This is a genomic window from Lactococcus sp. FSL K6-0773 (assembly GCF_038006485.1).
Classification (GTDB): Bacteria; Bacillota; Bacilli; order Lactobacillales; family Streptococcaceae; genus Lactococcus; species Lactococcus lactis.
Genome location: NZ_JBBOVF010000001.1, coordinates 2,073,461 through 2,188,803, shown reverse-complemented (window position 1 = coordinate 2,188,803; position 115,343 = coordinate 2,073,461). Strand labels below are relative to the sequence as shown.

The following is a 115,343-nucleotide window of genomic DNA, read 5'->3' as shown; positions in this document are numbered from 1 at the left end:
TGTCTCCCCCAGAAAATCCCCAATAATTGGGACAAGACAAAACTAACAACTATGACCAGCATTTTTTCGACATCATGATGTTGAATGTAAGTAAAGGTATGTTGTGAAAAATATAGAATACTTATGAATATAATATTAATAATATTCATTCCAATAATTCGCCAATGTCTTCCTTTGGTACTTTCCCAAAAACTGATAAAAAGAATGAGAATGGTAACGACCTCTAATCCAATCAGCGTCAGGTTTAGAACTTGAAAAAGATAGGCAATTGCAAAGATAATTGTTGTATAAGCCCATAGAAATAATAACATACCTCATTCTAGCATGTTTTTTTATATTCTACAATAAATAAAAAAAGAGAAAAATATTTTTCTCTTTTTTTATTGTTATTAGAATGATGCAGAATCAACTTTAACACCAGGACCCATTGTAGTTGTAACAGAAAGGTTTGTGATGTAAGCTCCCTTAGATGCAGCAGGTTTAGCAGCTGCAATTACAGAGTTCAAAGCTTTAAAGTTTTCAACAAGTTTTTCTGTATCGAATGAAACTTTACCGATTGGAACATGAACGTTACCAGCTTTGTCAGCACGGTAGTTAACTTTACCAGCTTTTGATTCTTCAACTGCTTTAGTTACATCCATAGTAACTGTACCAGTTTTAGGGTTTGGCATCAAGTTACGTGGTCCGAGGACACGTCCAAGACGTCCAACAACAGCCATCATATCAGGTGTTGCGATAACAACGTCGAAGTCCAACCATCCACCGTTGATTTTAGCAACGAGTTCATCAGAACCAACGAAGTCTGCACCAGCTGCTGTAGCTTCTTCAGCTTTCGCACCTTTAGCGAAAACGAGAACACGAGCAGTTTTACCAGTACCGTTTGGCAATACCATTGCTCCACGGATTTGTTGGTCAGATTTTTTAACGTCGATGTTAAGGTTGTAAGCAACTTCTACAGTTGCATCAAATTTTGCAAATGAAGTTTCTTTTGCAAGTGCTACAGCTTCTTCTACGCTGTATAATTTAGTTGCGTCGATTTTTTCAATCGCTGCGCGCAATGCTTTACTTTTTTTAGCCATTTCTATTTTCTCCTTGTGGTAATATCGGTTGTCTGTCTTCCTTGTTGCATTTAAAAGTCCGCTCTATTGCGCTCAAAGGAAGATATTTTCTCGCTCCGCGCCGCTCAGATGAACTAATAGTGCTTTATAACAACAAGAGTAACAGCCTTCCACTAAATGTGTGGATTGCATGTGTGACTTTTTCTGAATTTACAAAATGTAAATCTCGAAAATTTAGTCGAAGTACGAGGCGACAGGTTCCGAAGCCTACCTAAGTAGGTGAGGGTTCTGTCAACGAAGTAATTCGTCTAAATTTTTAGTCAGTAACAGTGAATCCCATAGATTTTGCAGTACCTTCAATCATTGACATTGCAGTTTCAACTGATGACGCGTTAAGGTCAGGCATTTTAAGTTCTGCAATTTCTTTGATTTGTGCTTTTGTAACTGAAGCAACTTTTGTTTTGTTAGGTTCACCAGAACCTTTTTGAACACCTGCTGCTTTTTTCAAAAGAACTGCTGCTGGAGGAGTTTTTGTGATGAATGTAAATGATTTGTCATCATAAACTGAGATAACAACTGGGATGATCATACCAGCTTGGTCAGCTGTACGAGCGTTGAATTCTTTTGTGAATCCCATGATGTTAACACCTGCTTGACCCAAAGCTGGTCCAACTGGTGGAGCTGGTGTTGCTTTACCGGCAGGGATTTGTAATTTAACGAGTTTTTCTACTTGTTTAGCCACGATAAATTCTCCTTATATTTTGTTTTCGTGATGTGGTATGATGCTGTATTTTACAGCTTCCACGCCTTGCATGTGAAAATTCACATACCTGAGTATTCTATCAAAAAAAAGGACTGATGTCAACTTTTCTTTGTTTACGAAAGGTTAATTTTCTTGATGGCTATCAATTTTTTTAAGTTACAAGTAATCTATAATAGAACTATCAAACCAAGAAAGGTTAATTCATGAAACTTCAAGCTTTACTAAAAAAATATAGTAATCAATTAACTGGTCTTTCAGCCTTATTAATTTTAATCGCTTATAGTGGAAAATATCTTTTGAATTCTTATTTTCTTTGGGCCTTTGCACTCTTATTAGCTACATTTATTGGTCTTGTCCCAATTGCTTTTCAAGCAGTCCAAGCACTTAAATTCAAACAAGTTTCAATTGAATTATTGGTATCAATTGCTGTTATTGCTGCTCTTTTTATTCAAGAGTATGAGGAGTCAGCAATTGTTACTTTTCTTTTCGCATTCGGAGCTTTTTTGGAAAAGAAAACTTTAGAAAAAACACGTTCTTCCATTAAATCTTTGACAGAAATTACTCCCTCGACCGCTCTTCGGATTTCTGGAGAAGTCATTGATATTGATGATGTCAAGATTAATGACGAATTATTAGTAAAAACTGGCGCTCAAATTCCTGTAGATGGCTCTATTTATGAGGGGGCTGGTTTTGTCAATGAATCAAGTATTAGTGGGGAGTCCGCTGAAATAAAAAAAGGAGTCGGAGATAAGGTTTTTGCTGGAACACTTCTTGAAAATGGAAGTCTTTTGATTCAAGCTGAAAAGGTAGGAGAGGATACCACCTTTGGTAAAATTATTGAATTAGTGGAAGAAGCTCAAGATACAAAATCCTCTGCTGAAAAATTTATTGACCGTTTCGCAAAATATTATACTCCTAGTGTTTTAGTTCTCTCTTTTTTAATTTTCATTGTCAGTCAAGATATCAAGTTGGCAATTACTTTATTAGTTTTAGGTTGTCCGGGTGCCCTTGTCATTGGACCTCCTGTCAGTAATGTCGCAGGGATAGGGAATGGAGCCAAAAAGGGAATTTTAATTAAAGGTGGAAATATCATGACTAATTTTAGTCAGACTGACCTGCTTCTTTTTGACAAAACGGGAACACTTACCAAAGGAAAGACTCAGGTCTCCATTACTAAAAATTATGGCGCTTCTACCGAACTTATCAACCAGGTCGCTATGCTTGAAAGTCAATCAGATCATCCTTTAGCTAAAGCAATCATTGATGAAATCGGTGAATTTACTAAAGTACCTCTTCAAAATATCGAAGTCATAAAAGGACAGGGGATTTCTGCTGACCATTTATTGATTGGAAACGAAAAACTCCTTGAGAATCATCAAATTTTTTTAAACGCTCAACAAAAAAATGATTTAATGAAACTTCAAAAACATGGACTTTCAACAGTATTAATTGCTGATGATAAGGTGCGTTTACTTTATGGAATTACTGACAAAATCCGACCAAATGTAAAAGAAACATTGACCAGACTCAAAAAACAAGGGATTAAAGAGCTGATAATGCTGACAGGCGACAATGAAAGTACCGCTCAATCAATTGCACAACAAGTGGGAATCAGTCAGGTTTACGCTAATCTCCTACCTGAAGACAAGGCAAAAATCGTGCAAGACTATAAACTAGCTGGTAAAAAAGTGGCATTTATAGGCGACGGTATTAATGATAGCCCTAGTATTGCCCTTGCCGATGTGGGAATCGCAATGTCATCTGGGACTGACATCGCCATTGAAACTTCGGATATTGTCCTTATGAGTTCTAATTTTGATAACCTTTCTTATGCTCATTCCCTTGCAAAAAGTACAAGGAAAAATATGAGACAAAATAATTTAATTGCTCTCTTTGTTGTAATCTTTCTTCTTTCCGGATTAATCTTGGGGAATAGTTCAGGATTTATTGGACAATATGTCAATATGGCGACTGGAATGTTTGTCCATGAAGCAAGTATTTTATTGGTTATTCTCAACGCAATGCGTTTAATTCCTCATAAAAAAATACTATCCAAAAATTTCACTGTCGCAAATGACTAAAAATAAGGTTATAATTAAAGAAAATCTTTCAGGAAAAATATCTACTCAAATAAGGAGAATAAAATGACTTTAGATAATCATCATTGCGTCCAATTAGTTCCACTCTTTGAAAAACTTGCTGAACAAGATTTAACTAAGGTCGAAAAAATTGTTGAACACAAAAAAATTAAAAAAGGTGAAATTATTATTAGCCCTGACAAAGAACCTTTATTAGTCATTGTAGCTCAAGGTGCACTTAAAATTTCACAACTTTCACAAAGTGGTAAAGAGCAACTTTTAAGAATCATCGAAGCAGGTGATTATGAAGGCGAAGGAGCCTTACTTGGCGTGACCAACGGACAACTTTATGGTCAGGCCATGATTGATTCTACGATTTGTTTCTTGCGTCAATCTGATTTTGAGACATTATTAACGACTTATCCTAGTCTTTCATTACAACTTTTAAAACTTAATGCTAAAAAATATCTAGCTGCTGAGCACCAAGCAGGATTTTTGGCACTAGATGATGTTGAAGCACGTCTTGCACATTACTTTTTGAATCTATCTGCCACTTCTGATAGCATTTATTTTGAAATTCCAATGAAACTCAAGGAGCTTGCCAATTATATCGGAACCAGTCCAGAAACAATTTCACGTAAAATCAAGGTTTTTGAAGAAAATAAAATTATTAGCCGTCAAGGACGAATGATTAAACTTTTGGATAAGGAGAAATTAGAAGATGATTTTGCTTAAAAATTTTACAAAAAAAAATAGAGTGAGTCAACTCTATTTTTTTTAGAAAATATTTCCAAATTACTTTAATTTAAGCTTCTAAATAACTTTCCCAAATATTATCAAACAGGGTAAGATTAAAGTAAAATGGGGCTTGGGTTTCTAAATAAGTCGAAATTTCATCGAAATCTTTAGACTGTTTTGGAAAAAGCGGGTCTTGAAAAACTAAATTTGCAAGACGAGTTGCATCATCTTTTTCTACTGGTGCACGATGGCGCATAAGGTAATTATAAAAAGTCATTTTCTCTTTCTATTATCATTAAGTCGGAAAATTAATTATTTTTTCCATTGTTTTTCCAAAAAATCATGACGAATTTTACTTGATTGGGCATAATCTTCTGGATTTTTTTTGTAAAATCCTTGATGGTAGTCTTCTGCTGGCCAGAATTTTTGAACGGTTTCAATACTTGTCACAATAGGTGAATCAAAATTTCCGCTGGCTTGCAATTGCGCTTTGCTTTCTTTGGCAATTTTTTCTTGTTCTTCGTTTTCAACAAAAATGACTGGACGATAGTTATCCCCACGGTCTTCAAATTGACCAAAAGCATCTGTTGGGTCCGTGAGTGTCCAATAAAGTTCAACAAGACTTTGATAGGTAATTTTACTATTATCAAAAATAATTTCTACTGCTTCTGTATGACCAGTCAAGTGTTTTTTTACTTGTTCATAAGTTGGATTTTCAACATTTCCACCTGTATAGCCACTTATCACAGATAAAATCCCTTCTCGTTCTTCAAAAGGTTGAACCATACACCAAAAACATCCACCTGCAAATATTGCTCTTTCTGTTGCCATTATTTCTCCTTCACTTTGTTTGTCTTGTGAAATATTATAGCATAGCTCAAAAAAAAGTAGCCAATTAAGCTACTTTTTTACTGACAGAAATTTTTATAAGTCATAAGACTGACAGAATTTACTGACAAATGCTTTTAAATTAAGCTTAGTATTTCTAAAGAAGCTGTTAGTAAATTATTCTCCGATTAATTCTGTTCCCTCTGGACTTTGTTTGATTTTTTTAGCTTTCATCAAACCACCAAGCGCTTTTTTGAATTGTCCTTTTGAGATTCCAAAAGTTGCTTTTATTTCATCTGGATTTGATTTGTCATTAAATGCCATTTTCCCGCCCATTGATTGAAGATAAGCTAAAATCATTTGGCTATCAGCATCAAGCATTTCATAAGCACGTGGTTTTGCTGACAGATTTAGACTACGGTCTTCTTTTCTAAAACCAATAACACGAACTTGAAGTTCTTGGCCGACACGTGGAACTGAGAAACGTTCATTTGGATGAATAAATCCTAGCATATTGTTGTCAGGCAAATAAACAAATGTTCCTGATTCTTTATTTCGATAAACAATTGCTCGTAAATCTTGGTTTTGCATGTTATCATAACCAGGACCTGCAAGATTCCAGAAATCTTCATGCCATGCTAAATGACCCCAAATTCGCTCTTTTCTGTCAATAATTAATTTCACATAAAGTTGGTCACCAACTTTTGGCCATTGGTCTTTTTCGAGTGGCAAATCATCAAGAGAGACGACCACATCTTTTCCTGGTAAACCTGTGTCAACAAAGGCACCAAGGTCCTTACGTACAGCTGTTACCGTTCCCCAACCATAATGCTCATTTGTTGCTTTTTGTTCCAAAGTCGTCAAACGACGATGGTCATCTTTATCCACATAAACAAAACCAGTTACCACATCGCCAACTGTATGTTCACCTTCTGTTTTATCTAAACGTAATAAATCTTCTCCCTTTTGGAGAAAATAGAAACGTTCACTTTCTTCCACGATTATCGCGGAGATTGTTTGTCCAATAATACTCATTTGTACCTCTTTATAAAATGTGATTGAGAGACTATTTGTCTCTGTTTAATTGATATTTCCTTCGTAAATCCGTGATTTTTCACCCCAAGGATGATAGCCGTCAGCTAGATAATGAAAATCAAAGTGCTCATAGAAATCAGCAAAATCCGTTGCAAGATAAAGTTTATCAATATCAAAAGTTCTGCAATCTTCTTTTACTGCTTCAATCAACAGACCAGCAAGACCTTGATTTCGAAATTTTTCTTCAACATAAAGTGCACAAAGCCAAGGGTATAAGTCCATTCGACTAATAAAATCATTGCTAATCAGTCCACAACCCGCAATAATTTTTCCTTCATCAACAATCAGATACCACTGAGGAATCTTTTTGTTACTCTCTAAACTATGCTTCAAACAGTCATCATATACAGGGTTACTGTCCGTATTTCCCCATTTTTCCTGAAAAAATCGAATTGCTTCTTTGAGATAAGATGGTTGCTCTCTAAGTTTGATTAGTTCTCTCAAATTTATCCATCCTGACAGATTTTTGATGTAAAAACGGCTCAATGGAGCCGTTAATGCTTTTACAGATTACTTTATTTGTTAGATTGTTCTACTTAGATATCCAACAATTCTTTTTCTTTAATTGATGCAAGACGGTCTGCTTCTTTAACCGCGTCATCAGTCACTTTTTGAATGTTGTTTTCAAGATCTTTAAGATCATCTTCAGTGATTTCTTTTGCTTTTTCTGATTTCTTAGCAGTGTCCATTGCATCACGACGGATATTACGGATTGCTACTTTTGCTGATTCAATATATTTACCCATTTCTTTGACAAGTTCGCGACGGCGTTCTTCTGTCAACATTGGGATAACTAAACGAATCACAGAACCATCATTTGCTGGTGTAATCCCAAGATCTGATTCATACAATGCTTTTTCAATATCTTTCAAGATTGATTTATCAAAAGGAGTAACCATCAATACGCGCGCTTCTGGAATTGTGATTGACGCTAATTGATTGAGTGGTGTTGGTGCGCCGTAGTAAACAACTTGAACACGGTCAAGAAGACTTGCGTTGGCACGACCAGCTCGGATATGTCCTAAATCACGTTGTAAACTTCCTAATGATTGTTTCATCCGGTCTTGAGCTGTTGTAACAATTTCGTTTGCCATTTTATTTCCTTTTTCTTTTTTTAATTCTTCTATTTATTTTACTGACAGAAACTTTGTCAGAGATAAGTGTTAGTGTTTTAATGATTACAGTTATGCTAGTATTTCCATCATAGGATAGTCGTTGACGCTTCAGCGTTTACGAATATGCTAGTATTTCCATCAGTAATTTTTTAATGAATAAATTTACTGACAACTTTTTTGTAAGTAAATCTTATTCAACCGTTGTTCCGATTTCTTCACCACGAACGACACGTGTAATATTTCCAGCTTCATTCATGTTGAAAACAACAAGTGGAATATGATTATCCATTGACATTGTTGAAGCCGTACTGTCCATTACTTGCAAGCCTTTGGTAATAACATCCATATGTGTCAAATGTTCAAATTTAATAGCATCAGCAACTAATTTAGGGTCAGCATTATAAACACCATCAACACCATTTTTAGCCATTAAAATGACATCAGCATTAATTTCCGCAGCACGTAATGCAGAAGTTGTATCAGTTGAGAAGTAAGGCGAACCAGTTCCCCCAGCAAAAATGACAACACGTCCCTTTTCTAAATGGCGTTCAGCACGACGACGAATATAAGGTTCAGCAACAGCTTTCATCTCAATGGCTGTCATCACTCGTGTGTCAACCCCAATATTTTCAAGAGCACTTTGAATGAACAATCCATTTTGAATTGTTGCAAGCATTCCCATGTAATCTGCCTGAGCACGTTCCATTCCGGCTTTCTCACCAGTAACTCCACGCCAAACATTACCACCACCGCAAACAATCGCAAGTTCTGCGCCCAAATCATGGACTTCTTTGAGTTCTTCAGCGACAGCTTTTGCTGTTTCAGGGTCAAATCCGAAACCTTTTTCGCCTGAGAGGGCCTCTCCCGAAAGTTTTAACAGTACGCGTTTATATTTAATTTCAGCCATATTGCACCTATTCTATTATATTTTCTCTATTTTACCATAAAATGCTCACGAAAAAAAGACTAATCAAAGCCTTTTTAGAAACTATCATGATGTCAATAAACCCAGGTGTCCCAACAATTGAATAAGTAAATAAATCACAAAAAGAATCCCCGCAATCCAAAAGATTAAATTAAGACTTTTAAAACCTTGCCAAATTGGATGCTTGATTTCTTCTAACTCTTTCAATTTTTCCGGGTCCAGACTGTCAACATGTTTAAGACTGTGTTTCCAAAGAATTTCAGCAGGAATCACCGATTTATTAAGTAACAAATCTCCATTAGGTTCAATCTTAATCTCATTTCCAATCCATGAAACCATTCCCCCAAGAAACAAATTTGCGCCATATGTCTTTTTTAACTTACTCACATCAAAAGGATTCATCAGCAAATCAATTTGCTCATGAACAGGATAATATCGAACTTGTCCATTATCAAATTCTAAACGTAAACGCACTCCTGGCAACATTTCAGCTTTTGTAACTTTTGGTACATCCTCCATAACCTTCCCTCCATTCACCCTAATTATAGCGCTTTCTTTTATAGAAGACAAACCATTTGTCAAAACTTTACTGACAGCTTTTTCATAAGTAAAAAAATTTACTGACAGCTTTTTCATAAGTAAAAAAATTTACTGACAATTTTCTGTCAGTAAATTTTATCTAATTATTTAGCAGCTTCAACATCACGAGCAATAACCAATTCTTCGTTTGTTGGCACAACAAGTACTTTCACTTTAGACTCTGGTTTAGAAATGATACCAAATGCTCCACGAACATTTTTACTTTCATCAATTTCCATGCCAAACCAAGAAAGTCCATTAACTACATCAGTCCGAACAGCTGTATCATTTTCACCAACACCAGCCGTGAAAATAAGAGCATCAGCCCCATTTAATACTCCAAAATATTGGGCAATAAATTTCTTGAGACGGTCAACATACATTTCATAAGCAAGAATCGCTTTAGGATTTCCTTTAGCCACAGCTTCTGAAAGATCACGCATATCACTTGAGAGTTCTGACACCCCAAGAACTCCAGATTCTTTATTGAGAATGTCAATCACATCTTGAGCATTTCTAAGGCTTGGGTCGCTCTCTAACATATAAGGAATGACTGAGGCGTCCATTTCACCTGCACGTGTTCCCATCATTACACCAGCAAGTGGTGTAAATCCCATTGAAGTATCAACAGATTTTCCAGCTTCAATTGCTGTAATTGAAGCTCCATTTCCGATATGAGCCGTAATTAGCTTCAAATCTTCCAATGGTTTTCCTAAAACTTTTTCCGCTTCTTGGGCGACATACATGTGTGACGTTCCATGTGCTCCATATTTTCTGATTGAATAATCTTCATAATATTTTGTTGGAATAGGATAACGATAAGCCTTTTCTGGCAAAGTACTGTGAAAAGCAGTGTCGAAAACAGCAACTGCAAGTGCATCTGGTAATAAACGTTGAAAAGCTTCAATCCCTAAAACATTAGCAGGATTATGCAAAGGAGCCAAAGTTGAAAGATTTTTAATCTCAGCCAAAACCTCAGGACTAATAACCGTAGAAGTTTTGAAAAATTCCCCACCTGCAACAACACGATGGCCAATTCCTGTGATTTCACGGAATTCATGAATTAATTTAAAGTGAATTAATTCATCCATTAATAACAAAACAGCTTGACGATGGTCAACAATTTCTTGTTTTCTAACGTGTTCTTCATTGTTAAATTTAGTTGTTGAGATTGAGCCAGACAAACCAATACGTTCAAAAATTCCTTTAGCAATCACGGTTTCTTCCGGCATTTCGTAAAGTTGCCATTTTAATGACGAGGAGCCTGCATTGACAGCGAGCGTTTTTTCCATACTTACTCTCCTTAATGTATGCGTTTTATTCTTAAAATTATATCATATTTTATGTCTGATTTCATTTCTCCTCCCTCAAGGATTCCCAGAACTTATCATTTTATGTCATTTTAAAAATAAAAAAGATTTTGTTTTAGAACAAAATCTTTTAATTAATTATTTTTTAAGTGCTTCAACATCACGAGCAATTACAAGCTCTTCGTCAGTTGGAATCACAAAAACTTTTACGCGTGAATGAGGTGTTGAAATTTCTCCCTCGACGCCAAAGACATTTTTCTCAGGGTCAACTTCAATTCCAAACCAAGTCAATCCAGAAAGAATTGCTTCACGAACAGGAACCGAATTTTCACCAATACCAGCGGTGAAGACAAGAGCATCAGCCCCATTCAAAACGGCCAAATATTGACCAATAAATTTTTGAATTCGGTCAACATACATCTCAAATGCAAGTTTTGCATCAGTATCTGTATCTTTAGCAGCAATGATATCACGCATATCTGATGAAATACCAGATACACCATAGAGACCAGATTCTTTGTTCATCATATCAACAACACCTTGAGCATCTTTTAACTCAGAGTCATTTTCAATAAGGTATGGAAAAACAGAAGGGTCCATCTCACCTGTACGTGTTCCCATCATTACTCCAGCAAGTGGTGTCAATCCCATCGAAGTATCAATTGATTTCCCACCTTTTACTGCTGTCAGTGATGCGCCATTCCCGATATGAGCAGTGATAATTTTAGTTTCTTCAATTGGTTTTCCAAGTAATTTTGCAGCTTCTTGTGAAACATACATGTGTGAAGTTCCATGAGCCCCATATTTACGGACAGCATAATCTGTATAATATTTTTTAGGCAATGGATAACGGAATGCTTTTTCAGGCATCGTTGTATGGAAAGCTGTATCAAAAACTACTACTGAAGTTGCATCAGGTAGTAAGTTCAAAAAAGCTTCAATTCCTGCAGCATTTGCTGGATTATGCAAAGGAGCAAGAGCTGACAAATCTTTAACTTGTTGCAAAACTTCTGGTGTAACAACTGTTGATTTTTGGAAAATTTCACCTCCAGCAACCACACGATGTCCTACACCTGTAATTTCAGTAAATTCCTCTACTATTTTCAATCGTTTTAAATCTTCAAGTAAAACTTCTACTGCTTCTGTATGATTTGGAATGTCAAAAACGCGTTCTTCTTTTTGCTCACCAAATTTGACGGTCACAATCGAATCTTTCAAACCAATTCGTTCGATTAATCCCTTGGCAAGAACTTTTTCTTCTGGCATTTCATACATTTGCCATTTCATAGATGATGAACCAGCGTTAACTGCTAATGTTTTGGTCATGTTTAATAAACCTTCCTTGAATTTGAAATACGGTTAAATTATAACACAATTACAATTCCTTTTGTGTTTTTCGGTCATGATTCACGAGCTTAATTCAAGATGTAGTTTTTAAAATAAAAACCTTTTCAAATTCAATTATTTTCATACACTTTAACCAAAAAAATTACTGACAGAACCTGTCAGTAATTTCAATCTTATAATTTTACAATTTTTGTAAATTCTTCCATAAAGACTTCTAAACTTTCTCTGTCTGTCAGTGAAGACAAAGGGTGAGCAAAAGTTGCATGTGCAGCCGGCCCCTTTTTCAAAACATAAATCGCCTTAGCATCAGCATTAAAAAGTGATTTTGGTAAAGTGATGATAGCCATCACACTTCCATGTTTACTAATCCACTCCTTTAATAGTGGTCCTTGAGGACTTGTCAGTAAATCTTCTGGAGCTAGGAAAATGGCAAAAGAACCCTCTTTTAAATAATTAAATGATTGCTCAATCAAAAGATGATGAGCAAAAGTATGTCCGTCAGTAGTCGCAACTTCAAAATTCTTTGCAACTTCATCATCCGGATAAAAACCAATTGGTAAATCACTGACAACAACGTCTGCAGGTTCCATCAAACGCTTTTGTACTGCATCAATTTGCATGAACTCAGCCTGACTCCCCATAATTTCAGCCATTGAAGCAGACAAATCTAAAAGTAAATCATCAACTTCAAAGCCTACATAATCAACCTTTTTATTAAGATTAACTAAAAGCGTTTCAGCAAGATTACCCATGCCAGACCCAAATTCAATTAAACGAAGTTCAGAATTTTTATTAAGATGTTCAATAATGAAATTAAAAATTAAACCAATTGCATCTGGAGTCATTGCATGATTGGGCTGAAGTGGTGCGACTTGTGACCCTTTCAACAAAACAAATTGAAAAAGTTTTTGCCACTCCTTATTTGATAAATTTAACTGACGAAGTTTGTCATTATTTACTGACAATTCAACAATTCCTTGGTCAGTATCGTCTAAAAAAGCAGCATTTTGTTCTACAAAAGCATCATAAAAATCTGTACCCAATTTCTCAGATAGTAACATAATATTTGCAACAACTAGCTCAAAACCTTGAGCCACTTTTTCCATATCCATGTTTTTTCTCCATTTCTACAAAATCAAAATAAAACTGCCAAACTTTGACAGTTTTATTCATTGCTTGATTATTAATCAATCAATCATTTATTTTTTTCTTTTTCGACTGTCCAACTTTTCCAATTCCATCCAAGCTCTGACCGTTACGACAAGCATCGCCACAATACCGATAATTTCTAAAAGTAATGACCGATGGCTTACCGCCTGGGCCACAGCAAAAGCAAGAACTAGAACTCCAACACCAGCAAAGAAGAAAATGTCCATACTCCGCCGAACGTCTTTGGGCATCATGAAAATATACGCAAAGGCAACTAAAATCAACAAGATAATATAGAACATTTTTCTCCTTTCCAATGACAAGAACTAACGAAAAATTAATTTATTCATCATCAAACTTTCAATAATTGAAAATCAAGTTTCTCTATTTGATTAAACTTATTTTTTCTTCTTAGTTGATTTTTCACGCATTGCTTTATCCAAAATTTGTTTACGCAAGCGGATTGATTCTGGAGTTACTTCCAAGTAATCATCATCTCCAAGGAATTCCAAAGATTCTTCAAGTGAAAGAATTTTTGGTGTGTTCAAAACAGATGTAGAGTCTTTATTTGAAGAACGAACGTTTGTTTGTTGTTTCATTTTAGTGATATTTACAGTCAAATCATTATCACGACTGTGTTCACCAACAATCATCCCACCATAAACTTCAGTACCTGCATCAACAAAAAGTTGTCCACGTTCTTGAACGTAACCCATTGCGTAAGAAGTAACTTGACCTGAATCCATAGAAATCAAAGAACCACGGTGACGTCCACCGATTTCTCCCTTAACAGCTGGAAGATATTGATCGAAAGTATGGTTCATAATTCCGTATCCACGAGTCATTGACATGAATTCTGTTGTGAATCCAATCAAACCACGTGCAGGAACAAGGAAAATCAAACGCGCTTGACCGTTACCAGTGATTTGCATATCAAGCATATCACCTTTACGTTCAGAGAGCGCTTGGATGATTGAACCTTGGTATTCTTCAGGAGTGTCGATTTGAACACGTTCAAATGGTTCGCAAGCAACACCATCAATTTCTTTGATGATAACTTCAGGACGTGAAACTTGAAGTTCATATCCTTCACGGCGCATTGTTTCAATAAGAATTGACAAGTGCAATTCACCACGACCAGAAACAACCCATTTATCAGGAGATTCAGTGTTTTCAACACGAAGTGAAACGTCAGTTTGCAATTCAGAAACCAAACGTTCTTCAACTTTACGTGATGTTACCCATTTTCCTTCGCGACCAGCGAAAGGTGAATTGTTAGCAAGGAAAGTCATTTGCAAAGTAGGTTCGTCAATGTGCAAGATTGGCAATGGTTCAACGTGGTCTGAAGGTGTAACAGTTTCCCCAACGAAGATATCTTCCATACCAGACAAAGCAATCAAATCACCAGCTTTTGCTTCTTGGATTTCTTGACGGTCAAGACCGAAGAAACCAAAAAGTTTAGTAACGCGGAAGTTTTTAGTTGAACCATCAAGTTTAGACAAAGTAACGCTGTCCCCAACTTTGATTGTTCCACGGAAAACACGTCCAATACCAATACGTCCAACATAGTCATTGTAGTCCAAAAGTGAAACTTGGAATTGTAAAGGTTCATCAGAGTTATCAACTGGGCCAGGGATATGGTCGATGATTGTATCAAAAATATTTGCCATTGTGTGTTCTTGATCAGCTGGATTATCAGACATTGATGAAGAACCATTGATTGCTGAAGCATAAACAACTGGGAAATCCAATTGTTCGTCATCAGCACCAAGTTCGATGAAAAGTTCAAGAACTTCATCAACAACTTCAGCTGGACGAGCAGATGGTTTGTCAATCTTATTAACAACAACGATTGGAGTCAAGTTTTGTTCCAAAGCTTTTTTCAAAACAAAACGTGTTTGAGGCATTGTTCCTTCATAAGCATCGACAACGAGGACAACCCCATCAACCATTTTCATAATACGTTCAACTTCTCCACCGAAGTCCGCGTGACCTGGTGTGTCCAAGATGTTGATACGAGTTCCGTTATATTCAACTGCTGTATTTTTGGCAAGGATAGTAATCCCACGTTCTTGCTCAAGTGCATTTGAGTCCATCGCACGTTCAGCTAATTCTTTACGAGCATCCAACGTTTGAGATTGTTTTAAGAGTTCGTCAACCAATGTAGTTTTACCATGGTCAACGTGGGCAATAATAGCGACGTTTCTAATATCTTCGCGTAATTTAGTCAATTTTATCATACCTTACTTTCGTATATATCTAACCCATTATAGCACACTTTTCTAAAAGCTGTAAATGCACACGTTTACAAGCCTAACAAAGATTTTTTTACTTCCAAAATGAAAACCCCAAAGAAAAATTTCTAAGGAGTTCTTTATTTTTTTATAATTAATAAAATCAGTAAAAATGATTATGTTGTTAACATTCTTTTATTCTTAAACTGTAGAGAAAGAGTAAAAGAAAAGCAACTAAACCAAATAGAACAGCAATAATATATCCAGCTCCATAAAAGGTTAGAAAGATAGAAAGTTCAGCCCCAAAAGTATTCCCAGATAAACTATGATTAAAAATAATCATAGACGGAAAAGCTATAACTAAGAAACTAATGTAAAAAATAAGACTAGCAAAAGAAAAATAGACACTAAAATTTATTTTCCTATAAATGAGAAAAAGTGATATAAGCAACACCAATCCCAAAATGAAACTATAAAAAGGGACTTGATGAAAAAGAAAATAAAAGAAATTTTCTCGACTTTTTTTATAGTCAAAATTCGTATTCAATTTAGCCTGATTTACCGTTGCAGGAAGAAACATGGTTCCTATCCAAATGATGAATGCAAGAAATACTTGCCAAATTTTTATGCCTTTTATATTCATTCCAATTCCTCCCACTTAATAAGCTCTATTTGTTGTTTGGAATTTCCATGTACTATTTCCCCGTTTAAGTGTGGCAAAATACGTAGCTCCTACATTTGCCCCACTTGCTGGAACTTTTACAGGTTTATAGTTTCGCGTAATTGACCACGATAAACTATTCCCTTCTGATTTGTCATCAACTTGTTGAGTATAACCACTTGAACCTTTAATCTGACCATTCGTTGCAGTAGTAACACTAGAATTAGCAACATAAACATGGTCAATGCAAGAACCATAGCCACCTGTTACTTTTGTTAGCGAAGTATAGCCATTAGATACTATCCAATTTATATTCAGTTTAAACGTAACAGAATAAGTCTTATCTGAATTTGTCTGATTTTGGCTGGCAGCAAAAACTTTTGTACCCCAAAATTCTCCAAAGGACATTGCATTCAAATTACCCACTTTTTTAACTACTTCTGCTTGGCTTAAATCTGCTGTATAGGTCCTTACACCCATAATCGTACCTTTATCGTTCGAAATTACCTGACTATCCACCGTCACAGGTGCAGCCAAATTAGGCCCACCACTAGTATTATCTAATGTAACACCATTATTTACAACATATTTAACTTGCTTTTTCGTATTTGTTATTATTTTATCTGCCTTTTTAAGTATATTCAAATTAACTTTTCCATTTTTAGACACATCAACATTAGGTGCTAATGCACCATCTGCTTTTACAGCAAGTCCAGTTGCAAATAATACACTGACAACAAGTGTGCCAATAATAATTTTTTTCGCATTCATAACTAAATACTCTTTTCTTAGTCTGTAAGTTACTAATCTAAGAGCTAGTCTTTAAATTATAACTTACTTGATGTTATATTTTTCATTAAAAAATTACCCACTTTCTTTTTGCACGATATATCTTTGAGTTGATATTGAACTTTATTAATTTTCCATTGGTCCTCCCTCTCTTTCAAGATTTATTTCTATCATTATTCATACTTTAATTGTAAGCCTTTTTATTTTCGTTTACAATATTTTTTTGCACAATTTCATCATTTTTGTGACGAAATCATTTTTTTGTGATGAAATTGATACTTTCATTGTAAAAAGTAAAAATCACCCCAATATATTACCTCATCTGGACAATTCAACAACCTCATCTGCCATTTCCCAAATAACAGGATTATGCGTAGCGATAATAATAATCCGATTTTCATTTTTCATACTCAAAAGCAGTTTCATCACTTCTTCACTATTCTCAGAATCTAGTGCTGCTGTTGGTTCATCCGCCAAAATAACCGGTGAATCTTTCAAAATCGCTTTAGCAAGTGCTACACGCTGTGCCTCACCACCTGACAATTCATAAATTTTTTGATTGAGTTTTAAATAGGCTACATTAACTTGTGCCAGAGTTTCAAGCTTTTTTTCTTGTTTAGTTTTCTTGGATAACTTTTGATTAATCAATCCCAAATCCAAATTTTTATCAATCGTTTCATTTTCAATCAATCCAAAATTTTGAAAAAGATAAGACAAATCATTTAGAAAATAGGAATGTTTCTTGATTTTTGATAATTCTTTTCCCTCATAAAGAATACTTCCTTCGTAGGATTCAAGTTTAGCAATCATATTCAGTAAGGTTGTTTTACCAGAACCTGATTGACCAATAATGGCATAAACTTTCCCAGCTTCAAAGGTTAATTTAAAGTTATCAAAAACCTTTCTATGTAAAAATTCTTTTATAATATTAGTTAATTCAAACATCTATTCTCCTTTCAAACTATTTATTTGTCCATTTTCAAAATTCTTCATTTGAACAAGTAGGATAATGAGCGAAATAAACCACAAAGCACTTACAACAAAAAGAGAATATAAAAACTCATTGCTGATTATTGTCAATGTTGGTAATAAAATCAAAAGTAATCCCAACTCTACAAAAATGAACCGACGATGAATTCTCAAGTTGGGCATTCCAGAAATAAATTTTATTACGATTGTTCTTCTGAAATGAGTAAAGTAAAGGACATGGAGTAAAATATAGAAAAAGCTAATGACAATAATCGTTATAATGGCTGATATGATTGCCATACTTAAACTCTCTTTTACAAGATTTGTCTGTGCTTCATACTGTCCATAGGCATTAACTAAATAATGAACCTTATCGTATAGTCCCAACTCTTTCAGCCTATTAAGCGTTTGTTCTTTACCTTTCACAAAAAAGTAATCATTATCCCCTGCCCATGATATGCCCGTTTCTTCTCCTGATGATTGCGGTGTTATCACAACAATAATTGGGTCAGAGATTTCTTGTTGCGTTGTCATTTTCTCATAAGCCACATTGTAAATAAAACGTTTTTCGCCATTTGGTACTTCTTCAACGTATTTCGCCTTCATCTTGGTCTCTTTTTTGCCATTTTGTGTTGTTTCCGTCAATAGTTTGTCGTACTGAGCAATCAATTTTTGACGATTTTTCATTTGATTTTTTGGTATCAGGAGTCCATATTCTCCAAGTTTGAGATTAGAAAAGTCTTCTTTAACATTTATATGTTGTGCTTTCAGATAACTTGGTGTGACAATGAGTTGTTCGTCGCTACTTTCTTCTGGTCCATCAAACAAATTATGTCTAACGAATATCGCATCATCTTTCGTTACTTCAATATTATAAAAGTTCCACCATGCTTCTACTTCCTGAGAGCTAACCTTAAGATTTGGTGCACCAGAAATCGTGTCATAATCTTTTTGTTGCTTCCATTTGTCTAAATCAGCGTCCTGTTTTTTTAATTCGATTTGATTATAGTGAATTCCTGATAGGCTTGTGACAAGGACAATACTCACAACAAATTGCATCAAAACCACAAGAACCATCAAAACTGTTGTCGGCAATTTTCCTTTAATAAGTGAATTGAGTTGACTCCGAGAGAGGATAAGCATGATTATTGCACTTACTAAGCATGACAGTAGCACAAATATCAAAGAAGAAAAGAGGATAGAAAATAAAGCAAAAATGTGAAGCGACAGGTTGCTTAGACCAGTTATGAGCAAGTAACTAGAAGTCCCTATCATAGCAATAATCGTCAAAATTGAGATAAACTTTATATCACGAATACTATCTGAAAATACAGTATTCAACAAGGTCTTTCCAGACAAAAGCTCTATTCCTGATTTTCGTAACTCTGAGATTCTTACAAAAATAGCTAAACCGACAAAAGCCAGAAAGATACTTATCAATAAGGTTACAGCCTGTGGATTACCATAGATATTATAGTACTCTCCTAAGATTGTCAATCGCTGAACAGGTACAGCTATCACGTGAAATTTATTGCTCAAGTAATTGCTCAGTTCCTCAGAACTCGTATGACCTGTCATGATATGGTAGGTCGCTCCCATTCCCAGTAAATCATTTTCAGCTCGATTAGCTTTAGGAAATAAACGCATATTACTCGCAAGCTTCCCATCTCCAAAAGTCATATAGCTCGGCTTAAAACTCCCGTTTCCCTCAGGTCTAACAACTGTAGAAACAATGAATGACTGATGACTCATTGCATAGTTATCTAACGTCGCAACAACCTGCTCATTCTTCGGAATCTGCGTTGACTTTTGATTGATGTTATTCATGACAAGAGCCCCTTGCGGAAGGCGGTCTGCAATAATATCTTGACTTTTATTCTCAATACTTATAGCATAAAAGGCTGTGACTAACACAATAGCCACAGTCAGAAAAACATACTTTAGTTTTTTCATCTGCATTTATTACCAACTTCTAGTGCCTACCCAGCCATTGCTGTGATAGAAAGTTGCAGGTTCTGCCCAACGCGTATTTAACCATGCATAGGCCTGTTGATTCGCATGAACACTGACAACTCTACCTCCATATTTATCCCCGTAAGTTACTTCAGCCCAATGGTTCCCATAGTTGTTCCAGTAGGTAGCGTAAGCTCCCATACCATACTTTTTGTCATTTGTTGAGCCTTGAGAATAAGTTGAACGATTAATAGCGAATACAGGGCTTACTTGAAGGAGCGTTCCGCCGAGAGTCGCAAGGATAAGTGTTGAAACAAGTAATTTTTTAGTTTGCATTTTTCTACTTCCTTTCTAAAAATTTTTAATCTTTTGTAGAACTTTTTAAAAATTCTACTACAACAAAATTTTTAGTACCTCCTTTCCTCACTTTGAGGGTGTACAAGCCTCTGGTCGAATTCGTTTGTTTAACATTTTTAAGTTGATGTTAAATTTCTATATTCCGATTGTAAACCCTTTCATTTTTGCTTACAATCTTTTTTTGCATAATTTCATCATTTTTGTGACGAAATCGCATTTTCTGTGATGAAATTGAGTTTTTATCAGGTAAAAACAAAAATCACCCTAAAAAAGAGTGATTATTTTATTCGTTTTGAATGTTTTTTGAGTTCTTTTAACTCTTTTTTGCAAACCGCCGGTGCTTTGACTTTTTTCAAGCTTTGTTTGAAACATAGCGTCAATCCGTCTTCTTCAATTCGACGAATTTTATTTGTATCAACAAGTAAACCGCGTCCAAGTGCAAGTAAATTGGGAATTTTCTTTTTTACATCAGAAATCGTACCACGAACTAAACATTCATTATCTTTTGTGATGGCTCTAAGATAATTTCGATGTGTTTTGTCCGCTTCAATATATAAAAGAGAATCTATCGAAATTGGATAACCACTGATTTCGACAATATTTAGCTCATTTGTAAAACAGTAGAGCAACACTTTCTTAATCATTTCTCTAACTTCAGTATCAGAGTCACTGGCCACAGTCATTTGAGTCCATAACGGAGAGGTAGTAAAGTTCAATAATTCATCTTTTAAGTCAGGATTATCAGTATAAATAAGAAAAAATGCCTTACTTTCTAACTTCTGTATTTTTTTCAGTATTTCGAACTCTTCTTTTTGTACAATTTTTATAAAATAAGTCTTAACTTCATTAAGGTAAATTTGAAGAAATTTATAGACATGCTGATGATTATAGAATACCATTGTTGCATCGATCTCGTCTTTTATCCCAAGTTCTTTTTCATTTTCAAGAACAAATCGCTCCAAGCGATTTACTGCATAAAAGTCCGCATCAATCAAAATTCTATTCATTTTTTTACCTTCAACAAGTAAATTTTAACTATAATCTTATTCCAAAAGCATCATTACCATTAAATATCTTTTTAGTTACGTTTTCAAATTATATTGTATTATACCATTTTATAAGCAAATTCTGCGCTATTCGCTCTCTTTTACATATAGCTTGGACTTGAAAGCCTTTATCAAATACGGTAAAATGTAGTAATGAAAACTCTCTATGACGTGCAAGAAATGCTGAAAAAATATGGATACATCAATCTTTTTCCAGATCGTTTGGATGCGATTGCTTTTATGCAAATTGAATTAGGAAAAATGCTTGAATCAGGAATATTTCAAAAAAGCGACCATGACTATTTGACTGCTCGCTTGATTTTGGCACGTGAAGAGAGAATTGAAAAGAAAAAATCTACGACCAATAAAAAATGATTCTTTTTTTATTGTCAGATTGGAGAAAAAAACATGACTGCAAGTAAAATTATCGGTATCGACCTTGGTGGAACTTCAATTAAATTTGGAATTTTGACACTCGATGGTGAGGTTCAAGATAAATGGTCTATCCCGACAAATATTTTAGAAGATGGAAAACATATCGTTCCTGATATTATTGAATCAATCAACCACCGTTTAAGCCTTTATAACTTGGACAAATCTGAATTTCTTGGAATTGGAATGGGAACACCAGGTTCAGTAAATATTTCTGAAAGTACCGTAAAAGCTGCTTTTAACTTAAACTGGGCAGATACTCAAGAAGTAGGTAAACCAATCTCTGAAGGTGTTGGCCTTCCATTCATTTTGGATAACGATGCTAACGTTGCTGCTCTTGGCGAACGTTGGGTAGGGGCAGGTGAAAATAATCCAGATGTTGTTTTCATTACTCTTGGAACTGGTGTTGGTGGCGGAATTATCGCTTCAGGTGAGCTCGTTCATGGTGTTGCCGGAGCTGGTGGCGAAATTGGCCACATTTGTGTTGACCCTTATGGTTTTGAATGTACTTGTGGAAATCGCGGTTGCTTGGAAACAGTAACTTCTGCAACAGGTATCGTTCGTTTAGCTCGTAAATTCGCTGAAGAATATGAAGGTGATTCTACTATTAAAGCAGCTATTGACAATGGTGATGAAGTGACTTCTAAAGACATCTTCTTTGCAGCTCAAGAAGGAGATCACTTCAGCTTATCCGTTGTTGATAAATTTGCTTATTATCTCGGTTTTGCTTGTGCAAACCTTGGTTCTACTTTGAACCCTGCTTCAATCGTCATCGGTGGTGGTGTTTCTGCTGCTGGAGAATTCTTACGTGAAAAAGTTGAAAAATATTTCACTAAATATGCCTTTTCAACTGTTCGTAACTCAAGTAAAATCAAACTTGCTGTCCTTGGAAATGACGCTGGAATTATCGGTGCCGCAAGTCTTGCTCTTAAATTTAAAGGAGAATAATTTTGGTTATTATTATCATTGATATCATTCTTGTTTTAGTAATTATCGGAATGTTTGTCTATCCTCGTTGGAATCTTCGTCGTAATGCTAAACTTGTTGAAGAAGCTGAGTTTGCTCGTTTAATGCCTACTTCTCAATTAATTGATATTCGTGAAGCAAAAGATTTTCGTATTAAACATATTCTTGGTGCACGTAATCTTCCTGCTGGACAAATTGACCAAAGTTTAAATGCCTTAAGTAAACATAAACCTGTACTCATTTATGAAAATGGTCGTCCTGTTGGCGGAGCAAAAGTTGCTAAAAAACTAAAAAAAGCTGGCATTCCTGAAGTTTATATCCTTAAAAGTGGTTTGAATTCTTGGAATGGTAAAACTAAATCTGGTATCTAATTACTAATCGTCTTATTAGTAAATTTCAAATAAAAAAACTCTCTATCATTAACTGACAGAGAGTTTTTTATTTATAAAGTAATTAACCTACTTCAGCTTCAATCATCCAAAGTGTTTTTTCAATATCTCCAAGAGCAGTCGTATATAAGTCAACTGTAACATCATCACCATCATCACCAGCAATTTTAATGCCATCTTTGAAGAGTTGAGTCAAATATTTGTAAGCAACAATCAATTCTTTCACACGTTCTGAATTAGATTTTCCCCAAACGGCGGGAGTCATTTCAATTTTAGAATTTTTATCAAATTCTGCTAAAGTTGAAACTGGAGAACCACCAATAGTGATTAGACGTTCTGCAAATTCGTCCAAATGTTCATCCAATTGATCTTTCAATTCATCCATTTTTGGGTGTAGGTAAAGAAAACCCGGACCACGCAAATACCAGTGGATTTGATGAACAAGTGCTGATGCTTTTGATAAATCAGCAACTGTTTGATTTAAAACTTCTTGTGTGTGTTCATTTGACATAACTAACCTCCATTTTTTAAATATTAAATGTCATAAAGAAACTTAATATTAACTTTTCTATAAATATATTATAAACCAATGAGATTTTTTTCTCAAATGATTTACTTATTTTCTTTTTTCGCTATATTTAAAGTTACAATTCTTCATTTATTTCGTATAGATTAGTATGGACATTTTATTTATATTTTTAATTGGAAGTATTTTTGGCTCCTTTTTTGGCTTAATAGTTGACCGTATTCCACTAAGAAAATCAATTATTTTTGGACGCTCACATTGTGATTCTTGTCAGCAACTTTTAGCCTATCGTGATCTAATTCCTATTTTTTCTCAAATAAGCTCTGGCTCACATTGCCGTTATTGTAAAAGTAAAATTCCATATTTATATGTTTTTTTGGAGTTCTCATCAGCTTTAATTTTTGTTTTAGCTTGGGTAAATTATCTTAAACCTAGTCAATTTTTACTGATTATTCTTTCACTAATTTTATCTGCTTTTGATTATCGTCAGCACAGTTTTCCTTTTGTTATCTGGTTTATTTTTGCACTCAGTTTTATTTTAATATTTCCTCTTTCTCCCCTTTTCTATTTTTGGCTTATTTTAGCCGTCTTAGCTGAAAAATTCAATTTAAGAGTTGGCAGCGGTGATTTTTTATGGTTTTTTACCGCTTCATTTTCTCTAACTTTCTTAAACGAAATGCTGCTCCTTCAAATCGCTTGTTCACTTGGTATCATTTATTATCTAATCACAAAAAAACGAGTTGAAATTGCCTTCATCCCGTTTCTAACTATTGCATATCTAATGTTGCTTTTTGGGCACCAAATTCTGTCACCGTAACCCCTAAAAGCCTTACTCCTAAACTTTCATCATATTCAAGCTCTTCAAATATCTCTTGTGCTACTTCTGCAATTTCTTCTGGACTTTCTAACTTTTCTGCTAAAGATTTTCTTTTTGTCAATGTTGTAAAATCAGAATATCTCAATTTTAAAATGACAATACTTCCTTTTAATTGATGACTCTTTAATGAGTCGGAAACTTTGCCAGAAATTTTACTCAACTCTGCTTTAATATCATCCGGAAGATATAATAGTTTACCATAAGTTCGTTCTTTTCCAACTGACTTTCGCTCACGGTAATTTTTGACTTTCGAGTTATGTATTCCATTGGCCTTTTGATAAAGCTCCCAACCATAAACTCCGAATCTTTCAGCTAAATCAACTGGGTCTGCTTTTTGTAAATCTCCCCCATTAAAGAAACCTAGTGCGTGCAATTTAGGAACTGTTGCTTTTCCAACACCATGAAATTTTTCCACCGGTAATTTTGCTAAAAATTCTAATGCTTCTTCTGGCATAATTAAGGTTAAGCCATGGGGCTTTTCATAATCAGATGCAATTTTCGCTAAAAATTTATTATAAGAAACTCCTGCAGAACAGGTTAAACCTAACTCAACAAATATATCATGCTGAATCAACTTAGCAATTTTAATTGCTGATTGAGCACCGATTTTATTTTCTGTTACATCTAAATAGGCCTCATCAATTGAAGCTGCTTCAATATCATCGGTATAACATTTAAAGATTTCACGAACTTGTTTACTTACTTTTGTGTATTTTTCATAGTTTCCTGAAATAAAAATAGCTTGTGGGCAAAGATCATAAGCTTCTTTAGCACTTGCCGAATGTATTCCAAAAGCACGCGCTTCATAAGAACAAGTTGAAACCACGCCACGTCCACCTGTCTGTAATGGATTTCTGGCAATAACAACCGGCTTACCTTTTAAACTCGGATTATCACGCACTTCAACAGAAGCAAAAAAGGCATCCATATCAATATGAATGATTTTTCGCGAAGTGTCATTGATGAGTGGGAAAGTTAACATATTGCTATTATACAAGAATTAGTTTTCAGACTCAATAGATTGATTACAAAAAAACTCTTAACAAGTAAGAGTTTTAATTTATAAATCAATAATTTGATATTCATAACCCTGCGACTTCAAAATTGTAAAACAAGCATCCATCGCAAAGAAAATAGTTTTGGTATTATCATTAGGATGAAAAGTTTGAATTTGATAGTCATCTAGCATTTGTTGGTCAAAATAAATATGCATATTATTATAATGTTTACCAACAAGTCCAAAAAGAGAAACAATTCCGGAGTTTAATCCAAGCATATCTTCTAGTCGTTCTTCCGAGACAAAGTGAAGTCTCTTCACTCCAATAATTTCTCCCAAGCGATTCATATCAACCTGTTTAGCATCATCCATAATTATCATATAGAACTGGGTAGACTTTTTATTGGCTAAGATTAAAGTTTTGGAACGACAACCTTCATAATCTTTAATGTAGTTATCCGACTCCTCAGTTGAATGACTTGCTGGATGTTCTACTATATTATAAGGAATTTCAAGCTCAGCTAATAATTCCTTAACTTCTGAAAAAGTTCTCATCAATTCTCTCCTTTATTCACTTTTAGAAAAATACCGATAAAATTAATTTATATAAGACAACTTATTTTTATATTTTGTTTAGTAGCCTAGTAATCCCCGAAGATCTAAAGCTGTTCCTGATTTTGCGCCACAAATCAAGACCAGAATTGCTAAAACTCCTAGTAAGGCCACAATGAACATTCCTGCCCATTCTTTGACTGATATTGCTTGTCGACTTTCTTTTTTCGCTTTAATAAATAAAATGAAACCAATCGTATAAAGAATCATCGCCAACCAAACATATTGCCAACCTGAAAGATAAAGGGCCAGAGCTTGAAAAGCAAAGGTGAAAAATCCTATTAATATATTTTTAATTGAACCTTCTTTAATCCCAATTTTAAGAAGATAAGCTCCAACCAAAGCATAACAAATCATAATTACAGCTGTTGCCATATAAATAAAGACATTATAAGCATTGGCTACAAAATATGTAATGATAATAAAGATTTGAATCATCAGCTGAGTAATAAGCAAAGAATTACTTGGCGCATGATATTTATTCAGCTTACCAAACCAACTTGGCAATAGTTTTTGCTCTGCCAATTGTTGTGTCGCCTCAACTGGTAACATTGTCCACGAAAGCCAAGCTCCTAATAAGGAAATCATTAGTCCAATTGCCATCAGACTTCCGCCCCAGCCACCAACCATCTCGTTAAGAATATAAACTAAGCCTGGTGCTTTAACATTTGCCAAACTTGCCTGGTCCATATAACCATAAGGAAGTAATGATAAAAGGACATAAATGACAAGCAAAACTGCTAGACCAATAATTGTCGCTTTAGCTGTATCCGATTTTTTCTTTGCCCGATTTCCCATCATCGCTGCGCCTTCAATCCCTACAAATACCCAGACCATGACCATCAGCGAGCCTTTAATTTGATCAAGGAGTCCACCAGCAGTCATCGCATGCCAAACTAGGCTTTTGACTGACCCATCCGCAGCTAGATTGCTTGTGAAAGTTTGCCAAAAATGTTGAGTGAATACGTCAGCTTTAAATAGGATAATCCCTGTGATTGAAAATACAACTAAAGGAATGAGCTTTGCAATCATAACAACCGCATTTACAAGGGCGGCAGTTTCTACTCCTCGGTCAACTAGAAACATTAATATCCATGAGATTATTGAAACAATAATTACTGATAAAACAGTCAACGAACCATTGGAATTAGCAAATTTGCTAGGGAAGAAATAGTCAGCAGATGTCATCATTAAAACTGCAAAACCAATTGTTCCAGTCCAAGCTGAAATCCAGTAACCCCATCCTGATAGAAAACCGATAAAGTCTCCAAACCCTTCTCGAGCATAATCAGAGACTCCCGAAAGTTTGGGTCTAATTGTAATCAGTCGATTAAAACTCAAGACAAGCATGAAAATCCCAAAACCGATAAAGAGCCATGAAATCATGACTCCACCGGGTGTTGAACCATTGGTGAGGTCATTAGCAAGATTGAAGACTCCACCTCCAATTGCTCCAGAAATAATAATTGCTAATAGTGCAAAAAGGCTAATCCCTTTTGTTTTCTTGTTTTCCATTTACTCACTTTCTACTATTTAATCATAAATTTCCTATAATTAAATTTGTATAATATCATTTATAAATATAAAAGAGTCTCTTGAATATAGAGACTATTTTATATTCTTCAATTATAATTATACTATCAGTTCTTTATTATACACTTTTTATACACTTTAGTAAAACAGAAATGTATTTTATAAAGAATATATCAAACCTGATATTCTCTCAAAAATTCAGATAAGAGTTTAAGGCCTTGACGTAAGGTTGTTTCATCTGTACAATACCCAATCCTAGCATAGCCTGGTAAATCAAAACGATTTCCAGGAATAATTAGGACACCTTTTTCACGAAGAAGTTGGATTGCAAAATCTTCAGTTTTTGTCGGATCAAGTTCTTCAAATTTAACAAAACTTACAGAGACTGCATTGGGATAAACCATTGAGACTAAAGGTTCATTTTCCACCCATTCTTTCAAAATTGATAAATTACCTTTGACAATTTTACGAGCGCGTTCAAGTACTTTATCTTTATGTTTCAATACTAAAGCCGCTACGGCGTCATCAAATACCCCGGTACAAATCAAGGTATAATCCCGGATTTTTCTAAATTCATTACAAAGGTCACGGTCTTGAGTGGCTACCCAACCCACACGAATTCCTGGTACAGAGTAAGTTTTAGAAATAGAGTTAGTTGATATTCCTTTTTCGTATAAATCAGCAATAGGTGAATAAGGCGTTTCTTCATCTAGTGGAAGATAAACTTCATCACAAAGAATATAAGCATCAACACTGCGTGCAATTTCAACCACTTCTGACAAAAATTTAGGACTCATGATTGCTCCAGTGGGTTGGGCCGCATTGTTTAAACAAATAAGTTTTGTATTACTTTTAACTAAACGACGTAATTCTTCAATTTGTGGCAACCAATTATTTTCTTCTTTAATATGCCAATAATCAACTTGGGCACCTAATGTTTTAGGCCAATCATACAGTTGTTGATAAGAAGGATATTGAGCAATCACATGATCGCCTTGACCAATTAATCCTAAAATTGTAAGGAAATTTGCTCCGGTAGCTCCATTTGTAGATAAAATATTATCCTCTGGCACTCTTTTATAAAGTTTTGCCACTTCTGATTTAAAGGCTGGTGAACCCTCAATCCAACCATAACTGAATTTTTCTTTCATCATCTGTGACATAAAAGCTTCGCCATTATCTTCTTCAAAGGCCAAAACTTCTTCCAAAGATAACGAATCAATGGTTGACTGAGCAATATCAATCGTTGCAGATTTTTCCCAAACATTGAGCCAGTCTTCACAACCAAATTGTACAAGTTCCATAAGTTTTATTTGCAAATTTAAATATTTTTTAAAAAAAAATCATTTAAATTTGTCTTCCTCTCTTTATTTTTTTACTGACAGATTTAGTAATCATTTTACCTTAATATTTATCGCCGATACTTACATCTTGTCAGTAACTTTATCAATATAAATCGTTTACATGTTAATTGTACAATAATTATTGATAAAATATCGGAAAGTTTATCGATTTTTAGACTACATTTATAAAAAAATGCTACATCAAAAATGTAGCATTTTTATCTTTAAGGAATAATCTTTGTTCCTGAATCATTATTGAGGAAATCTTCAAGATTTTCCAAAGAAGTAATTGTTGCAGGACGACCGGTACGAGCAACAAATTCCATTGCTGCTTCGACTTTCGGAAGCATTGAACCTGCAGCAAATTGACCTTCTTCAACATAAGCTTTCATTTCTGCCATTGTTACTGTTTCTAGTTTTTTCTGATTAGGTTTATTGAAATTAACAAAAACATTATCTACCGCAGTCAAAATCAAAAGGTTATCTGCTTCAACAAGTTCAGCTACTTTCGCTGCTGAAAAGTCTTTATCAATAACAGCTTCAACCCCTTCATAACCATCCTTAGTTTCAATGACAGGAATTCCACCACCACCAGATACAGTCACCAAAACACTTGATGAGATTAGTGGCTTAATCGCTTCGGCTTCAACGATACGTGTTGGTTTAGGACTTGGAACTACTCTTCGATAGCCTCGGCCAGAATCTTCAACAAATACCCAGTCGGGGTATTGAGCTTTCATTTCTGCCAATCCTTTTTCATCGTAGAATGGACCAATTGGTTTAGTAGGTTTTTCAAAGGCTTGGTCATCTTTATCAACAACTGTACGAGTCACTACAGAGATGACTGGAACACGTTCCATATTATTTTTTATCAAAGCTCTCGTAAAAGCTTGCCCCATCCAGAAACCAATTTGTCCTTGAGTCATTGCAACAGCTGTATCAATTGGCATAGCTGGATTTTTAGGACTATCCGCCGCTAATTGTTGCAATAAAAGATTTCCGACTTGTGGTCCGTTACCATGAGTGACAACCATTTCCACATCATTATTTCTAATAAGAGGAATTAATTGTTCTGCTGTTGTTTCAAGTGCTTTTTCTTGCGCTTTTGCTGTTGGGTCATCTGTTAAAATAGCGTTACCACCTAGGGCTACGACCATACGTCTTACCATGAAATTATTTCTCCTCTATCTTTGTTCTTATTTAAGGAACAATTCTTGTTCCACTACCAGATTTGACAAAATTTTCAACATTGTCAAGGCTAGTAATTGTAGCAGTCTTACCTGTTCGTTCAACAAAACTGACAGCTGCTTCGACTTTTGGTCCCATTGAACCTTTTCCAAAGCGTTCTTCGTCAACATATTTGCGCATTTCAGAAACTTTGACTGTTTCCAAATGAACTTGGTTTTCTTTCCCATAGTTCAAATATACGTCACCACCGCTTGTTAAAATCAAAAGCTCGTCTGCTCCAACCATCTCAGCCAGTTTAGCTGCAGAGAAATCTTTATCAATTACGGCTTCAACACCTTGATAACCCTTACCATCTTTAATGACGGGAATTCCACCACCGCCAGAAGCAATCAATAGACTACCAGATTCTAAGACTGGTCCAAAAGCTTTGGCTTCAATAATTTCAAGTGGTTTAGGACTTGGAACTACTCGGCGATATCCGCGACCAGCGTCTTCCATTAATTCCCAATCAGGAAATTGCTTCTTAATTTCTGGCAATTGTTCTTCTGTGTAAAAAGGACCAATTGGTTTACTAGCATTTTTAAAAGCTGGATCATTTTCATCAACCAATGTTTGAGTCACTGCTGAAATAACTGGATAACGCTCCAAGCCATTATTTGCCATTGCTCTTGTAAATGCTTGAACGGTCCAAAAACCAATCTCACCTTGGGTCATTGCTCCAACTGTATCCAATGGCATAGCTGGATTTTTTTCACTATCTGAACCTAGTTGTTGTAAAAGTAAGTTTCCAACCTGTGGTCCATTTCCATGAGTCACAACCATTTGCCGGTCATTATCTTTAATTAATGGCATCAATTGTTCAGCTGTAACTTCAAGTGCTTCTTTTTGAGCCTTCGCTGATGGGTCTTTCGACAGAATAGCATTCCCACCAAGGGCTACAACAATACGTTTTACCATTTCTGTACCCCTTCGCTTAATTTTTTATTTCTTTTTTGTTAATATCGCTACGAACGACAAAGTAAACAATAAATGTCACTACAATCAGTGGAACAACAGCAACAAGTAATGTATTACCATCAATTCCAAGTGCATCTTGCAAGCCAAGCCAGTTTCCATATACTCCAAAAACAGCAAGGATTCCTAAAACTGTTAAAACAAAAGTTGCAATTAATTCTGCTGTGGACATTTTAGTGCCATATTCTTTTTTGCCCAAAGCATAAAGAATGAAACCAACAGCATAGAGAATTAATGAAAGCCAAACAAATTGCCAACCTGAATAGTACAATGCTAAAATTTGGAAAGCAGCTGCGATGAAACCAATAATAATGTTACTTGTTTTCTTTTCTTGAATCCCTAATTTAAAGAGGTATAAACCAACTAAGGCGTAACAAATCATGATAACAGCAGTACAAAGGTAAACAAAGACATTGTAAGCATCAGCTACAAAATAAGTAACAATCAAGAAGATTTGAACTATTAATTGTGTCAACAAAAGTGAGTTTTTAGGTGCACCTTTGTCATTAAGTTTACCAAACCAACTAGGAAGTAATTTTTGTTCTGACAATTGTTGTGTTGCCTCAACTGGAAGCATTGTCCATGATAACCAAGCACCAAGAAGTGAAATCACCAGACCAATGGCCATTAGTGAGCCACCCCAACCACCAACCATGGCGTTCAAAATATGAACTAAACCAGGTTGTCCTGTGTTTGCTAACTCTTGTTGACTCATAAAACCAAATGGTAATAATGAGAGCAAGATATAAATTACTAACAAGGCAATCAAACCAAGAATTGAAGCTTTACCGGCATCTGATTTACGTTTTGCACGGTCACCCATCATAGCAGCACCTTCAATACCGACAAAGACCCAAATCATAACCATAAGTGAACCTTTGACTTGACTGAATAAATCTCCGCCAGTCATATTTGACCAAGTTAAACTCTTGATGACACCATCAGCATTTGTATTCGCAACGAAATTTTGCCAGAAGTGAGCGCTGAATACTCCAGCTTTAAATGTTACTATTCCAGCAATTACAAAAACAAACAAGGGAATCAATTTTGCAACGAGGACAATTGCATTAATAGCAGCAGCCCCTTCAACACCTCGCATAACGAGTAAGGTCAATCCCCACGAAACAATTGAAACAACAATTACTGACAGAATGGTCAAAGAACCATTCTTAGCTTGAAATACGCCGGGGAAGAAATAGTCAACGGAAGTCATCATCAAAACAGCAAAGGCAATGTTACCTGCCCATGCAGATAACCAATAACCCCAACCTGAAATGAAACCAACCATATTACCAAAACCAGCACGTGCATAATCTGATACACCTGAAAGTTCAGGTTTATTTACCACCAAATGATTTAGTGATAAAACCAACATTAAAATACCAAAACCAATAACGATCCATGAAATGACAACACCACCAGGTGATGCATTTGTTGCTAAATCGTTAGAGAGATTGAATACCCCACCACCAATCGCTCCAGAAACAATAATCGCAACTAAAGCAGCAAGGCCAATTCCTTTTTTATTTTCTGCGTCCATATCAATCCTTTCAGTGATTTCAACCGCCAAAACAGTCTAATTTTATCTTAGACTGCTTTCAACGACTTAAATCAAAATCTATCAGTTTACTGACAGCTCTGTCAGTAAACTGACAAATTATCTATTTTAATTATTTAAAATCTTCAGGAACTGCTGGGATAAATAAATTACCCAAAGTTGCAGCCATGATTGCTTTGATAGAGTGCATACGATTTTCTGCTTCTTCAAATTGGCGAGCATATTTAGAACGGAATACTTCGTCAGTCACTTCCATTTCTGTCAAACCATATTTTTCTTTGATTTCTTTACCATATTCAGTTTCAGTATCATGGAATGCTGGTAAGCAGTGCATAAAGATCAATTGACCATTGTCAGCATTTCCAGTCATTTTAAGCATATCCATTGTGATACGGTATGGAGTCAAAAGTTTAACACGTTCTTCCCAGTTAGATTCTCCCATTGATACCCAAACGTCTGAGTAAATAATGTTTGCGCCTTTAACACCTTCTTCAATATTTGAAGTTGCAAGAGGTTTAGCACCTGATTTTTCAGCAAATTTATTTGCAATATCCATAACTTCTTTAGTAGGATGAAGTGAATCTGGAGCAACAATATGAACATTCACACCAAGCATAGAACCAGTTACGATAAGTGAGTTTGCCATGTTGTTACGACCATCACCTACGTAGACTAATGTCAAACCTTTAAGATGTCCAAAGTTTTCTTTAACAGTCATAAAGTCTGCAATCATTTGTGTTGGATGCCAATCATCTGTCAAACCATTCCAAACTGGAACACCAGAGTATTTTGCCAAATCTTCAACTTCTTTTTGAGAAAATCCACGACGTTCGATAGCATCAAACATTGAACCAAGCACGCGAGCTGTATCTTCTGTTGATTCTTTAATTCCCAATTGAATATCGTTAGCTCCAAGGTATTCTGGATGAGCACCAAGGTCAATTGCAGCAGTTGTAAAGGCAGCACGTGTACGAGTTGAAGTTTTTGCAAAGAGCAAGGCAATATTTTTACCTTCAAGGTAGTGGTGAGGAATGTTTTGTTGTTTCAATGCTTTCAAATGAAGACCAAAATCAACAAGGTAGTTAATTTCAGCTGGTGTGAAATCTTTTTCAGCAAGTAAGCTGCGACCTTGGAATACTGAGTTTACTTCTGCTTTTGTAATAAGTGGTGATGTCATTATTTTTTCTTCCTTTTTCTATTTTTATTATATTTAATGAATTTTTTAAATTACATTAATAAGCTAGTAATTCACTCTTTCCTAAATAATTTAATTATCAAGTGAATCTATGAAATTATAAGTTTAAAGTATCTCTTCCTAAGCTATCAATGAACTTACGAAGATATTTTTAAATCTTTAAGATTACAAATCTTCACGCCAAAGTGGTTGTGACATACAACGGGCACCACCACGGCCACGACCAAGTTCGCTTGAAAGAATTTCATGAACTTTGATTCCATGCTCTTTCAATAACTCAACAGTTACATAGTTACGGTCGTAAGTAACGATTTCACCGGGTGCGATAGCAAGTGTATTTGATCCATCATTCCATTGTTCGCGAGGAGCGGCAATTGGATCACCTGCACCACATTCAATTAAGTCAAGTTCTGAAAGATTCAAGACTTTCTTGAGTGCTGCTTTAAGGTCAGTCAAATGTTCAATTTCAACTTCGTCATCTTTACCAGGGCGAAGAATGAAGACATTGATATTACCAGCACCATCCATAATTCCTGGGAAGACAGTAAATTGATCATGGTTAATCATTGTAAATACTGTATCCAAATGCATCATTGCATGGTTATGAGGAATTTCAACCGCAAGTACAGTGTCAAATGTTGAAAGTGGGTTTGCAAATAACTCTTTAGCAAGATTTTGAATTGTTTTAGATGAAGTACGTTCTGAAACCCCGATAGCTACTGTTGTTTTGTTAAGAATTAATTCATCACCACCTTCGATACGAGTGGTATGGTTACGATCACGCCAGATTGGAGTATCTTTGAAACGTGGGTGATTAGCCATAACATACTCTGTAATCAAGCTTTCAGGTTGACGAGCTGGGAAGGTCATTTTATTAATGGTCATTCCGACACCCATTGAAGCTTGTGGGTCACGTGTGAAGTAGGCATTTGGTAATGGGTTGAGGTAGAAATAATTTTCTGCATCAGATCCTGCCATATCGCTAAGTGCTGTACGTTTGATATCCAATTCATTTTTACGAACACCAGCATAGATTTTTTCGACCATATCTTTTGTTGACATTGAAGTCAAATATTCAGTCAAACCATCATATGTGCGTCCCGGACGGTAACCCGCTTCGTGTAATAAGTGACTTAAGAATTCTTCTTTTGTTTCAGATGATTTTTCAAAAACTTCTGTTGCAAGATTTTCGATATAAACAGTTTCTGCACCATTATCACGCAAAGTTTGAGCAAAGAAATCATGCTCTTTTTGAGCAATTTTGAGATATGGAATATCATCAAATAAAAGTTGTTTCATTGTGTCTGGGGTAATATTTTCAACTTCCGCACCTGGGCGGTGGAGGAGGACTGATTTTAATTTCCCAATTTCTGAGTTAACATTAATTCCATTGTTCATTTTGGAGTATCCTTTCTGATTTCGATTCGGTATTATTGGAATCGTTTACAAGGAAATTATACATCTATGCATATTTTTTGTCAAGCACTTATGCTACACTTTACAAAGGTTTATTCATTTATACATGTTTTTTTATATTCTGACAATTTCACGTTTATTCATTTCTTTTGTTATCATGCGATTCTTAGGCTTTTATTAAAAAAGCTTATTTTACAAAAGTATTTTAAAAAGGCAACAAAAAAATCTCTTATCCTAAAGAATTAAATCTTTTTGATAAGAGATTAAGTGAAAAATTTATTTTTTACATATTTTCAGGTGCAGCAACCCCAAGAAGACGCAATGCTTCTTTCAAGACGATTGAAGTAGCGCTAATCAAAGCCAAACGGCCATCCAATTGAGCATCATCTTCTAAAATGCGAACATGAGCATAATATTTGTTAAAAGCTTGCGCAAGCGAAATTGCATATTTAGCAATAACAGATGGTTCATAATTATCTGCAGCACGTTTAACAACATTTGGGAATTCTTTTAATGCTTTAACAATTTCCCAAGCTTCAGCGTCAGAAACTGCGAGAGAAATATTATTAATATCTACCTTACGGTTTGCTTTACGTAAAATTGATTGAATACGAGCATGTGCATATTGAACATAAGGGCCTGTTTCCCCTTCAAATGAAACCATTTCGTCCAAGTCAAAGTCATAACCGTTATTTCTATCAGTTTTTAAGTCATAAAATTTAACAGCACCAACCCCAACTTGTTTGGCAACTTCTTCTTTATTTTCCAAATTAGGATTTTTGGCTTCAATTTGTTTTTCAGCACGATCAACTGCTTCGTCAAGTGCCATTTCCAATTTCACGACATGCCCTTTACGAGTTGAGAATTTTTTCCCACCTTGAGTTACCATACCAAATGGAACGTGCACCATATCGTCAGACCAATCATAACCAGCTTCTTTCAAAACTGCTTTTAATTGTTTAAAGTGATTGGTTTGCTCGCCACCAACAACATAAAGAGATTTCACGAAATTGAAAGTTTTTTTACGGTAAGCTGCTGTTGCAAGGTCACGTGTAATATAGAGTGTTGCACCATCTGTTTTCTTAATCAAAGCTGGATTGAGGTTATATTTTTCAAGGTCAACAATCAAAGCACCTTTTGATTCGTGTAAAAGATTTTTACTTTCTAAATCTTCAACAATGGCGTCCATTTTATCACTATAGAAACTTTCACCCATGAAGTGGTCAAAACTTACACCAAGTTTTCTGTAAATACGGTTAAATTCAATCAAAGAAACATCTGAGAACCATTTCCAAATGCGAAGTGCTTCCTCATCGCCTTGTTCCATTTTAAGGAACCATTGACGTCCTTCTTCATCGACTTCTGGATCTTCTTTAGCTTCAGCATTGATTTTGACATAAAGTTTCAAGAGTTCATCAATCGGATTAGCTGTAATTGTAGCTTCATCACCATATTTCTTGTAAGCTGTAATCAAAAGACCAAATTGTTTACCCCAGTCGCCCAAGTGATTGATTTTGATTGGCTGATAACCCAATTTTTCATAAATTTTGGCGATTGAATCCCCGATAACAGTTGAACGTAAATGCCCAATTGAAAAAGGTTTAGCAATATTTGGCGCAGACATGTCAATCGGAACATTTCCTCCTTGACCAATATTTGCATCACCGTAATGTTCACCTTCAGTCAAAACTTCTCGAATTACTTCTGAGGCAGTTGCATTTTTATCAAGGAAAAAGTTAACATATGGTCCTACTGCGATAACTTTCTCAAAGCCTTTTGTATCTATCTTCTCAGCAATTTCTCCAGCAATGATTTGTGGAGATTTTCGGAGAGTTTTGGCCAATTGAAAAGCTGGGAATGCTAAATCTCCTAAATCTGATGATTTAGGTTTTTCGATAATAGCCGCGATTTGTTCTACTCCAAGAACACCATCGATTGCAGCAGACAGTGCTTGGCTTACTAATTGTTTTTCATCCATTCATTAATTATACAGAAAAAACACTAATTTTGTCAATATATAGTCCATTATATGGTATAATTATGCTATGAAAAGAGATAAAAGATTAGAAATTATTAAAGAAATTGTGACAAATAATAAAATATCGACTCAAGAAGAGCTTCAATCTCTATTATTAGAACGCGGTGTAGAGGTAACACAAGCTACTTTATCAAGAGATATCAGAAAATTAAATATTATAAAAAAACGGGATAAAGGAGAGAGTTTTTACTCATTTTTGACTTCTGGCAATTCCAAAATTAATTCTGATTTGCAGTTGTATTTTTATAATTTTGTTATTTCAGCAAAATCTGTCGGAGCTTTAGTGGTTATTCGGACAAAATTGGGTGAGGCCGATGTGTTGGCGAATGCTTTAGATGACGAACGTGATAGTCGGACAGATATTTTAGGTACAATTGCCGGAGCAGATACTCTGCTCGTTATTTGTGCGTCCGAAAAAGCGGCAAATATTCTTACTGCGGAAATAAAGTATATTTTATTAGGATAATTTTTAAACAAATTAAGGTTCGTTTAAACGTTTACATTTATACTCATATTACTCCCTAAATAATTTCTTCATAAACCCCTTTGATTCAAGTCGCACTCCCGTGACTTGAATTTTTTTTACTAACAAAAATTGAATAAAACAAAAAAAAGTACTGACCAAAAAGCTGTCAGTACTTTTTTATTTTATTGTAAGTTAGTTGAGACTTGGCTAAGTAACTTTTCAAAAGCAAGTTCATATTTTTGAATATTTCCTGCTCCCATAAAGACGTAAACCCCACGGTCATGATCCAACAATGGCGAAACATTGTCAAGATCAATTACTTTGGCTGGTTTACGAACTTTGTCAGCTAAATCTTGTGCCGTAATTTCATGATGGTCTACTTCACGTGCTGAACCGTAAATTTGAGCAAGGTAAACGGTATCCGCATGGTCAAGCACCTCTGCAAATTCGTCAGCAAATGCAATTGTTCTAGTAAAAGTATGAGGTTGGAAAACAGCAACGATTTCACGATCAGGATATTTTTGACGTGCAGCATCCAATGTTGCTTCGATTTCAGTTGGATGATGAGCAAAATCATCAATAATGACTGTCTCACCTACTTTTTTCTCAGTGAAACGACGTTTCACTCCACGGAAAGTCAATAAGTGGTCTGCAACTTCCGTCATATCCAACCCAAGATTATGACAAACGGCTACAACTGACAAGGCATTCAATACATTGTGTTTACCATAAGCTGGAACGACAAAATGACCAATTTTTTCACCGCGGAAATAAGCATCAAAAGATGAGCCACGTGTACTTCTGACCAAATTTTCGGCACGATAATCGTCATTAGCCTCAAAACCATAATAGTAAATAGGTGCTTTGGCAGTCAATTTACGTAAGTTAACATCTTCCCCGTAAGCAAAAATACCTTTTTTAATATTATTTGCATAATCTTGGAAAGCTGAGGTGACATCTTCAATTCCTTCAAAGTAGTCAGGATGGTCAAAGTCAATATTTGTCATAATTGTATATTCAGGATGATAAGGCATGAAATGACGTTCATATTCATCAGATTCAAAGACAAAATATTCACTTCCCTCAATCCCACGACCAGTTCCGTCACCAATCAAGTAAGAAGTGTCCACGATATTAGACATCACGTGAGCTAACATTCCAGTTGTTGAAGTTTTACCATGTGCACCTGCAACCCCGATGCTAGTAAAATCTTCCATGAAATGTCCCAAAAATTCATGATAACGTTTGAACGGAAATCCATTTTTATGGGCAAATGCAATTTCAACATTGTTATCATCGCGAAAAGCATTTCCAGCAATCAATTCAAATTCGGGCTTAATATTTTTTTCGTCAAAAGGCAAAAGTGGTACGTCAGCTTGTTCAAGACCACGTTGTGTGAAAAAGTAATCTGTTGAGTCCGAACCTTGAACTTTCTTTCCCATTTGATGTAACATTAGCGCAAGTGCACTCATGCCTGAACCTTTAATACCGGTAAAATGATATGTTTTTTCCATGATAAAATTTTCTGTCAGTAATTCTATTTCTTTATCAATCACTGACAGAAATTTCCCTTCTTTTCTTACAATTATTTTTTTATTTACTTAAATTTTTATGAGCTCAAAGACACACAAAATAACTGACAAGTGATATCTCCAAAGTAAATTTTACCATAATAAAATTTAACTTCTCTGTCAGTTTTTCATTTAAATTTGAAAATTAAACGATTCCACGGTCAAAGATATTTTTCCGCTTATTTTCAAAATAACTTCCTTTTTGTGTGTCATTAGCAGCGGCTCCATGTGGAACTGCCTTCTTCATTCCGCCTTTAGCGACTGCATCAGAAACGTTCATTCCTTGATTTTTCATATCCCGAATTGGGTTATCATTAGCTGAAGGTCGCTTATTCAAAATTGCTGATGTTGAACGACGAACTGTGATATCCTCCTTGTCCCGCTCCAATGGTGAAACATACTGTTTAGGAGGCTTTGGAAGTGTTGCTGCTGCACGTTTTGCCCGTTCTTTTGACTCGTCAACGCTAGTTTTCTTAGGCATTTTATCATAGGAACTTACGCCGTCATGATTAGAGTTTAGCGGACGATGCTGTGTGCTAAAGCTTGTTTTAGCTTTATAAGGTTTGAAACTCTCAGGTCTCTTGGCATCAGTTTTTGGCTTATTATTTTCAATTGAAGCTTCATCCTGAAGGCTGGGATTTCTTGTCAGCAACTGCTGGTTAGTAAAAATTACCCGAGTATCTTTTTGAAGTGCTTCGTCATCACCAATAACTGGAAATACCACTCTTCTTTCTACCATGTTTTGCCCTACTTTTTTATAGTTTGTTTAATCTATTAATTACACTTTAATTCTTTATGAAGATGATGAAAGTTTATCAAAGAACATTGAAAACTCTTGTCTTTCCTAGCTTTTATAGAATTTTTCTTCTACTAGATAAAATATCAAAACAAGATTTAGATTCTAAGATAACCGTTTCAATATCCATTATAGCTTAATTTCTAAGTTTTTTAAAGCTATACTCCAAGAATTTCACGAATTTCTGCTTCACTGAGGACTTTATCCACTGTATCGCCTTCTAAAACATTAGCAATTAAATCCTTTTTACGCTCTTGGATTTCCATAATTTTTTCTTCAATTGTACCTTTGGTAATCAAGCGAATGACTTCTACCGTATTTTTTTGTCCCATCCGATGGGCACGCGCAATAGCCTGTTCTTCAACAGCTGGGTTCCACCACAAGTCAACCAAAATGACGACATCAGCACTGGTTAAATTAAGCCCAACCCCACCGGCTTTTAGTGAAACTAAGAATGCATCACGGCTACCAGCATTAAAGGCTTGAACCATTGAAAGTCGATCTTTAATTGGAGTAGAACCAGTCAGTTTATAAGCGGTCATTTCTTGTTCTTCCATCAATTTTTCAATATGTGGAAAAACTTTTGTAAATTGAGAGAAAATCAAAGGACGATGGCCTGAATCTTTAATTTGCGCCAATAATTCTCGTAAACGTTCAAGTTTCCCAGAACTTCCTTTATAGTCATCCATAAATAATGCTGGTGTATTACAAATTTGTCTAAGTCGTGTAATTCCTGCCAGAATTTCAATTCTTGAACGTGATAAAGCCGCACTATCCATTTCTAAAACTTGTTTTTGCATCAATTCGAGTTGTGCTAAATAGATTACTTTTTGATCATCAGCTAATTGGTTATAGACCGTAATTTCCATTTTTTCTGGAAGTTCTTCAAGCACATCTTCTTTTTTACGACGCATAATGAAAGGCTGTATCAATCTTGAGATAACAGATGGTTCCATCTTATTGAATTTTTCACGTTTTGGTAAAAAGCCTGGCATCACCACTTGGAAAATGGCCCAAATTTCTTCAATTCGATTTTCTAGTGGTGTTCCTGAAAGGGCAAAGGTATGTTCAACATTCAGAGCAGATAGTGATTTATTGGTTTTACTACTATAATTTTTGACAACTTGAGCTTCATCCAAAAGTAAGTAATTCAATTTTTTATCCTGGTAGTCTTCAAAATCTTTCAAGAAGCTACCATAACTCGTGATATAAATTTGATGTTTTTCTTGAATTTCTTTACTTCGCTCGGCTTTTGTCCCGTCAATAACAGCAAAATCAATCTCATCAGTAAATTTTTCAAATTCACTTGCCCAGTTATAAGTAAGACTAGCTGGTGCGGTAATTAGAACACTCTCATCTTTTTTCAGATTAGAAAGAATAAAAGTAATCGCTTGGACCGTTTTACCTAATCCCATGTCATCAGCAAGAATTCCTCCCAAATTATAATGAGAGAGCATACTCATCCAGCGAACACCCGTTTCCTGATAAGAACGCAAGGATGCCTTAATATGTTCTGGTTTCTCGTAAGGAAACTCTTCAGGATGCATCAAGTGTTGATAGAGTGATTTAAATTTTTCAGAGAAGGAAGCTCCACCAATATTTTCAAATATTTTAGAAATTTGGAAACTTCGATTAATATTAACATGTAAACTGCTTCCTTGAATAACAAATTGGTCGTCAAGTTCGTTTAATGCAGCTTTCAAGCGGTCAAATTTTTCATTAAAATGATAAAATTTCCCGCTTTCACTGATATAAAATTCAGCATTTTCTTGTAATTTTGCAATAACATTTGCAAATTCACCATCTTCAACCTGAGGAATATCAAAGGAAATATCTAAGAGTCCTCCCTGACTATCAATATGAATTTCAGGAACTTCATCCATTCTCATATTTCTTAAAGTTGGCGATAGTTCAATCTGACCAAGTTTTTGAAAAGCAGGTAAGATTTTCAAAAAGAAATTCTCTGATAAATTTTCTGGAATATTTAATGACGAATTAAAAGCCTTAGCAAACTGCAAACGTTCCATCAGTGCAAAAATCTTTTGCTCTTTACGCAAATCTCTTGAAAATTCTAGGGTTTCTAAATCGTGGAAACTATCTATTGAGAAACTTCCATAATCAAAAGTCATTGCCAAACTAATGGTCTGATCTTCCAACAAATCAAAAGTAAATTTAGCATCAAAAGGTCTGACAACAAAATGGTCTGGCGCTTCAATCTCTCCCAAAGTTGATAATTGTTGAAGAGCCTGAGCTAATTTATCCTTATCAGCATATGAAAATTTAATTTGTGATTTTTTAGCAAATTGCTTATCTAAAACAAGGAGCAGACGCCGTTGTTCTTGATTGAGTTTATAAAATACATTATTGGCATAAAGAAGTGAATAATCATAAAAATTATGATAATCCTCACTGTAGAGTTTCAACTCGATATAATCTTGCTGACTTTCAACCTTAAATTTAAAAATCTCCGAATCATTATCAAGGGCTATAAATGTAAAATAATTGACCGTTCTACCTGTAATCTGAAGTTGATAATTCTCTAAAGCTGAAACTAAGTCCATTGCTTCTTCAAGGAATAAAAATGGAATATTAAGATAACGCCCATTTTTAATATATAAGGATTTGGTAAGTGCTTCATCGGATTTACTATCAATTTTTAAAAGAAAAGTTAAAAATTCTTGACTTGCTTCATCAAAATTATCAAAAAAGAGGTCAATATAGTGTAGAGAACCCAAAGAATACTGACTATAATTTTTTAAAGCGCGTAGAAAATAAGGAATATCTTTAATAACGTATGAGCGGCCCAAATTTTTACTTCTTAATTTTAAATCAAAATACAAAAAATAATCCATTGAAAAATAATCATAAAGCTGACTATTATCCTCAATTTGAACTTCGATAGAATATTGGTCTGTATTGAAATTTAATTGTGTCTCACCATTTACAGCATCTAAAAAAGCAACATTTTCACCAAAAAGCGCTCGTTCAGCTCCTTTGATTTCTTTATCTTTTGTTTCCTGACTTCCTTTATCTTGATTTTTTAGATACTCTTCTATCGCTGCAATGTGTTTGCAATAGCGGTGGTTTTGTTGAAAGACTGCACAAGTACAACTATCTTGCGCACCATCTAGGTCATAACTTACCTCTTCACCATCAATTTCTGCTGTTAGTTTAAAATCAGTTTCAATTGGGTCATTTAAGAAGCCTTTCGCATAGAGGGCGATTCCCTCACTTCGCACTCGTGCCGGCATCATTCTACTCATATTTTTATATTTTTCCTCGAATCAATTATTTCAAAATTTTGCGTATATTATACCATAATTACCCTTTTTTTGCTAGAGTTTTCCTCTTTCTTATCAATTTTTTCAATAAGAGCTGTTTTAGTAAAGAATATCCTCCTCTTTTTACTACTTATTCGGTGTCATGGTTTTGACTAATAATCTTATTATAACAAATATTAAAAATACCGACTAGCTGTCAGTATTTTTTAATCATCATTATTTACAAATATATTTTCTACTTTCCACGATACTTTTTCAATAAGTAAGCTGAGATGATAAGTAGTAACCCAACTCCTCCTACACCGATTGCTCCAAGAGCAGGGAGTTCTATGTTCGGTTTATTTGTTTCTTGCTTATTCCGCATCTCATTATTTTCTTCTTTTTCTTTCTCTTTTTCTTCACTTCCTCCTTCAGCTATTTTGTAATTTGCAAATACTATCCCTATTTCATCTTCCAAATCACCTTTATATTCTTTAAAGTCTTCTAAACTTCCAAACTCTAGGATTTCTGGATGAGTTGCCGAACGTTTGGCTAATCTAATATGAATGGTAGCTTTATCTGCATATCCTTGTGCCTTATCCATGTATGCCACAATAACAGTGTTAGTCTTTTGATAACCTGTAGGCACCTCCTCTTCACTTATGATATAAAGATTACCTCTAGCCATATGTTCTAAGGTTCTAGAACCCTTTTCAGTAGAAAGAGTGGCTCCTGCTTTGGCATCAATAGAAGTCTTACTACTCGTTGAAATATCATTCCCTGACAAGTCCAAAGTGTCAAGATTTAAACGCTCAAGGCTGTCAAAATCTTGAGTCGGTTCAAACTTCTCAACCCACCTTAAAGCAAATTGGGTGTCCATTGGTCTATTACTTTCTCCATCAACTTTTTTTATTGTAAAACTATGAGTAATATTAGAATGAATCTCAAAAGAAATTAAATATTCTGAGATTTTTTCTTGGAAAGATGAGTCACTTTTTACTTTTTCGACCTGAGAATCAGTACTCTCTAATGCTTTGAATTCTGGATTCTTTGTTTTAATAAGCGAAACGACACCGAGTGTACTTGGCGTTTGATTTATACTTTCTAGTATTGATTCATCTGGGGTTTCAAGTAAATCTCCACCATCAATTTCAATGTTATTATCTTCTTCATGTTCTTTAAGTTCATCCATATTTGGTGTTGTGATTATCCATTGGGAGGTTTCTCCAAAATTTGGAAATAATCCAATCGAACTTTTTTTAACCAATTTATATTGAGTATCATACTCTAAACTAATTGGAGATGTACTTTCTTGACCATTATTTTCATTGTCAATAACAGTTAGCTTGCCATCTAAATTAGATTTTAAGGCTATTGTTTCTCCTGTAAATTCATTATTAAATGTTTTTAGTATTCTATCAAAACTATTGATTCTTTTTACGGAATCCGAATCAGTAGACTTCCTACCTAAGCGAGTCAATTCAAAACTTACTCCAGCTAAAGGGGAGGTAAAGTCATCATCTATCTTATCAACTTCTAACTGCAAGGGCGGAACGGCCTGATTATAAAAAATTAGTGTGAGATGCAAATCACCATTTTCTTCTTCATTCAATACTAATCCATTTTTTCCACTTTCATTTTCATCTAAAAATGGAATATCTATACCCTCACTACCAATAGCAACAATGCTTCCATTAAATTTGACTCGGAAAAAGTGAACTTCATCATCTCTGTAATATCCATTTGGGCTAACACTTTCTTGCAAGGCGTAAAGACCGGGTAATAGATTATTTGTGATTTCAAGGGGCTTAAGTTGGGTCAATTCATCATCTACTGATTCTATCTGATATAAATTAAAAACTGCTCCATCAAGTTTTTCTTCTGAATCAACCGCTCTTTTATCAATTGTAACAGAGTTTCTAAATTCCTCTACATTTATATCATTAGTGATATTGAGACTAATCATGAATTTATTATAGTGTTCATCTAAAGCGATTTGCTCTCCATCAACTTTTATTATAGGCTGCCCATTTTCAAACTCAGTTTTTATTTTCCATGGTCCTTCCAGTGAGTGACCGGGCGATTTTATTTCGTGGAGTTGATATTCTTCTCCGTAATTTAAACGGGTCTTATCAAATAAAATTTCACCTTTTTCGTTCGTTACTGCCTTGTCAATTTCTTCTCCTTGACTATTTTTAAGTACAAATTCCACCTCTGACAATGGTTCATTATCATGGTTAGATGTTTTGATTAGCTGTAATCTAAACTTCTCTATGTTAGCAATTGTAGTTTTGTCTTCCCCAATTGTTATCCAATCATATATTTCGCTATTAAGAACAATCTCATCTTTTATTTCATAAATGAATTCTTCGCCCAAAATAGAATACTTAGGTAAATTTTCTAACTGACTCCGCCATTCATCATCCTCTTTAAGCGTAACAGTCTTGGTCCAATCAGATGATATTTGAGCACTTCTTCGGCCTATAAGCAGCTCAACATTCTCAGGTATATTTTCTGAATTAGCTAACCATTGTTTTTCAAGGGTAAGATTTATTCCTGATGATTTTGCTGATGGTACTCCAAAATTTACTTTATTATCTGGGTTACTACCGTTTGGAGTCAACGTCGTTTCTCCATTCATTTGATACCAATAATTAGTTTTAAAATCATCGGTTTCAGTATTTAATCGAACCTGATAATGAATTTGAACTTCTTGATTTTTCCCAATATTAAGATTTGAAATTTCTAATCCTTTTTCGTTTATCTTACCTGTTGGTAAATTATCAATTGAGTCTTCTCCGACACTAGTAATTTCAAACTTTGTATCCTTATATTCAAACTGAGCACCTAGTGGGTCGAGAATCAATCCATTTGTAATTGTGTTAAATCGACTTAGAACGACATTTGCTTGATTTTTTAAATAATCAGTAATATCATTTGCACTATTTGCATCTTGGTATAATCCTGTCGTAGCTATTAGACTGGTCCGACTTTTGACTTCTTCTTGACTCAGATAGCTTCCATCATTCCCAAGTTGAATTCCAAGTGTATGAATTTCTGAAATCTCTTGTTTAGAAATTTCTGCCTCTCCTAATGTTGCGGCCCAAGTGTCCCGAATTTCGATATTACTTCCACCATTTATATCTTTAACAGAATATGGGCTTTGAATCTTAGAAGTGTTTCCTGGTTCATCTCGGCTTTCAGCAAAGCTTTGACCATAAATGACATTATCAACTTTTGAGGCAGAATTTACTTTGTAACTAAACGTCGGAACACCATCAGTCATCAAAATCATCATTTTTTGATTATCACTGGAGTCCTGTTCAAGCATCTCAGTTCCCTTACGAAGTCCCAATTGAGTAAAAGTTCCACCTGAAAATTGTGGTGCTAATGCTTGATTAATTGATTTAACATGGCTTTCTGATGATACTTTATCTATCGGTACAGTGATATATCCACTAGCTCCCGTTACATAATTCCCGGGACTAGAATATCCAACAATTCCAACATTGACATAGTCTGCATAAGCAGTGTTTTGAATCGTTGATAAAAAATCACTCACTCCTTGCCGAACAGCAGTTTCTTTTGCCCCTTGCATCGAGCCTGACATATCAATTACCAAAACAATATCAACTGGTTTTATTGGGTTTTGAACATTTCCTCGAACATTTAAATAAACATCGTATAAGCCTGGTGTTTCTGTTTCTTTTGCATATTTTCTTAAGGCAAAATCGACTGGATTATTAACTCCAGCGTATTCAATATACGAATTTTGTAAATTTGTTGATTCTCCATTCCAACTATTGACTCCATCCCACTGTGAAGAAAAAGAATTCCAGCGAGAAATTCCTGTCTCATCTTGTCTATATTCAGGAGAAATATTTTCATAATTTTGCGCTAAATCATTAAAACTAGCCTTTATCCCAAAGTTTGAAGGATAAGAAAATGCTAATTGTGAATCTTTTTTTAATTGACTAACAGTTTCTTCTTGACTTGACTCGTTATTTAATACTTCTTCTGTATTTTTATTATCCTTCTCTTTTGAATCTGCTTTATTATTTTCTGGAATATATAAGCTAAAAATTGTTGATTCATTCTTCGCTAAAATATCTTCACTGATGACTTCTTGATCGTTTTCAATAAGTTTAGCATCTGCCTGAATTTCTAAGTTTAACAATGAAATAGAGTTGTTAGCTCTAAGTACAATCTTTCCTTCATTCTCTTTTTCAAAATCTGAAATTATTGTATTTTTTTCTTTAAGTGTCCAGCTTTCATTTTCCTCTATTTCAATAGGCTGATTCCCTTCAAAAGAAAACTTTAACTTTAATTCTTTATCATTTTCTGTTTTATTTATTCTATAATCAATTTCCCATTCGTATTGATTTTCTAAAGCTTGCATACTATATGAGATATTGAATGATTCATCATTAATAAGCTCAACTTTATCTTTATAATTTTTTTGATTTTCTGCAAATACTTGATGACCTTGCAGTAAGTTTGGAACAAAGTTTAGAACTAAGATTATTATACTTAAACAAACCGTCCATTTTTTTATCATCTATCATTCCTTTCTTGCGAATTTCATATTTATCGAAATTATTTTGGTAGAATTCTACTCCTTTCTATTTTTTATCCATGCTTCATATTTGAGTTTTAGATTAAATCTTTTTGATTTATAATTTTATTATTTTCACAACCATAAACTCATTTTACATAATTATTATCTCATATTGTTCTTATTTTTCAAATTGAAATACATTGTTTTGCTTTAGTATTTATAAAAGTACATTCGCTAAGACAATGAATAACGCGTACAAGTTCATATATAGTGACTAATAATACTATGATTTGACTTTGTTTTTTTATAATCCCTATCTAACAAAAACTAATTTTATTCTAATTTATTCTTTTATTTTAATCTATCTAAAAAAGACATTAGAGCTCTCTTCTAATGTCTTTTTATTCTAATATTATTTATTTTTATTCTTGAATCAATTTGCTAAATGGAATCAATCCTTGAGTTTGATATTCTTTTTCAAATTCAGCAGAATCAAGTTGCAATTGTTCAACAGGTAATGGACGATGGTCAAAGATGTTGACATTGATGACCGTTGGACGATTCGCTTCTTTAGCTTTTGCAAAAGCTTCATTTAATTCTGACAAATTATTAACATCAAAACCTAAAGCTCCCAAAGCCGCTGCAGAAGCGCCAAAATTAGCACCTATCAAATCAATTCCTGAGTGTGGTTGTTTGGCATCATCTTGTTCTGCTTCGATAAATCCAAGGCTCTTATTGGTCAAAACAACATTGATAATTGGTAAGTTATATTTGACCTGAGTAAGAATATCAGGCATCACCATTGCCCAAGCTCCGTCACCAGAAATTGACCAAACTTGACGGTCTGGATATTGCGCTTTCGCACCAATTGCTGCAGGTAGAGCATAACCCATTGTCGCATACCAGCCACTTGTTGTGAATTTTTGATCCTTACTTGTATCGAGAAGTCTCATTCCATCAATTGTGACATTTCCTACATCAACTTGGAAAATGGCGTCATCAGTGGCCATGTCATTAATGGCTTTAAAGACAGGTTCTACTTCCAAAGGTGAGCTGTCAATGACTGAACGTTTTTCAAGCCACTCTACCCAATTTTCTTTGTCTGCTAGTGCTGCGCGATACCAATTTGTTTCTGGAAGTTGTTCTCCCACTTCCATTAATTTCTTAATTGTCAGTTTGGCATCTGCCAAAATAGCTAAATCTACTTGATGACGACGTCCAAATTTAGTTCCGTCAATATCAACTTGTACGTATTTAGCATCTTTAGGAATAAAGAAACTTTGGAATGGCATGTCTGAACCTAAGAACAAAACAGCATCTGTGTTAGAAGCAATTTCTACCCCAGGTTTAGAGGCCACTCGACCAGCTGACCCCATGTAAGCAGGGGCATTGTCAGGAATAATTCCTTTTCCTAAGGCAGAACTCAAAATTGGAGCATGAAGCATTTTAGAAAGTTCTAAGATTTCCTTGCGGGCTCCTCTTGTTCCTTGACCAATATAAATCAAAGGGCGTTTTGCTTCTTTTAGTATTTTCCATGCTTCTTGGATTTTTTCAGCCGCAGGTTCTAGTGGCAAAGGTTTTTGATATAGATTAGCGCTAGAGACATAATTATCTTCAATTTCTTGCCAACCTAAATCTTTGGGAATGGTAATGACGGCAACACCACGTTTGGCATAGGCTTGACGAATCGCTTCATCAACTACTGCTGGCATTTGTTCTGCGGTCATTACTGTTCTGTTATAGACACTAACGTCAGCAAACATTGGATTTTCATTTAATTCTTGGAAATAATTAGTATTCATTGCACTCGTTGGAACTTGACCAACCAAGGCAAGTACTGGAACATGGTCATATTGAGCATCATATAATCCATTTAACAAGTGAACGGCTCCTGGTCCTGCTGAACCAAAGGTTACTCCGATTTCTCCGGTTACTTTTGCTTCCCCAACGGCTGCTAAAGCACCCACTTCTTCGTGACGAACTTGAATGTAATTTAATGTGTCTCTTCGGTTATATAATGCGTTCATTGTCGAATCAATTGACCCACCGGGTAAACCGTAAATATTTTTGACACCCCAATCTTCAATAACTTTTAACATTGCATCTGATGCATTTATTTTTGTCATGATATTCTCCTTGACCTTAAATCTATCAACTACTAACTACTTTGAAACTACTTTATATACTAATTTCTCCTTTCGCCGTAAGTAAATAAATTACTTTTCAAGTAAATTATAGGTCAAAAAAATCTAAATGTAGACTATTTGAGTCCAGCCATTTATTTTTTTAGTCTGTCAGCAATAACTAAAAAAGAACTGTAAACTAAACAGTACAGTTCTTTTTATTTATGTCTTGATCTAAGGTCAAATGGCTGATTAAAAATTTTATCAAGAAGTCACGTTCTTCAATCCATTTTTCTCGATTATCTTTTAAATGTACACGATTTGATAAGAAAACGACTGCTTTTTTGATGCGAGGATTAATTAATAAAAAAGTTCCGGTATAACCAGTATGAAGCAACCAATCATCATTTGGCCCGAGTAAGTCCCAAGCCAAACTTCTTTTTTTATCTCCGTCAGCATAATTTTTTGTCAGCTTTAAATATTTTTCTTCTTGAAAATAAGCTTGACTGAATAAAATTAAATCAGACATCGTTGAAAATAAGCCGGCTGAGCCACAATGATTTTTTAAAACTTGAGCTTTAGGGTCATGAACTGTTCCTACTGGGATATTTTGACTTGTTGGTACTGCATTTTCTACTGGTCCAAAACTTGTGTCAGTCATTTTCCAGTCTTCAAATACTTGTTTGTAAAAGATTTTATCCAGACTTTCTCCATAATATTCTTCTAATAAAAAACCTAGTAAAATAAAATTAATATCTGTATATTTGAAGGTCTTATTGTCAGTAATTTTAATCTGATTAATTGCTTCTGTCAGTTCTTTTGCGTTTAGCTTATCTCTATTTTTTATGAAAGGATCAATACCAGAAGTGTGTGTCAGTAATTGCCGCAAGCTGACGCTTCTGTCAGTAAATTTAGAATAATATTTTTGAAGAGGGGCATCAATTTCTAACTTTCCTGCTAGGACAAGATTAATGACGGCTGTTCCGGTGCCCACTACTTTTGTCAAAGAAGCTAAATCCCATTTTTTTCCCTGAGTGAGCTTGATTGTTTTAGGATAAATTGCTGAATTTCCTAAAAGATACTCATTAACTTTTTCTCCTTCAATAATTGCGAAATTGACACCTGGGAAAACGTCACGCTCAATATAATCTTCGATTATTTTTAAAAATTCTTGTTGATTTTTCATGTTTCAACCTTCGTTTCTGATTTATTTTGAGTAAAAAAACTTGTCAAAAATTAACAAGTTTTTTTAAAATTATTATTTTACAAACCAAAGTTCTACATGGTCAGGAACTTCTAATGAAAAAGTTTTAGCTGAGCCATCCAAATATGTTCCGTCCACATCAGAAAATTGATGAGCAAAATCTTTCAAATCAAAATCTTTATCAATCATGAACACTAAAAACTCAAGGTCAAGTACTTCATCGGTTCCTGCAGCTAAATCTTCGCTTTCTTCAACACTAAAAGTCAAAGTTACAAAAGGAAATTCAATTTGGTTATTGATTGCTTTAAGACCAAAAACTGATTCATAAAATTCAATAATTGATTGGTCAGCAACATTCAAATCCATTGCTATAATTTCAAAATCTGACAAACCTTTAAAAGTTTTATCTTCCTCAAGTTCAATTTCTGATTTATCAATTTCTGTCAGTGATGATAAATCTGTCAGTAAATCTGATGTTACCAAAAAAAGTTCTGCTTCAGGCGAAAGTGCTGAAAAAGCAAAGCCGTTTTTTCCTTTATAGACCTTAGAAATCTTGTCCAAGTTACGAACAATTAATTGCTCAATCTCAGATGAATTAGCTTTGATCACCGTTTGCCCGTGTTTTTTCAATCCTTCAACAGGACGAAAACCTGGTGATTCTTCTAATTGAAACCGATCTTTTTTCGCTTCATGCCCACCAAGCCATACCATTGCGCCTTCTTCTACCAAGACCTTAAATCCAAGCACTTCACGGTAGAAATCTAAATTTTCTTCACGGTTAAGCACACGATAGACTGGTTGAAAAGCGGTAATATGATTTATAATCTCGCTCATTTTAGCCTCCATTGATTACATTTACAAATAACTATCTCTTATTTTCGCAAATTTCAAGGAAATTATCAACGATTTATATCTTTTAGTTTTCCTTTCTACATTAAATGTGTAATTTTAAAATCTCAATAAAAAAACTCATAGTCGTTAACCATGGGCATTTTTAAGGATAGTTTTAAGTACATATCTAGGTACGAACAAAGTTAGACTGACCTTTTAGTGTGGTTGCCAGATATGCACATTTTTGAGGTAGCTCTATTTTACTACAATTTATTCAAGTTCAGATTAACAAAAGTTATCAACAAAAATGAAATATTTTCTTCTGCTGACAGCTATTACTATGCTATAATATTGACATGTTTAATATAGAAAAACTTCAATCATTAGCCAAATATCGTTGGGTAATTGTAATTATTTTGGCGCTACTTTTTTCAGCCCTATCTGTCAGTATTTTTCACTTGCCATTTTTAATGACAGCTCTCGTATTATCGATTGTTGGATTAATTTTTGCTTATCACAAATCAGTTTGGTTGGTGCTCTTTATTTTATCTAACTTACCAATGCTTGCGACAACCATTTTTGCTTATCAGCACCATTTCACAACCTTAGATACCGTCATCTTTTTCATTATCTTTTTACTTACGATTATTTCTTCTTATCTGATTGCTCGTAAAGCTGATATTATCCCTAAAATAAGCTGGAAATATTTTCCTCCTTTAAAAATAATAATTGGTTTTGCTTTGCTTTTTCTGGTCTCTATTCTGACAGGAATTTTTGCTCAAATTATCAATCAAAGTCCAACAACCAGTAATCAAGATTCACTAAATGAGCTACAAAAAGTGATTCCAATTGCTGTCTTTGCGACCCAAACACTTGCTGCTGGTTTTTTAGAGGAACTTGTTTATCGGGTAGGAATTTTTGAAGTCATTTTCAAAAATCAAAAATATTTTGCTTTTTTAACGGCATTGCTCCTTTTTGCTTACATGCATGGTCCTACTGACCTCTACAGCTGGTTAACTTACGGTTTAATGAGTCTCGTGCTTACCAGTCTTTATGCTAAATATCGCAATTTTTATCTTAACATGAGTGTCCATCTTCTTTGGAATCTCTTTGGGTTAGTAATTGCGCTTGTGCTTAAATAAAAAAATTACTGACAGAAATTCTGTCAGTATTTTTTTTATTTTTTAAAGATAAATCATTTTAAATAGAGCTACGGCTGCAAGTGATGCAAGAATTGGTGCCAAAACTGGAACCCATGCATACCACCATTTAGAAGAACCTTTTGCTTCACCCAAAACTGATTTTGGTAAGAGGCTGTGAACCAAACGTGGACCAAAGTCACGCGCTGGATTCAAACCAGGTCCTGTAGGACCGCCAAGAGCGACTACAAGTCCCATAACAAGGAATCCTAAGAATAAGTGAGCAACCATTTTAGAAGCTGAAGCTCCTGAGGCTTGAACCCAAATCTGATTCATAATGTCTGATGAAGAAACATCTGCTCCTTGACCTTTCAAGTAGTTTGTCATCCAAGTAATTGATTGACTACCAAAGAAGATATTTGTCGCAGCAACTGCTCCGAAGAACAAGACGAATGATCCAACAAATTCATTCAAGAAACCATTAATTGTGGCTCCCAAACGAGTTTTTTTATCATTGTCATCAACATTATCGATTGTTGAGAAAGTTCCAAGAATAGCATTTGGATTTTGTGTTTTAAGATAGTATGGGCGATAAACCATAACAATCAATAATTGTCCAAACATCGCACCTAAAACTTGCGCAATAATATATTGAGCAACATGTGCCCAAGGAAAAAGTCCTGAGGCTGCAAGTCCAAGTGTGAAAGCTGGATTAATTTGTGAAGTAATATTACCGAAAGCAACTGCTGGTAGCATTACACCAAGTCCATAACCCCAACCAATAATCATCCAAGATTGTGCGTGAGCTTTTGTACCTTTAAGTTCAACGTTGGCAACCGCACCATTACCCATGATGATGAGTAGCGCAGTTCCGACAAATTCAGTGATATATTTCACTGTCCATGTAACATCCATTTTTTATGGAACCCTCCAAAATTTGATTTTAATATAATAACCTCAGCTATTATATCAGAAAAGCGCGCTTGCTTCAAATATTCATTGGAAATTAGACCCTTTTAGTTTGATTATTTACTGAAAATTTGCTATAATTAAAAGAATTATCATGCTTTTTATGGAGGACTTAAGATGCGCTTTAATCATTTTTCAATTGTTGATAAAAACTTTGATGAACAACTAGCAGAACTTGATCAGCTTGGGTTTCGTTGGTCTGTTTTTTGGGATGAAAAGAAAATTTTAAAAGATTTTCTCATTCAAAGTCCTACTGATATGACTGTTTTACAAGCAAATACTGAGCTAGATGTCATTGAATTCTTAAAATCCTCTATTGAATTAGATTGGGAAATTTTCTGGAATATTACTTTGCAACTTCTTGACTTTGTTCCAAATTTTGATTTTGAAATAGGAAAAGCAACTGAATTTGCTAAAAAACTTAATCTTCCACAAAGGGATGTTGAAATGACAACTGAAACTATCATCTCTGCTTTTTACTATTTACTTTGTAGCCGTCGTAAAAGCGGGATGATTCTTGTTGAACATTGGGTTTCAGAAGGTCTTCTTCCTTTGGATAATCACTATCACTTTTTCAATGACAAATCATTGGCAACTTTTGATTCTTCGCTCCTTGAACGTGAGGTCGTTTGGGTTGAAAGTCCAGTTGATACTGAGCAAAAAGGAAAAAATGACTTAATTAAAATTCAAATTATCCGTCCAAAAAGTACAGAAAAGCTTCCGGTTGTGATAACCGCAAGTCCTTATCATTTGGGAATCAATGAGAAAGCAAATGATTTAGCGCTTCATGAAATGAATGTTGATTTGGAAAAAAAGGACAGTCACAAAATTCATGTCCAAGGAAAGCTTCCACAAAAACGTCCATCTGAAACCAAAGAACTTCCTATTGTAGATAAAGCACCTTATCGCTTTACTCATGGTTGGACTTATTCTTTAAATGACTACTTTTTGACGCGTGGTTTTGCTTCTATTTATGTGGCTGGTGTTGGAACGCGTGGCTCAAATGGCTTCCAAACTTCAGGCGATTATCAGCAAATTTATAGTATGACTGCTGTCATTGATTGGTTAAATGGCCGAACTCGTGCCTATACTTCTCGTAAAAAGACGCATGAAATTAAGGCCACTTGGGCAAACGGAAAAGTAGCCATGACTGGAAAGTCATATTTAGGAACGATGGCTTATGGTGCTGCTACTACTGGAGTCGATGGACTTGAAGTCATTTTAGCTGAAGCTGGAATTTCTTCTTGGTATAATTACTATCGTGAAAATGGTCTTGTCCGTTCTCCTGGTGGCTTTCCTGGTGAAGATTTAGATGTGCTTGCTGCACTGACTTACTCACGAAATCTTGATGGTGCTGATTATTTAAAAGGAAATGATGAATACGAAAAACGTTTAGCAGAAATGACCACTGCTTTAGACCGTAAGTCTGGTGATTACAATCAATTTTGGCATGACCGAAATTATTTAATCAATTCTGACCAAGTTAGAGCTGACGTCCTAATTGTTCACGGCTTACAAGACTGGAATGTTACACCCGAACAAGCTTATAATTTTTGGCAGGCTCTGCCAGAAGGTCATGCCAAGCATGCCTTTTTACATCGTGGGGCTCATATTTATATGAATTCTTGGCAATCCATTGATTTTTCTGAGACAATCAATGCTTATTTCTCTGCCAAATTATTAGATAGAGATTTAAATTTAAATCTTCCACCCGTTATTTTACAGGAAAATTCTAAAGAACAAGTTTGGTCAGCTGTCAGTAAATTTGGGGGCGATGACCAGCTCAAACTCCCCCTTGGGAAAACGGCGGTTTCTTTTGCTCAATTTGATAACCACTATGATGATGAAAGCTTCAAAAAGTATTCTAAAGATTTCAATGTCTTTAAAAAAGATTTATTTGAAAATAAAGCTAACGAAGCTGTCATTGATTTAGAACTTCCTTCTGAGTTAACAATTAATGGTCCAATTGAACTAGAAATCAGACTAAAATTAAATGATAGTAAAGGGCTCTTATCTGCTCAAATTCTTGATTTTGGTCCCAAAAAACGGCTGGAAGATAAAGCAAGAGTAAAAGATTTTAAAGTTCTTGACCGTGGCCGAAACTTCATGTTAGATGATTTGGTTGAACTTCCTCTTGTCGAAAGTCCTTATCAGTTGGTCACTAAAGGATTTACCAATCTCCAAAACAAAGATTTACTGACGGTCAGTGATTTAAAAGCTGACGAATGGTTTACGCTCAAATTTGAACTACAACCAACGATTTATCATTTAGAAAAAGCGGATAAACTTCGGGTCATACTCTATAGTACTGACTTTGAACATACGGTTCGTGATAATCGTAAAGTGACTTACGAGATTGATTTATCTCAATCTAAACTCATTATTCCTATTGAAAGTGTGAAAAAATAAGATGGCAATTATTGGAATTCTTTGAACTCCTTACAATACAGTTGAACAATCCCCTTTTTGGTGGAACAAAGTAAGCTATACTCGTCAATCATTTATTGATGTTTTTCAGGATTTAGGTCATACTGTGATTATTCTTCCTGTTGACAAAACCGAAAATATAAAAAATTACCTGACACTGGTAGATAAAATTGTACTGACTGGTGGGGCAGATGTCAGTCCTTATCTATATGGTGAGGAGCCTAATGCTAAATTAGGAACAACTGATCCGATTCGTGACCGTTTTGAGCTTGCCACAATCAAAGCTGCTCTAGAAGCAAATAAACCTATTTTGGGCGTTTGTCGTGGCCTACAGTTACTCAATGTTTATTTTGGCGGAAGGCTTTATCAAGACTTGAGTCAAACTTCAAGTCAGATAAAACATCTCCAAAGTCCAACACCACAAGAAATTCCAACTCATCATATTAGTGTTGAACAAGAAAGTGCCTTGGGCTTCTTGCCTGAAAATTATATGGTTAATTCTTTCCATCATCAAGTCATTAAAGATTTGGGCCAAGGCTTGACGGCCATTGCTCATGGAAACGATGGCTTAGTTGAAGCGATTGAAAATAAAGAAAAACATGTGCTTGCTGTCCAATGGCACCCAGAATGTACTTGGGAAACTGAGCATTTTGATAAGAAAATTTTTGAAATTTTCGCTAACGGAACCATATAAAAGTTAAAAAACCGTCATAAATCTTTTTTATGGTGGTTTTTTTAAGATTATGTTAATATTATGTCTATATTAAAAGTCAGCTCACTCGTAACCAACTTCCAAATTTAAAATAAAAACTGAGCTGACAAAATTTCTGAGGAGAAATTGATATGAAAAAAATAAAATTGTTGACTCTTGCAACAGTTGGAATTGCCTCAATTGGCTTACTTGCTGCTTGCTCGTCAAAAGATAATTCATCTTCTAAATCAACAGATAAAGTAACAACCGTAACTGTTGCAACTTCTGCCGCTTCTGTCCCTTATGAATACAGCGAAAATGGCAAAATGACTGGTTTTGAATATGATATTTTAAAAGCTGCTGACAAAGACATGAAGGATTATAAATTCGACTTTAAAGTCTATGAAGATAGTGCGATTTTAGCTGCTTTAGACGGTGGTCGTGCACAAATTGCGGCAAATAATTTTGGTAAGACAAAAGCACGTTCTGAAAAATATCTCTTTAGCTATCCTGTTCGCCAAGGAATTGATGCGATTTTCTCAACATCTAAAGAAAATATTACAAAAATCTCTCAACTTGCTGGTAAAACGACAGAAATTCCTGCTGGAACCAACTATGGTGATATGTTTGAAAGCTGGAACAAAAATCATCCAGACAAAAAAATCAATGTAAAATACAGCCAACGTCCTTTAGCCGACCGTTTATCTGCTGTTTCTAGTGGACAAATTGATTTCTTATTTGCTTCTAAAGCACCCGCAGAAAATTTGATTAAAGAACATGCAATCACAGGTTTAGTGGATACTGTTCCAACAGACTTGGATAAACAACCAGAATTTAAAACTTATGATTACTTTATTCTTGATAACAGCCAAAGCAAGTTGCAAAAAGATTTGAATGTTGAGCTCAAAAAACTTTACGACAACGGCACACTTAAAAAACTGTCAGAACAATATTTCCATGACAGCCATATTCCAGCTGCTGACCAATTCAAATAATTAAATAACTCGTCAATGACGAGTTTTTTTTACTGACAGAAATTTTTTGTGCGATACTCACTCATAAAAGAAAGCTGTCAGTAACTTTTATTTCACTTCATTTTGAAATAAATCATTCAGACCTTCGCCCATTGTTGGATGAGTGAAAATTTGGTCGCGTAAAATTTGATAGGGCGTATGCATTTTCATAGCCAAACTTACAAGATTGATGACCTCATGAGAATCTTCATGATATAAAGTTGCACCGAGAATTTCATCTGTTTTTGGGTCAACAAGAGCTTTAAGAATTCCGCGAGTATCTTGAACAACTTTAGACTTAACAATTGGTGCCGCAGCCATCTTAAATAAACGATAATTAACCCCAGCTTTTTTCGCTTGTTTTTCATCCAAGCCAATTCGAGATAATGTTGGACTAATAAAAACAGAATAGGGCACGAGTGTTCTGTCACTTAATTTACGCGAGTGATCACCAAACAATTGATTATTGACAATCCGAAAATCATCTGTTGACAGATAGTAGAATTGTCCACCTCCCCGAACGTCACCAAGTGCCCAGATATTTTCTGTACTTGTTTTTAAATCATCATCAACTTTAATATAACCACTTTCTGAAAGTTCAACACCAGCTTTTTCCAAATTTAAGTCAGTAATATTAGGCCTGCGACCTGTTGCCACTAATATCTTGTCAGCTGAATAGGTCTGACCTCCTGCCAAAACTTCGCTGTCAGTAATTTTTTCAACTTTAACCCCAAGATGAATTTCAACTCCTGAAGCCTTTAAATCTTTAAAAATTTCCCTTGAAATATCATCGTCTTCTTTGGGTAAAAATGTTGAATGAGGTTCTAAAATTGTGACCTTAGACCCAAATTTATTAAACATTCCGGCAAATTCTAAACCAATATAGCCCGCGCCGATGATAACTAATTTCTTTGGAAGTTCAGAAAGTTCCATCGCTCCTTCAGATGTAATTACATTTTTGGATTCTTGAATTCCTGAAATTTCGGGAATCACTGGAGTTGCTCCCGTATTGATGAAAATGCGTTCTCCAATCACTTTGCTTATCTTGTCACCATTAACGACCTCAAGGGTTTCTTGATTAATAAAACGCGCAATTCCATCCATAACATAAACCAATGGTTCGTCAGCTGCCCCGTGATAGGCTCCATTGTGTAAAATTTCACGAACCTTGTATTTAGTAGCCATTGCTTCTGAAAAGTTCATATTTTTTTGTCCGGCAACAATTAGAGTTTTAGAAGGTGCACAGCCAACATTGGGACAAGTTCCGCCGTACATCGCCTGGTCACGTTCAATAATCAGAGCTTCTTCTCCGTGCTGCGACAATGTTTTTGCCAAAGCTCGACCAGCCTTACCGAATCCAATAATAATATTTTTGAAATGTCTTGTTTCCATAAGTCTCTCTTTTCGTTAGTTTATCTCCTTATTTTATACCATTTGAATGTCTGAGTGTTCTATTTTGGTTTAATAAAAAGACGCCACACGGCGTCTTTTTATTATATTATTTATTTAAAGCAGCGTCCAAATGAGCCAATACTTTTTCTTTTCCAAGAAGTGCAATTGTTTCTGGTAATTCTGGACCATGCATTGAACCTGAAGCTGCAATACGAATTGGCATCCAAAGCATTTTACCTTTTACGCCAGTTTCTTTTTGAGTCGCTTTAAAGAGTGGGAAAATATTTTCCACTGTAAAATCATTTTCAGGAAGCTCAGCCAATTTTGCACGGAAAGTACTCAAAGCTAATGGTGTTGTTTCAGCAGCCAACATTTCACGAGCTTCATCAGTCAATTCTGGGAAATCTCCATAGAAAAGGTCTGTTAATTCAACAATTTCATCTGCTGATTTCATTTGTGGTTGATAAAGTTTAACCAGTTCCTCAGCACGTTCATCAAAGCGATTAGCAGCAACAAGGAATGGTTTTGTCAATTCAAATACTTTAGCAAAATCAGCATTTTTGATGTATTCATTATCCAACCAGTCCAATTTCTTTTGGTCAAAGGCTGCTGGTGATTTAGACAAACGATGTTCATCAAAAAGTTCAATTAATTCTTCACGAGAGAAAATTTCTTTTTCTCCACCAGGATTCCAGCCCAAAAGTGCAATAAAGTTGAAAATGGCATCAGACATGTAACCTTTTTTACGGTAGTCTTCAATAAACTGAAGTGTATTTGTGTCACGTTTTGATAATTTTTTCCCAGTTTCAGAATTAATAATCAAAGTCATGTGACCAAATTGTGGTGCTTCCCAACCCAAAGCATCGTAAACAACTAATTGTTTTGGTGTATTGGCAATATGGTCATCGCCACGGATAACATGTGAGATTTGCATATCATGGTCATCAACAACAACAGCAAAATTGTAAGTTGGGTAACCATCACGTTTTTGGATTACCCAATCTCCACCGATGTTTTTACCTTCAAATTCAATGTCGCCTTTAACAATATCATTCCATTTATAAATTGCTTTTTCATCAACAGAAATACGAACAACCGGTTCAATATTTTGCGCTTTACGCTCCGCGATATAAGCTGCTTTTTCATCATCACTCATGTCAGCATATTCGTTAATATAGTGTGGAGCAATTCCTGCCGCTTCTTGTTTCGCATGGTCAGCTTCAAGTTCTTCTGGCGTTTTATAAGAATAATAAGCTTTTCCTTCAGTCAACAATTGGTCAATATATTTTTGATATAAAGGCAAACGTTCTGATTGACGGTAGTTTTCATGTGTTTCAGGACTTTCATCCCAATCCATTCCCAACCAACGAAGGTTTTCAAGTTGTGAACGCTCACCATCTTCTACGTGACGTTCACGGTCTGTATCTTCAATACGGATGATAAAATCTCCCCCGTGATGACGGGCAAAAAGATAGTTAAAAAGGGCTGTACGAGCATTCCCGATATGCAAAAGTCCTGTTGGTGATGGTGCGTAACGGACGCGGATTTTTTTATTCATATTAATCCAATTCTCCTCATTAATTCGTTCACTTCTTTTCTGTAAGAAATGAATCGTTCTTGGTTTTAAATAGCCTAAACTACTCTAACAATCACCTCTATTTTACCACAAATTAAGAAAGCATGCCGACCTAAAATTCATTTGTAATCTATCATTGACAAATTTAATCTAAGAATTGAAGAAATCGTTCATCCCAAAGATGTTTTTCATAAAAATCAACGATTTCTTTTGCTGACAGCCATTTACTATCAAAAGTTGAACTTGCCCCTCTTTGCATCCAATTTTGATAGCCCAGACCATGAGCAAAAACAAGCGTCGTGTTAACACAAAATTCAGTTTGAGCACCGCAAAATTCAATCAATTTTACTGACAAGTCTGTCAGTAATTTTTGCAGTTCCGTTTGATAGAAACCATTGGCATGCGTTTTTTCAACATACTTGTCAGTAGATGCTGTCAGCAATTCTGGAATCATTTGCCAACCAAAACTTTCTTTTATCAGTTCATCATCATTATGCTGGATAAAAATAATCGGTTTTTTAGCCTTTCGATAAGTAAGAATTCGTTGATTAATTTGCTCAATTAATTCTTCTCTCCGATAAATCCCGGCACATACCTCATTTTGCATATCAATTACAATTAAAGCATCACTTGTTTTCATCTTTTTATTCCTTTCAAAAATTGATTTTCTTAGCATTAGTATAAGACAATCTCTCCAGAAAACAAAGAATTTACAACCAAAATCAAAATAACACCCCAAAGAATGTTATTTTTGTAGTAATCTTTTATAATTTTCTAGTTGAGAGACTCTTCCTCAATAAATGAATAACCAATTGCCTTTGTGGCAACAAAAGTAACTAAAGACGCGATAATTAATGACATCGTGGTATCCGATAAGAAATGTGCACCAATTCGGACCCGAGCAGCCATCATTAAAAGTGTGAAAACAAATCCGCTGTAAGCCAAAATCTTTTGGCCTTTAAGATTTTTTCTGTCAGCAAAAAATGGTAAAAAGAGTGCTGCAGCCGCTGCGATTGTATGACCTGACGGGAATGATTGATGACCTGTTTGACCGTTCAAATGCCACCAATTAGTGAACGTTCCTTTGGTAGAGGAAACAATTTCCTTAACCTCATAAGGGCGAAAACGCCCCCAGTTAACTTTCATCGTATTGACAATTGAGTTGCTGGCATAAACGACAGCAATCCCAGCAATCGCCACAATAATCAATTGACTTAATTCTTCGTAAGTTTTCTTGCTCAGCCATCTATAAATCAAAAATGTCCCGATGACCAGGATAATAAATGTAAAAAGTGCTTCAAGTCCGAAAGAATAAGTCGCTGTGGCTCCAATACTGTTATTTGCTGCACCCAGTGGCTGATGATTTTTGATGTTATTAAGTGTGGTCACACCGTAAAACATCCAACCATCAACCCAGCCCCATGCTGACCAATAAGCAAAGCCAAGTCCAGAAATCGCTAAAATCCATTTTGTCAGTTGATTATCTTGTCTTAGACCATAAATGAAGATAATTTCCGCTGAAATAAAAGGGATAAGCGCTGACGGAAACATTCCAAATATCTGAAAAAGATTACCAAAAATTGAATTTTGATCCATAACCATTTTAGAAATTTGCAAATCCCCCAAAGACGCAATAATTAATAAAAGAGCTGAAATTCCAATTAAAATTCCTAGGAATTTTTTTCCGCTTGTGTTCATAAAACCTCCATTGGTTTGATTACTACCCTTTCATTTTATCCCATTCTCCAAAACTCAATGTAAATTTTTTGTAAATCTTAAGTAAACATTTAGTTAAACTTTATTTTATTAAAGATTTTAGATTTTTAAACCACTTCATATCCTTTAAATGACAAACTATTTATTCTTTTAATTACTAAGGATGATTATTGATTTCCTTTCTGAACAGTCTATGTTAGAATTAATTGTATGAATGAAATTACTTATACTCAAATTATGCCAAATGATATAGATGATGTCATCCGTATTGAAAGAGCTACTTTCTCAGAAAATGAAGCCCTCTCTGTAGAGTCAATGATCGAAAGAATTAACTTAATTCCTGATAGCTTTATCGCAGCAAGAAATAGTGAAGGAACTGTCGTAGGTTACGTTTCTGGTCCTGTTACAGAAGGTCGTTACTTGGATGATGAATCTTTTGAACGTACCGAAGCCAATCCCAAAACAGGTGGTTTCCAAAAAATCATCAGTTTAACCGTTGACCCTGATTATCAAGGCTTAGGAATTGCGACAAACTTACTCCTTTTACTTGAAAAAGAAGCCAAATCGAAAAAACGTTTGGGAATTAGTCTTACTTGCCATGATTATTTAGTTCCCTATTATGAAAAACACGGCTTTACTAACGAAGGACTTTCCGAGTCAAAATTCGGTGGAGAAACTTGGTACAATATGGTCATGGAATTTTAAAAAAACAAAAGTTACTAACAAACCTGTCAGTAACTTTTTTTATTGATAAATTTTCAATTTTACTGACAGACTTATCAATAAAATCTATTTATTACTTTTGAGCAAAATAATCATTCAAAGCTTGACGATATTTATTTCGCCAATCCTCTTTATTATCACTTAATAATTCATCAGCAAAAGTTGCAACATCATCGCCCAGAACCTCTGCTGGGCTTCGCCCATCAACTACTGCCAGTTCAAATAATTCAATAATATCATTAAAAATATGCCAATCTGTTGCCCCCATTTTGAACATATATTTTTGAATTGAACGATAAGCCTGATAAAAATCTTTAGGTAATTTTTTAGCTCGATTTTGCATTTCTTGCCAGTCTTTTTTTTCAGCAAGAAGGTCACTAATTTTATCTAAAACCATTTTTCAGCTCCTTATTAAGTTTATTTTTTTGCTTTTTTCCCCAACTATTATCATCCATCATCTCATCAATAAACGTCGCAACATCTGGACCAATTAAATCAGTCAATTCTTTGTCTTGGATTTTAGCTTCTTCAAGTAAATCAAGAACTTGTCCAAAAATAAATTTGAAATCTGCCCATTTCGTTACCCCAGAGTGCCATATATATTTTTTTAATTCCTTATAATCTTCATAATAATTCTCTCCAAGTTTCTGAGCACGATTTTCAAATTCGTGAAATTCTCTTTTTTCTTCAAGACCAATCATTCTATCAACGATATTTCTATGCTCCGCCATGATTTTCTCCCTTCTGCTCACTCAATAAATTTTGATGACGTAAAAACTCCAATTTTTCTGAAATAAAAGCCCATTTTTTCCAAAAATTTCCTCGCTCAATTTGCCCTGCCTCATTTAAACGATACCATTTTCGAGCGGGGCCAAGTTTTGAAGGCTTTTTTCTAATCTCAACATACCCTTTCTTTTCAAGACGCATCGTAATCGTATATACCGTTCCTTCTACAACGTCTTCAAAACCAAGTTCTCGCAGTTTTTGAGTAATTTCATAACCATAAGTTTCCCCTTGACCAATGATTTCTAAAACACAACCCTCAAGAACTCCTTTCAACATTTCTGTAATTTGATTCATTTTTTCCTCCACTATTTAGTATTACTAACTACATCTATATAGTAATACAATATAGCTAAAATGTCAATATTTCCCACTTTTATTAAAATAAAAAACTGCTAAAAAGCAGTTTTAATAAATTATTTTTCAAAATTAATAACTTTAGTTTGACCTTTAAAATTTTCATAAAGGGCCGATTCAATCCTTAAAGCAATAATTGACATATTCTCCGCATTTTCATGAAGAGATAGGATTAATCCTTCTTTTTTCACAATTTCTTGAGCTTTAGCCTCTTCTAAGATTTCTGCATGAACCCGATTTGAAGTCAAACGCCCTCCTTTTTCCAACTTATCAAACCAAGTCGTAAAACTCACTTGTGAATTTCTTTTTATATCACTAATCTTTGAAGCTTTTTTATCCGCAACCATGTAGAAAATATTTTCCGTTTTTTGAGCTTGAATAAAACTCATAATCGTTGTTGAACTCTTTGAATTTTCATCAGTCACACTTAAAGCAAGGTAGCCTGGAAAGTCTTTTAAAAGATAAGCAAGTTCATTTTCTACAGCATTCGTACCAACAACATTAGCCTTTTTATTAGTTTTAAAAATTGTTAAGAGAACAAGTGGAAAAGTAAGAAAAACATAAGCAATGATAAGTCCTAAAACAAATCTTAACCAATAATTTCCAAAATTCATTTCTAATATCAAAGCAAAAACAGCTAAAGAAATTAAAAAAACTACAAACAATTGAATAAAACGTTTTAAATACATATTAAACTCCTAAATACTCAAAATTCATTTAAGATAAAAACCGATAATTTATCGGTTTTCTTCTTTATTTTTTTACTAAATCAGCAAAAATCATTCGACCAGCACTTGTTTGTAGCACCTTAGCAACTTCAACAGTAACTGTTTTATCAATCAATTTTGCAGTATCTTCGATGACAATCATTGTTCCATCTGGCAAATAAGCCACGCCTTGTTGACGTTCAGAACCAGCACGAATAATTTGTACGTTAATATGTTCGCCCACAACAAGTTGTGTTTTCACAGCATTAGCAAGGTCATTAATGTTAAGAACTTGAACACCCTGAATTTCAGCAACTTTATTAAGATTAAAATCATTCGTCACTAATTTTGAGCCAGTAGAACTTGCATATTTAAGAAGTTTAGTATCAACTTCTCGAACATCTGCAAAATCAACTTGAGAAATTTCAACTTGATCAAATTTAGTCAATTCATTAACCAAATCCAAGCCCCGACGTCCTTTAGCCCTTTTCAGTGGGTCTGAACTATCAGAAATTAATTGTAATTCTAAAATCACAAAATTAGGAACAATAATTTTATCTGAAATGAACCCTGTTTTAATTACATCTAAAATCCGACCATCAATGATTGAACTTGTATCCAATAAAATACTATTATCACTCTTAGATTCACCGACAACTTCCTCAGCAACTTCTGCTGGTTCAGTTGCCATTGCTTCACGGCGCTTACGAAAAAGCACTCTAGCAATTTCGTCTCCTCGTCGATCAAACAAAACATATCCCAAATAAATCATCACCAAAACAAGTATGAATGAAATGATATTACTTAAAATAGGAACATTTAAAAATCTTAATGGAATACTTCCAATAACCCCAACGAGAAGACCAAGAACAATCCCAATAATATTGAAGACCATTTTTGACATATTCATTTTGGAAATTCTAGAATCTATTTTTTTCAACCCATTAAGCATTGAACCGGCAAATATAAATGAAAGAATAATAAAAATAATTGCACCAATCACACCGTCAACAGCTTCGTTCTGCAAAATCCCTGTGTCCCAACCAAATACCTTTAAAATTGATGGTACAACAGCAACACCTAGCGATGCTCCGATGACAGTCATAACAAGATGAATAATCCAACGACGCATATCTTTTCCTCCTTTTAGAAAATGGATAGGCTTACAAGAAAGCCCTGTGTCAATTATACCACACGCTCCTTTAATATTGCTTATCCAAACACAAGAAATCTATTTAATTTCTCATGCTATATTTATTATTTTATAACTTATATCCCTTATTAGCGATCATTTAATTTTTTACGCAAATTGCAAGTCCAAGTTAGCCAGCCAAGCTCATCTCATATGAACTCTTATAGTTGAACATTTTTCTTGGATAATGGTTCATCCAATACTCGATAGCGGCGACTTCTTCAGGGGTCGTCTTTGTTGTGCCTTTTGGCAGATGCCTACGAATCATTCGGTTATGGTTTTCATTCGTCCCTCGCTCAAAGCTCGCGTAGGCGTGTGCATAGTAAACTGGACAGCTTACGACCTCAGAGAGCCTTGCAAATTCATGGCCATTGTCAGGGGTAATGGATTTGAAGTCATAACTTTTTTGAAGTTCCACCAGCTCATCATTGACCGCCTGTGCTGTTTTCCCATCAATCAAGCGAATGATCTCCGTGCGGTATTTTCGCTCTGTGAGCGTCAAAAGCACCTTGTTCTTAGCTCTCGTAAGAATGACCGTGTCAATCTCGTAATGCCCCACTTCTAAGCGATTGTTAATGAACTCAGGCCGTTCTTCAATAGACTTGCCAAAAGGATGCTTTGGCGCACGAGGTTTGATTTTCTTTGCCGCCTTATACTGCGGATAGAAAAGATGATGACGCTTGGCTTCTAACCAGCCCCAGTTGACCCAATTGTAGAGGCTGCTCAGAGAAACTCCTTTTAGAGCCTGATGAATGACTTCCAAAGAGTCCTTGTCTTCTTTAAGACGTGTACTCACATAACAATCAATCTCAGTCGTGAGTTTACTCGGACGAACACTGTGAGCCCTCAATCCTTCATAATTTTCTTGAGCCTTTTTAGCAGAGTATTTTACCTTCCGCTTGAGCTGGATTTCCCCTCGCTTCATCTCTCTGTCAATCGTCCCATGAGCTTTATTCAATAAGCGCGCAATCTCACGGTTGCTCAGTCCTTCTTTATTGTGCCAACGTTCAATGTTTAAACGGTCTTGATTGGTCAGGTGTTTCCCTTTGCTCTGGCTTGTGATAGAATAGTCTTGCATCTGAATTTCCTTTTTATACTATTTGGTCGAACTTCTAGTATAAGAGATTCAGATGTTTTTTGCTTGACTCAAGGTGGCTAACTTCATTTTACAATTTGCGATTTAATTTTTTATTTTAAATAGAGTACATTAGATTATCATTGTGCTATAATGACCTTATCTTTTACAGATTATGAAGGAAAAAATTAAGCTTAAATCCGCAGTCCATTCTAAAGAAAGTTTACTTGTTGCTCTATTACTTGCCATGAATACAGGCTTTGTTGATGCCTTTACCTTTTTTCATTTTGACGGCCGTTTCGCTAGTCTCCAAACTGGGAATTTGATTCAGACTGGAATTAATTTAGCCCATGGAAATTTGGAGAAAGCTTTTCAATTTATTATTCCAATTTTATTTTTTGCACTAGGTGCACTTTTCAAGACCTTATTCACCAAATATAAAACCCAAAATAATCAAAGTGAAATTGAATCTCTTCTCTTCATACAAATGATTGGTATTTTACTCATTTCTCTCGCCTTCGCTACTTTTTTACATTTATCAGCCTCACTTTTTGTTGGAATTCTCTCCTTTTTTATGGTTATTCAAGGTGATACCTTTACTCGAGTCAGAGGACTTCCTTATGCTAATATCATGTCCACAGGTAATATCAAAGCTTTTGGAACAAATCTAGGTCAATATTTAGTTTCTAAAAACACTAAGGACTTAAAAAATTCACTCATCTTCTTATCTCTTGCTTTATCATTTGTTGTGGGAGCCTTTATTTCTTCTCTTTTAAGTTTATGGTTAGGTGATTTTACATTAATCGGCTCTAGTCTATTAATTCTATTAGCTTATTATTCTTATAAGATAAGTCATTCATAAAAAGCAAAGGCTATTTCATTAATGAAATAGCCTTGTTTTTATATTAGCCAAAGACTAGTTTTAAACATTCAGTTAAAGTTGTTACTCCAATCACTTGAATCTGTTCAGGAATATCAATCCCTACAATTGAATTTTTAGGAGCATATACTTTTTTAAAACCTAGTTTTGCAGCTTCATTTAATCTTTGTTCAATTCGGGTCACCCGACGAATTTCACCCGTTAAACCAATTTCACCAATAAAACATTCACGCGCATCTGTTGGAAGTTCTTTATAACTTGAAGCCACAGCAACCGCAACCGCGAGGTCAATGGCTGGCTCATCCAATTTTACTCCCCCCGCAGATTTGAGGTAGGCATCTTGATTTTGCATCAAGAGCCCCGTTCTCTTCTCAAGCACCGCCATAATTAAACTTACACGGTTAAAATCTAGGCCTGAGGTCGTCCTTTTAGCATTTCCAAACATTGTCGGTGTCGTCAGTGCTTGTATTTCAACTAGTATAGGCCGTGTTCCTTCAAGTGCACAAACAATTGCAGATCCAGTTGAGCCCTCTAAACGTTCTTCTAAAAAGACCTCTGAGGGATTAGTCACTTCGACCAAGCCATGACCCTGCATCTCAAAGATTCCAATTTCATTAGTTGAGCCAAAACGGTTTTTTACAGCACGAAGAATTCTAAATGTATTATTTCGTTCTCCTTCAAAATACAGCACCGTATCAACCATGTGCTCCAACATCCTTGGACCAGCCAGCTGTCCTTCTTTAGTCACATGACCAACAATAAAAGTCGCAATATCATTCGTTTTAGCAATTTGCATCAATTCTCCAGTCACTTCACGAACTTGACTTACAGAGCCTTGAGTTGATTGAATTTCTGGTGTCATGATTGTTTGAATGGAATCAATAATTAAGAAGTTAGGTTTTAAACGCTCAACTTCTGCACGAATCGACTGCATATTTGTTTCAGCATAGAGATAAAAGTCACGGTCAATATCTCCTAAACGCTCAGCTCTTAGTTTAATTTGTTGGGCTGATTCTTCACCACTCACATAAAGCACACGCCCTCTAGAAGCCAATTGAGTAGAAACCTGTAAAAGTAAGGTTGATTTACCTATCCCAGGGTCTCCCCCAATCAGAACTAATGAACCAGGAACGACGCCCCCTCCTAATACACGATTAAATTCATCTAGGTCCGTTTCAATCCGAGGAGTATCAAATAATTCGACTTCATCTAGCTTCAATGGTTTTGAACGTTCGCCAGTCATTGAAACACGTTGATTTTTAACTTCTTGGACTTCAACTTCTTCAACAAAAGAAGACCATTCGCCACAGTTTGGACAACGTCCTAAGTATTTTGCAGACTTATAGCCACAATTTTGACAAACAAATGATGATTTTTTCTTCGCCATTTTCCCTCCACTTATTCATACGTAAAATTTATTAAAATGTAACAAAACAGCGGATAATCCGCTGTTTTATTTGATTAAGGATTTTATTCTTTTACCATTTTATCATATTTCAGAGTGTCTGACACGAATCTTAGATAAAAAATAGTTAGTACATCATATCTTTAAATTTCCGTGACTTTACTCTTTTGGACAACATAGCCAAGTCCCTCAACTTTACTAACTAAGTCAGTAGCAGTTACCTGATTGTCATCAAATTCTGCCTTGACTTTTGAAGCGTTGAACAGCACCTTTGCCATTTCTACTCCATTTGTTGTATTCAAAGCTCCTTCAATCTTAGCCATACATGATGGACAGCTCAATTCATCTAATTTCATTACTATTTTTGACATTTATACTTTCCTCCTGCAATTATGCATCAATATTTATAGTCTTAGTATAAGTTTAAAAAGACTATAAAACATTAATTTACATCAAGAAAATATTATTATTTTTGTCCAAAATAGTTTTCATCAGCATTTAATTTCTTCTTAACATTCTGTAGAAATGGTTGGACAAGCCAGTAATATAAGGAAAATGGCTTTCAAAGTAAAAAAAGTCTGCCACTTTTTACCAATATTCAAATTTTGAAAGTACTTTTTGTCTTACGAATATTAATTGTTCCATCAAAGGCAACGAAAATTGCTTTTCTCATTTTTTGTTCACAACTATTCTATGAAAAATTGACATCATCATGTGATTGAAAGTAAGATGAATATCCTCAGCAATTTGCATATCATTAATAGGTGCGTGCATATTATCATCACTCATTTTATTAGGAGCCGTTTTTGTAAAACAAATGTATTTAACCGTGGACATTATTCGCTTTTTAAAGCTTTTAAAGTAAATAAAAAGTCTTATTTATAAAATAAGACTTCTCATATTTAAATATATCTACTGTAAAAAATATGCCATTGAACAGAATCGAACTGTCGACCTTCACCTTACCATGGTGCTGCTCTACCGACTGAGCTACAACGGCTAAAATAAATAAATTGAGTGGCCTGACTAGATTAGAAATTTAATCTAATCAGACAGAGCTAGACTATAAGCAAGGCTGATGCGAAAGAGAGTCAATCACAACTCAACACATGCACCCACAGAAACCCCCGCCAACATCATAACACTCAATTTAGTATTTTATTATTACTTCAAGATTTAATACAATTAAACCAATTCAATGATTGCCATAGGCGCAGCATCACCACGACGTGGTTCTACTTTAAGGATACGAGTGTAACCACCGTTACGTCCTTCGTAGCGTTTAGCAAGGTCGTTGAATAATTTTTGAAGGGCAGTTGGGAAAGTTTCAGTTTCTTCGTTGAAATCTTTAATTGCGATTTCATTACGTACGTAAGCAGCTGCTGCACGACGAGCTGAAAGGTCACCTTTTTTACCAAGCGTAATCATTTTTTCTACTGTACGACGAACTTCTTTAGCGCGAGCTTCAGTTGTAACGATAGTTTCGTTGATGATCAAATCTGTAGTCAAATCACGAAGCATAGCTTTACGTTGTGAAGATGTACGTCCGAGTTTACGATTGCTCATTTGTTTCCTCCTATATTATTATTTTCTTTTTTTAAGGGAAAGTCCCAATTCAGTCAATTTAACTTTGACTTCTTCTACTGATTTGTGACCGAGGTTTTTGACTTTAATCATGTCAGCTTCGCTCATTTCAACAATATCAGCAACAGTGTTAATACCTGCGCGTTTCAAACCATTGTAAGCACGAACTGAGAAGTCCATTTCTTCAATAATTTTATCGAGCACACGTTCTGTTTTAACTTCATCTTTAACAACAAGTGTTTCGGCTTCAGCTGCAACTTCTGAAAGATCAACGAACAAGTTCAAGTGGTCTGTCAAGATTTTAGCTGAGAGTGACAAAGCTTCGTCAGAAACGATAGTACCGTTTGTAGTAATTTCAAGTGTTAATTTATCATAGCTAGAATCTCCACCAACACGGGCAGGTTCTACTTGATAATTTACTTTACTTACTGGTGTGTAAATTGAGTCTACAGCAATTGTGCCAATTGGCGCTCCATCGACTTTATTTTCGTCAGCCGGAACATAGCCGTATCCTTTTTTAACAGTCATTACAGCACGCATTGAGTGACCTTCAGCAATAGAGAACAAGTAATGGTCTTTGTTGACAATTTCAATGTCGCTATCAGTTAAGATATCACCAGCAGTAACATCCATAGGACCAGTTACGTCAAGTTCGATTTGTTTTTCAGACTCTACGTATGATTTGATGGCAATTCCTTTAACCGCAAGAACGATTTGGATGACATCTTCACGTACGCCAGGGATTGTTGCGAATTCGTGTTGAACACCTTCAATTTGAATTGAAGTCACAGCAGCACCAGGAAGTGATGACAAAAGGACGCGACGCAGAGAGTTACCTAAAGTTGTACCATAACCACGTTCAAGTGGTTCAACAACGAATTTACCGTAATTTTCTGATTCGTCAAATTTAGTAATTTTTGGTTTTTCAAACTCAATCATGTATGTTCTCCTCTAAGCGAAAAGTGATTAGTGACAAGAGCAACTAATTATACACGACGACGTTTTGGAGGACGTGCACCATTGTGAGGTACAGGAGTCACATCACTGATAGATGTTACATTAAGACCAGCTGCAGCGAGTGCGCGGATAGCTGATTCGCGACCTGAACCAGGACCTTTAACTGTAACAGATACAGTTTTCAAACCTTGCTCTTGAGCAGCTTTAGCAGCAGCTTCTGAAGCCATTTGAGCGGCGAAAGGTGTAGATTTTTTAGAACCTTTAAATCCAAGTGCACCAGCTGATGACCAAGCAAGGGCGTTACCATGAACGTCTGTGATCATAACGATTGTGTTGTTGAATGTTGATTGGATATGAACAATTCCAGATTCAATATTCTTTTTAACACGACGTTTACGTGTAATTTTTGCCATTTTAACTCCTTTCTATTTAATTATTTTTTCTTACCTGCGATTGATTTAGCAGGACCTTTACGTGTACGAGCGTTGTTCTTAGTGTTTTGTCCACGTGTAGGAAGTCCACGACGGTGACGCATACCACGGTAAGAACCAATTTCCATCAAACGTTTGATGTTAAGTGACACTTCACGACGAAGGTCTCCTTCGAGTTTCAAGCCATCGAGTTCACGACGGATTGCATCTTCTTGATCTGATGTTAAATCTTTTGTACGGATATCTTCTGAGACACCTGCAGCTGCAAGTACTTTTTTAGATGTTTGAAGTCCAACACCGAATACGTATGTTAATGAAATAACAATGCGTTTTTCGTTTGGAATATCAACTCCAGCAAAACGAGCCATATTTTTCTATTTCCTTTCTATCCCTGACGTTGTTTGTGTTTTGGATTGGCAGGGCAAATTACCATTACACGACCGTTACGACGAATAACTTTACAGTATTCGCAGATTGGTTTAACTGATGGTCTTACTTTCATTGTGTCTTCCTTTCTATGGTTACTGTGCATCATGCACTCAATGAATGTCCGGATTACTTAAATCGGTAAGTAATTCGTCCGCGTGTCAAATCGTATGGTGAGAGTTCAACTTGAACCTTGTCTCCAGGCAAGATACGGATATAATTCTTTCGAATTTTTCCTGAAATCGTCGCCAAGACTTGGTGACCATTTTCGAGTTCAACCGTGAACATCGCATTCGGCATGGTGTCAACGACTTTGCCGTCTACTTCAATTACATCATCTTTTGCCAAGCAAAAGTACCTCCTTAGAAATTTCCCGAAAGATATATACTATATATATCTAAAAAGTCGGACTTATGTATTTTAGCATTTTTCAGCAACAAATGCAAGTCTTTCTTTCAGAAAAGCCTTTATTTTTCTAGCTTGAGTACATGTTTAATTTATTACTCGCTTTCAAAGCTGTTCATGGCAATGTTTTCGGGTGTTTCATTTTTATAATTTTACTGACAGAGAGCTTGTCAGTAAAATTTTGTATTCTAATCTTGCTATTTTACTAAAAAAACCTCTGACAGAGGTTTTTATTTTTATTATCCTAAAACTTTTTTAATATCTTCTGTTACTTGGCTAATTTCTTGTTCACCTTCAATGTTTTTAACAAGTCCAAGTTCAGTGTAGTGTTCAATAATTGGAGCTGATTCTTTAATATTGACATCCAAACGATTTTTAACTGTTTCTGGAACATCATCCGCACGTTGATAAAGGTCATGACTACCACAAACGTCACAAACGCCTTCAACTTTAGTTGGATTGAAGATTTTATGATAAGTTGCTCCACAGTTACGGCAGATGTAACGGCCACTTAAACGGTCAACCAAAATATCTGGGTTAACAACGATATTTACAACGGCATCAAGTTTAATTCCGAGTTCTTCAAGCATTGTATCAAGTGCATGAGCTTGGTCAATCGTACGTGGATATCCATCAAGCAAGAAGCCTGAAGCTTTGATATCATCTTGTGCTAAACGTTCTTTAACAATTCCGTTCGTTACTTCATCAGGTACGAGTTCACCTTTATCGATGAAAGATTTAGCAAGTTTACCCATTTCAGTTTCGTTTTTCATTGCGGCACGGAACATGTCACCTGTTGAAATGTGATTTACTCCATAATTTTTAACGATGAACTCAGCTTGAGTTCCTTTACCAGCTCCTGGAAGTCCCATGATTAATAAATTCATTTTGTTTTCTCCTGATTTTAATTTATAAATTACTGACAGAACTGTCAGTAAATTGCAGATGTTCTCTGTGATTTTACCTACACTATTTTAGCGTATTTTTGCTAAAAAATAAAGAAAAACCTTGTCTAATGACAAGATTTTATTTTGTTTCAAGTGGATTATCCATAAATCCTGCATATTTACGTTTGAGTAAATATCCTTCAAGTTGTTTCACTGCTTGTATAGCAACTTGAATCAAGATTAAGAGTGATGTTCCTCCAAGAGCGACAATTTTTGGAAGTCCCCAAACGTTTTGGGCGGCAATTGGAATGATTGAAATCAAACCAAGAAAGAGCGCACCTACCGTTGCAAGACGCATTAAGAGACGTGATACATACTTTTCGGTTCCTTTACCCGGACGAACAGATGGAATGTAAGAGCCTTGTTTTTGAAGGTTTTCAGCCATCTTTTCAGGATTGACCTGAACGAATGAGTAGAAGAATGTAAAGAGCACAATCAATAATGCGTAGAAGAGCATTCCTGTCCAAGTCGTATATGACAAGGCGTCTTGTAAAGTTGACAACCAACCTACATTACTTCCTTGCGAACGTTGCAAGAATTGCAAAATCGTAGCTGGAGCAGTTGTAATTGAACCAGCAAAGATAACTGGGATAACCCCAGCTGGATTGACACGAAGTGGCAAATAAGAACTCGTTGGTGCACCTTGAGTCAATTTAGTATATTGAATAGGTACTTTACGTTCTGCTTGTTGAACAAAAGTTGTTACATAAATAATGATAATTGCTGACAATACTAGACCAATGACAAATAACCAAGACATTGGAATTTCTGAAGGTCGAACGTTTAAGAATTTTTCATCATAAACAGATTTGACCGCCGATGGGATACTAGATACAATCCCAGCAAAGATAATTACTGAAACACCTGAACCAAATCCTTTTTCATTAATTTGTTCACCCATCCAAGTGACAACCATTGAACCAGTGGTCAAAATTGCACCAATCATCAAATAGCTTTGCCAATTTGGATTTTGCACAATATTTAACGAGCTCATGGCTTGGAAACCAGCAGTAATCCCGATAGATTGTGCCATAGCAAGCACTAAGGTAATGTAACGTGTCGCTTGATTCAGTTTACGACGTCCAATTTCCCCTTGTTTTGACCACTCAACAAATTTTGGTAAAATATCCATTTGCAACAATTGAACAATGATTGAAGCAGTAATATAAGGCGAAACCCCCATTGCAAAAAGTGAGTAGTTTTGCATGGCATTACCAGAAACCAAGTTCATCATGTTCAAGAAAGGAAGATTACTTACTTCTGTCAAGTTTTGAACGTTGACGCCAGGTACCGTAATATGAGCACCTAAGCGGAAAACAAAAAGGATGAAAATCGTAAAGAGAATTCTTGCTCGGACGTCCTTGACCTTAAAGGCTTCCTTAAGCGTCTTAAAAAACATAAAATCTCCTTAAAGCGTTTTAATTGTAAATAGACAATAAGCGGTTGAAAATTCAACCGCCAATTGTAGTGTAAAAATTAAGCTTCTTCTACAGAACCACCAGCAGCTTCGATTGCAGCTTTAGCAGCAGCAGATACTTTAGCAACTTTAACTGTAAGTTTTTTAGCTGTCAATTCACCGTTAGCAAGAACTTTAACACCTGATTTAACGTCCTTGATGATTTTAGCAGCTACAAGAGTTTCAGCTGAAACAGTTGCTCCATCTTCAAGACGGTTCAAAGTTTCAAGGTTGACAATAGCATATTCTTTACGGTTAACATTCAAGAAACCACGTTTTGGCATGCGACGGAACAATTCTGTTTGTCCACCTTCAAAACCAGGACGTACTCCACCACCTGAACGAGATTTTTGACCTTTTTGTCCACGTCCAGATGTTTTACCGTTACCTGATGATGTACCACGACCTACGCGATTACGTACTTTACGACTGCCTTCAGCAGCTTTCAATGAATGAAGTTCCATTTTTTTCTCCTTATTTTGTACCTTGCTGTCGCCTATTTTCCATGAAAGGAACGTGAAAAATAAACTCGCCGATACGTTAATATATTTATTTGCCTGATATCAGACTTCTATTATTTTACTATTTTTCGATTGGAATTACAAGCCATTTCGTCGTTTGCAAATATATTTTATTATTCTAAAAAATAGCAAATAATCTTTTTTAAAGTACTCTAGATTTCTGTCAGTAAAAAAACAATCCTGTCAGTAAAGACAGAATTGTATTTTTTAATATTAATTATGCTTCTTCAACTTTTACCAAGTGAGAAATAGAGTTTACCATACCAAGAATAGCAGGTGAACCTTCTTTTACTACTGAGCTGTTGAGTTTACCAAGACCGAGTGCTTTAACAGTTTTGCGTTGAGCAGGGATACGGCCGATTGGTGAGTTTACCAATGTAATTTTAATTTGAGCCATTTTTTCCTCCTTAGGCGAAATCTGATACAGATTTACCGCGTAATGCAGCAACTTCTTCAGCACGTTTCAATTGATTCAATCCATCAACAGTTGCACGAACAACGTTGATTGGTGTGTTTGAACCAAGTGATTTTGATGTTACGTCAGCAACACCAGCGAGTTCGAGGACGGCACGAACGGCACCACCTGCGGCAACTCCAGCACCTTCTACAGCTGGTTTAAGGAGGATTTTACCACCACCGAAGACACCAAGTGCTTCGTGAGGAAGTGTAGTACCTACCATAGGAACTGTAATAAGGTTTTTCTTAGCTGCTTCGATTGCTTTACGGATAGCTTCAGGAACTTCTTGAGCTTTACCAGTACCGAAACCTACGCGACCGTTACGGTCACCAACAACAACAAGTGCTGCAAAGCGAAGACGACGTCCACCTTTAACAACTTTAGTAACGCGGTTAATTGAAACTACGCGTTCTTCAAATTCGCTTTGTTCGCGATCATTTCTTCTGTTTTCTGCCATGTTTAATTACCCCTTTCCTTAGAATTTCAATCCAGCTTCACGAGCTGCTGTAGCGAGTGCTGCAACACGTCCGTGATAGAGGTAACCACCGCGGTCGAAGACAACTTCTTCAACGCCTTTAGCTTTTGCAGCTTCAGCAACGAGTTTACCAACTTCTGCGGCTTGTTCAGTTTTAGTACCAGTCAATTTAAGTGATGAAGCTGATGCAAGTGTTGTACCAGTTACGTCATCAATGACTTGTGCATAAATGTTTGTGTTTGAACGGAAAACGTTCAAACGTGGAGTTTCAGATGTTCCTGAAATTTTACCGCGTACACGTGTGTGACGTTTTTGGCGGAGTTTGTTTTTATCTGGTTTAGAAATCACAATTCTACCTCTATATTATTTTAAATTTCGATAGTTTTTGCCATCGATTTTCTTGCTGACAGTATTACTAGAATGCTGTCAGCAAGCGGGGAGTTTTTGTCTGTCTAACAAAGTTAGCATTGACAAAATACTGGCAATTTGACAAGTCAAACCACCAATTACGGATAACATTTTTTGCTAAATAAATGTTCAAGTGAACATTATTTTGACAAAAATTATTTACCAGTTTTACCTTCTTTACGACGAACGTATTCACCAACGTAACGGATCCCTTTACCTTTATAAGGTTCTGGAGAACGACGGCTACGGATGTAAGCTGCTGTTTGACCAACGGCTTCTTTGCTGATACCTTCAACAACGATAGAAGTTGGAGTTGCAACAACAAATTTGATGTTTTCTGGTGCTTCAACTTCGTCTTGATGAGATTTACCAACTGACAATACAAGTTTAGTTCCTTGTAATTGTGCACGGTACCCAACCCCGATCATTTCAAGTGCTTTAGAGAAACCAGTTGAAACACCTTCTACCATGTTAGCAAGAAGGGCACGAGTAGTTCCGTGGAGCATTTTCATTTCTTTAGTGTCGTTTGGACGTTTTACAGTGATTTCGTTTTCAGCGATATCAAGTGTGATGTTTTCGTTGAATGAACGAACGAGTTCACCTTTAGGTCCTTTGACAGTGACAGTTGCACCGTTTACTTCTACAGATACGCCTGCAGGGATAACGATGACTTTGTTACCAATACGTGACATTTTTTTCTCCTGTTAAATTATCAGATTTAATTCAATCTGTTTTCACGGGTTTTAAATCAAAATTTGATTTAAAAGAACTTTTATTTTACTGACAGGCATAAAAATATTTCTGTCAGTAATTTTGACTTACGAAAAATTCGCTCGTCAGTTTAATATCATCAAAAGTCGATATTAAACATTTAGATCAACTCCATCAATGAAGTCTCTCCGAACTAATTACCAGATGTAGGCAATTACTTCACCACCAACATTTGTTTCACGAGCAACTTTATCAGTTACTACACCAGTAGATGTTGAGATAATTGCTGTACCAAGTCCGTTAAGAACTTTAGGAACATCATCAGATTTCACGTAAACACGAAGACCTGGTTTTGAAATACGTTTCAAGTTAGTGATAACTTTTTCACCGTTTTTACCGTATTTAAGGAAAACGCGGATTACGCCTTGTTTGTTATCTTCAACGTATTCAACGTCTTTCACGTAACCTTCAGCTTTGAGGATTTCAGCGATTTGACGTTTGATTTTTGATGCAGGTGCTTCAACAACATCGAATTTACGCATGTTACCATTACGAATACGAGTCAAGAAATCTGCGATTGGGTCAGTCATTACCATAGTGTAATTTCTCCTTATTTGTAGTTTGGGCTTGTTCAAATCCCACTTTCAAATTAATGAGGTCTTTTTCATAAAAAGACCGAACTTAATTAGTATAGCAGAAGTTCCGCACCATGTCAACACTTTTCTTTACAATGTTTTCGGGTGTGTCATGGTTTTTCTATAAAAAAATACTGACAGAATTTCTGTCAGCAACTTTCATCCTGGCTTACGAATTCGGACTTGTTGTATCATTACTTATCTTGTAAAAAAATGACGTTGGGTTAGTATCAAATATTTCCATACCCTCATCATTTGAAGTTATTGCAAATCTATCTTTTGTCCTATCTGTTTTATCCGTTTGTGAAGAGTTTGCAAAAGTTGGCGAGCTGTTAGCCGCAGCAAACATGAACCCCATGTATTTCCCAAGATTCACAGCACCGGCCATAATAATCCCATTCTTTGATTGTGGTCCAGATATAACTCTTTGATATTCTGAACTAAAAATGATGGTACCATTTTTCAGAACAGCTTTACCACCTCCGTCAGTAGTTTGCCATGTTCCGTTTAAAGAAGAATAGTCACCTGCAAGAATTTGTGAACTATTAGCAGCCTCATACTGACTAGTTGAACTTGGACTTATGTCCGAACTTGAACTTGAACTCGTACTTATACTTGAAGATTGTGAACTACTGCTTGGGAGACTTTCCTTATTTTTTATACTTTGTGACGAACTAGTATGCTCAGCTTTTTCACTTTCTTTACTTCCGCTACCGCAAGCTGTTAAAGTCGCTAAAGCTCCTAAAAAAATTACAGAAACTGTTGCATACCTTTTAATTTTAACAAATATCTTTTCCATAAATTTCTCCTATTCTTTAGCTATTATAGCAAATTATTACATTTATTTCACTATTTTCGAAAGCGCTTCCATATCATAGGATTCTAAGATACAAAAAAAATTACTGACAGAAATTCTGTCAGTAATTTTTATTCGTTACACGATAATTAACAAATTACCATGAAGCTTTTTTAACGCCTGGCAATTGACCTTTGTAAGCCAATTCGCGAAGACAGATACGGCAAAGTTTAAATTTGCGGTAAACTGAATGTGGACGTCCGCAACGTTCGCAACGAGTATAAGCTTGTGTTGAGAATTTTGCAGGGCGTTGGTTTTTAACAACCATAGATTTCTTAGCCATTTATGTATTCTCCCTATCTTATTTAGCGAACGGCATGCCGAGTTTAGCAAGCAATTCACGTGATTCTTCGTCAGTGTTAGCAGTTGTTACGATAACAATATCCATACCACGAACTTTATCAACATCATCATAGTTGATTTCTGGGAAAATCAATTGTTCTTTCACACCAAGTGTGTAGTTACCGCGACCGTCAAACGCTTTGTTTGAAACACCGTGGAAGTCACGTACACGTGGGAGTGAAACAGTAACCAATTTGTCCAAGAATTCGAACATACGTTCGCCACGAAGAGTTACTTTCGCACCGATTGGCATACCTTCACGAAGACGGAAAGCAGCAACTGATTTTTTAGCTTTAGTAATCAATGGTTTTTGACCAGAGATCAAAGCCAATTCAGCAACAGCTTTATCAAGGTTTTTAGAGTTGTTTACAGCATCTCCAACACCCATGTTGATAACGATTTTATCAACTTTTGGTACAGCCATGATTGAAGTGTAGTTGAATTGTTCAGTCAACGCTGGTACTACTTCGTTAGTATATTTTTCTTTCAAACGATTAGTCATATTATTTCTCCTTTCCGCCTTAGTCTAAAATTTCGCCAGATTTTTTGTTGAAACGAACTTTTTTATCGTCAACAACTTTGTAACCTACACGACCAGCAACACCATTTTTGTCGAGCACTTGTACGTTAGAAACGTGGATAGGAGCTTCGATTTCAAGAATAGCACCACTTGGGTTTTCTGAGTTTGGTTTTTGGTGTTTCTTCATGATAGCAACACCTTCAACGACAACTTTATTTACTTTTGGCAAAGCTTTGATTACTTTACCAGTAGTACCGCGGTCTTTACCTGCGATAACTTTAACTGTATCACCAGTTTTTACAAACATGTTTAATTCCTTTCTTACGCCCGATGGGCACCCTAATATTTTGTTACTAGGGGACTATTCTGTTAATAATAACAGTAAAATATGATTCTGTCAAAAAAATTTTTCCGACAAAACCATATCTCTATAATGCTTGATTAGAGTACTTCTGGAGCAAGTGAAACGATCTTCATGTAGCCACCTTCGCGGAGTTCGCGGGCAACTGGGCCAAAGATACGTGTTCCGCGAGGAGTTTTATCGTCACGGATGAGCACTGCTGCATTTTCATCAAATTTGATGTATGAACCGTCAGGACGTTTCGCACCAGATTTAGTACGAACGATGACTGCTTTCACAACTTCACCTTTTTTAACTGCTCCACCAGGGGCAGCTGATTTAACTGTAGCTACAACGATATCACCGATACCAGCGAACTTACGTGATGAACCACCGAGAACACGGATAGTCAAAAGTTCTTTAGCACCTGAGTTATCTGCAACTTTCAAACGAGATTCTGTTTGAATCATGCTATATTCCTCCTAGTTTTGCTTAGATAATAACTGCTTCTTCAACGATTTCTACAAGACGGAAATGTTTGTCTTTAGACAAAGGACGAGTTTCCATGATACGAACGATGTCGCCAGTTTTTGCAGAGTTGTTTTCGTCGTGAGCTTTATATTTTTTAGAATAGTTAATGCGTTTACCATAGACAGGGTGGTTACGCTTAGTTTCTACGACAACTGTGATAGTTTTATCCATTTTGTCTGAAACCACGCGGCCTTGATAAACTTTACGTTGTTTGCGTTCCATTTATAGTTTCTCCTGACCTATTATTTGTTCAATTCAGCTTGCACAGTTTTTATACGTGCAATAGTTTTCTTGACTTCATCAAGCTTAGCTGTGTTTTCGAGACGACCAGCAGCAGCTTGGAAACGAAGATCAAACAATTCTTTCTTCAATTCAGCTTCACGAGTTGTCAATTCTTCAACTGACAAAGCGCGCAAATCTTTAAGAAGTGATTTAGTTTCGCTCAATTTCATTACGCTTCACCTCGTTTCACAAATTTAGTTTTAACAGGAAGTTTGTGTGAAGCAAGACGCAATGCTTCGCGTGCAGTTGCTTCATCAACGCCGCCCAATTCAAACATGACAACGCCACGTTTAACTGGAGCAACCCAACCTTCAGGAGCACCTTTCCCTGAACCCATACGCACACCAATAGCTTTGGCTGTGTATGATTTGTGAGGGAAAATTTTAATCCAAACTTGACCGTTACGTTTCATGTAACGAGTCATAGCAATACGAGCTGCTTCGATTTGGCGGTTAGTAATCCAGTGAGATGTAGTCGCTTGAAGACCATATTCACCGAAAGAAATAGTATCGCCACCTTTAGCATAACCACGCATTTTACCGCGGAATTCACGACGGTGTTTTACACGTTTTGGTACTAACATGGATTATTTTTCTCCTTTCACAGATTTTTTAGTAGGGAGAACTTCACCACGGTAGATCCAAACTTTAACGCCGAGTTTACCATAAGTTGTGTCTGCTTCTTCCCAAGCGTAGTCGATGTCCGCACGGAGTGTGTGGAGTGGAACTGTACCTTCTGAATATCCTTCAGCACGGGCAATATCAGCACCATTCAAACGACCAGAAACTTGAGTTTTGATCCCTTTTGCACCAGCGCGCATTGCACGTTGGATTGCTTGTTTTTGAGCACGACGGAAAGCAATACGTGCTTCAAGTTGTTTAGCAATTCCTTCACCAACAAGATGAGCGTCCAAATCAGGTTTTTTGATTTCAACGATGTTGATGTGAACTTGTTTACCAGTAAGTTTGTTGAGTTCTGCACGGAGTGCATCAACGTTAGCTCCTGATTTACCGATAACCATACCTGGTTTAGCAGTGTGCAAAGTTACGATAACTTTGTTAATTGCACGTTCAGTTTCAATCAATGATACTGAAGCATCAGCAAGTTTAGTTTGGATAAGTTGACGAATTGCCAAGTCTTCGTGAAGGTAATCCGCATATTCTTTTTCAGCATACCATTTGGCATCCCAATCGCGAATAACGCCAACACGCATTCCTATTGGATGTACTTTTTGACCCACGTTTTTACCTCCTTATTCTTTCTCAGCTACAACTACAGTGATATGAGCTGTGCGTTTGTTAATTGGTGAAGCTGAACCTTTGGCACGTGGACGGAAACGTTTCATTGTTGGACCTTCATTAATAAATGTTTCGCTTACTACCAAGTTAGCTTTTTCAAGACCAAAGTTATTTTCTGCATTAGCGATAGCACTCTTAAGTACGTTTTCAACTTCTACAGCAGCTTTAGTCGGTGTAAATTTCAAGATTGCAATTGCATCTGCAACACGTTTCCCGCGGATAAGATCGATAACAAGACGAGTCTTACGAGGTGAAACGCGAACTGTTTTTGCAGTTGCTTTAGCTGAAGTAATTTCTGCCATTTTTTTCTCCTCCTATTAGCGACGTGTTTTCTTGTCGTCAGCAGCGTGACCACGATAAGTACGAGTTGGTGCGAATTCACCAAGTTTGTGTCCAACCATATCTTCTTGAACGTAAACTGGTACGTGTTTGCGACCATCGTAAACAGCAATTGTAAGTCCTACAAAGTTCGGGAAGATTGTAGAACGGCGTGACCAAGTTTTGATCACAGATTTTCTTTCGGCGTTGACTTGAGCTTCAACTTTTTTCATCAAATGCTCATCGACGAAAGGTCCTTTTTTAAGACTACGACCCATTTTGTGAGTTTCTCCTTTAAATATTTGTACCACTACCGCTACTAAGGCGGAGTTGGCGGAATTTATAGATGCACTTTCGACATCTCATTAAATTTGACAATAAGTTTTATCAAATTTAACAAGACGCCGAGAAGGCTCTTGTGAAAATAAAGCGACTTATTAGTCGTTGATACGACGAACGATAAGTTTGCTTGATTTTGCTTTCTTGTTGCGAGTCTTGAGACCAAGAGCTGGTTTACCCCATGGAGTCATTGGAGACTTGCGACCAACTGGTTGACGACCTTCACCACCACCGTGTGGGTGATCGTTAGGGTTCATTACAGAACCACGTACTGTTGGGCGGATACCCATGTGACGTGTACGTCCTGCTTTACCAAGGTTGATTAAGCTTTGTTGTTCATTACCTACAACACCGATTGTAGCACGGCAAGTTGAAAGGATCATACGAACTTCGCCTGATTGAAGACGAACGAGTGTATATTTACCTTCTGAACCGAGTACTTGAGCTGAAGCACCAGCTGAACGAACCAATTGTCCGCCTTTACCAGGTTTCAATTCAATGTTGTGGATCAATGTACCAACTGGAATGTTAGCAAGTGGCAATGCGTTACCAACTTTGATGTCGGCTTCAGGGCCAGATACAACTGTCATTCCAACTTCAAGGCCTTTAGGAGCCAAGATGTATGATTTAACACCGTTAGAGTAAACGATCAATGCGATGTTTGCAGTACGGTTTGGATCGTATTCAATTGTAGCAACTTTAGCAACAACGTTGTCAGTTGTACGTTTGAAGTCGATTACACGATATTTACGTTTGTGACCACCACCGTGGTGACGAACTGTGATACGACCAGTGTTATTACGACCAGCTGTTTTGCTCATGCTTACAAGCAAGCTCTTTTCAGGAGTACTTGTAGTGATTTCAGCGAAGTCGCTACCAGTCATGTTACGGCGACCGTTTGTGGTAGGTTTATAAACTTTAATTCCCACGATTTTCCTCCTCTATTATTCTGCGTCTTCGCCGAAGATTTCGATTGTTTTAGAATCTTCAGTCAAAGTAACGATAGCTTTTTTGTAGCCTGATTTAGTACCAGTGTATTTACCAACTCGTTTAGATTTTGGTTTAACGCTGATAGTATTTACTGAGGCAACTTTTACACCAAAGACAGCTTCAACAGCTTGTTTGATGAGAAGTTTATGCGCACGTGAATCTACTTCGAAAGTATATTTCTTTTGATCCATTGCAGCCATAGAAGCTTCAGTAATGATAGGTTTACGGATGATATCATAAAGTGACATTATGCAAGAACCTCCTCAATTTGTGTCAATGCTGATTGAACCACAAGGAGTTTGTCAGCAGAAACGATGTCAAGTACAGATGCTGAATTAGCAGTTGTAACTTTCACGTTTGCAAGATTACGTGCAGAAAGTTCTGCAAATTCGTTACCTTCGTTTGGAAGAACCACAAGAACTTTACGTTCGATTGAAAGTGCTGAGATTACTTTTGCAAATTCAGCAGTTTTTGGAGCTGTAAAGTCAAGTGTGTCAACAGCGATTAATTTACCATCAGCAACTTTTGTTGAGTAAACTGATTTAAGCGCCAATTGACGAACTTTTTGTGGAAGTTTGTAAGCGTAGCTACGTGGGTTTGGACCGAAGACAGTACCACCACCACGCCATTGTGGAGAGCGGGTAGAACCTTGACGGGCACGACCTGTACCTTTTTGACGCCATGGTTTTTTACCACCACCAGACACAGCAGAACGATTTTTGTGTGCGTGTGTTCCTTGGCGAAGGCTAGCGCGTTGTGAGATTACAACGTCGAATACGACTGATTCGTTTGGTTCGATACCAAATACTGAGTCGTTAAGTGTAACTTCACCAGCTTGTGAACCATCTTGTTTAAATAATGATACTTTTGCCATTATAGATTTCTATCTCCTTTCCTTCTTATTTAGCTTTGATTGCTGATTTAACAACAATCAATGATTTCTTAGCACCTGGGACATTACCTTTTACAAGGATAACGTTCTTTTCAGGAAGCACTTGTGCGATAACAAGGTTTTGTACAGTAACGCGTTTGTTACCCATACGTCCAGCAAGTTTTTTACCTTTTGGAACTTTGTTAGCTGCAACAGGACCCATTGAACCAGGACGACGGTGGTAACGTGAACCGTGGGCCATAGGACCACGTGATTGACCATGACGTTTGATTGGGCCTTGGAAACCTTTACCTTTAGAAGTTCCGGTAACATCAACAACATCTCCGGCTGCAAATGTATCAACAGTGATTTCTGCTCCTACTTCAGCGCCTTCGAGTCCTTTGAATTCACGAACGAAGCGCTTAGGAGTCGTATTAGCTTTAGCAGCATGACCTTTGGCAGGTTTGTTGGTCAAAACTTCACGAAGTGTATCGAAACCAACTTGAGTTGCTTCGTAACCATCTGTTTCAACAGATTTAACTTGAAGAACTGTGTTAGGAGTCGCTTCGATCACAGTAACAGGAATTAATTCACCGTTTTCTGTGAAGATTTGAGTCATTCCCACTTTTTTCCCTAAGATTCCTTTTGACATGAGAATTACCTTTCTTAATTAGAGTTTAATTTCGATGTTTACACCACTTGGCAAATCGAGTTTCATAAGTGAATCAACAGTTTTTTGTGTTGGTTCGATGATGTCGATCAAGCGTTTGTGTGTACGCATTTCGAATTGTTCGCGTGAGTCTTTGTATTTGTGAGTCGCGCGGATAACAGTGTAGACGCTACGGTCAGTTGGAAGTGGAATTGGACCACTTACTTCTGCGTTTGTACGTTTAGCAGTTTCTACGATTTTTTCTGCAGCTGCATCAAGGATACGATGTTCGTATGCTTTTAAGCGAATGCGAATTTTTTTAGTTGCCATTTTTTCTCCTCTCGTCTATTGTATTCAATAGGCTAGCTCCACGGGAAAACCGACACGTTAGGTATGGCAATACCTTCGGGTGTGTCGCAACCTCTCGTTTCGTCGCTACATACTGTTTTTAACAGCACTTGTCTATTCTATCAAAGGAGATGTGGCTTGTCAAGGACTTTTTAGACTTTTTTTCATTCTTTCTAAATCTTTTTGGGGAATGAAGGAATTTACTTGAAATGACAAGAAAGCTTACTTTGTCATCTTTAAACTTTTTGGTATAATTTGTTTGAAGGATTTATAAACTATTATATAGGAGGATTTATGTTAAAGGAATTTAAAAACTTTATTTTACGTGGGAACGTATTGGACTTAGCCGTTGGGGTTATCATCGGGGCAGCTTTTACTGCTTTAGTTAAATCTTTAGTTGATAACTTGATTAATCCGTTAATCGGAATGTTTGTTCAAAGTACTGCTCTTGCTCATTTGTCAGTAACTGTTGGAAAAACAAAATTCACTTACGGTGCTTTCTTAAATGATGTCATTAATTTCATCATTACAGCCTTTGTTATTTTCATTCTTATCAAGTTCATCAACAAACTCTTCCCTAAAAAAGAAGAAACTGTCGAAGAACAAAAAAACGAAGAATTGGAAACTCTCCAAGAAATTCGCGATTTATTGAAAAAACAATAAAAAAATTACTGACAGAAAAGCTGTCAGTATTTTTTTATTTTAAATTTTGCTTGTGAGGCTTTGATTAAACTTGATTTTGAGAAAAATAAATCTAAAGAGATTATCAAGTAAAACTGCTAACCAAACTCCCTCTAGCCCTAATTTTAATCCTAAGGCTAAAAATGCTCCTAAAAGCAAGCGAATGCCAAACATCCCTAGCGTTGTGGCATAAAAAGGAAGTTTTGTGTTTCCTATTCCCTGAAAGGCTGCTGTATAAGTTGTTGCTCCTGTGACGAAAAAAGTCGCTAAAAATGAAAACAAAATAACAGTGGTACTTGCATTCATGGCAATTCTATCAGTAGTGAAAAATTGATTTAGAATATTGGCTGTCAGTAAAAGGGCCAAACCAATCACAAACATCATAATCGTCGCTAACCAGTAGGTCTTTTTGATATAAGCTTTAACATTTTCAATACTATTTTCAGCTGCTGCTTGTGCTACCAAAATTACTGTTACGGTTGCCATTCCGAAAACGGGCATATAATTAAATTGTGTAATGCTTTCACCAATTGCATTTCCTGCAAATACACGTTCGCCTAATCTGACAATAATCATCATGATGAGCAAATCGCCCAAACGCATTGACAAACGCTCTCCAGTTGCTGGTAAACTTAATTTAATCAATTGATGGTCCAATTTTTCTTTATAAAATCGAAAATCGGGTCGCTTATCTTTTAACTTATAATAGAGGAAAAGCGTCCCAATAAATCTAGCAATAACCGCTCCAAGTGCTGTTCCCAACACTCCTAAATGGAAAACAAAAATAAAGACAATTGACAGTATCAAATTTAGAAGACTGGCAAAAAAACTTGCCCACATCGGTGTCTTTGTATTTCCATCAGCCCGTAGAAAGGCTCCAAAAGTCGTCATTAAAGCCAAAAGGACAATCAAGCCACCTACTAAACTAAGATAAATAATGGAAAGCTCTAAAACCTGCTGACGAGCACCAAGTAAATAGAGAATAGGTCGTGCTCCCACAACTGAAACAATCCCCAAGGCAAGACCAATTAAAAAAGTCAGTTTGGTAGCAGAATTAATTAATCTTTTCGGGTTTTCCTCTACCTTCTTTGCAATAAGCACTTTGGCAAATAAACTTGAAACAATTGTTCCCAAAGCAATAAAAATCGCCTGATAGACCGTGATGAGATTATTAGCGAAAGAAACAGCTGCTACGGCAGAAAGACTAAGGTGAGCAACAATCATTGTGTCACTCACCCCTACAAGCATTTGTAAGAAATTTTCAATAATCGCCGGAAATGCGAATTTTAATATTTCTCTATTTGTTTTCATTTTAAGCCAAGATATTTTTCTACTTCTTTTTGCATTTCAGCGGCTGGAATAACGGTATGATGTAGAACTTCTGCTTCTTCAAGTCCGATGACTGCTTTTGGTAATGGAATCCCACTCAATTTTTCAAGTGATTTAACAGCAGCAAAATCGTCTCTATTTACTGACAGCTCTGTTTTATCATTTTCAAGCCCTTCTAAAACAACTTTTGGAAACTTATAAGGACTTGCCGTGCTGACCACAACTGTTTTTTCTTTGGGTTGAATTTGATGATAGACATAATTTGCTACTGCTGTATGAGGGTCCAGAACATATTTTTCATTTTCAAAAGTTTCTTGAATTTCTTTTGAAATTTCATCTTCTGATGCCCAGTCGGCCACAAATCCCTGAAGTTTAGTAATCATTTCTTTAGAAATTTGATAATGCCCTTCTACTGATAGGGCTGTCAGTAAATCTGAGGTTACTTTATCATTTTCGTCAGTTAATTCAAAAATTAAACGTTCAAGATTTGAAGAGACCAAAATATCCATTGAAGGTGAACTTGTTACATAGAATTCACGATTTTTATCATAAAGTCCTGTTTTGAAAAAGTCTGTCAGTACATTATTTTTATTTGAAGCACAGATGAGCTGATGAACGGGCAAGCCCAATTTTTTAGCATAATAAGCCGCTAAGATATTTCCAAAATTCCCTGTTGGAACTGAAAAATTAATTTCTTCTCCGTCAGTAATTTGACCAGTTTTGACAAGTTGTGCGTAAGCATAAATATAATAAGCAACTTGTGGAATCAAACGTCCAATATTCATTGAATTTGCTGACGAAAATTGTTTATTATTTTTCAAAAGTTGATCATGTAAAACTTTGTTATTAAACATTTCTTTTACTGCTGTTTGAGCTTGGTCAAAGTTTCCATCAATTCCAACAACGTGAACATTTTCCCCTTTTTGAGTCAGCATTTGTTGCTCTTGAATATGGCTGACACCACCTTTGGGATAAAAAACAATAATTTTTGTTTGGGGCACATCAGCAAAACCGGCCATTGCGGCTTTCCCTGTATCTCCAGAAGTTGCAGTCAAGATAACAATTTCATTAGTCACACCATTTTTCTTAGCCGCTTGGGTCATTAAATGAGGTAAGATAGAGAGTGCCATGTCTTTAAAAGCAATCGTTTCACCATGAAAAAGTTCAAGAATATAGTGATTCCCAAGTCTTTTAAGCGGTGCAATTTCCGGACTATCGAATTTTTCTCCGTATGCTTTTGTCACCATTGATTTAATTTCGTCAGCAGAAAAATCATCAAAAAATGCTTTCAAAACAAGTTCAGCAATTTCTTGATAAGAAGCGTTTTTTAATTTTTCAAAGTCTAAATCAACTTTTGGGAAGTCAACGGGAACAAAAAGTCCACCATCTTCTGCCAAACCTTGTAAAATAGCTTGTGACGCTGTTTTTTTATTTGATTTATCACGTGTTGACTGATAAAAAGTTACCATGATATTTATTCCCCAATCACATTTTTTATAATTATAACAAATATTCTGTAAACTCGCAAAAAGCCACGAATTCTCGTGGCTTTTTTTATTATAATACTTAATTAAGCTTGAATATCTTCAATTTGGTGCATGTCCAATTCAACTGGAGTTGCACGACCAAACATATCAACAGTCAGAGTCAATTTGTCGCCATTGATTTCTGTGATTGGAGCTTCAAATCCTGAAAATGCACCGTCAACAATACGAACACGTTTTCCAACAAAAACATCAAAGTCAATTTCACGAACAACTTTGCCCATGCCAACCAAAATATCTTGAATTTCTTGTTCAAAAAGTGGTGTAGGTTTTGATCTATTTCCGTGTGAACCAACGAATCCAGTAACATTTGGTGTATTACGGACAATAAACCAGGCTTCATCAGTCATATTCATTTCAACCAAAACATAACCTGGGAATAAGTTTTCTTCAACTTCTTTCATTTTGCCGTTAACTTCTGTACGAATTGTCTCAGTTGGAATTTCCACACGCAAAATTTTGTCAGCCATGTTATAAAGTTCAGCACGCTCAAGCAAATCTTCTTTAACTTTACGTTCATACCCTGCATAGGTTTGAATAACGAACCAACCTTGGTCAAAACTTACTAAATTATTATCTTCCATTTGAAATACCTCTGTATTTATTTTTTTTACTTAATCAGTTAAAATCCCAGCTGACAGAAATCTGTCAGTAATTTGGGTACAAGAAAAAGGGCCAAGCCCTTATCAGATAATATTATTATATCATATTTATCTTGAATTAAAAGGACTTTTAATAAAATTAGAAAAGAAAAATCTGTCAAAACTGACAGATTTATAGATTATTTAAGAAATGGGATTAAATGGTTAACACTAAATGTAATTCCATGTTGAGTTACCCAATCGAAAATTATGATGAACACCAAGAAGAAAGCTGTATATTCAATGACCATAAAAAAATCACGAACAGATTGTTTTCTGCTTGGCCAAGTGGTTAATTTCATTTCTTCAATAATGCTACCAATAAATTTAAACATAATCTTTTCCTATCACTGCCACAAATTTACTGACAGAGTCCATTTCTTATAAAAGTTTACTGACAGAATGTCAGTTCGACGTGTTTAAACCCTATTAAAGTAAATACGATTTAACGCGTTTCTTTGTGTAATGTGTGTTTGCCACAAGTACGACAAAACTTTTTAACTTCAACTCGTTTTTCTTTCGCAACTGACGAAAGATTGAGGGTGTAATTTCGTGAACCACATATGGTGCACGCTAATCCAGCTTTTCTTAACATATTATCTCTTATTCTATCAAAAATTATTTAGAAGCGCAAACTATTTTTCCACATTGGTCAGACTATTAGCTACTAAAGCGGCGTATTTTTCGGCCCCTGTTCCTTTAGGATGAATATTATCACTGTAGAACCATGAACTTTGACCAGATGCTTTTTTATTCCAATCAATAATTTTCAAATTTTTATATTTCTTTGCCATTTTTATCAGCAATTTATTATTAGGTTTTGCCCAAACACGGTCTGCGTGGACATTCATCCAATAAACAGGTTTATTACCTGCCACTTTCATCGCAGCATCAATTTCATCTTCTTTAATTGTTCCATTTGTTCCTAGACCAATTAAGTAAGCATCAGGATTAGGCATTTTTGATTTAGCATTCGTTAAGTCTGTCGCCAGTGACTCTGCTTGTCTTCCAACTGCTGCATCAATATACATATGTGGAAAAACTTCTTGAAGATTTGTAGAAGCAGCAACCATAACCGAATCTCCAAGGGCTAGAACATTCATTTGAGAAGCTTTTTCAGCAACTACAGGTTGAACCTTATACTTTTCTGCTACCGCCTTTAAGGACATCGGTACTTTGTTGTTAGCCTCAGCCAGTTGTTTCTTTTGTAGTGCAACCTGTTGGGCCATTATTTTTTCTTCAATCACTCGTTGGTCATGGGGTGAAGGCGGTGAAAAAATAATGAAACCTAAGCTTATTAGAGCAAGCCCTGAAATGAGCATCGGTAAAATATTCTTTTTAAGTTTCCAACCTTTTTCTCGAACAAAATTTTGAAGGATTCCTAAAATATTACTATAATCAAAGCGCTGCGTTGGCAGCTCAATCAAACGATATGAAAGTTCCGTCAGAATAAGAATGAGCGCCAATTGCCAAATTAAATTATACCAAGCGGTAGGAGCAAGTACCTTAGCTTCAGCGAAAGCAAAAACAGGAAGTTGCCACAAGTAAATTCCGTAAGAACGTGAGCCAATATATTCAAAAACAGGGTTTGAAAATAGCTTGTTAGTCGGAAGACTTGGATGTGCCACCAAAGCAACCATTATCACACTGGCCAAACTTGCTAGCCACATTCCGCCATAATAAGTAAATGTCCCTTGAGCAGGCATAAAGATATAAGCAAGCAGCAAAAGCAAAGATAATCCAATAGTCAACTGCCAAGCAATCTTAACCGCTCGTTTATTAACCTTATGTGAAAGTTTATTCAAAGGCCAAATGAAAGCAAGACTAGCCCCCATCATCAAGCTAAAGAAACGCGTATCCGTTCCATAATAAACCCGCGTTGGGTCTGCTCCGGGAACGAAAAGAATTGCCATCCAAATTGCCGAAATCAAGGCCAAAACATTAGCAATGACAAAAATCCGACCTCTTTTTTTAACAAATTTTAGCAAAACAATCAACAGCAAAGGCCAAAGGATGAAGAATTGCCCCTCGATTGATAAATAATAAATATGTTTGAAAGGTGAAGCACCGGCAATATCAGCAAAATATGAACTTCCTTGCGAAATTTGCCACCAGTTTTGAACCGAAAATACAGCAGAAAGGAAATTAGAACGTAATCCCGCCCACAAATTAGGTTGAAAAATGATGATATAAGGTGTCACAAGAAGAAAAATTGCAACTAGTAAAGGATAGAGACGCTTTAATCTTCTTCCCCAAAACTTCCAAATATTAATCTTCTTATTTTTTTCATACTCGCGAAGGAGCGAATCCGTCACCAAATAGCCCGAGAGAACAAAGAATAAAACAACACCAAGAAAACCACCCTGAACATGGTTTGGCCAGAGGTGATATAGAATAACTGTTAAAACACCAATCGTCCGTAATCCATTAAAACCTGTGACGTAACGCTTCATTTTTCTTCTCGATTTCTATCTTTATTCTTTAAAATTTTCTTGTCTTAAAACTACTACGCTTTACCTCTAATTCTACCATATTTCTACCTCTTTTTTCAGTTTTAGTTGCCAAAAATCCCTTTAACTTTATCCCAAGCATTTTTAGCTGCATCTCCAATATCTTTACCCACTTTTCCGAGGTCCAAACCACCAGAATCTGAAGACGATGAAGAGCTAGAACTAGAGCTTTCTGGTGTATTTCCAGTCGTGTGAGCTTCTGCTTGTTCTTGGTCCACAATATCATCTTGATATTGTCTTTGTTGAGTCCAATAAGGTTCTTGTGCGGCAACACCTGCTTCCGCATAAGGATTTTCAACTGTAAATGCCGTTCCTTTAGTATAAGGCAACATATAACTAGCTTCTTGACGGAAAATAACTGAGGTTTGTCCTTCTGATGAACCTGTCAGTTTATATTTCCCATCCGCATAACCAACCCAGAGAGCCATAACCACATCCGGTGTATAACCTACTACCCATTGGTCTTGGTCTTCATTGGTTCCTGTCTTACCAGCAAGTGTATAAGACTTAGGTGAAGCTTTCCAAGCAGAACCATTAGTATAAGTCCCCAGCATCATTTGAGTCATTTTGTCAGCTGTATCTTTACTAATAACCCGTTTTTTGGTTACCTTTGCTGTTTTTACAACTTGTCCTGCAGCATTTTCAATTTTAGTAATCAAATGCGCATCATTCATCACTCCGCCATTTGCGAAAACTTGATAAGCCTGAGCAATTTGCCATGGATTCGTTTCAACTCCAGCTCCGAGTGCCGTCGGTAAAACATCATTTTTACTACTTAAATCTAAACCAAACTCACGCCCTAAAGCATTTCCGACTTTTGGTCCAATCGCTTGATATGTATTAATAGCTGGAATATTATATGAATTTGCTAAAGCAGTATACATTGGGATTTGTCCACGCCATTGATTATCAAAATCGGTTGGTTTCCAGCCATTATAATCTGCTGGTGAATCATCAACCGTTTTATCAATTGACCACCCCGCTTCAATTGCTGGAGCGTAAACAATAAGAGGTTTGATAACTGAACCAGGAGAACGTTTAGACATTGTGGCATAGTTATAATCAGTAAAGCTATTTGAACCTTCTGTATTAACATTTCCGACAAGAGCATTGACAGCTCCCGTTTTAGGGTCAATAGCAACCGAAGCAGATTGGGCATAAGTTCCATCAGATGCTTGTGGGAAGAAACTTGGGTCAGAATAAGTCTTTTGCAAGCCGGATTGCATATTTTGGTCCATGCCCGTATATATCTTGTAACCATTATTCATGATTTCTTGTAATGTCAGACCATACTTGCGTTCCGCTTCAGAAATTACAGCATTATAATAGCTTGGATATTTATATTGACTACTTTTAGATTGATAATTGTCTTGCAATTGAGCTTGTAAGTCAACTTTCATAAAAGTATCTGCCTGTGACTGCTCCAAATAACCAGCATTAACCATATTTTGCAAAACTGTATTACGTCGGTCAGTCGCATATTTTCCTTTTTCGTAAAGAGGATTATAAATTTCTGGCCCTTTTAACATTCCCGCAAGACTGGCTGCTTCATCAACAGTTACTTCACTTGCTGGAACACCAAAGTATTTCAAAGCTGCATCCTGAATTCCCCAAACACCATTACCAAAGTAAGAATTATTCAGATACATATCAAGAATCTCATCTTTACTATAATGTTTATTGATTTCAAGTGCCAAGAAAAACTCACGCGCTTTACGGTCAATCGTTTGTTCTTGAGTCAAATAAGCATTTTTGGCCAATTGCTGAGTGATTGTTGAACCACCACCAAAACGCCCAAGAGTAACGGCTGCTAGAGCAAAACGTTTCAAATTGACACCATGATTTTTATAGAAAGTTCTATCTTCAGTTGCCACAACAGCATTTGTAATATTTTTGGAAATTTGGTCAATCTTGACCGGTGTTCCTTTTTGACCATAAAGATTTCCAGCTTCATTATTATCTTTGTCATAAATGACTGTTTGTGCCGAAATAGAACTTTGCAGTACTTTAACATTAGCTGTTTTAGCTAAGTAAAAAAGATATGAACCTGTCGAAACAATGGCTACTAAGACAAAAATAATTGTGATTTTTGTCAGATTATAACGTTTCCAGAACCGTTTAATTGGTTTCATGAATTTACCGAACTTCGTTTTAGCCGGTTTTTCTATTTCTTCTTCAAGCTTTTTTTGTTTTTTAGGGCGTAAATTAGGAATTTTTAAACTATTTTTTTTAGATTCCTTTTTATTACGCCGACTGAAATTATTATTTTCAGACATATATCGTTCCTCAGATGCTTTTTATTTCTTTACTTACTCAAATGAATACAGCAATACCTTATTTTAATACTTTTCTGCTTTTTTTGCCTTACATCTTTGTAAGGTATTTAGATTTCATTTTTTCAGTTCTGATTATTTTACCCAAAATCCCTTTGGCTTACAATGTAAGTTTGTAAAACGAAAGGGATTTATGTTTTATTATAAAGGTTTCTCTAGATTTTTCAATTGTTTCACTTCTAACACCAAAATTCTATTTATAATTTAGCTAACTAACTCTAAATTAAAACAAGAGTATTCGCTTTCTAATATTATTTTGTATATCCGTAAAGTTTAAGTTCACCTGATAAGTATTCTCCTAAATATATTTCCTTAATTTGGTTATATCCTTGCAGATTAATTTGTTGTTCAAGCCAATTTTCATCTTTATCAATTAATTCGAGAACATCAAAATTAGCTTGTCCATCAACAATAATTGGATATTTAATATTTTCACCACCAAATTCAATCAATGTCAATTGACCATTTTGTTCTAAAATAGCTCTTTTAACATTATGTATCTCATAGATACCATTAGAACGTAATTTAAACATTAATTCATTAGCAGAGATTCCATTTCTGAGACATTCATTTACTCTCACTTTTCCATCTTGAATCAGAGTCAATGGTTTACCATCAACGATTAATTTTACATAGCGATTGTGCTCCTTTGCAAATTTTAAAATTAATACTAACAGTGTCCATATGATTAGAACCAAGACAAATTGTAAAACCGTAATAGAATCATTATAGATGACTCCACCAATAATTCCCCCTAAAACATAATTTTGAACTTGATCCATTGCTGATGAGGGGGCAAGATTACCTTTCCCCATTAAATTTATTTGAATAATTAAACAAATAATACCTAAAGCAAATTTTAGTATTATTGGGCTGTATAATTGCATTTTAACTCCTAATTTTTTATTTTTCGGGATTAATCAAGTAACTTTTAGTAAGGGTGTATGACTGTTGATCAGCACTAAGGTTAACTTTATAATAATCACCTTTTATCTTTACAATCACACCATCAGCTAATTGCGTGGAATTAACAAAAATATTATTTTTATTCGTTCTTTCGTTTTTAGCGACTCTTTCAATAAATCCAACCATCTGTGAAGATTGAGTATGCTTAGACTGATTAATTTGATAATTTGAATATTGTATACCAATCTCTAAAATAATAAATAATAATAAAATAATACTAAGATCTCTATATTTCGTTTTAATTCTATGCTTAATATATATAGCAAATACAATAACAAGAACTACAAGACTCCCAAAAATAAAGATATATCGAAGATAATCACTAAGTCCAGCTTGCGATTTTAAAAATTCAATATCATAAAATTTCATATTTTTCACCCCTTAATAACTATTATATTAAAAAAATGATTAATAAATCATTTTATAATTATTCAAACCTCATTTAATTTTATAAATAAACCTTCTAAGATGAAATATTATCTTTATAATAGTTGTTCTACTTCCACCGGAGTAAGTTCAAGAACTGCTCGCAAAAATGGATACTTTTCTTTCATCATTTCAAATTCTGGACCATTTGAAATAAGTTTTGCTTTAGCACTCACCCTAAAGCCAATCCCTTGATAGCCATTTTTACCTTCGACTTCTCTAACCCCAAGCATCAGATAAATTGTATCATTCACTTTAATATCTTCTTCTAAATAATGCATCCCTGCTGCTGGTGCCAATATTCGTTCATCACTGGTAAGCTGTAAATAAGAAATCCATGTTCCTGTAACATGAGGACTTTTCTCTGCTCCCCATGAAGTGAGGGAAACTGACCCTTCATATTTTAATGTTTCTTTAAATTTTTTTGTTAGCATTTTTTCTCTTTCTATAATTCACTCATAATATTTATTATTTTTTACATTTTGAGTTATCTTTATTACGTATTTTTAAGAAGATACTTTGATTATAACAAACCTAGAGTTAATTGAAAAGTAATTCTCTTGATAATCCCGACGCTGTCACCCTTTCAGTTTCTTATATTTTTGGGCCAAATAAAAACTTATAGTATAATGTGAATATGGAATATAACTTCATTTTACCCGAAAATTTTATAGAACAGCCTGTCTCTGATTTACTCGAAAAAACTTGGTTCATTCCTCGTAAACAAAGACACTTTCTAAGAATGAAAAAAAATTGCATAGTCAATAACAAGCTTATTAACGAAAATCAGCTCGTCCATGCTGGAGATAAAATCACTCTTATTTTTGATAATGAGGATTTCTCTAATTTATCTCTAAAATTCGGTTCAGCAAATTTAGCTGACATCCTTTATGAAGACGAACATTTGATTGTTGTTAATAAACCTGAAGGAATGAAGGCCCACGGAAATACGGCTGATGAATTAGCCTTACAAAATCATGTTGCAGCGGCAATCAACCAAGAAGTTTTTGTTGTCCATCGCCTGGACCAAGCAACATCTGGTGCTGTTTTATTTGCAAAAAATCAATTTGTTCTCCCTATTCTTGGTAAAATGTTTGAAGGAAATAAAATTCATCGTGAATACTTGGCACTAGTCAAAGGTCATTTCCCAGAAAATCAATTTACCATTGATCGGGCCATTGGTCAAAATCGCCATGATAAAAATAAACGAATCCTTTCCGCAAAGGGTCAAAAAGCAGTGACTCATGTTGAGATTATCAAAAAATTTACTGACAAAACTCTTGTTAAATGTACCTTAGATACTGGAAGAACTCACCAAATACGTGTCCATTTATCTTCATTAAATCATCCTATCATTGGTGATGCTTTGTATGGTCAAAAAACACAGGAGAGAATGATGCTTCATGCTGATAAAATTATTATTCCCCATCCGTTTGAAAATAAAATTTTAGAAATTTCAGCAATTAGTACTAGTTTCCTTGACATTTTAAATAAAACAAAATAAAAAGAAGTGATTTTTGATGTGAACCCCAAAAGCTAGACTTTTTAGACAAGAATAATTTCTTGTCTTTTTTTTGTTATTTTGAATAAGTTAAACGATATTGGATTGGACTCATCCAGTTCAATTTTTTCTTAATTCGTTTCGTGTTGTAATAGTGAATCCATTTAGTAATCGCTTGTTCAAGTTCTTCAAATGAATTGAAAACATGACCATAGTAGATTTCTTGTTTAAGCAAGCCAAAGAAGTTCTCCATGACTGAATTATCATGACAGTTACCTTTGCGACTCATAGATTGGATTATTTTTTGTGATTTGAGCTTAAAGACATAGTTTTTCATCTGATATGCCCACCCTTGGTCAGAGTGGAAAGTACGACGATAGAGACAATCAGAAGTCAATTCTAAAGCCTCCTGAAGTGCTGTCGCAATAGCTTGATAGGTTGGTTGTTTAGAGATTTCATAGCTAATCACTTCGTTGTTGAAAAGGTCAAGATAGGGGTTGAGATAAAGCTTCTTTTGAACCCCTTTATCGTAATATTTGAACTCAGTGGTGTCTGTCGTTATCTTCTGATGTGGTATAGAAGTGTTAAATCGTCTGTGGAGCTTGTTCTTAGCCACAGTCCCAACTTTACCTTTGTAAGAGTTATATTTACGAGATTTATGCCAAAAAGTAGTCACACGAAGCCCAAGTTTTTTCATCAAGCGCTGAACTTTCTTGTGATTAACATAAATTCCACGTTGTTTTAATAGCTCAACCATTGGACGATACCCTGCATTAGTGTGTTCTTGACGTATTTCAAGCATGACTTGCTCAATCATTTCGTCTTTATTAGGACGTTCAAAACGATTGACCCAGTAGTAATAAGTTGCTTTAGAAAGTTCAGAAATGGCTAAGAGTTGCTTAAGTGGGAACTTGAATTCTCGTCGGAGTTCACAGACCACTCGGGATTTTCCCTCTTGTGTTGTTCCTGCCGTAATCTCCTCAGCCCTTTTAAATATTCAACTTCCATTCTTAAATTAAGATTGTCGTTTTGAAGCCTAGCAAGTTCTTGCTCTGTTTCATTCACCACATCTTTCGCTTTCTTAATACTTATTTCAAGCAATTCAGACTCTTTTCTAGGTCGCCCCTGAACATTAGAAAAGGCAAATTCCCCTTTTTTGCGATAATTTGATACCCATCGTGTAAGAAGTGGCGGATTATTCATTCCCAATTCATGAGCTAGTTCTCTATATGACTTTTCACTTGTTAGATATAAGTTTACCGCATTAAGTTTGAATTGTGTTGAATAAACTGTATTTTGTCTTTTACGCTGAATTCCAACCGCCCCTAATTCTTTATAAGCTTTGACCCAACGCCTGACAATCGCTTCGTTCGTGACATGGTACTTTTTGGCTAAATAATCACACCCCCCTACACCGTTATCATAATCCTGAACCACTTTTAGTTTTAGTTCAAATGAATATTTTGTCATAATAAAAGACCTTTCATATTTTTGAAAAGTCTATCTTTTGGGGGTCACTACATTTTTACCACTTCTTTTTGTTTATTTCTTAGGCTCGAATCAATCGTTTTAAACTTGAAGTTACCAAGAAAAGGACGATGAAAATTAAAGTAATTGCGGCAGATGCTGGAGCATCCATATAGTAAGAGGCAATCAAGCCAGCATTTAAACCAATAAAACTTACAATAACCGAGATAAACAACACAGCTTTAAAAGATTTGCCTAGACGCATCGCAATTGAAGCAGGTAAAACCATAATTGCCGAAACAAGTAAAGCCCCCGCTGCAGGAATCATCAGGGCAATAGCAACCCCCGTGACAATATTAAAAGCAATCGAAATCCATCGAACAGGAAGTCCATCAACAAAAGCTGTATCTTCATCAAAAGTCATCACGTAAAGCGGACGTAAAAAGAGAATAAATCCAAGCAAAACAACTGCTGCTAAAACAAAAAGCATAATCACTTGCGATAAGGAAATTGTGATAATTGAGCCAAATAAATATTGCTCCAAACTAACACTTGTTGCTCCTTTTGAGGAATTCAAAATCAAAAGGGCAATGGCAAGTCCTGCTGACATCAAAATGGCCGTCGCAATTTCCATATAGTTATGATAAATTGTTCTTAAATACTCTAGAAAAACAGCCGCAATTACAACTGTAATTAAAGTTGTAATTGTTGGATTCCAACTTAAGAGAACCCCAAAAGCGACACCGGCTAATGATACATGTGATAATGTATCTGACATTAAACTCTGTCTACGTAGTACAAGAAATACGCCAAGCAAAGGAGAAAATATTGAAATAGCGGTTGCTGCTAAAAGAGCGTTTCGCATAAAATCATACTGAAATAATTCAAACATCAGCTTCCTCCTTTAATTCTTGTTGGTTTTCTTGAGCTACTCTATCGCGGTCTGCATGCAAATCAAAGCAAGCAAATTTCCCATTTTTATCTTTCAATAAATGGATATTTCGGTCAGCATAATCTTTCACTTCTTCCGGATCATGAGTGACCATTAAAACAGATTTTCCATGTTTATGAGCCGCATGGTGCATCAATTCATAAAAGTCACTACTTGATACATCATCCATTCCTGTTGTTGGCTCATCAAGAATAAATAAGTCAGGATCACTGGCAAACATTCTTGCAATAGCAATTCTTTGCTTTTGCCCTCCAGAGAGTTCACCAATACGCTTATTTCTGTAGTCCCACATTCCTACTGAGTCAAGGGCTGCCTTAACGTGTTCTGAGTCGTGAGCTGTCATTTTTTTAAACCAGCCTTGTCTCGGATAGCGTCCGCTCATAACAAATTCATGAACCGAACTTGGAAAACCAGCATTAAAACTTGCAACTTGCTGAGGAAGATAAGCAATTCTTAATTTTTCTCCTCGGTTGTTTTTGGGAGAAATTTTTATTTTACCTTTTTTAGGTTTTAAAATTCCTAAAGTTGTTTTTATAAGAGTTGATTTGGCAGCACCATTCTCACCTGTTAATGTGACAAATTCACCGGAATCAACATGATAGCTGATATTTTCTAGAACTGGCTCTCTATCATAATAGAAAGTCAAGTTTTCAACATTGATATATCTCATTTTTTCTCTTTATATCTCTAATAGTAATTTTTATTTCGGTGTTTTTCTTACTAATCTATTTTTATTTCAAAAACACGAAACTCCCGTTCATGAGAACGAGAGTTTCAAGGAGTTTTATGAAAAGATTTTTTGGAAGAAATTCATTATAAATCCCTCATCTTAATTTTTCCTTAAACTCACTTGATAGTTTTCTTTAAAGCAGTCAAATTATCTTGCATCAATGTGAGATAATTGTCACCTTTTTTTTTCTGCTCGTCAGATAATCCTTCAACAGTATTGATACCAATAAGGTTTGCCCCTACTGATTTTGCTAAAGTCTCAGCAATTTTACTGTTAGCATTTCCTTCAAAATAAACATTTTTTAGTCCTGCTTTTTCCATTTCAACTTTTAAATTAGCTAGCGTTGATGCTGAAGGTTCTACTTCTGGATCCAATCCAGCAACCGCAATTTCTTTCAAACCATAATCACGACTTAGATAAGCAAAAGCTTCATGTTGTGTAATAAATGTTTTTTGTTTAGCATCTTTCAAAGTATCAAATTCACTGTCTAGCTTCTTCAATTTAGCGACATAACTCGCTGCATTTTTTTCAAAAGTTGCTTTATCATCTGGGAATTTTTTCCCAAGCTCAGAGGCAATGGTATTAACTTCAATAATTGCTTGCTTTGGACTAATCCAAGTATGAGGGTCACCAGATATCTTATCAACATCCTTGCTGGCTTCGATTTTAATCCCTTTATTATTTACTTTTTTGGCCCATTTTTCAAGGTCATTAGAATTGTAAACAATAGCTTCAGCATTTGTCATTGTCGCAACTTGCTTTGCACTTGGTTCAAATTCATGAACTTCCTGATTAGCAGGGACAATATTTTCGACATCGACTTTGTCACCAACAATTGCCTTCGTAAACTCATACATTGGCTCAAAAGTCGTGACAACTTCTGGCTTACTGGCTGATTTTTGACAACCTGCCAAGAGTAAAACTGCTGGAATAGCAAGTAACATCAATATCTTTTTCATTGAAATTCCTCCGTAAGTGCTGATAAGAATTTACTTATCACTTCTTGTTCTTCGTCAGTAAATTTGTTCCCTAATTCCTGGTAAGTACTCAGAGTTTTCTCGTGATGAGTAGCATGCTCCTTAGCAACCGGAACCGCTTTTTCTGTCAAGCTCCAAAGGACCACGCGTTCGTCATTTGTGGCTCGACCTGATTTAATTAGTTCTTGCTCTTGTAATTTCTTTAGAGCTTTAGTTACTGCTGCTGGAGAAATCTTTAGTTTTTCGGCAATTTTAGCATTTGTCGATATTTGTTCTGCCAAAAGCATTAAAATATGTTCTTGTGTGCTCGTTAGTTTCACATCACTTTCACACTTACCAAGTAATATTTCATGCTTATTTTCTGCAAATTGCATGATTGTCCCAAGAAACTGGTCGATTTGATTTGCTATACTCATCGTATTTCGTCCTCCATAATTAGTTTACTGGTTAATTATATAGCAAAGAAAAAATAATGTCAACCAGTTAACGTTATTTTTTTATTTTTTTATTTTTTTATTTGAAAGTTTGCGCCATCTTTTAGATGGATACTAAATTGATAGGTATTTTCATCACTTGAATGGTCAGTAATTTTTGAACTGGCTGACGAATCTGTCAGTAAATTGTAGGACAAATCTCCTGAATCAAAATGAATTTGACCTTGAGATTTTAAATCAGTCTTTAAAGCTACTGACACCATTAATTCAGCTGTTAACTGCTCCTTTTCACTTCTTAATTGTCGAGCATCATCTATTTGCCTTTCCAAATAGAACTGAAGAAACATTGAAAACATCAATAATAAGACTAGCGTATATAGAAGTATTCCTCCTCTTACGTATCTTCTGGAAATTGATAAATAAATGTTCTTTCACCTCCTTGATTAAAATCAATTCTTATGGTTATTAAATTTTTAGTAGCTTGAATCTTAGCCGCTTTTATATCATAAAGCATTGGCTGATAACCCTGACCTTTGTCATCAGTCTTCCGGAAATCATCACTCATAAAACCAAACCTTAGTTTTTTATCTTTAGTTACATACAGAAAATTCTGTTCTACCCTATCTAATTTTGTTCCTGAGAGTTCAAAACGCATTTGCTGACAGAAAATTTGCCAATCTTTTATGCTATCACTTTGACTAATCGCCACTTGTTCTTTCAACATCTTTGTTAAACCTGAGATGACAAGGACTGAACCAGAAATTGCAAGAAGTGCCACCAAACACTCCAACAAGGTAAATGCTTTAACTTTGAAGTTCAAGTCGCATAATTTCCTTTCCATGATTACTAATAATCAGTAAATTTTGGTTTTCTTTTATCTTTATATCAGAACCGTTGATTGATAATTCTGTTAAGTGACTTTCAATCGCCATTTGTGCCACGTTTAAAGCTTCAATCTTTTGATTTTCTTCCGTATCTTTTTGTCTTACTTGCACAAGAGAACTTACGATAAAGCTGACTAGAAAAGCGAGTAGAGCTATACTAATTAAACTTTCCAAAAGCAAATATGCCTTAACTGATTTTCTTTTTAAATTTTCCACTGCCTATCTCCAATTGATAAGTGATGAACTTTTTTTCGTAAGGTAAAAAAATTGTGAGTTTTTGTAAGCTAGAATTCCCTCCCTTATCATCAAATTTAACTGTAAAATCTTTAACTGCTACCTCCTTTGGAATTGTGATACTTCTATCTTCACAGATTAATTCTTGATTTTTAGCAACTAAACTTTCAGATTTTTGAAGCAGTGCAGCATCTTCTTGACTCCTTTTATAGAAATTTTCAAACTGGAGAACAAACAGTTCTCCCTTAAAAAGATGGACTGTTTGTATTATTTCTAAAGAAAAAAGAGTTGTGATAAAAGAAATAATCAACAAAACTAGAAGAGACTCTAGTAAAGTAAATGCTCTAGTCATTAAAATTTCGTTCTTCATTTTTGTTCTGATCATAGTAATTATCGTAAGCAGAAATTTGTTTTTGAGTAATCATCCCAGCGCTGAGCAATTCTGGCAGACTCGGCTTCTCATCATCATGATCTAATTCATAAAGTTGAGCTTGACTTTCTACTACTTTTACAACTGCCGCTTCTCCAGTTTTTTGAACTTGTGATTTTTCTTTAATTAAATTTGGAACAAATAGTAATATTAAAATACTAATAATAGCTAGTACAATTAACATCTCAATTAAGGTAACTAAAAAACTCATTTTAAAGACTTTCTACTATTATATAGTTCCTAAAGTTTACATTTTTAAAGAAAAAAGGCGAAATGGTTACATAAGGTATGCATGTTAACTTTTTACCTTTTTTTGATAAATATGTTAAGTTTTTAAAAATAAAAAAACACCCGCCGAAGCGGGGTTAATTCCTACAGTTTGTTCGCATTCAATCGACGCTGTAATTCTCTCACAGAATCAGAAACTGGGCTGATAGTTCCGTCTTGCGTTGTTCCAAGATGCTTCTGTAAAGCTTTGATAGTTCCTTGACCAAATAATCCGTCTTGGCCAATTCCTAGGAATCTTTGCAATGCTTTTACCACGTTTGAACCTGTCAGCGATGAATCAAACTGTGCAGCATAAATATTTTGGTTAAAGGTTTGTTTGTACTGGTGACTGATTACTCCGTCTTTTCCAGCTGTATCAAAGTATTCTTGCAATCGTTTAGCAGTCGCATTACTAAACTGGCCATCAACATTTAATGTAACCATTTGAGGTTTGTTGTCAGTATTTCCTGAACCTGAACCAACAATCCGATAAAAGTGATGTGGTAAGCGAGTGCTCATGTATGCATCATTCGTATCAACTGCAATTCCATTGTGAGTGTAAGAGCAGTGAATGAATGAGCCGTTACTTAGGAAAATACCTGTGTGCCCATCTGACCCAGCAGAACCGCCTGGAGTGCCTGAAATGAAAATATCGCCACGTTGCACTTCTCCTCGACTAATTTCTTTCAGTTTTGTTCCTGACATTCCAAACAAGGTTTCAGTATTTCCCATTGAACCTGCTGACAGAAAACCACCAGCAATCATTGAAAAGAATACTGATGAACTACAATCATAAGAGTTTGGACCCATTCGTGAAGTCATTGAATAGGTAACTTTACCCTTTCGTGCTTGCATCCAAGCAATCATATTTTCAATACTTGGCATTATTCGCCTCCTTCTGTGAATTCGTGGTCAGAATCAGATGCCTTAACTACTTGAACACTATCTCCATTTTTTAAACTTTTAGTAAGTTCAGTTCCTTTTTTGGCTGCATGAGTGAAGTCGTTGTTCTTCCACCATGCCCAAAGCGCAAAAACTGTTGTGATAACTGTGCTGACAGTATTATCGTCAAGTGGCAATGGATTAATGTTTAACGCTGTTAAAATTTGGTTTAAAATTGCAAGCCAAAGTAAGACTGTACGTGTAAGTGTGCCTTTATCAATTGTTTTCATGTTCTTTCTCCTTTATTTAAAAATTACTTTGATTATTTCAGTTAATGCTACAAAAATTCCTGCTGCAGAACCGCCGATTCCAATCGTCAACTTCCAAAAGTTTGTTTTATCAAGTAATTTTAACTGAAACTGATGTTCGTCTGAGCTTTCATTGCCTTTGATAACTGCTTGTAGTATTTGAGCATTCTGTTCAGATTGTCGAGTATTCTGTTCTCTTAAAAAGCGATTGGATTCATCCACACGAGTCAAGCCATCATTCATCTGCTTTTGCATTTCAACTGACATATCATTAAGTCGAGATAATTCTTTATCGTGCCGCTTGAGTTTGTCCTCGTGCTGTTCCACAAGTTGTTCTAGTTCCATAACACCTGCTTTCTATTCTTTACTAGCTTCAAAATCAGCCAACAAAGCTTTAGACTGATTAACTGCCGAGCTAACCAAATTAGCTATGTCTTGAGCTGCTTCTGGCGTGCCATGAAATGTTGTAGGGTCATTAATCATGAAATTTGCATTCATTGTCCCGTTGTCGAACGTCGTGAGAGTAAAATTACCCACATTCTTATCATCGACAAAGATATCAGTTGTTGTATTCGTTGTATTTACTTTTTCCATTTTTCCTCCTTTTATCCGATAGGATATGGTAATGTGGCATTAAATAAGTTAGCTGTTGGCGATTTATTACCACTGCATCGAATGAATATTCCTCCAGCCTGATTAGAAAGTAATGCCCAACTTAGACCATCTACACTATCTCCTGCTGCAATTCGATTTGCTCTAATTGGAATTGCTGAACTTCCTGTTGGCAATTGAGCCGCTTGCTTCCATTGACCAGCAGTCATTGCTGGTACGCCAACTCCTGACGCTGATATATAGACAGTCCCATTGATAATTGCATACTCAATATTTCCATTAAAATTATTCATCAAACTAAGCTTGGTCCAAGGAACATCAGTAGATAACTTTGTGCCTTGAGGTGTGAGTTGAGCAAAATTTCCATCTGAGTCACTTGTGAATGGCCCTTGATAATTAATCCCAGCTGTTCTGTAGAATCCTGTATTAATGTTCGTAAATTTCTGAGCTAGTCCTTGTTCAGAATCAAGCGCTATATCATTTCTGGTATTAACAGTTCCGTCTGTCTTTGAAATCGAAATATGATTATCTTTAATTTCAGTAGAGGTTGTAACTGGACCATTAGTTGTTTTGCTAATGAACTCACCATCAGTAATTGTTAAATTTTTACCATCAATTTTATCTGATGTTATCGATTCAGCCGCAAAGTTATTGACGCTAAAATAGTTAATCACCCAATGAGTGCCATTATAGTAATACTCAACATTTGGCTTAATGACCGTTCCATCACTAGCTGTAAGGTCAGTGGTGCCTGAATACTTCCAAGTCAAGCCTTTAAATCGAGTCGTTGGCTCAGTATCAGAAACAACTTTACCTGGGTCGCCGTTACTACCAGAAGGTCCTTTGATGTTTCCAAGTACATCGCCAACTCCAAAAGTTCCACCACCGCCTCCGCCGCCAACGTTTACAGTATCAATTTGTAAAATGTTGCCAGATGGAGTGATTACGGTATCACCAATTTTTGGAGGATTATCAATGGACGGTGCTGGGCTTAAATCAGACCAATAATGAAAATTATTATGTGGTACAGACTCGTAACTACTTTTAAAAATCTGCTTTCCACGTTCACCTTTAACCCCCATCATTGCAACGGAATATCCTGTTTCGCTGGTATTATCCGTATAAGCCCAAACAGTCTTAGTCCATAGGTAGTTACCTGCTGCAACTGTTGGAACTGTGGAAGTCCAACCAGTATTTGGTGCTGTCGTTCCATTTGTTGAACCTGCGTATGTAATGGTCGTAGTTTTAATACCAACGCCGTCCTTGCCAGCAATTCCATTAGTACCGTTGTTACCATCCTTAGAAATATAAGTGACTGAATAACCTGTTTCAGATGAGTTATCCGTGTATGTCCAAACTGTTTTCGTCCAGAGATATTGCCCTTTTACAAGACTGGGAACTGAACTTGTCCAGCCAGTTGCCGGTGCTGTTGTTTCATTTGTTGAAATAGCGTAAGTAATAACGGTGGTTTTAATACCAACACCGTCCTTACCTGCTATTCCGTCTTTACCAGGGTCTCCTTTAGGTCCTTGTTCTCCCATTTTCGCAACGGAAAAACCAGTTTCATTTGTGTTATCTGAATAGAACCATGTCGTTCTCGTCCAGAGGTATTCGCCGGGATTGGCCACTGGTATGTCAGGAGTCCAAGTACCGTCTTCAAATACAATGTTTTTAACCCAAATTGAATTATCTATTTCATAACTGTTAATACGAATTTCGTAATCACCAGTCGGACGATTGTGCGTGTATTTCGTACCGATAGCTGTGTTGGTGTCGGAAATAATATCCCACGTGCTAAAACTTGGATTAACAATCCAGATTGTAGCGTTGTTACTTTGTTCCACATTATGAACATTTGTAAATATGCCGTTCGTTTCAGCAGATAAGATATAAGTCTTACCTTGTTCGAGGTGAACCTGTTTACCAGTCATGATGAGGTTATCGATGATTGAGCGAGCTGGTATGAACTTATCCGTGAAAGAAGCTACAATACGACCTTCAGGTTTATTTACACCGTCTTTTGACTTTGCATAACGTAGCGTGGTATTAATAAGCCCAACGCCATCTTTACCAGCAATTCCGTCATTACCGTTATTTCCGTCTTTTGCAATATAAGTTACTGTATATCCCGATTCACTCGTTCCGTCTGAGTAATTCCAAACTGTTTTCGTCCAGAGATATTGCCCTTTTACAAGACTGGGAACTGAACTTGTCCAGCCAGTTGCCGGTGCTGTTGTTTCATTTGTTGAAATAGCGTAAGTAATAACGGTGGTTTTAATACCAACACCGTCCTTACCTGCTATTCCGTCTTTACCAGGGTCTCCTTTAGGTCCTTGTTCTCCCATTTTCGCAACGGAAAAACCAGTTTCATTTGTGTTATCTGAATAGAACCATGTCGTTCTCGTCCAGAGGTATTCGCCGGGATTGGCCACTGGTATGTCAGGAGTCCAAGTACCGTCTTCAAATACAATGTTTTTAACCCAAATTGAATTATCTATTTCATAACTGTTAATACGAATTTCGTAATCACCAGTCGGACGATTGTGCGTGTATTTCGTACCGATAGCTGTGTTGGTGTCGGAAATAATATCCCACGTGCTAAAACTTGGATTAACAATCCAGATTGTAGCGTTGTTACTTTGTTCCACATTATGAACATTTGTAAATATGCCGTTCGTTTCAGCAGATAAGATATAAGTCTTACCTTGTTCGAGGTGAACCTGTTTACCAGTCATGATGAGGTTATCGATGATTGAGCGAGCTGGTATGAACTTATCCGTGAAAGAAGCTACAATACGACCTTCAGGTTTATTTACACCGTCTTTTGACTTTGCATAACGTAGCGTGGTATTAATAAGCCCAACGCCATCTTTACCAGCAATTCCGTCATTACCGTTATTTCCGTCTTTTGCAATATAAGTTACTGTATATCCCGATTCACTCGTTCCGTCTGAGTAATTCCAAACTGTTTTCGTCCAGAGATATTGCCCTTTTACAAGACTGGGAACTGAACTTGTCCAGCCAGTGTTTGGTGCTATCGTTCCGCTTGTTGAAATAGCGTAAGTGATAACAGTGGTTTTTATTCCAACACCGTCCTTACCTGCTATTCCGTCATTTCCAGTATCTCCCTTATCGCCTTTATCACCATAAACTGCTTTTTGTTCAATAACATCTTGCGTTAAAGGTGCTAAATTGAAAGTTGTTCGAGTGATAGACCATAGATATTTATTAGTAGCTGTCGTTGTTGGTTGAGTAGTGAGCCAACCTGCGTCTGACCAAGCTTGCGTTGGTGTTGCAGTAGTCGTTGTCAAACGCCACTTTTGAGAAACGTTTGTAACAGAACGTCCATTTGTTCCATCATTCACATTAGTGATAGTGACCGACTGACTTGCGACTACTTTACCGCCAACCGTTGCTTTAAAACTATAAACTGCTTTATCCACAACTCCGCTGGCATCAACTGTGATAGTCTGAGCGTTCGCAACAACCGTTCCATCTTTCGACCATTCGTAGCTGTCTGCGACTGTTTCAGTTGTTGCAGAGCCTTTGAAAATATGAGCTGATAAAGTTGTTGAGCCAGTACCATTTTTGAACTGTGTGCCATTAGTTGTGCTAAGTTCTGCTCGAAACGGAGTAGCTGCATCGACCAACTGATTAACTTGTGTCATTAGGTCATCTGATAAATCATTTTGCAATTCAACGAAATTTTCAAAGGTGATTTCGTTTGTTTCTGGATTACTATCGGATGATTTAATTTCAGTTGCTCTCGCTCTTAAGATTAATCCGAAATCACCTTGCTCATTTGAAAAATTATCATCTTCAATGGTTACTGTATCACCAATCTGAATAGGAAGTTTTCCATCGAGAGCTTGCGATACTAAATTGCTATTTGTTTTGATTTTATAAGTAATCTGAGGATAAGCGTATGACTTAAATTGTTGAACAATATATCCCCACATTTGAGCAGGAGTAGTATACTCGGTTTCAAAATTTTTCCTAAGCCATATATCTGAAGAGTCTTTTCTAAGATGAGCTGGATATTTCTGAGCAGAAAGTGGAGCAAATGCTGTATCGTCATTTTTTCTTTTATAAAACTCCTCAACTCCATCTGAATTAATATAGGAAAATTCACTTGAATTCCAATTAGTTCCATCTTTACCTATAACTTTAGACGCATTAAAGAACTCAAAATTATAAGTTCTCTCAATCCCCTTAACGTTCTTTCCATATACAAGCTCAACATCATCCCTGATTGCCCCTATACCACCTTTGCCTGAATCATCGCGTTTTTTAACGATATTTAAAATTATTTTATCAACCGCGCCATTATTGGTTAGTTTTGTAATAAACTCAAACTCGGCATCAAAGTTGTTAATTAAAGATAAAAGGCGATTTAGTTTTGTATCTTGGGAATCATATTTTATGACTCTTGTATAATCAGCAACATCATTCCTTCCAATTTCAATTTGATTGTTTGAAATTAATTCAAAATAATCGATATACCATTGCAGAGTATGAGTTGATGAATTATCAAACTTATCAACATATTCTAAAGACAATTCACGGTCTAGTGATAAACATTTATACGTTATTTCTGTGTCTGTTTCATAGAACCCATCTGAACCAGCAGGAAAAACTGCATATTGTTTACCATTTTTCTCGAAAGAGAAGCATGTCTCATCATTAAAAAATCTGGAGTAGTCTTGAATGATGTTGTTTTTGGATTTTAATATCGTAAATTCAAATGATGCTGTACCTAGACTTAGATAATCAATCAAAGTATCTTTGTAATAACTTGGTAAACCGGGAATATCATTATCAATGAAAGTTACTGGAACTAAGTCTTTATTTAAAACATTAATAATCAAAGTATATTTTCCTCCCATGAAATTTCTACATCTGGAGCAATAGTTACCCAACTTGAAGGTGATAGAATTATTTCGCTTTCTCCCGGTGGAAAAACCAAAAATTTAGCTCCGTTTATTTTTTCATTTGCTGATGATACCCCATCAATACTAATTGTTCCGTAATAACTATCAATTGAAAACTTTGAATGCTTTGCATAGCGATTTGGAATATCTTCCCATTTTTGGATATTATCCTTACGACAAGATATGTTTCTCATATATAAATTAGTCATAAATTTATTCGACTGTGTATATTGCCCAATATAAATGTAAACTTTTGCAATTTCAACATTTGCTAAATCTGGAATATAAAAAGGAATTCTAGCCCCCTTCCAATAGAATTCCAATTTCTCGCCAGTTTTAACAAAATCTGTACTACCATTTCTCTCATTGAATTGTACGTTATTCATATCTCCAGCGCCATTTCCTTCGCCGTTATTGGAAATAAAATCCTTTGAACCTAATTCTCTCGGATTACTACCACCGCACCAGAATTTAACTTGAGCTTTATTTCCAGACATATCACCTTTTGAAATTCCATATCCGGCGACTAATTTATCGTTCTTATCAGTAAATAGAACTTGTAATAATCCAGTTTGACCAAATGCACCAGCCCAAGCAAAGATATTAAAATATGAATAGAAATTAACTGCTCCAACATGACCGTTTGAATCTGCTGGTAAAGTCATTACTTTCATACCACCAGCTACTCCTTGTCTAGAATCAACAGTTCCTTGGTCTTTTAATCTCAACCCATCTGTTTGAAATTCAAGTTTTCCGTTCGTGGCTAACCAATTATTTTGAGGGTTAACAGTTCCAGCTGCAACATCTTTAAATTTAGAAAACGATGTGTCATCCTTGCTATCATAAAGATACTCGCTTTTTTGCACATCTATACCATCGGCTTCTGTAATTTTCCCCATAGCAAACCCACCACTAACATGAGCTAAGGATAAATATCCGTTTTCTTGATTATTTGTAATGTCAATTCTAGGATATGCTGGTTTTGTACCATTATTTATTATTTTTATTCTGACAGTTCCATCAGAGTTTTTTGTAATGCTTCCATTAGCACCTCCGCTATTCGAAGAATTTAATGTAATTCTATCTGTCCTGTGAGCTGCACCGTCACTTACAAATAGAGTAAATGAACCATCGGCTTCAAATCCATTATCGGTATATTCAAATTTCCCAGTAAGAATCGCATTATAATAATAATTTGGTTCATCGCTAAAACTTAACTCTTTGGTAACGTTCGATGATAGAATTTGTCCCAATTTCCTTCTGACGAAGTTTACATCTAATCCATCAATAACATGAAATGACATTGGGATTTCTTTAGGACCTCTTTTTACAGATACAATTTCAACACCATCAGACGAATTTTCTTCTGTAGTTAGATTATTTTCAGAAGCTACTCCACGTTCAATTTTAGTGAATTTAACGTAATCTGTGAGGTAGTTATCACCATATTTTACTTTGAACATTTTTCTCTCCTATTTTTTTCTACCAATCATTCTGTCTCTGGTATCTCTTGAAGTTTTTACAGTTTCGAAATCATCATAGATAGTTTCTGCAACTTCTCTACCATTAACTTTTATAGAAATTTTTCGTTGATTCATTTCATCGATTCTATCGCCCATTTTGTCAATCTTTTCAGACAGTGTCGCATTATTAGAGTTAACTAGCTGAGCTTGACTATAAGAAGTCGAACTAGAGACACTAGCGTTTAATGCTGTGTCAAGCGAAGGTAATCCTCCTGTGAGCGAATCAGCTAGCTTGTTAGCCATAGATGAAACATTAGCTTGAACTTTTTTGAACTTGTCTTGAAGTCCTTCGTCCAACCCTTCCATGATTGAACCACCATGAGGAATGAGTAAGCGTCTATCATATGAAATAGGCCCTTTATGGTCTGAAATCCATTTACCAATACCACCTACCCAGCTTTTAACATCTTCAAATTTTTCTTTTAAACCATTAAAAAAACCGCTGATGATTGCTGTTCCTTGTTTATAAAGTGTATCTAGTCCAAATAACCCAGCGATATCTTTTATAAAATTCTTAAAAACATCAACTGGATTTTTGCCGCTAATAATACCATTTACAAAGCTTCCAATGATTTGCCCACCTTTGCTAAGGAAAGAACCAATAGATGAAGCAATATAACTCAACAAAGCATTTATCATATTATTAATTGCTCCTGTTGCTTTTGGTATAGCTTGAAGTATCCCACTAGCAACTGCTACTAAAATCTGAATAGCTGCAATAATAATTGATGGTAAATTATTAATAATCGTTTGAACAATCATTAAAATAACCTGAACTATTGCTGGTGTTAATGCTGGCAATGCTTGAGCAATCCCATCAACAATCGCAAGAATTATTTTAATAGCTGCTTGAATAATAGTCGGTAGATTGACAATGATAATAGTAACGAGCTGTGGCATTAATGTTGTAAATGAATCAATCAACATTGGTAAAGCTGTTGTAATTCCCTCAACCAACGCCATAATTATTTGAAGTGCTGCTTGAACTAAAAGAGGTAAAGTTGTCATTATTACCTGAATGATTTGAGGTAATAACGTTGTGAACATTTGCATTAATTGAGGAAGTGCGGTTACAAATCCATTTATTAAAGCTAAAATAATCTGAACGGCTGTATCAATAATTTGAGGAATGTTTATCATCAAAATATTAATGAGTTGAGGAATCATAGCTTGAAAGTTAGCAATTAATTGAGGTAAAGCCGCACTTACACCTTGAACAATTGCTAAGATTAATTTTAGTCCTGAGTTCCAAAGCATAGGCAATCCAGTAGTCCAAGCATTTACCATATCTAAAAGAGCATTTGCCAATAATGGTATTAAAGCTGGTAATTGTTGAGAAATACCATTAATTAAACCATTTATCATTACCATACCTTGCATTATTAAAGTTGGTCCGCTTTGAGCTAACATACCAATAATTGACTGAACAGCTTGACCAAGTGCTGAAGTAAGCTGAGGAGTAGCTCCAACAATACCTTGCATCAAACTCATGATGATATTAACCCCAGCTTGAATAATACTAGGTATTATAGTAATTATTGAATTTACCAATGAAATTATTCCTGCTGTAAAAGAAGGAATAACTGTTGGCAAAAGACTCACTATTGTAGTCAGCAAAGTTCCAAAAAGTGATGAAACTGTAGAGAATACTATTGGCAAAAGTTTAGCAATTGCCCCCAATAAACCTGTAATAACAGGAGGCAATGCAGTTATCAGATTTCCGATAATAGGAGTAATATTGTTAATAACATT

At 35.6% G+C, this 115,343-nt stretch carries 123 protein-coding genes, 1 tRNA gene and 1 pseudogene (2 of these 125 running past the window's edge); 15 read left to right on the top strand and 110 right to left on the bottom strand.

Annotation, left to right across the window (positions count from 1 at the left end):
- The 3 genes from MHB61_RS10995 to rplK all read right to left on the bottom strand — a co-directional run.
- Positions 1 to 311, bottom strand: the 5' portion of a protein-coding gene (locus tag MHB61_RS10995; RefSeq protein ID WP_004254648.1) for a hypothetical protein. The gene continues 34 nt to the left of window position 1, outside the view; the window shows 311 of its 345 coding nt (coding positions 1-311); it begins with the start codon at positions 309 to 311; the stop codon falls past the left edge of the window.
- A 78-nt stretch (positions 312 to 389) separates the two neighbouring features.
- Positions 390 to 1,079, bottom strand: a complete 690-nt coding sequence (gene rplA / locus MHB61_RS10990) for a 50S ribosomal protein L1 (RefSeq protein WP_004254644.1) — start codon at positions 1,077 to 1,079, stop codon at positions 390 to 392.
- 295 nt (positions 1,080 to 1,374) lie between these two features.
- Entirely contained in the window at positions 1,375 to 1,800 is a 426-nt protein-coding gene (gene rplK, locus MHB61_RS10985) for a 50S ribosomal protein L11 (RefSeq protein ID WP_004254643.1), read from the bottom strand.
- A 224-nt stretch (positions 1,801 to 2,024) separates the two neighbouring features.
- On the opposite strand from rplK, the gene MHB61_RS10980 reads away from it, so the two are divergent.
- Entirely contained in the window at positions 2,025 to 3,902 is a 1,878-nt protein-coding gene (locus MHB61_RS10980; RefSeq protein WP_137016328.1) for a heavy metal translocating P-type ATPase, read from the top strand.
- 63 nt (positions 3,903 to 3,965) lie between these two features.
- Positions 3,966 to 4,634, top strand: coding sequence for a Crp/Fnr family transcriptional regulator (locus MHB61_RS10975; RefSeq protein ID WP_004254634.1), 669 nt, complete (start codon positions 3,966 to 3,968; stop codon positions 4,632 to 4,634).
- A 70-nt stretch (positions 4,635 to 4,704) separates the two neighbouring features.
- Here MHB61_RS10975 and MHB61_RS10970 read toward each other — a convergent pair whose 3' ends face one another.
- The 18 genes from MHB61_RS10970 to MHB61_RS10885 form a co-directional block, all read right to left on the bottom strand.
- Positions 4,705 to 4,914, bottom strand: coding sequence for a YozE family protein (locus MHB61_RS10970; RefSeq protein ID WP_010906259.1), 210 nt, complete (start codon positions 4,912 to 4,914; stop codon positions 4,705 to 4,707).
- 35 nt (positions 4,915 to 4,949) lie between these two features.
- On the bottom strand, positions 4,950 to 5,468 hold the full coding sequence (gene msrA, locus MHB61_RS10965) for a peptide-methionine (S)-S-oxide reductase MsrA (RefSeq protein ID WP_010906260.1): 519 nt from the start codon (positions 5,466 to 5,468) through the stop codon (positions 4,950 to 4,952).
- Between the two features lie 174 nt (positions 5,469 to 5,642).
- Positions 5,643 to 6,500 carry a CvfB family protein gene (locus MHB61_RS10960; protein WP_010906261.1) on the bottom strand — a complete coding sequence of 286 codons (858 nt, stop codon included), beginning with the start codon at positions 6,498 to 6,500 and terminating at the stop codon, positions 5,643 to 5,645.
- A 45-nt stretch (positions 6,501 to 6,545) separates the two neighbouring features.
- Positions 6,546 to 7,004: a GNAT family N-acetyltransferase gene (locus tag MHB61_RS10955; RefSeq protein WP_010906262.1), complete on the bottom strand. Its 459-nt coding sequence runs from the start codon at positions 7,002 to 7,004 to the stop codon at positions 6,546 to 6,548.
- A gap of 92 nt (positions 7,005 to 7,096) precedes the next feature.
- On the bottom strand, positions 7,097 to 7,654 hold the full coding sequence (gene frr, locus MHB61_RS10950; RefSeq protein ID WP_004254618.1) for a ribosome recycling factor: 558 nt from the start codon (positions 7,652 to 7,654) through the stop codon (positions 7,097 to 7,099).
- Between the two features lie 211 nt (positions 7,655 to 7,865).
- Positions 7,866 to 8,582 carry a UMP kinase gene (gene pyrH, locus MHB61_RS10945; RefSeq protein ID WP_004254608.1) on the bottom strand — a complete coding sequence of 239 codons (717 nt, stop codon included), beginning with the start codon at positions 8,580 to 8,582 and terminating at the stop codon, positions 7,866 to 7,868.
- Between the two features lie 84 nt (positions 8,583 to 8,666).
- A complete protein-coding gene (locus MHB61_RS10940; protein WP_010906263.1) occupies positions 8,667 to 9,119 on the bottom strand; it encodes a hypothetical protein in 453 nt (150 codons plus the stop codon).
- Positions 9,120 to 9,283: 164 nt separating this feature from the next.
- Complete coding sequence (locus MHB61_RS10935) at positions 9,284 to 10,471, bottom strand: acetate kinase (protein WP_004254599.1); 1,188 nt, start codon at positions 10,469 to 10,471, stop codon at positions 9,284 to 9,286.
- Positions 10,472 to 10,627: 156 nt separating this feature from the next.
- Positions 10,628 to 11,815, bottom strand: a complete 1,188-nt coding sequence (locus tag MHB61_RS10930; protein WP_137016326.1) for an acetate kinase — start codon at positions 11,813 to 11,815, stop codon at positions 10,628 to 10,630.
- A gap of 194 nt (positions 11,816 to 12,009) precedes the next feature.
- Positions 12,010 to 12,948, bottom strand: coding sequence for a class I SAM-dependent methyltransferase (locus MHB61_RS10925; protein WP_004254589.1), 939 nt, complete (start codon positions 12,946 to 12,948; stop codon positions 12,010 to 12,012).
- Positions 12,949 to 13,035: 87 nt separating this feature from the next.
- Complete coding sequence (locus tag MHB61_RS10920; protein ID WP_004254583.1) at positions 13,036 to 13,287, bottom strand: DUF3165 family protein; 252 nt, start codon at positions 13,285 to 13,287, stop codon at positions 13,036 to 13,038.
- Between the two features lie 96 nt (positions 13,288 to 13,383).
- Positions 13,384 to 15,216: a translational GTPase TypA gene (gene typA / locus MHB61_RS10915; RefSeq protein WP_025016832.1), complete on the bottom strand. Its 1,833-nt coding sequence runs from the start codon at positions 15,214 to 15,216 to the stop codon at positions 13,384 to 13,386.
- 187 nt (positions 15,217 to 15,403) lie between these two features.
- Positions 15,404 to 15,862 carry a hypothetical protein gene (locus MHB61_RS10910; RefSeq protein ID WP_010906266.1) on the bottom strand — a complete coding sequence of 153 codons (459 nt, stop codon included), beginning with the start codon at positions 15,860 to 15,862 and terminating at the stop codon, positions 15,404 to 15,406.
- 15 nt (positions 15,863 to 15,877) lie between these two features.
- Positions 15,878 to 16,651, bottom strand: coding sequence for a hypothetical protein (locus tag MHB61_RS10905; RefSeq protein WP_137016324.1), 774 nt, complete (start codon positions 16,649 to 16,651; stop codon positions 15,878 to 15,880).
- Positions 16,652 to 16,987: 336 nt separating this feature from the next.
- Complete coding sequence (locus MHB61_RS10900; protein ID WP_004254567.1) at positions 16,988 to 17,614, bottom strand: ABC transporter ATP-binding protein; 627 nt, start codon at positions 17,612 to 17,614, stop codon at positions 16,988 to 16,990.
- Positions 17,615 to 19,591: a bacteriocin-associated integral membrane family protein gene (locus MHB61_RS10895; protein ID WP_223203826.1), complete on the bottom strand. Its 1,977-nt coding sequence runs from the start codon at positions 19,589 to 19,591 to the stop codon at positions 17,615 to 17,617.
- Positions 19,592 to 19,600: 9 nt separating this feature from the next.
- The gene (locus MHB61_RS10890) at positions 19,601 to 19,927 is read right to left on the bottom strand and encodes a lactococcin 972 family bacteriocin (RefSeq protein ID WP_004254552.1); all 327 of its coding nucleotides are present in this window, start codon (positions 19,925 to 19,927) and stop codon (positions 19,601 to 19,603) included.
- A gap of 299 nt (positions 19,928 to 20,226) precedes the next feature.
- Positions 20,227 to 20,955, bottom strand: a complete 729-nt coding sequence (locus MHB61_RS10885) for a LytTR family transcriptional regulator DNA-binding domain-containing protein (protein ID WP_004254546.1) — start codon at positions 20,953 to 20,955, stop codon at positions 20,227 to 20,229.
- A gap of 192 nt (positions 20,956 to 21,147) precedes the next feature.
- Here MHB61_RS10885 and MHB61_RS10880 point away from each other — a divergent pair, with 192 nt between their 5' ends.
- From MHB61_RS10880 to MHB61_RS10870, 3 genes are read left to right on the top strand one after another with little or no spacing between them, the layout of a single operon-like run.
- Positions 21,148 to 21,369, top strand: a complete 222-nt coding sequence (locus MHB61_RS10880; protein WP_010906270.1) for a YqgQ family protein — start codon at positions 21,148 to 21,150, stop codon at positions 21,367 to 21,369.
- 33 nt (positions 21,370 to 21,402) lie between these two features.
- Positions 21,403 to 22,374, top strand: coding sequence for an ROK family glucokinase (locus MHB61_RS10875; protein ID WP_004254542.1), 972 nt, complete (start codon positions 21,403 to 21,405; stop codon positions 22,372 to 22,374).
- A gap of 2 nt (positions 22,375 to 22,376) precedes the next feature.
- Positions 22,377 to 22,763, top strand: coding sequence for a rhodanese-like domain-containing protein (locus MHB61_RS10870; protein WP_004254540.1), 387 nt, complete (start codon positions 22,377 to 22,379; stop codon positions 22,761 to 22,763).
- Positions 22,764 to 22,845: 82 nt separating this feature from the next.
- Here MHB61_RS10870 and MHB61_RS10865 read toward each other — a convergent pair whose 3' ends face one another.
- On the bottom strand, positions 22,846 to 23,292 hold the full coding sequence (locus tag MHB61_RS10865; protein WP_004254538.1) for a Dps family protein: 447 nt from the start codon (positions 23,290 to 23,292) through the stop codon (positions 22,846 to 22,848).
- 166 nt (positions 23,293 to 23,458) lie between these two features.
- Here MHB61_RS10865 and MHB61_RS10860 point away from each other — a divergent pair, with 166 nt between their 5' ends.
- A complete protein-coding gene (locus MHB61_RS10860; protein ID WP_004254535.1) occupies positions 23,459 to 24,124 on the top strand; it encodes a prepilin peptidase in 666 nt (221 codons plus the stop codon).
- Here the strand turns inward: MHB61_RS10860 and dinB are convergent.
- From dinB to argS, 10 genes are all read right to left on the bottom strand, one after another.
- Positions 24,075 to 25,166 carry a DNA polymerase IV gene (dinB, locus tag MHB61_RS10855; protein WP_004254532.1) on the bottom strand — a complete coding sequence of 364 codons (1,092 nt, stop codon included), beginning with the start codon at positions 25,164 to 25,166 and terminating at the stop codon, positions 24,075 to 24,077. The two genes, MHB61_RS10860 and dinB, sit on opposite strands and share 50 nt — an antisense overlap.
- A gap of 78 nt (positions 25,167 to 25,244) precedes the next feature.
- Positions 25,245 to 25,736 (bottom strand): prolyl-tRNA synthetase associated domain-containing protein, encoded by a 492-nt coding sequence (locus MHB61_RS10850; protein WP_010906273.1) that lies wholly within the window; start codon positions 25,734 to 25,736, stop codon positions 25,245 to 25,247.
- Positions 25,737 to 25,814: 78 nt separating this feature from the next.
- Entirely contained in the window at positions 25,815 to 27,308 is a 1,494-nt protein-coding gene (locus MHB61_RS10845; protein WP_014570780.1) for a basic amino acid/polyamine antiporter, read from the bottom strand.
- Between the two features lie 191 nt (positions 27,309 to 27,499).
- Positions 27,500 to 28,630 (bottom strand): aminotransferase, encoded by a 1,131-nt coding sequence (locus MHB61_RS10840; RefSeq protein ID WP_014570781.1) that lies wholly within the window; start codon positions 28,628 to 28,630, stop codon positions 27,500 to 27,502.
- 263 nt (positions 28,631 to 28,893) lie between these two features.
- On the bottom strand, positions 28,894 to 29,838 hold the full coding sequence (arcC, locus tag MHB61_RS10835) for a carbamate kinase (protein ID WP_014570782.1): 945 nt from the start codon (positions 29,836 to 29,838) through the stop codon (positions 28,894 to 28,896).
- Positions 29,839 to 29,869: 31 nt separating this feature from the next.
- The gene (gene arcC / locus MHB61_RS10830) at positions 29,870 to 30,814 is read right to left on the bottom strand and encodes a carbamate kinase (RefSeq protein ID WP_137016321.1); all 945 of its coding nucleotides are present in this window, start codon (positions 30,812 to 30,814) and stop codon (positions 29,870 to 29,872) included.
- 16 nt (positions 30,815 to 30,830) lie between these two features.
- Entirely contained in the window at positions 30,831 to 32,411 is a 1,581-nt protein-coding gene (locus MHB61_RS10825) for a basic amino acid/polyamine antiporter (protein ID WP_014570783.1), read from the bottom strand.
- 130 nt (positions 32,412 to 32,541) lie between these two features.
- Positions 32,542 to 33,606, bottom strand: coding sequence for an ornithine carbamoyltransferase (argF, locus tag MHB61_RS10820; protein WP_004254507.1), 1,065 nt, complete (start codon positions 33,604 to 33,606; stop codon positions 32,542 to 32,544).
- A 183-nt stretch (positions 33,607 to 33,789) separates the two neighbouring features.
- Positions 33,790 to 35,022 (bottom strand): arginine deiminase, encoded by a 1,233-nt coding sequence (arcA, locus tag MHB61_RS10815; RefSeq protein ID WP_004254504.1) that lies wholly within the window; start codon positions 35,020 to 35,022, stop codon positions 33,790 to 33,792.
- 301 nt (positions 35,023 to 35,323) lie between these two features.
- Positions 35,324 to 37,018 carry an arginine--tRNA ligase gene (argS, locus tag MHB61_RS10810; protein WP_004254491.1) on the bottom strand — a complete coding sequence of 565 codons (1,695 nt, stop codon included), beginning with the start codon at positions 37,016 to 37,018 and terminating at the stop codon, positions 35,324 to 35,326.
- Positions 37,019 to 37,085: 67 nt separating this feature from the next.
- On the opposite strand from argS, the gene argR reads away from it, so the two are divergent.
- Positions 37,086 to 37,544, top strand: coding sequence for an arginine repressor (gene argR / locus MHB61_RS10805; protein WP_004254487.1), 459 nt, complete (start codon positions 37,086 to 37,088; stop codon positions 37,542 to 37,544).
- A gap of 182 nt (positions 37,545 to 37,726) precedes the next feature.
- Here the strand turns inward: argR and murC are convergent, their stop codons facing one another.
- The 7 genes from murC to MHB61_RS10770 all read right to left on the bottom strand — a co-directional run bounded on the left by murC (position 37,727) and on the right by MHB61_RS10770 (position 51,890).
- Entirely contained in the window at positions 37,727 to 39,058 is a 1,332-nt protein-coding gene (gene murC / locus MHB61_RS10800; RefSeq protein WP_010906280.1) for a UDP-N-acetylmuramate--L-alanine ligase, read from the bottom strand.
- Between the two features lie 202 nt (positions 39,059 to 39,260).
- Positions 39,261 to 39,854: a hypothetical protein gene (locus tag MHB61_RS10795; RefSeq protein ID WP_010906281.1), complete on the bottom strand. Its 594-nt coding sequence runs from the start codon at positions 39,852 to 39,854 to the stop codon at positions 39,261 to 39,263.
- Between the two features lie 215 nt (positions 39,855 to 40,069).
- Positions 40,070 to 43,174: a DEAD/DEAH box helicase gene (locus MHB61_RS10790; protein WP_014570784.1), complete on the bottom strand. Its 3,105-nt coding sequence runs from the start codon at positions 43,172 to 43,174 to the stop codon at positions 40,070 to 40,072.
- A gap of 253 nt (positions 43,175 to 43,427) precedes the next feature.
- The gene (locus MHB61_RS10785; RefSeq protein ID WP_137016319.1) at positions 43,428 to 47,729 is read right to left on the bottom strand and encodes a SpaA isopeptide-forming pilin-related protein; all 4,302 of its coding nucleotides are present in this window, start codon (positions 47,727 to 47,729) and stop codon (positions 43,428 to 43,430) included.
- Positions 47,730 to 48,151: 422 nt separating this feature from the next.
- Entirely contained in the window at positions 48,152 to 49,855 is a 1,704-nt protein-coding gene (spxB, locus tag MHB61_RS10780; protein ID WP_004254461.1) for a pyruvate oxidase, read from the bottom strand.
- Between the two features lie 196 nt (positions 49,856 to 50,051).
- Positions 50,052 to 51,038, bottom strand: a complete 987-nt coding sequence (locus MHB61_RS10775; protein WP_004254459.1) for a serine hydrolase domain-containing protein — start codon at positions 51,036 to 51,038, stop codon at positions 50,052 to 50,054.
- 72 nt (positions 51,039 to 51,110) lie between these two features.
- Positions 51,111 to 51,890 (bottom strand): CppA C-terminal domain-containing protein, encoded by a 780-nt coding sequence (locus MHB61_RS10770; protein WP_010906285.1) that lies wholly within the window; start codon positions 51,888 to 51,890, stop codon positions 51,111 to 51,113.
- A gap of 353 nt (positions 51,891 to 52,243) precedes the next feature.
- On the opposite strand from MHB61_RS10770, the gene MHB61_RS10765 reads away from it, so the two are divergent.
- A complete protein-coding gene (locus MHB61_RS10765; RefSeq protein ID WP_004254455.1) occupies positions 52,244 to 53,029 on the top strand; it encodes a CPBP family intramembrane glutamic endopeptidase in 786 nt (261 codons plus the stop codon).
- Positions 53,030 to 53,071: 42 nt separating this feature from the next.
- On the opposite strand, the gene gla is transcribed toward MHB61_RS10765, so the two are convergent.
- Positions 53,072 to 53,941, bottom strand: a complete 870-nt coding sequence (gene gla / locus MHB61_RS10760) for an aquaglyceroporin Gla (RefSeq protein WP_010906286.1) — start codon at positions 53,939 to 53,941, stop codon at positions 53,072 to 53,074.
- A 171-nt stretch (positions 53,942 to 54,112) separates the two neighbouring features.
- Between gla and MHB61_RS10755 the strand changes: the two genes are divergently transcribed.
- The 3 genes and pseudogenes from MHB61_RS10755 to MHB61_RS10745 all read left to right on the top strand — a co-directional run bounded on the left by MHB61_RS10755 (position 54,113) and on the right by MHB61_RS10745 (position 58,108).
- A complete protein-coding gene (locus MHB61_RS10755; RefSeq protein WP_004254450.1) occupies positions 54,113 to 56,404 on the top strand; it encodes a Xaa-Pro dipeptidyl-peptidase in 2,292 nt (763 codons plus the stop codon).
- Position 56,405: 1 nt separating this feature from the next.
- Positions 56,406 to 57,116, top strand: a pseudogene (locus MHB61_RS10750) (gamma-glutamyl-gamma-aminobutyrate hydrolase family protein).
- 149 nt (positions 57,117 to 57,265) lie between these two features.
- A complete protein-coding gene (locus MHB61_RS10745) occupies positions 57,266 to 58,108 on the top strand; it encodes an amino acid ABC transporter substrate-binding protein (protein WP_004254442.1) in 843 nt (280 codons plus the stop codon).
- Positions 58,109 to 58,195: 87 nt separating this feature from the next.
- Here the strand turns inward: MHB61_RS10745 and MHB61_RS10740 are convergent, their stop codons facing one another.
- The 4 genes from MHB61_RS10740 to MHB61_RS10725 form a co-directional block, all read right to left on the bottom strand.
- Entirely contained in the window at positions 58,196 to 59,518 is a 1,323-nt protein-coding gene (locus tag MHB61_RS10740; RefSeq protein WP_004254437.1) for an FAD-dependent oxidoreductase, read from the bottom strand.
- Positions 59,519 to 59,624: 106 nt separating this feature from the next.
- The gene (gene gltX / locus MHB61_RS10735) at positions 59,625 to 61,076 is read right to left on the bottom strand and encodes a glutamate--tRNA ligase (RefSeq protein WP_004254433.1); all 1,452 of its coding nucleotides are present in this window, start codon (positions 61,074 to 61,076) and stop codon (positions 59,625 to 59,627) included.
- 163 nt (positions 61,077 to 61,239) lie between these two features.
- On the bottom strand, positions 61,240 to 61,770 hold the full coding sequence (locus MHB61_RS10730) for a cysteine hydrolase family protein (protein ID WP_003129899.1): 531 nt from the start codon (positions 61,768 to 61,770) through the stop codon (positions 61,240 to 61,242).
- A 98-nt stretch (positions 61,771 to 61,868) separates the two neighbouring features.
- Positions 61,869 to 62,792 carry a phosphatase PAP2 family protein gene (locus MHB61_RS10725; RefSeq protein WP_003129898.1) on the bottom strand — a complete coding sequence of 308 codons (924 nt, stop codon included), beginning with the start codon at positions 62,790 to 62,792 and terminating at the stop codon, positions 61,869 to 61,871.
- 228 nt (positions 62,793 to 63,020) lie between these two features.
- On the opposite strand from MHB61_RS10725, the gene MHB61_RS10720 reads away from it, so the two are divergent.
- Positions 63,021 to 63,515, top strand: coding sequence for a GNAT family N-acetyltransferase (locus tag MHB61_RS10720; protein ID WP_003129897.1), 495 nt, complete (start codon positions 63,021 to 63,023; stop codon positions 63,513 to 63,515).
- Positions 63,516 to 63,606: 91 nt separating this feature from the next.
- Here the strand turns inward: MHB61_RS10720 and MHB61_RS10715 are convergent, their stop codons facing one another.
- The 6 genes from MHB61_RS10715 to MHB61_RS10690 form a co-directional block, all read right to left on the bottom strand.
- A complete protein-coding gene (locus MHB61_RS10715) occupies positions 63,607 to 63,930 on the bottom strand; it encodes a DUF1048 domain-containing protein (RefSeq protein WP_003129893.1) in 324 nt (107 codons plus the stop codon).
- Complete coding sequence (locus MHB61_RS10710) at positions 63,917 to 64,264, bottom strand: DUF1048 domain-containing protein (RefSeq protein ID WP_010906292.1); 348 nt, start codon at positions 64,262 to 64,264, stop codon at positions 63,917 to 63,919. The genes MHB61_RS10715 and MHB61_RS10710 overlap by 14 nt, the downstream gene beginning before the upstream one ends.
- The gene (locus MHB61_RS10705) at positions 64,251 to 64,613 is read right to left on the bottom strand and encodes a PadR family transcriptional regulator (protein WP_003129889.1); all 363 of its coding nucleotides are present in this window, start codon (positions 64,611 to 64,613) and stop codon (positions 64,251 to 64,253) included. The genes MHB61_RS10710 and MHB61_RS10705 overlap by 14 nt, the downstream gene beginning before the upstream one ends.
- A gap of 119 nt (positions 64,614 to 64,732) precedes the next feature.
- Positions 64,733 to 65,362 (bottom strand): pyridoxamine 5'-phosphate oxidase family protein, encoded by a 630-nt coding sequence (locus tag MHB61_RS10700; RefSeq protein ID WP_137016317.1) that lies wholly within the window; start codon positions 65,360 to 65,362, stop codon positions 64,733 to 64,735.
- Between the two features lie 64 nt (positions 65,363 to 65,426).
- Positions 65,427 to 66,512, bottom strand: a complete 1,086-nt coding sequence (locus tag MHB61_RS10695; RefSeq protein ID WP_003129885.1) for a PIN/TRAM domain-containing protein — start codon at positions 66,510 to 66,512, stop codon at positions 65,427 to 65,429.
- A 190-nt stretch (positions 66,513 to 66,702) separates the two neighbouring features.
- Positions 66,703 to 67,650: an IS30 family transposase gene (locus MHB61_RS10690; RefSeq protein WP_003130410.1), complete on the bottom strand. Its 948-nt coding sequence runs from the start codon at positions 67,648 to 67,650 to the stop codon at positions 66,703 to 66,705.
- A 172-nt stretch (positions 67,651 to 67,822) separates the two neighbouring features.
- Between MHB61_RS10690 and MHB61_RS10685 the strand changes: the two genes are divergently transcribed.
- Positions 67,823 to 68,509 (top strand): YoaK family protein, encoded by a 687-nt coding sequence (locus MHB61_RS10685; protein WP_003130565.1) that lies wholly within the window; start codon positions 67,823 to 67,825, stop codon positions 68,507 to 68,509.
- A gap of 43 nt (positions 68,510 to 68,552) precedes the next feature.
- On the opposite strand, the gene radA is transcribed toward MHB61_RS10685, so the two are convergent.
- The 33 genes from radA to rpsJ form a co-directional block, all read right to left on the bottom strand.
- Entirely contained in the window at positions 68,553 to 69,914 is a 1,362-nt protein-coding gene (radA, locus tag MHB61_RS10680) for a DNA repair protein RadA (RefSeq protein ID WP_003130563.1), read from the bottom strand.
- Between the two features lie 161 nt (positions 69,915 to 70,075).
- Positions 70,076 to 70,303 (bottom strand): heavy-metal-associated domain-containing protein, encoded by a 228-nt coding sequence (locus MHB61_RS10675; protein WP_010906294.1) that lies wholly within the window; start codon positions 70,301 to 70,303, stop codon positions 70,076 to 70,078.
- Between the two features lie 556 nt (positions 70,304 to 70,859).
- Positions 70,860 to 70,932 (bottom strand) — tRNA-Thr (locus MHB61_RS10670).
- 185 nt (positions 70,933 to 71,117) lie between these two features.
- Positions 71,118 to 71,498: a 50S ribosomal protein L17 gene (rplQ, locus tag MHB61_RS10665; protein WP_003130558.1), complete on the bottom strand. Its 381-nt coding sequence runs from the start codon at positions 71,496 to 71,498 to the stop codon at positions 71,118 to 71,120.
- Positions 71,499 to 71,516: 18 nt separating this feature from the next.
- Positions 71,517 to 72,455 (bottom strand): DNA-directed RNA polymerase subunit alpha, encoded by a 939-nt coding sequence (locus tag MHB61_RS10660; protein WP_003130557.1) that lies wholly within the window; start codon positions 72,453 to 72,455, stop codon positions 71,517 to 71,519.
- 47 nt (positions 72,456 to 72,502) lie between these two features.
- The gene (rpsK, locus tag MHB61_RS10655) at positions 72,503 to 72,886 is read right to left on the bottom strand and encodes a 30S ribosomal protein S11 (RefSeq protein ID WP_010906297.1); all 384 of its coding nucleotides are present in this window, start codon (positions 72,884 to 72,886) and stop codon (positions 72,503 to 72,505) included.
- A gap of 20 nt (positions 72,887 to 72,906) precedes the next feature.
- Entirely contained in the window at positions 72,907 to 73,272 is a 366-nt protein-coding gene (gene rpsM / locus MHB61_RS10650) for a 30S ribosomal protein S13 (protein WP_003130555.1), read from the bottom strand.
- 17 nt (positions 73,273 to 73,289) lie between these two features.
- On the bottom strand, positions 73,290 to 73,406 hold the full coding sequence (gene rpmJ / locus MHB61_RS10645; protein ID WP_001808836.1) for a 50S ribosomal protein L36: 117 nt from the start codon (positions 73,404 to 73,406) through the stop codon (positions 73,290 to 73,292).
- A 53-nt stretch (positions 73,407 to 73,459) separates the two neighbouring features.
- A complete protein-coding gene (infA, locus tag MHB61_RS10640) occupies positions 73,460 to 73,678 on the bottom strand; it encodes a translation initiation factor IF-1 (RefSeq protein ID WP_003130554.1) in 219 nt (72 codons plus the stop codon).
- A gap of 296 nt (positions 73,679 to 73,974) precedes the next feature.
- Positions 73,975 to 74,622, bottom strand: coding sequence for an adenylate kinase (locus MHB61_RS10635; protein WP_010906298.1), 648 nt, complete (start codon positions 74,620 to 74,622; stop codon positions 73,975 to 73,977).
- A gap of 139 nt (positions 74,623 to 74,761) precedes the next feature.
- Complete coding sequence (secY, locus tag MHB61_RS10630; RefSeq protein WP_003129919.1) at positions 74,762 to 76,081, bottom strand: preprotein translocase subunit SecY; 1,320 nt, start codon at positions 76,079 to 76,081, stop codon at positions 74,762 to 74,764.
- Positions 76,082 to 76,158: 77 nt separating this feature from the next.
- Complete coding sequence (gene rplO / locus MHB61_RS10625; RefSeq protein ID WP_003129920.1) at positions 76,159 to 76,602, bottom strand: 50S ribosomal protein L15; 444 nt, start codon at positions 76,600 to 76,602, stop codon at positions 76,159 to 76,161.
- 274 nt (positions 76,603 to 76,876) lie between these two features.
- Positions 76,877 to 77,056 (bottom strand): 50S ribosomal protein L30, encoded by a 180-nt coding sequence (gene rpmD / locus MHB61_RS10620; protein ID WP_003129921.1) that lies wholly within the window; start codon positions 77,054 to 77,056, stop codon positions 76,877 to 76,879.
- A gap of 10 nt (positions 77,057 to 77,066) precedes the next feature.
- Positions 77,067 to 77,573 carry a 30S ribosomal protein S5 gene (rpsE, locus tag MHB61_RS10615; protein WP_003129922.1) on the bottom strand — a complete coding sequence of 169 codons (507 nt, stop codon included), beginning with the start codon at positions 77,571 to 77,573 and terminating at the stop codon, positions 77,067 to 77,069.
- 18 nt (positions 77,574 to 77,591) lie between these two features.
- Positions 77,592 to 77,939, bottom strand: a complete 348-nt coding sequence (gene rplR, locus MHB61_RS10610) for a 50S ribosomal protein L18 (protein WP_003129924.1) — start codon at positions 77,937 to 77,939, stop codon at positions 77,592 to 77,594.
- 215 nt (positions 77,940 to 78,154) lie between these two features.
- The gene (gene rplF, locus MHB61_RS10605) at positions 78,155 to 78,691 is read right to left on the bottom strand and encodes a 50S ribosomal protein L6 (protein ID WP_003129925.1); all 537 of its coding nucleotides are present in this window, start codon (positions 78,689 to 78,691) and stop codon (positions 78,155 to 78,157) included.
- A 216-nt stretch (positions 78,692 to 78,907) separates the two neighbouring features.
- Positions 78,908 to 79,306 carry a 30S ribosomal protein S8 gene (gene rpsH, locus MHB61_RS10600; protein WP_003129932.1) on the bottom strand — a complete coding sequence of 133 codons (399 nt, stop codon included), beginning with the start codon at positions 79,304 to 79,306 and terminating at the stop codon, positions 78,908 to 78,910.
- Positions 79,307 to 79,514: 208 nt separating this feature from the next.
- Positions 79,515 to 80,144: a DUF6287 domain-containing protein gene (locus MHB61_RS10595; RefSeq protein WP_058203716.1), complete on the bottom strand. Its 630-nt coding sequence runs from the start codon at positions 80,142 to 80,144 to the stop codon at positions 79,515 to 79,517.
- A 154-nt stretch (positions 80,145 to 80,298) separates the two neighbouring features.
- Positions 80,299 to 80,484 (bottom strand): type Z 30S ribosomal protein S14, encoded by a 186-nt coding sequence (locus MHB61_RS10590; RefSeq protein WP_003129946.1) that lies wholly within the window; start codon positions 80,482 to 80,484, stop codon positions 80,299 to 80,301.
- 18 nt (positions 80,485 to 80,502) lie between these two features.
- Positions 80,503 to 81,045, bottom strand: coding sequence for a 50S ribosomal protein L5 (gene rplE, locus MHB61_RS10585; protein ID WP_003129948.1), 543 nt, complete (start codon positions 81,043 to 81,045; stop codon positions 80,503 to 80,505).
- Positions 81,046 to 81,064: 19 nt separating this feature from the next.
- Entirely contained in the window at positions 81,065 to 81,370 is a 306-nt protein-coding gene (rplX, locus tag MHB61_RS10580; protein ID WP_003129951.1) for a 50S ribosomal protein L24, read from the bottom strand.
- A gap of 134 nt (positions 81,371 to 81,504) precedes the next feature.
- A complete protein-coding gene (gene rplN, locus MHB61_RS10575; protein ID WP_003129953.1) occupies positions 81,505 to 81,873 on the bottom strand; it encodes a 50S ribosomal protein L14 in 369 nt (122 codons plus the stop codon).
- Positions 81,874 to 81,895: 22 nt separating this feature from the next.
- Complete coding sequence (gene rpsQ / locus MHB61_RS10570) at positions 81,896 to 82,156, bottom strand: 30S ribosomal protein S17 (protein WP_003129955.1); 261 nt, start codon at positions 82,154 to 82,156, stop codon at positions 81,896 to 81,898.
- A gap of 20 nt (positions 82,157 to 82,176) precedes the next feature.
- Positions 82,177 to 82,386 (bottom strand): 50S ribosomal protein L29, encoded by a 210-nt coding sequence (rpmC, locus tag MHB61_RS10565; protein ID WP_137016634.1) that lies wholly within the window; start codon positions 82,384 to 82,386, stop codon positions 82,177 to 82,179.
- Positions 82,386 to 82,799 (bottom strand): 50S ribosomal protein L16, encoded by a 414-nt coding sequence (gene rplP / locus MHB61_RS10560; protein ID WP_003129958.1) that lies wholly within the window; start codon positions 82,797 to 82,799, stop codon positions 82,386 to 82,388. Before rplP ends, rpmC begins: the two co-directional genes overlap by 1 nt.
- Before the next feature lie 3 nt (positions 82,800 to 82,802).
- The gene (rpsC, locus tag MHB61_RS10555; RefSeq protein WP_003129960.1) at positions 82,803 to 83,456 is read right to left on the bottom strand and encodes a 30S ribosomal protein S3; all 654 of its coding nucleotides are present in this window, start codon (positions 83,454 to 83,456) and stop codon (positions 82,803 to 82,805) included.
- Between the two features lie 12 nt (positions 83,457 to 83,468).
- A complete protein-coding gene (rplV, locus tag MHB61_RS10550) occupies positions 83,469 to 83,816 on the bottom strand; it encodes a 50S ribosomal protein L22 (protein WP_003129961.1) in 348 nt (115 codons plus the stop codon).
- Positions 83,817 to 83,831: 15 nt separating this feature from the next.
- A complete protein-coding gene (gene rpsS / locus MHB61_RS10545) occupies positions 83,832 to 84,110 on the bottom strand; it encodes a 30S ribosomal protein S19 (RefSeq protein WP_003129963.1) in 279 nt (92 codons plus the stop codon).
- Between the two features lie 159 nt (positions 84,111 to 84,269).
- Entirely contained in the window at positions 84,270 to 85,100 is an 831-nt protein-coding gene (gene rplB / locus MHB61_RS10540; RefSeq protein ID WP_003129965.1) for a 50S ribosomal protein L2, read from the bottom strand.
- Between the two features lie 15 nt (positions 85,101 to 85,115).
- Positions 85,116 to 85,409: a 50S ribosomal protein L23 gene (locus tag MHB61_RS10535; RefSeq protein WP_003129966.1), complete on the bottom strand. Its 294-nt coding sequence runs from the start codon at positions 85,407 to 85,409 to the stop codon at positions 85,116 to 85,118.
- Positions 85,409 to 86,035 (bottom strand): 50S ribosomal protein L4, encoded by a 627-nt coding sequence (gene rplD, locus MHB61_RS10530; protein WP_003129968.1) that lies wholly within the window; start codon positions 86,033 to 86,035, stop codon positions 85,409 to 85,411. Before rplD ends, MHB61_RS10535 begins: the two co-directional genes overlap by 1 nt.
- 25 nt (positions 86,036 to 86,060) lie before the next feature.
- Positions 86,061 to 86,684: a 50S ribosomal protein L3 gene (gene rplC / locus MHB61_RS10525; protein WP_003129970.1), complete on the bottom strand. Its 624-nt coding sequence runs from the start codon at positions 86,682 to 86,684 to the stop codon at positions 86,061 to 86,063.
- A gap of 18 nt (positions 86,685 to 86,702) precedes the next feature.
- Positions 86,703 to 87,011, bottom strand: coding sequence for a 30S ribosomal protein S10 (gene rpsJ, locus MHB61_RS10520; RefSeq protein ID WP_003129973.1), 309 nt, complete (start codon positions 87,009 to 87,011; stop codon positions 86,703 to 86,705).
- Between the two features lie 312 nt (positions 87,012 to 87,323).
- Here rpsJ and mscL point away from each other — a divergent pair, with 312 nt between their 5' ends.
- On the top strand, positions 87,324 to 87,692 hold the full coding sequence (gene mscL / locus MHB61_RS10515) for a large-conductance mechanosensitive channel protein MscL (RefSeq protein WP_010906303.1): 369 nt from the start codon (positions 87,324 to 87,326) through the stop codon (positions 87,690 to 87,692).
- A gap of 39 nt (positions 87,693 to 87,731) precedes the next feature.
- On the opposite strand, the gene MHB61_RS10510 is transcribed toward mscL, so the two are convergent.
- From MHB61_RS10510 to MHB61_RS10465, 10 genes are all read right to left on the bottom strand, one after another.
- Positions 87,732 to 89,021, bottom strand: coding sequence for an MATE family efflux transporter (locus MHB61_RS10510; protein ID WP_058221573.1), 1,290 nt, complete (start codon positions 89,019 to 89,021; stop codon positions 87,732 to 87,734).
- Positions 89,018 to 90,508, bottom strand: a complete 1,491-nt coding sequence (gene thrC / locus MHB61_RS10505; RefSeq protein ID WP_003129976.1) for a threonine synthase — start codon at positions 90,506 to 90,508, stop codon at positions 89,018 to 89,020. Before thrC ends, MHB61_RS10510 begins: the two co-directional genes overlap by 4 nt.
- 101 nt (positions 90,509 to 90,609) lie before the next feature.
- Positions 90,610 to 91,167, bottom strand: coding sequence for a transcription termination/antitermination protein NusG (nusG, locus tag MHB61_RS10500; RefSeq protein ID WP_003129977.1), 558 nt, complete (start codon positions 91,165 to 91,167; stop codon positions 90,610 to 90,612).
- Positions 91,168 to 91,364: 197 nt separating this feature from the next.
- Entirely contained in the window at positions 91,365 to 91,559 is a 195-nt protein-coding gene (gene secE, locus MHB61_RS10495) for a preprotein translocase subunit SecE (protein WP_003129978.1), read from the bottom strand.
- A gap of 110 nt (positions 91,560 to 91,669) precedes the next feature.
- Positions 91,670 to 91,819: a 50S ribosomal protein L33 gene (gene rpmG, locus MHB61_RS10490; RefSeq protein WP_010906305.1), complete on the bottom strand. Its 150-nt coding sequence runs from the start codon at positions 91,817 to 91,819 to the stop codon at positions 91,670 to 91,672.
- Positions 91,820 to 91,859: 40 nt separating this feature from the next.
- On the bottom strand, positions 91,860 to 93,677 hold the full coding sequence (locus tag MHB61_RS10485; protein WP_058225728.1) for an acyltransferase family protein: 1,818 nt from the start codon (positions 93,675 to 93,677) through the stop codon (positions 91,860 to 91,862).
- A 101-nt stretch (positions 93,678 to 93,778) separates the two neighbouring features.
- Complete coding sequence (locus tag MHB61_RS10480) at positions 93,779 to 96,010, bottom strand: PBP1A family penicillin-binding protein (RefSeq protein ID WP_003129980.1); 2,232 nt, start codon at positions 96,008 to 96,010, stop codon at positions 93,779 to 93,781.
- 308 nt (positions 96,011 to 96,318) lie between these two features.
- Positions 96,319 to 96,954 (bottom strand): DUF421 domain-containing protein, encoded by a 636-nt coding sequence (locus tag MHB61_RS10475; protein ID WP_012898614.1) that lies wholly within the window; start codon positions 96,952 to 96,954, stop codon positions 96,319 to 96,321.
- 16 nt (positions 96,955 to 96,970) lie between these two features.
- On the bottom strand, positions 96,971 to 97,402 hold the full coding sequence (locus MHB61_RS10470) for a DUF3290 domain-containing protein (RefSeq protein ID WP_010906308.1): 432 nt from the start codon (positions 97,400 to 97,402) through the stop codon (positions 96,971 to 96,973).
- A 113-nt stretch (positions 97,403 to 97,515) separates the two neighbouring features.
- On the bottom strand, positions 97,516 to 97,893 hold the full coding sequence (locus MHB61_RS10465; protein ID WP_003129983.1) for a pyridoxamine 5'-phosphate oxidase family protein: 378 nt from the start codon (positions 97,891 to 97,893) through the stop codon (positions 97,516 to 97,518).
- 203 nt (positions 97,894 to 98,096) lie between these two features.
- Between MHB61_RS10465 and MHB61_RS10460 the strand changes: the two genes are divergently transcribed.
- Positions 98,097 to 98,963: an RluA family pseudouridine synthase gene (locus MHB61_RS10460; RefSeq protein WP_003129984.1), complete on the top strand. Its 867-nt coding sequence runs from the start codon at positions 98,097 to 98,099 to the stop codon at positions 98,961 to 98,963.
- Positions 98,964 to 99,036: 73 nt separating this feature from the next.
- On the opposite strand, the gene MHB61_RS10455 is transcribed toward MHB61_RS10460, so the two are convergent.
- The 17 genes from MHB61_RS10455 to MHB61_RS10375 form a co-directional block, all read right to left on the bottom strand.
- Positions 99,037 to 100,430, bottom strand: a protein-coding gene (locus MHB61_RS10455; protein ID WP_102032788.1) for an IS3 family transposase whose coding sequence is annotated in 2 segments (ribosomal slippage) — positions 99,037 to 99,953 and positions 99,953 to 100,430 — 1,395 coding nt in all. Because the reading frame shifts where the segments join, the coding sequence is not laid out codon by codon here.
- A 79-nt stretch (positions 100,431 to 100,509) separates the two neighbouring features.
- Entirely contained in the window at positions 100,510 to 101,319 is an 810-nt protein-coding gene (locus tag MHB61_RS10450) for a metal ABC transporter permease (protein ID WP_014570791.1), read from the bottom strand.
- Complete coding sequence (locus MHB61_RS10445; RefSeq protein ID WP_058221575.1) at positions 101,312 to 102,049, bottom strand: metal ABC transporter ATP-binding protein; 738 nt, start codon at positions 102,047 to 102,049, stop codon at positions 101,312 to 101,314. Before MHB61_RS10445 ends, MHB61_RS10450 begins: the two co-directional genes overlap by 8 nt.
- A gap of 176 nt (positions 102,050 to 102,225) precedes the next feature.
- A complete protein-coding gene (locus MHB61_RS10440; protein ID WP_003129990.1) occupies positions 102,226 to 103,068 on the bottom strand; it encodes a metal ABC transporter substrate-binding protein in 843 nt (280 codons plus the stop codon).
- Positions 103,065 to 103,502 carry a zinc-dependent MarR family transcriptional regulator gene (locus MHB61_RS10435; RefSeq protein ID WP_003129992.1) on the bottom strand — a complete coding sequence of 146 codons (438 nt, stop codon included), beginning with the start codon at positions 103,500 to 103,502 and terminating at the stop codon, positions 103,065 to 103,067. The genes MHB61_RS10440 and MHB61_RS10435 overlap by 4 nt, the downstream gene beginning before the upstream one ends.
- A gap of 89 nt (positions 103,503 to 103,591) precedes the next feature.
- On the bottom strand, positions 103,592 to 103,867 hold the full coding sequence (locus MHB61_RS10430) for a competence protein ComGG (RefSeq protein WP_233180995.1): 276 nt from the start codon (positions 103,865 to 103,867) through the stop codon (positions 103,592 to 103,594).
- Between the two features lie 47 nt (positions 103,868 to 103,914).
- Positions 103,915 to 104,361: a competence type IV pilus minor pilin ComGF gene (comGF, locus tag MHB61_RS10425; protein ID WP_029344525.1), complete on the bottom strand. Its 447-nt coding sequence runs from the start codon at positions 104,359 to 104,361 to the stop codon at positions 103,915 to 103,917.
- The gene (gene comGE, locus MHB61_RS10420) at positions 104,324 to 104,620 is read right to left on the bottom strand and encodes a competence type IV pilus minor pilin ComGE (RefSeq protein WP_010906316.1); all 297 of its coding nucleotides are present in this window, start codon (positions 104,618 to 104,620) and stop codon (positions 104,324 to 104,326) included. Before comGE ends, comGF begins: the two co-directional genes overlap by 38 nt.
- Positions 104,592 to 105,023: a competence type IV pilus minor pilin ComGD gene (gene comGD / locus MHB61_RS10415; RefSeq protein WP_080585155.1), complete on the bottom strand. Its 432-nt coding sequence runs from the start codon at positions 105,021 to 105,023 to the stop codon at positions 104,592 to 104,594. The genes comGE and comGD overlap by 29 nt, the downstream gene beginning before the upstream one ends.
- Positions 104,983 to 105,279, bottom strand: coding sequence for a competence type IV pilus major pilin ComGC (gene comGC, locus MHB61_RS10410; protein ID WP_212715809.1), 297 nt, complete (start codon positions 105,277 to 105,279; stop codon positions 104,983 to 104,985). Before comGC ends, comGD begins: the two co-directional genes overlap by 41 nt.
- A gap of 161 nt (positions 105,280 to 105,440) precedes the next feature.
- Positions 105,441 to 106,220, bottom strand: coding sequence for a peptidoglycan amidohydrolase family protein (locus MHB61_RS10405; protein ID WP_137016631.1), 780 nt, complete (start codon positions 106,218 to 106,220; stop codon positions 105,441 to 105,443).
- Positions 106,220 to 106,507, bottom strand: coding sequence for a phage holin (locus tag MHB61_RS10400; protein WP_137016629.1), 288 nt, complete (start codon positions 106,505 to 106,507; stop codon positions 106,220 to 106,222). Before MHB61_RS10400 ends, MHB61_RS10405 begins: the two co-directional genes overlap by 1 nt.
- Before the next feature lie 12 nt (positions 106,508 to 106,519).
- Entirely contained in the window at positions 106,520 to 106,870 is a 351-nt protein-coding gene (locus tag MHB61_RS10395; protein ID WP_014570798.1) for a hypothetical protein, read from the bottom strand.
- Between the two features lie 12 nt (positions 106,871 to 106,882).
- Entirely contained in the window at positions 106,883 to 107,119 is a 237-nt protein-coding gene (locus tag MHB61_RS10390; RefSeq protein ID WP_137016624.1) for a hypothetical protein, read from the bottom strand.
- 11 nt (positions 107,120 to 107,130) lie between these two features.
- Positions 107,131 to 112,023 carry a phage tail protein gene (locus tag MHB61_RS10385; RefSeq protein ID WP_262652020.1) on the bottom strand — a complete coding sequence of 1,631 codons (4,893 nt, stop codon included), beginning with the start codon at positions 112,021 to 112,023 and terminating at the stop codon, positions 107,131 to 107,133.
- Positions 112,002 to 113,531: a distal tail protein Dit gene (locus MHB61_RS10380; protein WP_137016568.1), complete on the bottom strand. Its 1,530-nt coding sequence runs from the start codon at positions 113,529 to 113,531 to the stop codon at positions 112,002 to 112,004. The genes MHB61_RS10385 and MHB61_RS10380 overlap by 22 nt, the downstream gene beginning before the upstream one ends.
- 9 nt (positions 113,532 to 113,540) lie before the next feature.
- Positions 113,541 to 115,343, bottom strand: the 3' portion of a protein-coding gene (locus MHB61_RS10375; protein ID WP_212715806.1) for a phage tail protein. It continues 258 nt past the right edge of the window; the window shows 1,803 of its 2,061 coding nt (coding positions 259-2,061); the start codon falls outside the window, past its right edge; it ends in the stop codon at positions 113,541 to 113,543.

Bases quoted from the DNA above. Each gene is read 5' to 3' on its own strand.
- rplV (WP_003129961.1), bottom strand. From the start codon at position 83,816: ATGGCAGAAATTACTTCAGCTAAAGCAACTGCAAAAACAGTTCGCGTT.
- MHB61_RS10480 (WP_003129980.1), bottom strand. From the start codon at position 96,010: ATGTCTGAAAATAATAATTTCAGTCGGCGTAATAAAAAGGAATCTAAA.
- secY (WP_003129919.1), bottom strand. From the start codon at position 76,081: ATGTTTTTTAAGACGCTTAAGGAAGCCTTTAAGGTCAAGGACGTCCGA.
- rplE (WP_003129948.1), bottom strand. From the start codon at position 81,045: ATGACTAATCGTTTGAAAGAAAAATATACTAACGAAGTAGTACCAGCG.
- MHB61_RS10725 (WP_003129898.1), bottom strand. From the start codon at position 62,792: ATGAACACAAGCGGAAAAAAATTCCTAGGAATTTTAATTGGAATTTCA.
- gltX (WP_004254433.1), bottom strand. From the start codon at position 61,076: ATGAATAAAAAAATCCGCGTCCGTTACGCACCATCACCAACAGGACTT.
- rpmD (WP_003129921.1), bottom strand. From the start codon at position 77,056: ATGGCTCAAATTAAAATTACATTGGTAAACTCACCAATCGGCCGTATC.
- MHB61_RS10700 (WP_137016317.1), bottom strand. From the start codon at position 65,362: ATGTATTTAAAACGTTTTATTCAATTGTTTGTAGTTTTTTTAATTTCT.
- MHB61_RS10910 (WP_010906266.1), bottom strand. From the start codon at position 15,862: ATGAATATAAAAGGCATAAAAATTTGGCAAGTATTTCTTGCATTCATC.
- MHB61_RS10925 (WP_004254589.1), bottom strand. From the start codon at position 12,948: ATGGATATGGAAAAAGTGGCTCAAGGTTTTGAGCTAGTTGTTGCAAAT.
- murC (WP_010906280.1), bottom strand. From the start codon at position 39,058: ATGGAAAAAACATATCATTTTACCGGTATTAAAGGTTCAGGCATGAGT.
- rplP (WP_003129958.1), bottom strand. From the start codon at position 82,799: ATGTTAGTACCAAAACGTGTAAAACACCGTCGTGAATTCCGCGGTAAA.
- pyrH (WP_004254608.1), bottom strand. From the start codon at position 8,582: ATGGCTGAAATTAAATATAAACGCGTACTGTTAAAACTTTCGGGAGAG.
- MHB61_RS10865 (WP_004254538.1), bottom strand. From the start codon at position 23,292: ATGTCAAATGAACACACACAAGAAGTTTTAAATCAAACAGTTGCTGAT.
- rpsK (WP_010906297.1), bottom strand. From the start codon at position 72,886: ATGGCAAAAATTACACGTAAACGTCGTGTTAAAAAGAATATTGAATCT.
- MHB61_RS10450 (WP_014570791.1), bottom strand. From the start codon at position 101,319: ATGTTTGAATTATTTCAGTATGATTTTATGCGAAACGCTCTTTTAGCA.
- MHB61_RS10470 (WP_010906308.1), bottom strand. From the start codon at position 97,402: ATGAAATTTTATGATATTGAATTTTTAAAATCGCAAGCTGGACTTAGT.
- MHB61_RS10785 (WP_137016319.1), bottom strand. From the start codon at position 47,729: ATGATAAAAAAATGGACGGTTTGTTTAAGTATAATAATCTTAGTTCTA.
- comGF (WP_029344525.1), bottom strand. From the start codon at position 104,361: ATGGAAAGGAAATTATGCGACTTGAACTTCAAAGTTAAAGCATTTACC.
- arcC (WP_014570782.1), bottom strand. From the start codon at position 29,838: ATGGTAAGACGTATGGTCGTAGCCCTAGGTGGTAACGCTATTTTAACA.
- rpsQ (WP_003129955.1), bottom strand. From the start codon at position 82,156: ATGGAACGCAAACAACGTAAAGTTTATCAAGGCCGCGTGGTTTCAGAC.
- MHB61_RS10695 (WP_003129885.1), bottom strand. From the start codon at position 66,512: ATGCGTCGTTGGATTATTCATCTTGTTATGACTGTCATCGGAGCATCG.
- MHB61_RS10675 (WP_010906294.1), bottom strand. From the start codon at position 70,303: ATGTCAAAAATAGTAATGAAATTAGATGAATTGAGCTGTCCATCATGT.
- MHB61_RS10440 (WP_003129990.1), bottom strand. From the start codon at position 103,068: ATGAAAAAGATATTGATGTTACTTGCTATTCCAGCAGTTTTACTCTTG.
- MHB61_RS10765 (WP_004254455.1), top strand. From the start codon at position 52,244: ATGTTTAATATAGAAAAACTTCAATCATTAGCCAAATATCGTTGGGTA.
- MHB61_RS10690 (WP_003130410.1), bottom strand. From the start codon at position 67,650: ATGCAAGACTATTCTATCACAAGCCAGAGCAAAGGGAAACACCTGACC.
- MHB61_RS10635 (WP_010906298.1), bottom strand. From the start codon at position 74,622: ATGAATTTATTAATCATGGGACTTCCAGGAGCTGGTAAAGGAACTCAA.
- MHB61_RS10930 (WP_137016326.1), bottom strand. From the start codon at position 11,815: ATGACCAAAACATTAGCAGTTAACGCTGGTTCATCATCTATGAAATGG.
- MHB61_RS10775 (WP_004254459.1), bottom strand. From the start codon at position 51,038: ATGAAAAATCAACAAGAATTTTTAAAAATAATCGAAGATTATATTGAG.
- rpmC (WP_137016634.1), bottom strand. From the start codon at position 82,386: ATGAAATTGAGCGAAACTAAATCACTTCTTAAAGATTTGCGCGCTTTG.
- MHB61_RS10710 (WP_010906292.1), bottom strand. From the start codon at position 64,264: ATGGCGGAGCATAGAAATATCGTTGATAGAATGATTGGTCTTGAAGAA.
- comGD (WP_080585155.1), bottom strand. From the start codon at position 105,023: ATGATCAGAACAAAAATGAAGAACGAAATTTTAATGACTAGAGCATTT.
- MHB61_RS10390 (WP_137016624.1), bottom strand. From the start codon at position 107,119: ATGGAAAAAGTAAATACAACGAATACAACAACTGATATCTTTGTCGAT.
- MHB61_RS10720 (WP_003129897.1), top strand. From the start codon at position 63,021: ATGAATGAAATTACTTATACTCAAATTATGCCAAATGATATAGATGAT.
- MHB61_RS10845 (WP_014570780.1), bottom strand. From the start codon at position 27,308: ATGGAAAACAAGAAAACAAAAGGGATTAGCCTTTTTGCACTATTAGCA.
- rpsS (WP_003129963.1), bottom strand. From the start codon at position 84,110: ATGGGTCGTAGTCTTAAAAAAGGACCTTTCGTCGATGAGCATTTGATG.
- MHB61_RS10405 (WP_137016631.1), bottom strand. From the start codon at position 106,220: ATGCCAAGTATTGAAAATATGATTGCTTGGATGCAAGCACGAAAGGGT.
- MHB61_RS10745 (WP_004254442.1), top strand. From the start codon at position 57,266: ATGAAAAAAATAAAATTGTTGACTCTTGCAACAGTTGGAATTGCCTCA.
- MHB61_RS10535 (WP_003129966.1), bottom strand. From the start codon at position 85,409: ATGTCACTTTATGATATCATCCGTAAACCTATCATTACTGAAGCTTCT.
- MHB61_RS10380 (WP_137016568.1), bottom strand. From the start codon at position 113,531: ATGTTCAAAGTAAAATATGGTGATAACTACCTCACAGATTACGTTAAA.
- rpsJ (WP_003129973.1), bottom strand. From the start codon at position 87,011: ATGGCAACTAAAAAAATTCGCATTCGCTTAAAAGCATACGAACATCGT.
- MHB61_RS10755 (WP_004254450.1), top strand. From the start codon at position 54,113: ATGCGCTTTAATCATTTTTCAATTGTTGATAAAAACTTTGATGAACAA.
- arcA (WP_004254504.1), bottom strand. From the start codon at position 35,022: ATGAACAATGGAATTAATGTTAACTCAGAAATTGGGAAATTAAAATCA.
- MHB61_RS10430 (WP_233180995.1), bottom strand. From the start codon at position 103,867: ATGTTTCTTCAGTTCTATTTGGAAAGGCAAATAGATGATGCTCGACAA.
- rplC (WP_003129970.1), bottom strand. From the start codon at position 86,684: ATGTCAAAAGGAATCTTAGGGAAAAAAGTGGGAATGACTCAAATCTTC.
- MHB61_RS10880 (WP_010906270.1), top strand. From the start codon at position 21,148: ATGAAAACTCTCTATGACGTGCAAGAAATGCTGAAAAAATATGGATAC.
- MHB61_RS10445 (WP_058221575.1), bottom strand. From the start codon at position 102,049: ATGAGATATATCAATGTTGAAAACTTGACTTTCTATTATGATAGAGAG.
- MHB61_RS10685 (WP_003130565.1), top strand. From the start codon at position 67,823: ATGAAGGAAAAAATTAAGCTTAAATCCGCAGTCCATTCTAAAGAAAGT.
- nusG (WP_003129977.1), bottom strand. From the start codon at position 91,167: ATGGAAGATAATAATTTAGTAAGTTTTGACCAAGGTTGGTTCGTTATT.
- MHB61_RS10465 (WP_003129983.1), bottom strand. From the start codon at position 97,893: ATGCTAACAAAAAAATTTAAAGAAACATTAAAATATGAAGGGTCAGTT.
- MHB61_RS10790 (WP_014570784.1), bottom strand. From the start codon at position 43,174: ATGAGTAGAATGATGCCGGCACGAGTGCGAAGTGAGGGAATCGCCCTC.
- MHB61_RS10890 (WP_004254552.1), bottom strand. From the start codon at position 19,927: ATGCAAACTAAAAAATTACTTGTTTCAACACTTATCCTTGCGACTCTC.
- MHB61_RS10485 (WP_058225728.1), bottom strand. From the start codon at position 93,677: ATGAAGCGTTACGTCACAGGTTTTAATGGATTACGGACGATTGGTGTT.
- MHB61_RS10400 (WP_137016629.1), bottom strand. From the start codon at position 106,507: ATGAAAACAATTGATAAAGGCACACTTACACGTACAGTCTTACTTTGG.
- MHB61_RS10595 (WP_058203716.1), bottom strand. From the start codon at position 80,144: ATGGAAAAGATATTTGTTAAAATTAAAAGGTATGCAACAGTTTCTGTA.
- MHB61_RS10960 (WP_010906261.1), bottom strand. From the start codon at position 6,500: ATGAGTATTATTGGACAAACAATCTCCGCGATAATCGTGGAAGAAAGT.
- MHB61_RS10980 (WP_137016328.1), top strand. From the start codon at position 2,025: ATGAAACTTCAAGCTTTACTAAAAAAATATAGTAATCAATTAACTGGT.
- MHB61_RS10395 (WP_014570798.1), bottom strand. From the start codon at position 106,870: ATGGAACTAGAACAACTTGTGGAACAGCACGAGGACAAACTCAAGCGG.
- MHB61_RS10840 (WP_014570781.1), bottom strand. From the start codon at position 28,630: ATGGAACTTGTACAATTTGGTTGTGAAGACTGGCTCAATGTTTGGGAA.
- spxB (WP_004254461.1), bottom strand. From the start codon at position 49,855: ATGACAAAAATAAATGCATCAGATGCAATGTTAAAAGTTATTGAAGAT.
- MHB61_RS10905 (WP_137016324.1), bottom strand. From the start codon at position 16,651: ATGAATGCGAAAAAAATTATTATTGGCACACTTGTTGTCAGTGTATTA.
- MHB61_RS10475 (WP_012898614.1), bottom strand. From the start codon at position 96,954: ATGCAATTATACAGCCCAATAATACTAAAATTTGCTTTAGGTATTATT.
- rplQ (WP_003130558.1), bottom strand. From the start codon at position 71,498: ATGAGCAATCGTAAACTCGGACGTACATCTTCACAACGTAAAGCTATG.
- MHB61_RS10590 (WP_003129946.1), bottom strand. From the start codon at position 80,484: ATGGCTAAGAAATCTATGGTTGTTAAAAACCAACGCCCTGCAAAATTC.
- MHB61_RS10920 (WP_004254583.1), bottom strand. From the start codon at position 13,287: ATGTTCTATATTATCTTGTTGATTTTAGTTGCCTTTGCGTATATTTTC.
- MHB61_RS10885 (WP_004254546.1), bottom strand. From the start codon at position 20,955: ATGAATAGAATTTTGATTGATGCGGACTTTTATGCAGTAAATCGCTTG.
- rpsM (WP_003130555.1), bottom strand. From the start codon at position 73,272: ATGGCTCGTTTTGCTGGAGTTGATATTCCAAACGAAAAACGCATTGTT.
- dinB (WP_004254532.1), bottom strand. From the start codon at position 25,166: ATGTTAACTTTCCCACTCATCAATGACACTTCGCGAAAAATCATTCAT.
- MHB61_RS10435 (WP_003129992.1), bottom strand. From the start codon at position 103,502: ATGAGTATAGCAAATCAAATCGACCAGTTTCTTGGGACAATCATGCAA.
- rplO (WP_003129920.1), bottom strand. From the start codon at position 76,602: ATGGAACTTCATTCATTGAAAGCTGCTGAAGGCAGTCGTAAAGTACGT.
- radA (WP_003130563.1), bottom strand. From the start codon at position 69,914: ATGGCGAAGAAAAAATCATCATTTGTTTGTCAAAATTGTGGCTATAAG.
- MHB61_RS10970 (WP_010906259.1), bottom strand. From the start codon at position 4,914: ATGACTTTTTATAATTACCTTATGCGCCATCGTGCACCAGTAGAAAAA.
- MHB61_RS10935 (WP_004254599.1), bottom strand. From the start codon at position 10,471: ATGGAAAAAACGCTCGCTGTCAATGCAGGCTCCTCGTCATTAAAATGG.
- rplF (WP_003129925.1), bottom strand. From the start codon at position 78,691: ATGTCACGTATTGGTAACAAAGTCATCGTTATCCCTGCAGGCGTATCT.
- mscL (WP_010906303.1), top strand. From the start codon at position 87,324: ATGTTAAAGGAATTTAAAAACTTTATTTTACGTGGGAACGTATTGGAC.
- MHB61_RS10975 (WP_004254634.1), top strand. From the start codon at position 3,966: ATGACTTTAGATAATCATCATTGCGTCCAATTAGTTCCACTCTTTGAA.
- arcC (WP_137016321.1), bottom strand. From the start codon at position 30,814: ATGGTAAAACGTATTGTTGTAGCCCTTGGTGGGAATGCTATTCTGTCG.
- secE (WP_003129978.1), bottom strand. From the start codon at position 91,559: ATGTTTAAATTTATTGGTAGCATTATTGAAGAAATGAAATTAACCACT.
- rpmJ (WP_001808836.1), bottom strand. From the start codon at position 73,406: ATGAAAGTAAGACCATCAGTTAAACCAATCTGCGAATACTGTAAAGTT.
- frr (WP_004254618.1), bottom strand. From the start codon at position 7,654: ATGGCAAACGAAATTGTTACAACAGCTCAAGACCGGATGAAACAATCA.
- MHB61_RS10510 (WP_058221573.1), bottom strand. From the start codon at position 89,021: ATGAAAACAAATAGAGAAATATTAAAATTCGCATTTCCGGCGATTATT.
- MHB61_RS10795 (WP_010906281.1), bottom strand. From the start codon at position 39,854: ATGGTAGAAAGAAGAGTGGTATTTCCAGTTATTGGTGATGACGAAGCA.
- argS (WP_004254491.1), bottom strand. From the start codon at position 37,018: ATGGATGAAAAACAATTAGTAAGCCAAGCACTGTCTGCTGCAATCGAT.
- MHB61_RS10850 (WP_010906273.1), bottom strand. From the start codon at position 25,736: ATGAGAACTTTTTCAGAAGTTAAGGAATTATTAGCTGAGCTTGAAATT.
- MHB61_RS10385 (WP_262652020.1), bottom strand. From the start codon at position 112,023: ATGGGAGGAAAATATACTTTGATTATTAATGTTTTAAATAAAGACTTA.
- gla (WP_010906286.1), bottom strand. From the start codon at position 53,941: ATGGATGTTACATGGACAGTGAAATATATCACTGAATTTGTCGGAACT.
- rpsE (WP_003129922.1), bottom strand. From the start codon at position 77,573: ATGGCAGAAAACAGAAGAAATGATCGCGAACAAAGCGAATTTGAAGAA.
- MHB61_RS10825 (WP_014570783.1), bottom strand. From the start codon at position 32,411: ATGGACGCAGAAAATAAAAAAGGAATTGGCCTTGCTGCTTTAGTTGCG.
- MHB61_RS10895 (WP_223203826.1), bottom strand. From the start codon at position 19,591: ATGAAAAAACTAAAGTATGTTTTTCTGACTGTGGCTATTGTGTTAGTC.
- rplX (WP_003129951.1), bottom strand. From the start codon at position 81,370: ATGTTTGTAAAAACTGGTGATACAGTTAAAGTTATCGCAGGTAAAGAC.
- thrC (WP_003129976.1), bottom strand. From the start codon at position 90,508: ATGGTAACTTTTTATCAGTCAACACGTGATAAATCAAATAAAAAAACA.
- MHB61_RS10460 (WP_003129984.1), top strand. From the start codon at position 98,097: ATGGAATATAACTTCATTTTACCCGAAAATTTTATAGAACAGCCTGTC.
- argF (WP_004254507.1), bottom strand. From the start codon at position 33,606: ATGACATCACCACTTATTACAAAAGCAGAAGTAAACTCAGTATTCCAA.
- msrA (WP_010906260.1), bottom strand. From the start codon at position 5,468: ATGGCAACAGAAAGAGCAATATTTGCAGGTGGATGTTTTTGGTGTATG.
- MHB61_RS10740 (WP_004254437.1), bottom strand. From the start codon at position 59,518: ATGGAAACAAGACATTTCAAAAATATTATTATTGGATTCGGTAAGGCT.
- MHB61_RS10875 (WP_004254542.1), top strand. From the start codon at position 21,403: ATGACTGCAAGTAAAATTATCGGTATCGACCTTGGTGGAACTTCAATT.
- MHB61_RS10770 (WP_010906285.1), bottom strand. From the start codon at position 51,890: ATGAGCGAGATTATAAATCATATTACCGCTTTTCAACCAGTCTATCGT.
- MHB61_RS10900 (WP_004254567.1), bottom strand. From the start codon at position 17,614: ATGTTTGAATTAACTAATATTATAAAAGAATTTTTACATAGAAAGGTT.
- rplD (WP_003129968.1), bottom strand. From the start codon at position 86,035: ATGGCAAAAGTATCATTATTTAAACAAGATGGTTCACAAGCTGGTGAA.
- MHB61_RS10860 (WP_004254535.1), top strand. From the start codon at position 23,459: ATGGACATTTTATTTATATTTTTAATTGGAAGTATTTTTGGCTCCTTT.
- rplA (WP_004254644.1), bottom strand. From the start codon at position 1,079: ATGGCTAAAAAAAGTAAAGCATTGCGCGCAGCGATTGAAAAAATCGAC.
- rpmG (WP_010906305.1), bottom strand. From the start codon at position 91,819: ATGTTAAGAAAAGCTGGATTAGCGTGCACCATATGTGGTTCACGAAAT.
- argR (WP_004254487.1), top strand. From the start codon at position 37,086: ATGAAAAGAGATAAAAGATTAGAAATTATTAAAGAAATTGTGACAAAT.
- MHB61_RS10660 (WP_003130557.1), bottom strand. From the start codon at position 72,455: ATGATTGAGTTTGAAAAACCAAAAATTACTAAATTTGACGAATCAGAA.
- MHB61_RS10940 (WP_010906263.1), bottom strand. From the start codon at position 9,119: ATGGAGGATGTACCAAAAGTTACAAAAGCTGAAATGTTGCCAGGAGTG.
- rpsH (WP_003129932.1), bottom strand. From the start codon at position 79,306: ATGGTAATGACTGACCCAATCGCAGATTTCTTGACTCGTATTCGTAAT.
- MHB61_RS10715 (WP_003129893.1), bottom strand. From the start codon at position 63,930: ATGGTTTTAGATAAAATTAGTGACCTTCTTGCTGAAAAAAAAGACTGG.
- MHB61_RS10705 (WP_003129889.1), bottom strand. From the start codon at position 64,613: ATGAATCAAATTACAGAAATGTTGAAAGGAGTTCTTGAGGGTTGTGTT.
- rplN (WP_003129953.1), bottom strand. From the start codon at position 81,873: ATGATTCAAACAGAATCTCGTTTGAAAGTTGCAGATAACTCAGGTGCT.
- MHB61_RS10730 (WP_003129899.1), bottom strand. From the start codon at position 61,770: ATGCTAAGAAAATCAATTTTTGAAAGGAATAAAAAGATGAAAACAAGT.
- comGC (WP_212715809.1), bottom strand. From the start codon at position 105,279: ATGAGTTTTTTAGTTACCTTAATTGAGATGTTAATTGTACTAGCTATT.